The sequence below is a fragment of the Colwellia sp. BRX8-7 genome (genome assembly GCF_014077275.1).
Taxonomy (GTDB): domain Bacteria; phylum Pseudomonadota; class Gammaproteobacteria; order Enterobacterales; family Alteromonadaceae; genus Colwellia_A.
On the sequence record NZ_JACGVP010000016.1, the window covers coordinates 1 to 115,343 of the forward strand.

At 37.6% G+C, this 115,343-nt stretch carries 109 protein-coding genes, 2 tRNA genes and 2 pseudogenes (1 of these 113 running past the window's edge); 58 read left to right on the top strand and 55 right to left on the bottom strand.

Annotated features, from left to right (window positions below; all coding sequences use genetic code 11):
- Window positions 1-40: 40 nt before the first annotated feature.
- Window positions 41-117 (bottom strand) — tRNA-Met (locus H4J57_RS15120).
- A 362-nt stretch (window positions 118-479) separates the two neighbouring features.
- Between H4J57_RS15120 and rlmKL the strand changes: the two genes are divergently transcribed.
- The 9 genes and pseudogenes from rlmKL to H4J57_RS15165 all read left to right on the top strand — a co-directional run bounded on the left by rlmKL (window position 480) and on the right by H4J57_RS15165 (window position 10,364).
- Window positions 480-2,615, top strand: coding sequence for a bifunctional 23S rRNA (guanine(2069)-N(7))-methyltransferase RlmK/23S rRNA (guanine(2445)-N(2))-methyltransferase RlmL (gene rlmKL / locus H4J57_RS15125; RefSeq protein ID WP_182243498.1), 2,136 nt, complete (start codon window positions 480-482; stop codon window positions 2,613-2,615).
- Entirely contained in the window at window positions 2,615-2,860 is a 246-nt protein-coding gene (locus H4J57_RS15130) for a glutaredoxin family protein (protein ID WP_182243499.1), read from the top strand. The genes rlmKL and H4J57_RS15130 overlap by 1 nt, the downstream gene beginning before the upstream one ends.
- 3 nt (window positions 2,861-2,863) lie before the next feature.
- Window positions 2,864-4,771: an ABC transporter ATP-binding protein gene (locus H4J57_RS15135; RefSeq protein ID WP_182215263.1), complete on the top strand. Its 1,908-nt coding sequence runs from the start codon at window positions 2,864-2,866 to the stop codon at window positions 4,769-4,771.
- A 24-nt stretch (window positions 4,772-4,795) separates the two neighbouring features.
- The gene (locus tag H4J57_RS15140; protein ID WP_182243500.1) at window positions 4,796-6,592 is read left to right on the top strand and encodes a DUF3466 family protein; all 1,797 of its coding nucleotides are present in this window, start codon (window positions 4,796-4,798) and stop codon (window positions 6,590-6,592) included.
- Between the two features lie 106 nt (window positions 6,593-6,698).
- Window positions 6,699-7,352: pseudogene (gene bluB / locus H4J57_RS15145) on the top strand (5,6-dimethylbenzimidazole synthase).
- 20 nt (window positions 7,353-7,372) lie between these two features.
- Window positions 7,373-7,723: a purine nucleoside phosphoramidase gene (gene hinT / locus H4J57_RS15150; RefSeq protein WP_182215258.1), complete on the top strand. Its 351-nt coding sequence runs from the start codon at window positions 7,373-7,375 to the stop codon at window positions 7,721-7,723.
- A gap of 121 nt (window positions 7,724-7,844) precedes the next feature.
- A complete protein-coding gene (locus tag H4J57_RS15155; protein ID WP_070376930.1) occupies window positions 7,845-8,918 on the top strand; it encodes a sensor histidine kinase in 1,074 nt (357 codons plus the stop codon).
- Complete coding sequence (locus H4J57_RS15160; protein WP_070373519.1) at window positions 8,915-9,739, top strand: LytTR family DNA-binding domain-containing protein; 825 nt, start codon at window positions 8,915-8,917, stop codon at window positions 9,737-9,739. The genes H4J57_RS15155 and H4J57_RS15160 overlap by 4 nt, the downstream gene beginning before the upstream one ends.
- 385 nt (window positions 9,740-10,124) lie before the next feature.
- Entirely contained in the window at window positions 10,125-10,364 is a 240-nt protein-coding gene (locus H4J57_RS15165) for a CDGSH iron-sulfur domain-containing protein (protein WP_182243501.1), read from the top strand.
- Window positions 10,365-10,520: 156 nt separating this feature from the next.
- Here the strand turns inward: H4J57_RS15165 and H4J57_RS15170 are convergent, their stop codons facing one another.
- Both H4J57_RS15170 and H4J57_RS15175 read right to left on the bottom strand, forming a co-directional pair.
- Window positions 10,521-10,856: an MBL fold metallo-hydrolase gene (locus H4J57_RS15170; protein WP_182243502.1), complete on the bottom strand. Its 336-nt coding sequence runs from the start codon at window positions 10,854-10,856 to the stop codon at window positions 10,521-10,523.
- A gap of 17 nt (window positions 10,857-10,873) precedes the next feature.
- Window positions 10,874-11,329 carry a cytochrome C gene (locus H4J57_RS15175; RefSeq protein ID WP_182215253.1) on the bottom strand — a complete coding sequence of 152 codons (456 nt, stop codon included), beginning with the start codon at window positions 11,327-11,329 and terminating at the stop codon, window positions 10,874-10,876.
- 642 nt (window positions 11,330-11,971) lie between these two features.
- Between H4J57_RS15175 and H4J57_RS15180 the strand changes: the two genes are divergently transcribed.
- The 4 genes from H4J57_RS15180 (at window position 11,972) to H4J57_RS15195 (ending at window position 15,352) form a co-directional block, all read left to right on the top strand.
- Window positions 11,972-12,433: a DUF1269 domain-containing protein gene (locus H4J57_RS15180; RefSeq protein ID WP_182230878.1), complete on the top strand. Its 462-nt coding sequence runs from the start codon at window positions 11,972-11,974 to the stop codon at window positions 12,431-12,433.
- Window positions 12,434-12,898: 465 nt separating this feature from the next.
- Entirely contained in the window at window positions 12,899-14,017 is a 1,119-nt protein-coding gene (gene hflK, locus H4J57_RS15185; protein WP_182230879.1) for an FtsH protease activity modulator HflK, read from the top strand.
- Window positions 14,014-14,997: a protease modulator HflC gene (hflC, locus tag H4J57_RS15190; RefSeq protein ID WP_070373525.1), complete on the top strand. Its 984-nt coding sequence runs from the start codon at window positions 14,014-14,016 to the stop codon at window positions 14,995-14,997. Before hflK ends, hflC begins: the two co-directional genes overlap by 4 nt.
- A 139-nt stretch (window positions 14,998-15,136) precedes the next feature.
- Entirely contained in the window at window positions 15,137-15,352 is a 216-nt protein-coding gene (locus H4J57_RS15195) for a hypothetical protein (protein ID WP_182215249.1), read from the top strand.
- Window positions 15,353-15,520: 168 nt separating this feature from the next.
- Here H4J57_RS15195 and acnA read toward each other — a convergent pair whose 3' ends face one another.
- Both acnA and H4J57_RS15205 read right to left on the bottom strand, forming a co-directional pair.
- Window positions 15,521-18,259 (bottom strand): aconitate hydratase AcnA, encoded by a 2,739-nt coding sequence (gene acnA / locus H4J57_RS15200; protein WP_182230880.1) that lies wholly within the window; start codon window positions 18,257-18,259, stop codon window positions 15,521-15,523.
- Window positions 18,260-18,650: 391 nt separating this feature from the next.
- Window positions 18,651-19,100 (bottom strand): universal stress protein, encoded by a 450-nt coding sequence (locus H4J57_RS15205; protein WP_182230881.1) that lies wholly within the window; start codon window positions 19,098-19,100, stop codon window positions 18,651-18,653.
- 535 nt (window positions 19,101-19,635) lie between these two features.
- Here H4J57_RS15205 and H4J57_RS15210 point away from each other — a divergent pair.
- The 9 genes from H4J57_RS15210 (at window position 19,636) to H4J57_RS15250 (ending at window position 34,084) form a co-directional block, all read left to right on the top strand.
- Window positions 19,636-20,400 (top strand): Crp/Fnr family transcriptional regulator, encoded by a 765-nt coding sequence (locus tag H4J57_RS15210; RefSeq protein ID WP_182230882.1) that lies wholly within the window; start codon window positions 19,636-19,638, stop codon window positions 20,398-20,400.
- Between the two features lie 418 nt (window positions 20,401-20,818).
- Entirely contained in the window at window positions 20,819-21,526 is a 708-nt protein-coding gene (locus H4J57_RS15215) for a Crp/Fnr family transcriptional regulator (RefSeq protein WP_182243503.1), read from the top strand.
- A 333-nt stretch (window positions 21,527-21,859) separates the two neighbouring features.
- A complete protein-coding gene (locus H4J57_RS15220; RefSeq protein ID WP_182243504.1) occupies window positions 21,860-22,357 on the top strand; it encodes a pyridoxamine 5'-phosphate oxidase family protein in 498 nt (165 codons plus the stop codon).
- A 104-nt stretch (window positions 22,358-22,461) separates the two neighbouring features.
- A complete protein-coding gene (locus H4J57_RS15225) occupies window positions 22,462-24,147 on the top strand; it encodes a thiamine pyrophosphate-dependent enzyme (protein ID WP_182243505.1) in 1,686 nt (561 codons plus the stop codon).
- 133 nt (window positions 24,148-24,280) lie between these two features.
- Window positions 24,281-28,105 carry a bifunctional proline dehydrogenase/L-glutamate gamma-semialdehyde dehydrogenase PutA gene (putA, locus tag H4J57_RS15230; protein WP_182243506.1) on the top strand — a complete coding sequence of 1,275 codons (3,825 nt, stop codon included), beginning with the start codon at window positions 24,281-24,283 and terminating at the stop codon, window positions 28,103-28,105.
- Between the two features lie 225 nt (window positions 28,106-28,330).
- Window positions 28,331-28,801, top strand: coding sequence for a Dps family protein (locus H4J57_RS15235; protein ID WP_182230886.1), 471 nt, complete (start codon window positions 28,331-28,333; stop codon window positions 28,799-28,801).
- A gap of 88 nt (window positions 28,802-28,889) precedes the next feature.
- Window positions 28,890-30,008 carry an efflux RND transporter periplasmic adaptor subunit gene (locus H4J57_RS15240; RefSeq protein ID WP_182243507.1) on the top strand — a complete coding sequence of 373 codons (1,119 nt, stop codon included), beginning with the start codon at window positions 28,890-28,892 and terminating at the stop codon, window positions 30,006-30,008.
- Window positions 30,009-30,010: 2 nt separating this feature from the next.
- Entirely contained in the window at window positions 30,011-33,052 is a 3,042-nt protein-coding gene (locus H4J57_RS15245) for an efflux RND transporter permease subunit (RefSeq protein WP_182243508.1), read from the top strand.
- 303 nt (window positions 33,053-33,355) lie between these two features.
- Entirely contained in the window at window positions 33,356-34,084 is a 729-nt protein-coding gene (locus tag H4J57_RS15250; protein WP_182243509.1) for a PRC-barrel domain-containing protein, read from the top strand.
- Between the two features lie 352 nt (window positions 34,085-34,436).
- Here H4J57_RS15250 and H4J57_RS15255 read toward each other — a convergent pair whose 3' ends face one another.
- Window positions 34,437-34,640, bottom strand: a complete 204-nt coding sequence (locus H4J57_RS15255) for a hypothetical protein (protein ID WP_182243510.1) — start codon at window positions 34,638-34,640, stop codon at window positions 34,437-34,439.
- A 454-nt stretch (window positions 34,641-35,094) separates the two neighbouring features.
- Between H4J57_RS15255 and H4J57_RS15260 the strand changes: the two genes are divergently transcribed.
- From H4J57_RS15260 to H4J57_RS15270, 3 genes are all read left to right on the top strand, one after another.
- Entirely contained in the window at window positions 35,095-35,550 is a 456-nt protein-coding gene (locus tag H4J57_RS15260; RefSeq protein ID WP_182243511.1) for a hypothetical protein, read from the top strand.
- A 138-nt stretch (window positions 35,551-35,688) separates the two neighbouring features.
- On the top strand, window positions 35,689-37,224 hold the full coding sequence (gene nhaC, locus H4J57_RS15265) for a Na+/H+ antiporter NhaC (protein ID WP_182243512.1): 1,536 nt from the start codon (window positions 35,689-35,691) through the stop codon (window positions 37,222-37,224).
- Between the two features lie 201 nt (window positions 37,225-37,425).
- Complete coding sequence (locus H4J57_RS15270; protein WP_182215224.1) at window positions 37,426-37,896, top strand: low molecular weight protein-tyrosine-phosphatase; 471 nt, start codon at window positions 37,426-37,428, stop codon at window positions 37,894-37,896.
- A 100-nt stretch (window positions 37,897-37,996) separates the two neighbouring features.
- On the opposite strand, the gene infA is transcribed toward H4J57_RS15270, so the two are convergent.
- From infA to ald, 6 genes are all read right to left on the bottom strand, one after another.
- Window positions 37,997-38,215: a translation initiation factor IF-1 gene (gene infA, locus H4J57_RS15275; protein WP_011043571.1), complete on the bottom strand. Its 219-nt coding sequence runs from the start codon at window positions 38,213-38,215 to the stop codon at window positions 37,997-37,999.
- Between the two features lie 84 nt (window positions 38,216-38,299).
- Window positions 38,300-39,001, bottom strand: a complete 702-nt coding sequence (locus tag H4J57_RS15280) for an arginyltransferase (RefSeq protein WP_182215222.1) — start codon at window positions 38,999-39,001, stop codon at window positions 38,300-38,302.
- 1 nt (window position 39,002) lies between these two features.
- Complete coding sequence (gene aat / locus H4J57_RS15285; protein WP_259366873.1) at window positions 39,003-39,653, bottom strand: leucyl/phenylalanyl-tRNA--protein transferase; 651 nt, start codon at window positions 39,651-39,653, stop codon at window positions 39,003-39,005.
- A 68-nt stretch (window positions 39,654-39,721) separates the two neighbouring features.
- On the bottom strand, window positions 39,722-40,678 hold the full coding sequence (trxB, locus tag H4J57_RS15290) for a thioredoxin-disulfide reductase (RefSeq protein ID WP_070373538.1): 957 nt from the start codon (window positions 40,676-40,678) through the stop codon (window positions 39,722-39,724).
- A gap of 163 nt (window positions 40,679-40,841) precedes the next feature.
- A complete protein-coding gene (locus tag H4J57_RS15295) occupies window positions 40,842-41,681 on the bottom strand; it encodes an isopenicillin N synthase family oxygenase (RefSeq protein WP_182243513.1) in 840 nt (279 codons plus the stop codon).
- Window positions 41,682-41,841: 160 nt separating this feature from the next.
- Window positions 41,842-42,963: an alanine dehydrogenase gene (gene ald / locus H4J57_RS15300; RefSeq protein ID WP_070373540.1), complete on the bottom strand. Its 1,122-nt coding sequence runs from the start codon at window positions 42,961-42,963 to the stop codon at window positions 41,842-41,844.
- Window positions 42,964-43,097: 134 nt separating this feature from the next.
- On the opposite strand from ald, the gene lrp reads away from it, so the two are divergent.
- The 12 genes from lrp (at window position 43,098) to H4J57_RS15360 (ending at window position 57,169) form a co-directional block, all read left to right on the top strand.
- Entirely contained in the window at window positions 43,098-43,580 is a 483-nt protein-coding gene (gene lrp, locus H4J57_RS15305) for a leucine-responsive transcriptional regulator Lrp (RefSeq protein ID WP_182215220.1), read from the top strand.
- A 140-nt stretch (window positions 43,581-43,720) separates the two neighbouring features.
- Complete coding sequence (locus H4J57_RS15310; protein WP_220465915.1) at window positions 43,721-46,246, top strand: DNA translocase FtsK; 2,526 nt, start codon at window positions 43,721-43,723, stop codon at window positions 46,244-46,246.
- A gap of 46 nt (window positions 46,247-46,292) precedes the next feature.
- Window positions 46,293-46,985, top strand: a complete 693-nt coding sequence (gene lolA, locus H4J57_RS15315) for an outer membrane lipoprotein chaperone LolA (RefSeq protein WP_182243514.1) — start codon at window positions 46,293-46,295, stop codon at window positions 46,983-46,985.
- A 46-nt stretch (window positions 46,986-47,031) separates the two neighbouring features.
- Window positions 47,032-48,360: a replication-associated recombination protein A gene (locus H4J57_RS15320; RefSeq protein WP_182215268.1), complete on the top strand. Its 1,329-nt coding sequence runs from the start codon at window positions 47,032-47,034 to the stop codon at window positions 48,358-48,360.
- Entirely contained in the window at window positions 48,353-48,754 is a 402-nt protein-coding gene (crcB, locus tag H4J57_RS15325) for a fluoride efflux transporter CrcB (protein ID WP_146800116.1), read from the top strand. The genes H4J57_RS15320 and crcB overlap by 8 nt, the downstream gene beginning before the upstream one ends.
- A gap of 49 nt (window positions 48,755-48,803) precedes the next feature.
- Entirely contained in the window at window positions 48,804-50,084 is a 1,281-nt protein-coding gene (gene serS / locus H4J57_RS15330; RefSeq protein WP_070373544.1) for a serine--tRNA ligase, read from the top strand.
- Window positions 50,085-50,232: 148 nt separating this feature from the next.
- Entirely contained in the window at window positions 50,233-50,718 is a 486-nt protein-coding gene (locus tag H4J57_RS15335) for a TlpA disulfide reductase family protein (protein ID WP_310733530.1), read from the top strand.
- Between the two features lie 73 nt (window positions 50,719-50,791).
- Window positions 50,792-51,919, top strand: a complete 1,128-nt coding sequence (locus H4J57_RS15340) for a carboxypeptidase family protein (RefSeq protein WP_182243515.1) — start codon at window positions 50,792-50,794, stop codon at window positions 51,917-51,919.
- 131 nt (window positions 51,920-52,050) lie between these two features.
- Window positions 52,051-53,541, top strand: coding sequence for a sodium:alanine symporter family protein (locus H4J57_RS15345; protein WP_182215215.1), 1,491 nt, complete (start codon window positions 52,051-52,053; stop codon window positions 53,539-53,541).
- A gap of 139 nt (window positions 53,542-53,680) precedes the next feature.
- Complete coding sequence (locus tag H4J57_RS15350) at window positions 53,681-54,007, top strand: hypothetical protein (RefSeq protein ID WP_182243516.1); 327 nt, start codon at window positions 53,681-53,683, stop codon at window positions 54,005-54,007.
- A 49-nt stretch (window positions 54,008-54,056) separates the two neighbouring features.
- Entirely contained in the window at window positions 54,057-54,347 is a 291-nt protein-coding gene (locus H4J57_RS15355) for a YeaC family protein (protein ID WP_182243517.1), read from the top strand.
- Entirely contained in the window at window positions 54,344-57,169 is a 2,826-nt protein-coding gene (locus tag H4J57_RS15360; protein WP_182243518.1) for a DUF349 domain-containing protein, read from the top strand. Before H4J57_RS15355 ends, H4J57_RS15360 begins: the two co-directional genes overlap by 4 nt.
- 372 nt (window positions 57,170-57,541) lie before the next feature.
- Here H4J57_RS15360 and ansA read toward each other — a convergent pair whose 3' ends face one another.
- Both ansA and sppA read right to left on the bottom strand, forming a co-directional pair.
- Complete coding sequence (gene ansA / locus H4J57_RS15365) at window positions 57,542-58,552, bottom strand: asparaginase (protein WP_182215212.1); 1,011 nt, start codon at window positions 58,550-58,552, stop codon at window positions 57,542-57,544.
- A 120-nt stretch (window positions 58,553-58,672) separates the two neighbouring features.
- A complete protein-coding gene (sppA, locus tag H4J57_RS15370) occupies window positions 58,673-60,559 on the bottom strand; it encodes a signal peptide peptidase SppA (protein WP_182215210.1) in 1,887 nt (628 codons plus the stop codon).
- A gap of 270 nt (window positions 60,560-60,829) precedes the next feature.
- Between sppA and H4J57_RS15375 the strand changes: the two genes are divergently transcribed.
- Both H4J57_RS15375 and H4J57_RS15380 read left to right on the top strand, forming a co-directional pair.
- Complete coding sequence (locus H4J57_RS15375; protein ID WP_182243519.1) at window positions 60,830-61,378, top strand: NAD(P)H nitroreductase; 549 nt, start codon at window positions 60,830-60,832, stop codon at window positions 61,376-61,378.
- Window positions 61,379-61,397: 19 nt separating this feature from the next.
- On the top strand, window positions 61,398-61,814 hold the full coding sequence (locus H4J57_RS15380; protein WP_182243520.1) for an N-acetyltransferase: 417 nt from the start codon (window positions 61,398-61,400) through the stop codon (window positions 61,812-61,814).
- Window positions 61,815-61,883: 69 nt separating this feature from the next.
- On the opposite strand, the gene asnS is transcribed toward H4J57_RS15380, so the two are convergent.
- Window positions 61,884-63,284 (bottom strand): asparagine--tRNA ligase, encoded by a 1,401-nt coding sequence (gene asnS, locus H4J57_RS15385; RefSeq protein ID WP_070373551.1) that lies wholly within the window; start codon window positions 63,282-63,284, stop codon window positions 61,884-61,886.
- A gap of 198 nt (window positions 63,285-63,482) precedes the next feature.
- On the opposite strand from asnS, the gene H4J57_RS15390 reads away from it, so the two are divergent.
- The gene (locus H4J57_RS15390) at window positions 63,483-63,851 is read left to right on the top strand and encodes a hypothetical protein (RefSeq protein ID WP_182243521.1); all 369 of its coding nucleotides are present in this window, start codon (window positions 63,483-63,485) and stop codon (window positions 63,849-63,851) included.
- A gap of 49 nt (window positions 63,852-63,900) precedes the next feature.
- On the opposite strand, the gene bioA is transcribed toward H4J57_RS15390, so the two are convergent.
- Window positions 63,901-65,202, bottom strand: a complete 1,302-nt coding sequence (gene bioA, locus H4J57_RS15395; RefSeq protein WP_182243522.1) for an adenosylmethionine--8-amino-7-oxononanoate transaminase — start codon at window positions 65,200-65,202, stop codon at window positions 63,901-63,903.
- Window positions 65,203-65,314: 112 nt separating this feature from the next.
- Here bioA and bioB point away from each other — a divergent pair, with 112 nt between their 5' ends.
- From bioB to bioD, 4 genes are read left to right on the top strand one after another with little or no spacing between them, the layout of a single operon-like run.
- The gene (bioB, locus tag H4J57_RS15400) at window positions 65,315-66,361 is read left to right on the top strand and encodes a biotin synthase BioB (protein WP_182243523.1); all 1,047 of its coding nucleotides are present in this window, start codon (window positions 65,315-65,317) and stop codon (window positions 66,359-66,361) included.
- 35 nt (window positions 66,362-66,396) lie between these two features.
- Window positions 66,397-67,536 (top strand): 8-amino-7-oxononanoate synthase, encoded by a 1,140-nt coding sequence (locus H4J57_RS15405; protein WP_182215196.1) that lies wholly within the window; start codon window positions 66,397-66,399, stop codon window positions 67,534-67,536.
- On the top strand, window positions 67,536-68,321 hold the full coding sequence (gene bioC / locus H4J57_RS15410) for a malonyl-ACP O-methyltransferase BioC (protein ID WP_182215194.1): 786 nt from the start codon (window positions 67,536-67,538) through the stop codon (window positions 68,319-68,321). Before H4J57_RS15405 ends, bioC begins: the two co-directional genes overlap by 1 nt.
- Window positions 68,314-69,003: a dethiobiotin synthase gene (bioD, locus tag H4J57_RS15415; RefSeq protein ID WP_182221931.1), complete on the top strand. Its 690-nt coding sequence runs from the start codon at window positions 68,314-68,316 to the stop codon at window positions 69,001-69,003. Before bioC ends, bioD begins: the two co-directional genes overlap by 8 nt.
- A 262-nt stretch (window positions 69,004-69,265) precedes the next feature.
- On the opposite strand, the gene H4J57_RS15420 is transcribed toward bioD, so the two are convergent.
- From H4J57_RS15420 to H4J57_RS15435, 4 genes are all read right to left on the bottom strand, one after another.
- The gene (locus H4J57_RS15420; RefSeq protein WP_070373558.1) at window positions 69,266-69,664 is read right to left on the bottom strand and encodes a type II toxin-antitoxin system HicB family antitoxin; all 399 of its coding nucleotides are present in this window, start codon (window positions 69,662-69,664) and stop codon (window positions 69,266-69,268) included.
- Window positions 69,665-70,171: 507 nt separating this feature from the next.
- Entirely contained in the window at window positions 70,172-71,575 is a 1,404-nt protein-coding gene (locus H4J57_RS15425) for an alkaline phosphatase (RefSeq protein ID WP_182221933.1), read from the bottom strand.
- A 58-nt stretch (window positions 71,576-71,633) separates the two neighbouring features.
- Window positions 71,634-72,785, bottom strand: coding sequence for an endonuclease/exonuclease/phosphatase family protein (locus H4J57_RS15430; protein WP_182243524.1), 1,152 nt, complete (start codon window positions 72,783-72,785; stop codon window positions 71,634-71,636).
- Between the two features lie 54 nt (window positions 72,786-72,839).
- Window positions 72,840-73,472 (bottom strand): TetR/AcrR family transcriptional regulator, encoded by a 633-nt coding sequence (locus tag H4J57_RS15435; RefSeq protein ID WP_070373560.1) that lies wholly within the window; start codon window positions 73,470-73,472, stop codon window positions 72,840-72,842.
- A gap of 673 nt (window positions 73,473-74,145) precedes the next feature.
- On the opposite strand from H4J57_RS15435, the gene H4J57_RS15440 reads away from it, so the two are divergent.
- The 3 genes from H4J57_RS15440 to deoA all read left to right on the top strand — a co-directional run bounded on the left by H4J57_RS15440 (window position 74,146) and on the right by deoA (window position 79,180).
- Window positions 74,146-77,286 carry a TonB-dependent receptor domain-containing protein gene (locus tag H4J57_RS15440; protein WP_182243525.1) on the top strand — a complete coding sequence of 1,047 codons (3,141 nt, stop codon included), beginning with the start codon at window positions 74,146-74,148 and terminating at the stop codon, window positions 77,284-77,286.
- Between the two features lie 160 nt (window positions 77,287-77,446).
- On the top strand, window positions 77,447-77,866 hold the full coding sequence (locus H4J57_RS15445; RefSeq protein ID WP_070373562.1) for a cytidine deaminase: 420 nt from the start codon (window positions 77,447-77,449) through the stop codon (window positions 77,864-77,866).
- A gap of 12 nt (window positions 77,867-77,878) precedes the next feature.
- Complete coding sequence (deoA, locus tag H4J57_RS15450) at window positions 77,879-79,180, top strand: thymidine phosphorylase (protein ID WP_182243526.1); 1,302 nt, start codon at window positions 77,879-77,881, stop codon at window positions 79,178-79,180.
- Window positions 79,181-79,286: 106 nt separating this feature from the next.
- Here the strand turns inward: deoA and upp are convergent, their stop codons facing one another.
- The 5 genes from upp to udk form a co-directional block, all read right to left on the bottom strand.
- Window positions 79,287-79,913, bottom strand: a complete 627-nt coding sequence (gene upp / locus H4J57_RS15455; RefSeq protein ID WP_182221937.1) for a uracil phosphoribosyltransferase — start codon at window positions 79,911-79,913, stop codon at window positions 79,287-79,289.
- A gap of 80 nt (window positions 79,914-79,993) precedes the next feature.
- Window positions 79,994-80,569 carry a thymidine kinase gene (locus H4J57_RS15460; protein ID WP_070373565.1) on the bottom strand — a complete coding sequence of 192 codons (576 nt, stop codon included), beginning with the start codon at window positions 80,567-80,569 and terminating at the stop codon, window positions 79,994-79,996.
- 24 nt (window positions 80,570-80,593) lie between these two features.
- Entirely contained in the window at window positions 80,594-81,367 is a 774-nt protein-coding gene (gene deoC / locus H4J57_RS15465) for a deoxyribose-phosphate aldolase (protein WP_182243527.1), read from the bottom strand.
- A 24-nt stretch (window positions 81,368-81,391) separates the two neighbouring features.
- Window positions 81,392-82,636: a NupC/NupG family nucleoside CNT transporter gene (locus H4J57_RS15470; protein WP_182215181.1), complete on the bottom strand. Its 1,245-nt coding sequence runs from the start codon at window positions 82,634-82,636 to the stop codon at window positions 81,392-81,394.
- Window positions 82,637-82,679: 43 nt separating this feature from the next.
- Window positions 82,680-83,330: a uridine kinase gene (gene udk, locus H4J57_RS15475; RefSeq protein WP_070373568.1), complete on the bottom strand. Its 651-nt coding sequence runs from the start codon at window positions 83,328-83,330 to the stop codon at window positions 82,680-82,682.
- A 256-nt stretch (window positions 83,331-83,586) separates the two neighbouring features.
- On the opposite strand from udk, the gene H4J57_RS15480 reads away from it, so the two are divergent.
- Complete coding sequence (locus H4J57_RS15480) at window positions 83,587-84,807, top strand: phosphopentomutase (RefSeq protein ID WP_182243528.1); 1,221 nt, start codon at window positions 83,587-83,589, stop codon at window positions 84,805-84,807.
- 111 nt (window positions 84,808-84,918) lie between these two features.
- On the opposite strand, the gene deoD is transcribed toward H4J57_RS15480, so the two are convergent.
- The 3 genes from deoD to H4J57_RS15495 form a co-directional block, all read right to left on the bottom strand.
- Window positions 84,919-85,623, bottom strand: coding sequence for a purine-nucleoside phosphorylase (gene deoD, locus H4J57_RS15485; protein ID WP_146800086.1), 705 nt, complete (start codon window positions 85,621-85,623; stop codon window positions 84,919-84,921).
- Window positions 85,624-85,872: 249 nt separating this feature from the next.
- Window positions 85,873-86,868 carry an adenosine deaminase gene (gene add / locus H4J57_RS15490; RefSeq protein ID WP_182243529.1) on the bottom strand — a complete coding sequence of 332 codons (996 nt, stop codon included), beginning with the start codon at window positions 86,866-86,868 and terminating at the stop codon, window positions 85,873-85,875.
- A 97-nt stretch (window positions 86,869-86,965) separates the two neighbouring features.
- Window positions 86,966-87,871, bottom strand: coding sequence for an endonuclease/exonuclease/phosphatase family protein (locus H4J57_RS15495; protein WP_182221940.1), 906 nt, complete (start codon window positions 87,869-87,871; stop codon window positions 86,966-86,968).
- A gap of 144 nt (window positions 87,872-88,015) precedes the next feature.
- On the opposite strand from H4J57_RS15495, the gene H4J57_RS15500 reads away from it, so the two are divergent.
- The 3 genes from H4J57_RS15500 (at window position 88,016) to H4J57_RS15510 (ending at window position 92,201) form a co-directional block, all read left to right on the top strand.
- Window positions 88,016-88,573: a phosphoribosyltransferase gene (locus H4J57_RS15500; RefSeq protein ID WP_146800083.1), complete on the top strand. Its 558-nt coding sequence runs from the start codon at window positions 88,016-88,018 to the stop codon at window positions 88,571-88,573.
- A gap of 18 nt (window positions 88,574-88,591) precedes the next feature.
- Entirely contained in the window at window positions 88,592-89,698 is a 1,107-nt protein-coding gene (locus H4J57_RS15505) for a hypothetical protein (RefSeq protein WP_182243530.1), read from the top strand.
- 271 nt (window positions 89,699-89,969) lie between these two features.
- Entirely contained in the window at window positions 89,970-92,201 is a 2,232-nt protein-coding gene (locus H4J57_RS15510) for an NADP-dependent isocitrate dehydrogenase (protein WP_070373575.1), read from the top strand.
- A 92-nt stretch (window positions 92,202-92,293) separates the two neighbouring features.
- Here the strand turns inward: H4J57_RS15510 and H4J57_RS15515 are convergent, their stop codons facing one another.
- A complete protein-coding gene (locus H4J57_RS15515; protein ID WP_070373576.1) occupies window positions 92,294-92,530 on the bottom strand; it encodes an RNA-binding protein in 237 nt (78 codons plus the stop codon).
- Window positions 92,531-92,839: 309 nt separating this feature from the next.
- Between H4J57_RS15515 and icd the strand changes: the two genes are divergently transcribed.
- From icd to H4J57_RS15530, 3 genes and pseudogenes are all read left to right on the top strand, one after another.
- Complete coding sequence (icd, locus tag H4J57_RS15520; RefSeq protein WP_182230903.1) at window positions 92,840-94,090, top strand: NADP-dependent isocitrate dehydrogenase; 1,251 nt, start codon at window positions 92,840-92,842, stop codon at window positions 94,088-94,090.
- Between the two features lie 136 nt (window positions 94,091-94,226).
- Window positions 94,227-94,440, top strand: a pseudogene (locus H4J57_RS15525) (cold shock domain-containing protein); the annotation flags it as partial.
- A 372-nt stretch (window positions 94,441-94,812) separates the two neighbouring features.
- Entirely contained in the window at window positions 94,813-96,054 is a 1,242-nt protein-coding gene (locus H4J57_RS15530) for a tyrosine-type recombinase/integrase (protein ID WP_182215169.1), read from the top strand.
- 79 nt (window positions 96,055-96,133) lie between these two features.
- Here the strand turns inward: H4J57_RS15530 and H4J57_RS15535 are convergent, their stop codons facing one another.
- The 4 genes from H4J57_RS15535 to yejK are packed head-to-tail and all read right to left on the bottom strand — an operon-like array spanning window position 96,134 to window position 100,007.
- Window positions 96,134-96,964, bottom strand: coding sequence for a M23 family metallopeptidase (locus H4J57_RS15535; RefSeq protein ID WP_182243531.1), 831 nt, complete (start codon window positions 96,962-96,964; stop codon window positions 96,134-96,136).
- Window positions 96,957-97,835, bottom strand: a complete 879-nt coding sequence (locus H4J57_RS15540; RefSeq protein WP_182221945.1) for a 6-carboxytetrahydropterin synthase — start codon at window positions 97,833-97,835, stop codon at window positions 96,957-96,959. Before H4J57_RS15540 ends, H4J57_RS15535 begins: the two co-directional genes overlap by 8 nt.
- 19 nt (window positions 97,836-97,854) lie before the next feature.
- On the bottom strand, window positions 97,855-98,901 hold the full coding sequence (gene pyrC / locus H4J57_RS15545; protein ID WP_182221946.1) for a dihydroorotase: 1,047 nt from the start codon (window positions 98,899-98,901) through the stop codon (window positions 97,855-97,857).
- A 29-nt stretch (window positions 98,902-98,930) separates the two neighbouring features.
- Window positions 98,931-100,007, bottom strand: coding sequence for a nucleoid-associated protein YejK (yejK, locus tag H4J57_RS15550; RefSeq protein ID WP_070373582.1), 1,077 nt, complete (start codon window positions 100,005-100,007; stop codon window positions 98,931-98,933).
- Window positions 100,008-100,086: 79 nt separating this feature from the next.
- Between yejK and H4J57_RS15555 the strand changes: the two genes are divergently transcribed.
- The 3 genes from H4J57_RS15555 to H4J57_RS15565 all read left to right on the top strand — a co-directional run bounded on the left by H4J57_RS15555 (window position 100,087) and on the right by H4J57_RS15565 (window position 102,230).
- Window positions 100,087-100,299 (top strand): DUF1414 domain-containing protein, encoded by a 213-nt coding sequence (locus H4J57_RS15555; RefSeq protein ID WP_070373583.1) that lies wholly within the window; start codon window positions 100,087-100,089, stop codon window positions 100,297-100,299.
- 64 nt (window positions 100,300-100,363) lie between these two features.
- Window positions 100,364-102,055, top strand: a complete 1,692-nt coding sequence (locus H4J57_RS15560; RefSeq protein ID WP_182221947.1) for a DUF3413 domain-containing protein — start codon at window positions 100,364-100,366, stop codon at window positions 102,053-102,055.
- A gap of 98 nt (window positions 102,056-102,153) precedes the next feature.
- A tRNA-Pro gene (locus tag H4J57_RS15565) sits at window positions 102,154-102,230 on the top strand.
- A gap of 353 nt (window positions 102,231-102,583) precedes the next feature.
- Here the strand turns inward: H4J57_RS15565 and H4J57_RS15570 are convergent.
- Window positions 102,584-102,994, bottom strand: coding sequence for a hypothetical protein (locus tag H4J57_RS15570; RefSeq protein WP_182215160.1), 411 nt, complete (start codon window positions 102,992-102,994; stop codon window positions 102,584-102,586).
- 262 nt (window positions 102,995-103,256) lie between these two features.
- Here H4J57_RS15570 and H4J57_RS15575 point away from each other — a divergent pair, with 262 nt between their 5' ends.
- Window positions 103,257-103,709, top strand: coding sequence for a hypothetical protein (locus tag H4J57_RS15575; RefSeq protein ID WP_182215158.1), 453 nt, complete (start codon window positions 103,257-103,259; stop codon window positions 103,707-103,709).
- A gap of 90 nt (window positions 103,710-103,799) precedes the next feature.
- Here the strand turns inward: H4J57_RS15575 and H4J57_RS15580 are convergent, their stop codons facing one another.
- From H4J57_RS15580 to H4J57_RS15680, 21 genes are all read right to left on the bottom strand, one after another.
- Window positions 103,800-104,687: an alpha/beta fold hydrolase gene (locus H4J57_RS15580; protein WP_182243532.1), complete on the bottom strand. Its 888-nt coding sequence runs from the start codon at window positions 104,685-104,687 to the stop codon at window positions 103,800-103,802.
- Window positions 104,688-104,771: 84 nt separating this feature from the next.
- Entirely contained in the window at window positions 104,772-105,125 is a 354-nt protein-coding gene (locus H4J57_RS15585; RefSeq protein WP_182215154.1) for a hypothetical protein, read from the bottom strand.
- 78 nt (window positions 105,126-105,203) lie between these two features.
- Complete coding sequence (locus H4J57_RS15590; RefSeq protein ID WP_182243533.1) at window positions 105,204-105,617, bottom strand: hypothetical protein; 414 nt, start codon at window positions 105,615-105,617, stop codon at window positions 105,204-105,206.
- Window positions 105,618-105,731: 114 nt separating this feature from the next.
- Window positions 105,732-106,139, bottom strand: a complete 408-nt coding sequence (locus H4J57_RS15595) for a ribonuclease E inhibitor RraB (protein WP_182243534.1) — start codon at window positions 106,137-106,139, stop codon at window positions 105,732-105,734.
- Between the two features lie 110 nt (window positions 106,140-106,249).
- Window positions 106,250-106,849, bottom strand: coding sequence for a hypothetical protein (locus H4J57_RS15600; RefSeq protein ID WP_182243535.1), 600 nt, complete (start codon window positions 106,847-106,849; stop codon window positions 106,250-106,252).
- A 103-nt stretch (window positions 106,850-106,952) separates the two neighbouring features.
- On the bottom strand, window positions 106,953-107,420 hold the full coding sequence (locus H4J57_RS15605) for a hypothetical protein (protein ID WP_182215148.1): 468 nt from the start codon (window positions 107,418-107,420) through the stop codon (window positions 106,953-106,955).
- Window positions 107,421-107,796: 376 nt separating this feature from the next.
- On the bottom strand, window positions 107,797-108,411 hold the full coding sequence (locus tag H4J57_RS15610; RefSeq protein ID WP_182243536.1) for a hypothetical protein: 615 nt from the start codon (window positions 108,409-108,411) through the stop codon (window positions 107,797-107,799).
- A 104-nt stretch (window positions 108,412-108,515) separates the two neighbouring features.
- Window positions 108,516-108,902, bottom strand: coding sequence for a hypothetical protein (locus tag H4J57_RS15615; RefSeq protein WP_182243537.1), 387 nt, complete (start codon window positions 108,900-108,902; stop codon window positions 108,516-108,518).
- Window positions 108,903-109,023: 121 nt separating this feature from the next.
- Window positions 109,024-109,377 carry a hypothetical protein gene (locus tag H4J57_RS15620; RefSeq protein ID WP_182221957.1) on the bottom strand — a complete coding sequence of 118 codons (354 nt, stop codon included), beginning with the start codon at window positions 109,375-109,377 and terminating at the stop codon, window positions 109,024-109,026.
- Window positions 109,378-109,441: 64 nt separating this feature from the next.
- Window positions 109,442-109,885 (bottom strand): hypothetical protein, encoded by a 444-nt coding sequence (locus tag H4J57_RS15625; protein WP_182243538.1) that lies wholly within the window; start codon window positions 109,883-109,885, stop codon window positions 109,442-109,444.
- A 133-nt stretch (window positions 109,886-110,018) separates the two neighbouring features.
- Window positions 110,019-110,477, bottom strand: coding sequence for a hypothetical protein (locus H4J57_RS15630; RefSeq protein WP_182243539.1), 459 nt, complete (start codon window positions 110,475-110,477; stop codon window positions 110,019-110,021).
- 103 nt (window positions 110,478-110,580) lie between these two features.
- Window positions 110,581-110,835: a hypothetical protein gene (locus H4J57_RS15635; RefSeq protein WP_182243540.1), complete on the bottom strand. Its 255-nt coding sequence runs from the start codon at window positions 110,833-110,835 to the stop codon at window positions 110,581-110,583.
- Between the two features lie 103 nt (window positions 110,836-110,938).
- Window positions 110,939-111,319, bottom strand: coding sequence for a hypothetical protein (locus H4J57_RS15640; RefSeq protein WP_182243541.1), 381 nt, complete (start codon window positions 111,317-111,319; stop codon window positions 110,939-110,941).
- A 97-nt stretch (window positions 111,320-111,416) separates the two neighbouring features.
- Entirely contained in the window at window positions 111,417-111,815 is a 399-nt protein-coding gene (locus tag H4J57_RS15645; RefSeq protein WP_182243542.1) for a DUF1801 domain-containing protein, read from the bottom strand.
- A 122-nt stretch (window positions 111,816-111,937) separates the two neighbouring features.
- A complete protein-coding gene (locus tag H4J57_RS15650; protein WP_182243543.1) occupies window positions 111,938-112,312 on the bottom strand; it encodes a hypothetical protein in 375 nt (124 codons plus the stop codon).
- A 134-nt stretch (window positions 112,313-112,446) separates the two neighbouring features.
- Window positions 112,447-112,785, bottom strand: a complete 339-nt coding sequence (locus H4J57_RS15655; RefSeq protein ID WP_182215135.1) for a PDZ domain-containing protein — start codon at window positions 112,783-112,785, stop codon at window positions 112,447-112,449.
- Window positions 112,786-112,911: 126 nt separating this feature from the next.
- Window positions 112,912-113,304: a hypothetical protein gene (locus H4J57_RS15660; protein WP_182221963.1), complete on the bottom strand. Its 393-nt coding sequence runs from the start codon at window positions 113,302-113,304 to the stop codon at window positions 112,912-112,914.
- 104 nt (window positions 113,305-113,408) lie between these two features.
- A complete protein-coding gene (locus H4J57_RS15665; protein WP_182215129.1) occupies window positions 113,409-113,852 on the bottom strand; it encodes a DUF6326 family protein in 444 nt (147 codons plus the stop codon).
- Window positions 113,853-113,972: 120 nt separating this feature from the next.
- Entirely contained in the window at window positions 113,973-114,416 is a 444-nt protein-coding gene (locus tag H4J57_RS15670) for a hypothetical protein (protein ID WP_182221965.1), read from the bottom strand.
- Window positions 114,417-114,515: 99 nt separating this feature from the next.
- On the bottom strand, window positions 114,516-114,818 hold the full coding sequence (locus tag H4J57_RS15675) for a hypothetical protein (protein WP_182243544.1): 303 nt from the start codon (window positions 114,816-114,818) through the stop codon (window positions 114,516-114,518).
- A gap of 72 nt (window positions 114,819-114,890) precedes the next feature.
- Window positions 114,891-115,343 carry the 3' portion of a nuclear transport factor 2 family protein gene (locus H4J57_RS15680; protein ID WP_182243545.1) on the bottom strand. 15 nt of this gene lie beyond the right edge of the window, so only the last 453 of its 468 coding nucleotides appear in the window; the start codon falls outside the window, past its right edge — the gene reads right to left on this strand; it ends in the stop codon at window positions 114,891-114,893.

Here is a 115,343-nt window from a genome sequence, read left to right on the forward strand (position 1 = left end):
GAGGGAACTGACGACCTGCTTTTTATACTTAAGCGTAAGTTGGTTGCGGGAGCCAGATTTGAACTGACGACCTTCGGGTTATGAGCCCGACGAGCTACCAGACTGCTCCATCCCGCGTCCGAATGGTTTAAGTATTCCCATTAAAGGTACACATAAACAAGCCATAACTGTTTTAATTCTTGTTATTAACGAATGCATTTCAAAAGCCTCAGCCCTTGAAAGCGATGCGTATCTTAAGGATAGTTACATCACATTGCAAGGCGTTTCTTTAACATTTTTACATCTATTAAAAAAAGGCAGTTAATTGCCCTAATTGTAGTCTAAATGGTGGTTTTGTGACCTTTAAGGTCTGTTGATACGGTTATTAAAAATATTTTAAAATATATATCAGTGAATATTGGTGTTTTATGCACGTCTCTATATAAGTAGTTAGCGTCTTTGTTTATAATTGCGGGCATAAATCGGTCTGGAAAACACTCATGCAGCAATTTTTAGCATTAACATCTCCTGGTATAGAAATTTTATTAGCTCAAGAGCTAAAAGATTTAAAAGCATCACAAGTCGTGCAAAAGCCTGAAGGCGTATATTTTACGGCAACAATTGAAGAGGCCTATAAAATCTGTCTCTATTGTCGCTTATCAACGCGAATTTTATTAAAACTTGCTGAAGGTGATGCTGAAAATAAAGATAAACTTTTTGCAACCGCGCAAAGTGTTAATTGGTCTGAACAATTTTTGAGCAACCATACCTTTGCTATCGACTTTGTCGGGTCAAGTGATGAAATCAGAAATACCCAGTTTGGTGCACTTACCATAAAAGATGCGCTAGTTGATCATTTTCGTGATCAAGGTATGGATAGACCTTCTGTTGACAAAAGTACGCCAGACATCAGTTTTCAAGCGCGTTTGTTAAGAGAAAAGGTTGTTATTTATCTTGATTTCTCTGGTCGTAGTTTATTTAAGCGTGGCTATCGCGAGCACTCGGGTGCTGCGCCATTAAAAGAGCATCTAGCGGCGGCTATTATTACTCGTTCGGGCTGGTTAGATGATACCACTAAACCGCTTGTTGATCCTATGTGTGGCTCTGGCACGATTTTAATTGAAGCTATAATGATGGCCGCAGGTTACGCGCCGGGTATCGACAGAGTAAAATGGGGATTTGATTGTTGGCTTGGTCATCAATTATACCCGTGGCAAGCACAATTAACTCAAGCTAAACAAAAATCACATCTTGGTCTTGAAGAATTAAAAGCGAAAGTTTTTGGTATTGATATTGATAGCCGAGTAATAAATACCGCACAAGTAAATGCTCGTAATGCCGGTGTACAAAAGTTTATTGAATTTTCATGTAAAGATATCAATAATTTAAATAATGGTTTTGGCCACAATGGTACTTTTTTACTTAACCCTCCTTATGGGGAGCGTATTGGTGAATTACCAGAACTTGTTGAAAATTTTGTTTTATTAGGTCGAAAACTAAAAGCACAATTTGTGGACTGGCGTATTGCTATTTTAACAGCGAATGTTGAATTGCTTTCGATGATGAAGCTAGCAAGCCACAAACGCTATAAATTTAAGAATGGTCCATTAGATTGTCAACTTGCTCTTTATAACGTCGATGAAAAACAAGCTTCAGGGCAAAACAATGATGCAGAATTCGAAGATAAAGATTCGGATTTTGGTAATCGCTTATTAAAAAATAAGAAAAATTTAAAAAGCTGGCTGAAAAAAGAAAATATTGAATGTTATCGTTTATACGATGCAGATATTCCAGAATATAATGTCGCGGTTGATGTTTATGGTGAGTATTTGGTTATTCAAGAGTATTCAGCACCTAAAATTATCGAAGAAAGTAAAGTAGCAAAACGTTTGCAAGAAGTTATCTATTTTGCTCCTAAGGTACTAGGTGTTCCTACCGATAAGGTGATATTAAAAACCCGTGCCAAGCAAAAGGGCAGTGACCAATATCAACGTGTTGATCAAAGTAAACAGTCGATGATTATCAACGAGCATGGTGCAAAATTAAAAATTAATTTATGGGACTACCTTGATACAGGCTTATTTTTAGATCACCGTAAAACTAGGCAAATTGTTGCACAGAAAGCTAAAAACAAATCATTGCTTAATTTATTTGCGTATACCGGTTCTGTTTCATTGCAAGCCGCACTGCATGGCGCAACAAGTATTACTACTGTTGATATGTCGAATACTTACTTGAACTGGGCACAAGAAAACTTTGCCTTGAATAAATTGTCAGGTCATAAATATCAATTTGTACAAGCCGATTGTTTAACTTGGTTAAAAGAACATAGGGGCACTTACGATGTTGTTTTCGTTGATCCGCCAACGTTCTCAAATTCTAAGCGTATGGAAGACAGCTTTGATGTGCAAAGCGATCACGTGGCGTTAATTACTGATGCAATGAAATGTGTTGCTGAAAACGGTGAGCTTATTTTCACGAATAATAAACGAAACTTCAAAATGGACTTTGACGCTGTTGTTGCTTTAAATTTTGAGGTGAAGTCAATTTCAGAGTTAACCCGCGATAAAGATTTTCAGCGTAATAAGCACATCCATAACAGTTGGTTAATTACCCGTAAAAAAGTTACGGCTTAATGAGTGTTTTATTTCACTTATATAGTAGTGCCGGTTGCCACCTTTGTGAGCAAGCTGCAGAGTTAATTGTTGATATAATACCCGATCACCAAATTAAGGTGGTTGATATTATTGATGATGACACCAGTAATGAAAATAATTTAGTAAATTTATACGGTGTTCATATTCCCGTATTAGAGCGCTTGAGTGATAACACATTATTATTCTGGCCTTTCGAACAATCACAAGTAGTAGAGTTGATATAAACCATGGAATTAATCCGAATAGCTCAAGGCGAATTAGCCTTCGGTGAAGACAGTATTTTAGATAAGACAGACTTAACGGTAAAAACGGGCGAACGCGTCTGTTTAGTTGGTAAAAATGGCGCAGGTAAGTCTTCATTAATGAAAGTGTTGATGGGTAAACAGAACCTAGACGATGGTCAAATTTTGATGTCGAGCAACATTAAGTTAGCGATGTTAGAGCAAGATCCACCTGAGTCATCTGAAATGAGCGTTTTTGATTATGTTGCTCAAGGTGTTGCTGAAAATGCAGAATTGATTAAGCAATATCACCATATAATTCATATTATTGGTGAAGACCCTTCAGAGAAGAATCTTAATAAATTATCGAACGTTCAACAACAACTTGACCAAGCCAATGCTTGGCAAGATGAACAACGTATCGATAAAGTATTAACCACGCTAGCGTTAGAAGCAGACAAAATGATTTGCGATCTCTCTGGTGGTTGGTTACGTAAACTGGCATTAGCGAAAGCATTAGTCAGCGAGCCTGATGTGTTATTACTTGATGAGCCTACTAACCATTTAGATATTAGTAGTGTGTTGTGGTTAGAGCAATTTCTAAAAGACTTTAAAGGCACTATCATATTTATTAGTCATGATAGAGCATTTATTCGTGGTTTAGCGACCCGTATTTTAGACTTAGACCGTGGTCAGCTTGTTAGCTATCCTGGTAACTATGATCTTTATATCGAACAAAAAGCTCATGACTTAGAAGTTGAGTCCACACAAAATGCGCTTTTTGATAAGCGTCTAGCTGAAGAAGAAGTATGGATAAGACAAGGGGTTAAGGCTCGCAGAACTCGTAACGAAGGCAGAGTTCGTTCACTTGAAAAGTTACGAGTCGAGCGCCAAGAACGACGTGAAGTTAAGAAGCAGGGCGATATTAATATATCAACCGGTGATCGCTCAGGTAAGTTAGTCTTTGAGTGTGAAAACTTGCATATGGCGTTTGGTGATAAAACCATTTTTAATGGTTTAGATTTACTTATAACGCGTGGCGACCGTTTAGCCCTTATTGGTGCCAACGGCACGGGTAAGTCAACGTTAATCAAATTAATCATGGAACAACAACAACCCACCTCAGGAAAAATGCGTGTTGGTGTTAATTTAGATGTGGCTTATTTTGATCAACATCGCGATGCTTTAGACTTGAGTATGACCGTTCAGGACACCGTTGCCGAAGGTAAGCAAGAAGTCACTGTTAATGGTGTAACACGCCATGTATTAGGATATTTGCAAGATTTCTTATTCAGTCCTAAACGTGCTAGAACTCCTGTACGTGCGCTTTCAGGTGGTGAAAAAAATCGCTTGTTATTAGCTCGTCTATTTTTAAGACCCAGCAACTTACTTATTCTCGATGAACCAACTAACGATCTAGATATAGAAACTTTAGAATTATTAGAAGAAGTCGTTGCAAATTATGCAGGAACCGTTATTTTAGTAAGCCATGATCGCGATTTTGTTAATAATTGTGTAAATAGTTGTCTTTACTTTGATGGCAGTGGTGAAATAACAAATATTGTTGGCGGTTATGATGATGTTGATAGTTATTTAGCATACAAAGCTGAACAGCGTAAGCAGTTAGCTGAAGGTATAAAAGCCCCTGTTAATTCAGTGAGTGAGAGTAAATCTGCAGTTAATGTGCCTACTAAAAAAAAATTATCGTTCAAAGATAATCGTGAATTAGAAGCGCTACCTGGACAGGTCGATGAACTTGAAGCATTAATAAATTCATTGCAAGAACAAGTCAACGACGCTAACTTTTTTGCTCAAGATAGTGATAAAACAAAAAATATATTGAACCAGCTTGAAGAAAGTGAGTCAAAACTCGAAATCGCTTTCGCAAGATGGCAAGAGCTAGATGAATTATAACAAGAAATGAGAGTTAAGTAGTATATGAACAAATTTGTAAAATCTGTATTAGTTTTAGGAATTAGCAGTGCGTTAAGTTTATCAATGGCACAGGCAGCTAAATATGAAGTTATCGATAAAGGTGGCATTGATATAGTTAAATATAGTTATGCTCAGCAAGAAAACAACCAAAATCAAATGGCTATTTCTGGCTCAGATATTTATAATTTTCCCGTTCAATTTCAGTACTTTGATACTAATGATTTTGATAGTATTGTTAGATTTGCCAATTTACAATATGAAGATGTTGATGGCTTAGTCGATATTGAAAACGAAAACGACTTAAGGTTAGGCAATCCAACGGCTAATGATTTAGCTTGGGCTGTGCTGTATTTGACTAGTCAAAACAGCAGTAGCTCAGCTAGGTTTTATCAAAAAATTGGTAATATCTTGGCTATGCGTAACTTAACAGGTAAAGCGGGTGATACTGAAAGCTTTGCTGTATTTGACCAATATTTCCCAGATACCACAACATTGACGCGTTCAACGGTTGATTATGTAAACGGTATTACTAATGATGGCTGGATTTATGGTAACGGCTCAGCTCCATATACTGCATTGCCATTTACGGGCACTGATAATAACCCTGTTGTCTATTGGGTTCGTGATTTTACCTCAAGAGCCTTTTATTCTCCTGATGCAGGCAATACCATTATTGAGTTAAAGCCACCGACTGAAGGTGACGATGTTGCCGAGAATCTTCGCTTAGGCGGTGATTCTGCTATTTTAGACATGAGTGAATCTTTATTTGCTGTAGGTTATGCCAGTACGAGTATCGATCAAGAAGCGCTTGATTTTATTTTTGATGAAACGGGTGGCTGTGCAGACCCTGCTATTTTAGCAAATGCTCCGTTCGAAATTTGTATTCAAAATGCTGTGTCGAGTATGTATAACACTGAAGCAATAAAGTGGACGCTAAGTTTGGAAGGGGTAACAAAGACTGAGACTTTAGGACATTTAGTTACGCCAAATGTTGATGATACAAGAGAATTCCTTAACTACGCACAGGCTATTAATAATGATGGCGTTGCTGTTGGTTTTGCTCATGGTTGGGTGGATGAGAACGAAACCGAACCAAGCAGAAACGAACGTCGAAATTTATATGCGGTAGTTTATAAAAATGGGCAAGTGAAAGACTTCACAGATGATCATAGTAAGTTTTTTGATTCACGTACTTACGGTATTAATAATGCTGGTATTGCTATCGGCCACACTAAAACGGTGGTAAATGGTAATACGCGTACAAAATTCTTTCATGTAGATACCAATGATTTTGATAGTGGTATGCAAATGATAATGCCTGATGACTTTTTCAAGGGCTCATCAAGTACTGCACGTGCTATTAACGAAAATGGTATTATTGTTGGTGAAGGTGAAGTTGAAACACATAACGATCAGCAGTCTCCTCGTCGTAGACATGCTTTTATGTATGAGATTGCCAGTAAGACCTTTACCGATCTCAATGACTTTTTAACTTGTGACTCACAGTACACAATTATCGAAGCGCGAGACATTAACGATAAAAATGAAATATCTGCTTCAGCACTTGTTAAAGCACCTCGCCGTGACGCAAAAGGTGAATTGATGTTTGATTTAGATACTGGCGAGCAGCTTGTAGAAGATGTTGTTCGTGCTGTCACATTGAGACCGTTAGCGGGTGAGATAGATGACTGTTCAGCGGTAGAGAAAAAAATAGAAAGAGAAGGCGCTGGTTTAGGCTTTATCAGTTTATTCGCTCTATTAACCTTTGGCTTCACTCGACGAGTGTTGAAAAAAAGCTAACGATGAGTTTTTAACTATATGATTAGGTCTAGGTTGATTTTTAACCTAGACCTTTTTTATGCGACATTGTTATTTATTTCATTTACCTCAAGCAAAAATTATTCAAATGCATATTTCTGAAAAAGAAAGAGACGCGGTTTATAAAACTATCTTTTCACGTCGAGATGTTAGAAGCGATTTTATTAACAAATCAATCCCAGAAGATGTTTTAAAGCGAGTATTAACCGCCGCTCATCATGCTCCCAGTGTTGGTTTCATGCAACCGTGGGACTTTATTGTTATTAATGATAAAGAAACAAAACAAAAAATTAAGCATGGATTTGAGCAAGCAAATTCGGTCTCTGAAAAAATGTTTACAGATGATAAACAACAAAGCTATCAAAAGTTAAAACTTGAAGGGATATTAGAAGCGCCGATAGGAATATGTGTCACATGTGATAGAGAAAGAAATGGTCCAGTTGTCTTATGAAAAACGATCAAAGCTGAAATGGATTTATACAGTGCAGTTTGCGCTGTACAAAACTTATGGCTTGCCGCAAGAGCAGAAAATTTAGGCGTTGGCTGGGTAAGTATTATCGAAGACGACATGCTTAGAGATGCTTTGAATATTCCCACAAAAATTGAAATCATTGCTTATTTATGCGTTGGTTATGTCACACATTTCAAAGACAAACCTGAATTAGAAAGTGCAGGGTGGTTGCCGAGACGTTCAGTTGATAACGCGATACACTATAATAAGTGGACACCAGAAGTAAACTAACAGACACAACGGAGCATATCATGGCAGAAGAAACTATTTTTTCAAAAATAATCAGACAAGAAATACCAACACCTTTACTCTATCAAGATGAACTCGTGACAGCATTTAGAGACATAACACCACAAGCGAGTACCCATGTTCTTATTATTCCGAATAAATTAATTCCGACGGTTAATGATGTCACTGACGATGACGAGCTCACTCTAGGGCGAATGATCACTGTCGCTAAAAAAATAGCCAAAGAAGAGGGCATTGCTGAAAATGGCTACCGCCTTATTATTAATTGTAATGATCATGGCGGCCAAGAGGTTTATCACATCCATATGCACTTAGTCGGCGGGCAACGTTTAGGTAAAATGATAGCGCTTTAAAGCCTAGTTATTTTTATTGAATACAAATGAGTTGAGTCGCTGAAATGCTACGGTCAATGGTAATGCGTGAATGGCAAAGCTACTTCATAATTATTATAAGATTTTTTATTGGTTATACTGCGTGAATTGGAAAGAATTATTAGAAAATAAGAACCGACTTTTTTGGTTAGTGCATAGCACAAGTTGGTTTGGATTTGCTTTAGTGCATTATTTAGGATCATTATTACATGATCCTCGTGATATTTTTGTCGTGATAATTTTTCTCAATGCTTATGCAGGTTGGCTGTTCACTGTGCCTCTGCGCTACCTATATCGTAGAGTTTGGAATTTTAGTCCCGCAAAAATAGCCGTTGTGGTCATAGTCGCCTCTTATTTGGTTGGCGTACTTTGGCAAGTTGTTAAAAACATTAACCATTGGGAAATATACAAGCACGGTTATCGCCCTGATTTTTGGCTGTACTATACCACTAACAGTGTTTATTCATTTTTTATTATTTTGAGCTGGAGTGGTTTATACTTTGGTACAAAATATTATCAAATGCTGCAAAAAGAAAAACAAAATGTTTTAGAGGCTAACAGCGTCGCTCACCAGGCTCAGCTTAAAATGCTGCGTTATCAGCTCAATCCTCATTTTTTGTTTAATACTCTTAATGCAATCTCTACCCTTATTTTGGTTAATGAAAATAAAATAGCCAATGGTATGGTGACTAAATTAAGTGAATTTCTTCGTTATTCTCTTGATAAAGATCCGATGAAAAAAGTCACCTTAAATAGTGAATTGCATGCACTAAAACTTTACCTAGATATAGAAAAAGTTAGATTCGAAGACCGATTATGTGTAGAGTTTATCGCAGCGGATGATTGTAAAAATGCCTTAGTACCCAGTATGATATTACAACCTATTGCTGAAAACTCTATTAAGTATGCTATTGCTTCTCAAGAGAGTGGCGGTACCATTAAAGTTACGGTGACCCGCTTTGCCAATGACTTATTATTAGAACTTGCTGATGATGGTCCTGGCGCTGAAATTAAAAATGGTAATCTTTATCGTGAGAATGGTGTTGGCCTCGCAAATAGCCGAGAAAGATTAGCTGCATTGTACGGTAGTGATTTTTCTTTAGTTGTTGCCAATAATACGCCAAAAGGTGTTAAAGTGAGCATTAGAATGCCCTATGAACTAGAGATAAATACATGACAAAGCTTCTGTCAACAATCATAGTTGATGATGAACCTTTAGCAAGGAAAGGCCTTGCCGTAAGATTAGCGGATCATAAAGACGTTGATATTATTGCGCAATGCCATAATGGTCGTGAAGCACTTGAAGCCGTGCGAGCCTATGAACCTGATTTAATGTTTCTTGATATTCAAATGCCAGGCCTCAATGGTTTTGAAGTCGTGCAAGCTATTATTGAAAGAGGATTAAAGCTACCCATTGTTATTTTTGTCACCGCCTTTGATCAATATGCCTTACAAGCCTTTGAAGTTCACGCACAAGACTACCTGTTAAAGCCTGCTGATGAAACTCGCTTAGCCGAATCTATGGACAAGGTTAGGCAGAGCTTGATCAGCTCAGAAAATGCTGCTCATAAGTCTAAACTTATTCAGTTAGTCAGTGATGTTACCGGTAATGATTGTGACAAAATTTTAGCTGAGCTCGCAAATAATCAACCGGTAAGTTTATCTTCTTACTCTGATATCTTGGCTATAAAAGATGCAGGAGAAGTGAGTAGAGTCCCAGTTAAAGACATTTTATGGATTGACGCTGCGGGAGACTATATGTGTGTTCATACCCATAGTGCTACACATATATTACGTAAAACCATGAAGCAGCTTGAAGAAATATTAGACCCAAAGCAATTTGTGCGCAGTCATCGCTCAACCATAGTTAATAAAAATTATGTTGATAAGTTTTGTAGCCAACTTAATGGCGAATATTACTTAGTGATGAGTAATGGCAAAGAATTAAAAGTGAGTCGAAGTTACAAAGAAAAAGTTAAACAAGCTGTTGGTATCTAAAGCGTAAAAATTAGTAGTTTCAATTGAATTACTTGCTTAACGCCTCTGTTATTAAACAGCGCAGGTTTTTTTAATCCACCTTTTCATTGAACGCTATTCCTTAAGCAGCCTTGTTTTTAATGGCTTTAGTCTTTTTGGTTAACTTTATTATTGTTACTTCACTTGGCATAGTTATTCTTCAAATGTTAGAGGATAAAATTTTAAAATCCCTTTATTGATCTTAGACTTTAGTGCAGTTTCCTTATAGATTTTTTTACTCAACAGGTAATTAAAGTTCAACTGGGGTAAATAACAGTTGGCTTTTATGGTTTTATCGCTTACTTTAAATATCAGTTACTTGCCTATTTATCGGGCGCGCTATATATATCAATTAATGGAGATTACTATGTCTACACCAGTACGAGCATCTGACACACCTTTTGCAGTCGACGTTGAAGAAGGTAAAAAATATTCTTGGTGTTCTTGTGGGGAAAGCCAAAAACAACCCTTTTGTGATGGCTCTCATAAAGGCTCAGAATTCTCACCAGTAAGATATACCGCAACAGAGTCAAAAAAAGCATTTTTTTGTGGCTGTAAACAAACGGCATCTCAGCCGATGTGTGATGGTAGCCATAAAAAATCCTAAACTAAAATTTTTATCTGCGACTAGGCAAAGACAAACGCTGTTTTGTTTGACCCTAGTTTTATCAGTATCGTCGACAAACCAATTAACAAAGATATTAACCATTCCCTTCCTTATAATAATGTCTTGGTCAATGGCCATGCAAATTGCCACCCCCTCTTAGATTATAATATTTTGCTTATAACTTGCTTGGGTTACATTAGCCTGATGCAGGTGTTTTAATTTTTTATCTAGTATATCCATCGCTTCTTTTTCGTGTATATAGCCGGAGTCGATTAACATGGGTAATCGACCCGAGTGATCAAGGTGTGCATGAGTGTTCACCACAGCATCTAACTCACTAACATCAAAAGGGAAGGGGTCATGGTTATGTTTTTCATGGTGATGAGAACCTTGAAACATACCATATTCAATCAGTATATTTTTGTTATTACCCTGTACCAAATAGCAAGAGCCAGTGACTTCTCTAGTGGCTCCAAAAAATTTAATGTTCATGTTAACTCCCATACCTTTTAATGTGGATAATATTGATATCTGGTTTGTTGATAAGGTTTTAATGAATAGTTAGGTTGTAAAAAGGATACTAAATCAATGAGTTCAGTCACAGTCATTACATCATTAAAGACTTTCATCTTTGATTCACCCTGAGGTGTTCTAAACTGTGGTGAATGTAAATTTGAAAATTTATGGGATGGATTAATAATAGAGGTAACCAATTCAGCATAAGTGACTATTTTAGTTTTTTTACCACCCAGGGAAATTGAAAGGGTTTGCTGCTTTGCAATACTATCATCCTTAACACCATCGAGTGTGTGGCAGGCTAAACATTGATATTTTAAGAAAGCTATTTTACCTGCTTCAATATTCCCTGTAGGCAGACTAAATCCTCTTGGCGAGTCAATTCCGTTATCACAACTGAACAGTGTTAATGACATAACGACAAGTAAACTCAATAGAAAGTATTTCATTATTATTCCTTAATCATTTTTAGGTTGAATTATTAGCCAGCTAATTAACACTCTGCGCTAAATGAAGATAATAGGGAATCAATTCTTGCCCATTAATAATGACAAATTAAATAAAAATTTCTAATCATATCAAGGGTCATTCATTAAATAGCAGAATAAATTAAACAGATACCTAAGCAAAGGTAGAGGTAGTAGCTTCTACTAATCGATTGATTTTTAGTCTAGTTACTGTTGATAAAGAGCGCTAGTTTATCTGAATCAAGGTTGATACAGATCAATCAGCTTGTCGTTAGTTAAGATCTCATTGATAAGCAGAGAGTAAATTTTGACGTTGTTTATTATAGCTTAAGCAATGCAATTTATGACTTTAGATCACTTCATTAAACAATGTGTGGCAACGCACAGACACTTTGTGGATATCAATTTATGATGACTTATGGATAAACATGCACTTTATCGATAGGGGAATTATTAAAATTTTCCCATCTTTTTTTAATGACTAAAATATGCAATTATTTTAATCAAATACTGCAGCTCATTGCCTATTAACATTATAAGGTTTTTAGTCAGTGTGGCTGCACACAGGAGCAAAAAATGAAACGTATTTATTTTCTAGCCCCCGATGTTAAGGTTACATGTGAATTGGTAAACTTGTTTCGTGCTGATGGCATTAACGACAGTCAAATGCATCTAATAGCAAACGATAAAATCGATTTAAGCGAACTCCCCAAAGCGGATGCATTGGATGATTCCGACTTGTACCCAGCGATCAAACGGGGTGTTATTGCTGGTGGAACTACTGGATTATTGGCAGGTCTGGCGGTTATAACCCTTCCGGCTACGGGTTTAGCCCTTGGTGGTGCCGCTATTTTAGGTTTTACCGTTGCGGGTGCGAGTTTTGGTGCTTGGGTCTCTGGTATGGTAGGAGCTGGTTTAAGTGATCAGGAGAAGGTTGCATGCGAAACTGCAATTAGTAATGGCGAAGTGCTGATGATGTTGGATGTTCCAGCTGATCACCAGATTGAGGTATATCACAATAAAGTAGCCAGTGTTTGTCCGCTGGTTGAGATTCGTCAAACAGAAATTACTGTCCCACCGCTTTAGCCCTCCTTTTAAAATAGAGACCTTATCTGCACAAGTGCGTCAGTAATCATCTCATACTGGCCACATCAACGATTAGCGTAAGCACTTATAAAAAATCACCATTTGAATTTCCTCAGATTCAATGGAAAGTTATCTAATAAATTCAGCCTGTGAAAACGTTATTTCGACACTCAACTTCAATCAAAATTAAATATTTGTGATGATGCTCTATCTATCACAGGCTGTATTAACTGAAATAATTTATGACGACTACGTGTGGTATCGAACAGAAAACTAATATTATTTATCGTAGAATTTTCTGATGATCCTGAGTAGGAAATTACAAAGTGTGTCTATCCAAAAACAAATAATATAATACGATTTATTTAATTAAAGTTATATTTTACAGTTTGATAGGATGGGGCAGTCATTAATTATAAAGTTAAAACCTATTTTTCGAAGGTTAGTTAATAAAGAGAGGAGCCTATGACGCCAGATAATAACAACGCTAAAAAGCCCAAAGCAGAGCTACCTGATCTAAGCAAAGTAGTCGGTAAATTTTTTCAAAAGTATCAAGAATTATTGCCAACGAGTAGTGGCAAAAAACCTGGATGGATTATCCTTGCAGTTATATTGCTTACTGGTGGTATTTATACCGCGGTATACACAGTTCCTAGCGATTCTGTAGCCGTTGTACTGAGATTTGGTAAGTTTGAAGCTATTTTCCCCGCAGGTTTACATTTCAAATTACCTTTAGGTATAGAGCAAGTGAACATAGTGCCAACAAAGCGGCAGTTGAAGCAAGAGTTTGGCTTTTCAACGCCTGGTGCTAAAGACCCTGACCAAAATATCTCCATAAACAACTCGTTCAATGATTCTTTAAACAATATAGGCCGTAGTGCTCGTGAGCGTGACTTAGCCGTAGCAAGTAATCAAGTGGGTGAAACGCAAATGGTGACGGGGGATTTGAATACTGCACTGGTGGAATGGGTTATTCAGTATCGAATTGCTGATCCCAAAAATTACTTATTTGAAGTACGTGATCCAGCAGGTACGTTACGCTATGTTTCTGAATCAGTGATGCGTGAAGTGGTAGGTGATAGAACCGTTGACGAAGTGATCACTATTGGCCGCCAAGAAATTGAAGTTGAAGCACTTAAAAAAATGCAGGCTTTGGCAACTAAATATGTAATGGGCATTAGTATCGACCAAGTTCAATTAAAGAATATTAATCCGCCAAAGCCCGTTCAAGCGTCATTTAATGAGGTAAATCAGGCTCAACAAGAAAAGGAAAAGCTGATTAATGAAGCGCGCCGAGATTACAATCGTATTATCCCATTGGCAGAAGGCGAGCGAGATCAACGTATTCGTGAAGCAGATGGCTATAGAATAAAACGAATTAATGAAGCAGAAGGTGATGTATTACGTTTTAATGCACTATATGACCAGTTTAAATTGGCGCCAGAGGTCACGCGCAGACGCATTTACGTGGAGACCATGCAAAAAGTAATGCCAACCATAAGCAACAAAATTATCATCGATAGTGGCACAGTAGATGTTTTGCCTTTGCTGAATTTAACATCTATTGAAGGGAGAAAACCATGAAACGTTATTTAAGCTTATTCACGAGTATTTTGCTATTCGTTATTATTACCTTACTTTATGGCGCCTTTTATACCGTAAATGAAGTCGAACAAGTCATTATTACCCAATTTGGTCGTCCCGTGGGGGAGCCGGTTGTTGATGCTGGTATTAAGTTTAAATTACCTTATATTCAGCAGGTTAATTCGATTGATAAACGTGTGTTGGAATGGGAAGGTACACCTTCAGATATGCCGACAAAGGACAAGTTATATATTTCTGTTAGCTTATATGCACGCTGGCAGATAACCGACCCATTGCCGTATTTTTTACGTCTGGGTGATGAACGCAGTGCGCAATCGAGATTAGATGATATTTTTGGTAGTGAGACACGAAATGCGGTAGCAACACATAAGCTAATTGAAATTATTCGGACCACGAAAGGCCGTCAACCTCTGCGTGACCCATTGTTAACTGATGCAGAAAAAGCATTAGATATGGGCAGTTTAGTGCCTATCCATAAAGGTAGGAAACTTGTCGAACAAGACATATTTAACGCCGCGGCAGAAAAGGTTAAGGTGTTTGGTATTGAACTATTAGATATTCGTTTTAAGCGCATTAATTATAATGAAAGTGTACGACCTAAAATTTATGAGCGGATGATCAGTGAACGTCGCCAAATTGCCGAAAGGTTCTTATCTGAAGGCAAAGGTGAGGCAGCTAGAATATTAGGCAACCGCGAACGTGATTTAAATAAAATTCAATCAGAAGCTTATCGTCAAGTTGTAGAAATTCGCGGTAAAGCCGATGCTAAAGCCGCTGGAATTTATTCTACCGCACATAGCCAAAGCCAAGAATCTATTGAATTTTATGCTTTTACACGAACCTTGCAAGCCTATGAGCTTGCTATTGGCGAAGATACGACATTAGTACTGTCGACTAACAGTGACTTATTTAAATATTTACACAATGCCAACCCCCCAAAAAATATCATCGAAAAGTAAGCGCTACATTGATATTTTAAATAGCATCAATACGAATAAGTCTACATATAAAAACTGCTTTACTGGTACTCCTAATTTGCATCGTTAGATGCTAGGAGTAGCGGTGACTATCATAAAGAATAATTAACGGAGTGTTATCATGGGATCTCATCATACGAATCAAAATAAACACGCTACCGTGAACTTCTCTGCTTTGAAAACCGCAATAGGAAATGGCGAAGCGTTATTAATAAAAAACTTACTAGCAAATCAATCCATGCAAGATCTTGAAAAAAAATACCTCATTAATTTAGCCTATATAAACAACAACCCCAGTATTATAGAACTACTCGAAGGTATTCCTGTTAAGGAATAGTCCATTAGTATCGTTAATATTGACTAGGGTTCAGGCATTTACATTTAAAATCTACAGTTGAATGTTAACCTCTACAACAATGAATAATAAACAGTTCAACAATATGACCTGTTTATACATTATGCTAAAAAATTTACCCTTCAAAATTAATTAAGAAGGGTAACAACATTAGTCTGTCGACGCTAAATTTCGTAGCACATAATGTAATATGCCACCATGTTGGTAGTATTTGAATTCGTTGGGTGTATCAATACGAATTTTTACTTCAAAGGAACGTTCATTACCCTCTTCATTTTTAACAGATACTGTCACCGTTTTCTGCCCAATACTCACGGCAGGAATACTGAATTGCTCTTCACCTGTTAGCTTTAGTGACTCGGCATTATCATCTGGCATAAATTGCAGTGGTAATATCCCCATGCCGACTAAATTAGAGCGATGAATACGTTCGTAACTCTGTGCAATAACCGCTTTAACGCCTAATAAAGCTGGCCCTTTGGCGGCCCAATCACGAGAACTGCCCGTACCATACTCTTTTCCAGCTAAAACAATCGAAGCAATGTTTTGTTGTTGATATTGCATCGCCGCATCAAAAACACTCATTTTTTCACCTGATGGCATCAGTGTCGTCCAACAGCCCTCAGTGCCGGGTGCTAATAAATTACGTAAACGAACATTGGCAAAAGTACCGCGCATCATCACTTCATGATTACCGCGTCTAGAGCCATAAGAATTAAAGTCTTTGGGAGAGACGCCTTCACTTTTTAAATACTCAGCCGCGGGGCTATCTAGCGCAATCGAACCGGCAGGAGATATATGGTCAGTAGTGACACTATCACCCAGTTTTAATAAACATCGAGCATTTTTAATTGGCTTAATAGTTGGTATTTTTGCGCTAATATTATTAAAAAATGGTGGCAGTTTAACGTAGGTAGAAGCTGGCCAATCATATTTTTGGCTTTGTACTATATCCAGCGCTTGCCAGTCTTTATTACCGCTATAAACATCTTCATATCGGGAAATAAACATTGAACTGTCGATAACTTTTTCGATAACTTGTTTAATTTCCTGACTATCTGGCCAGATGTCATGTAAATAAACCGGTTTACCTGTAGGGTCATCACCTAGTGAACCCGTGGTAATATCTATCTTCATATTACCCGCTAAAGCATAAGCAACGACCAAAGGAGGAGAGGCTAAATAATTAGCTTGGACTTCTGGATGAATACGACCTTCAAAGTTACGATTACCCGATAAAACAGAGGTAACAGATAAATCGCCTTGATGAATAGCGTCGCTAATTTCGGTAGGTAAAGGGCCGGAGTTACCAATACAGGTAGTACATCCGTATCCGACTAACTGAAAACCAAGGGCATCTAAATCTTCATTTAAGCCAGATTTAAGCAGATAATCAGTGACCACTTGTGAACCAGGTGCAAAACTGGTTTTTACCCAAGGTTTAACCGTTAATCCTCGCAACCGGGCATTTCTGGCTAATAGTCCAGCGGCAATTAATACCGATGGATTTGAGGTATTAGTGCAACTGGTAATTGCCGCTATAACGACGGATCCGTGTTTTAATACAAAGTCTTCATCAGCATACTGACAGGGAACGCCTGAATCTTCATTACTAGCAGGTAATAGTACCGAAGGTTGTCCGCCTTCACTTTCAAAGCCACTTTCACTATCGCTCGAGACTGTTTGTTTTATACCGTGTTGTAAAGCTAACCAGTCACGATACGCCAGACCGGCACGGTCAAGTGAAATTCTGTCTTGAGGACGTTTAGGACCAGCAATAGAAGGCACTACTTCATCTAATTTTAATGATAATCGGCTATGATAAACAGCATGCTGTTGAGATTGCGTTCCCCACATATCCATCGTTTTTAAATAGGACTCTACGCGTTCAATGTGCTCACTGTCACGCCCGGTTAATTGCAGATAATCGGTAGTTTGATGATCGATGGGGAAAATTCCACACGTTGCCCCATATTCTGGCGCCATATTGGCTATGGTTGCTCGGTCGGCCAAGGTCAGCTCATTCACCCCAGTACCAAAGAACTCGACAAACTTACCTACCACACCTGCAGCACGTAATTGTTCGGTTACCGTTAAGACTAAGTCAGTCGCTGTAGTTCCTGCAGGTAATTTCCCCGTTAATTCAAAACCAACAATCTCAGGTATTAACATGGTCACGGGTTGTCCCAGCATCGCCGCTTCAGCTTCGATACCGCCGACTCCCCAACCTAACACACCTAAGCCATTAATCATGGTGGTATGTGAATCGGTGCCAACCAAGGTATCTGGGTAAAGTAAATTATTCTCGTCGGGCTTTTTGAATACTACGCGGGCTAAATATTCGAGATTTACCTGATGTACAATACCACGGCCCGGTGGTACCACTTTAAAATTATCAAAACTTTGCTGACCCCAGCGTAAAAACTGATAACGTTCACGATTACGTTGAAACTCAATTGCGGTGTTTTTTTCCATCGCATCAGCTTGACCAAACACATCGACCATAACTGAATGGTCAATGACCAATTCGACTGGATTTAATGGGTTTATTTTTTCGGCTTTTCCACCCATTTTTACTATCGCATCTCGCATAGCCGCTAAATCAACTACGGCGGGTACCCCAGTAAAGTCTTGCAAAATTACGCGAGCAGGTACAAAGGCAATTTCAGTATCCTGCCAGTTGTCTACATCCCAATTGGCTAAGGTTTCAATATCCCCTTGTTGGACAAAATCACTATCTGCATGTCGTAATAAGTTTTCTAAAAGGATTTTAGCGGCAAAAGGCAAACGTGAAAGGTCATACTTATCCGCTAAACCATCAAAACTGTGGTAGTGACAAATTTCACCATTAATTTCAAGTTGCTTTAAACGTTGTATAGAGTTGGCCATTGTCGTTATCTCCATTAAAAGTATTAATCTGATTGGTATACGCATTATGATAAACGTAGTAAATATACCCTAGCATACATAGACGAAAACATAATGTGGCAGCCAAAATAAAGGGCTGGTAACATGTATAGTTATATAACAATCAGTAGGGTTTTTATTATAAATGAGACTCGAGTCAAATAATTTATCATGATAGGTCGATTTGATAAGACAGGATAAATTAGTGATACGACCCTCGATAAAAACCTGTTATGGAAAGGTAAGTCTAGCTGCAACCGATAGATAATTAACGATATTATATTAATTACCGACTTAATTGATTGGCTCGTTCACAGCAGGTTCGTTACCATCATAATATTCAAAGCAATGTATTTATTGCTTAAATCAATGCTTATTGCTCTTTATAACGCACTGCCAATACATCACATTTTGCGCCGTGTAAAATGGCATTTGCGGTAGAGCCTAATAATAACCGTAAACCATGTACGCCATGGCTACCGGTTATAATTAAATCGACATTTTCGTGCTCTGCGAAAGCCAATATTTCTTCGCTAATATATCCAACCGATATAAACAAGTGTTGTTCGGTGATATTTAGCCTTTTAGCTAATGGTTGAAGTATCTCTTTGGCTTGTTCTTTTCGTTTTTCTGTATTACCAAAACTGCCAACTGGGTCTGGACTCGGAACAACACCGAGTGCTCCACCATAATTAGGTATCGGCTCTACCACATGAATAATACTAAGTTTAGCGTCGGTGAACTGTTGTAATTGCGCGACTTTATCTTCAATATAGCTTTTTGAGTCATGGAGTTCTGTGGCAAATAAAATATGTTTATACATAACGTTTTCCTCTATTAAATGATAAGGGTTTTATTGGTGGCTGGCAAAGCATTAACTTGTTGTTTTACCTGTTTTAAAGGGTGCTACTTCTTTTACTGAAGTAAAACTTTTATGGTCTTGTCCATTCCATTAATGAATAAAATTTTATAACGCTAAGCTCTAAATACTACCTTGTACTTTACGTAAAGATATATCTGTACGCTGTCACACATAACCTAATAATTATCGTACTATTTTTTATGCGAAAGCCACTAGAGCAGTAGGCTATTTCTTCGTTAGACTTTACAGTAGTGGAAAGTTTAAGTTTTTGTCTTTAAATGTTATTGTTGTTTGTTATGTTGTTATCTGAATGTAAGCGCATCTACTTTAGGTGGTCTAAATGTTGATTAGTGCGATATATACTTTAATTACCTAAAATAAAAATGATCATCTAAAAAGAGTGTTGTGTACGGTATCGAACCGAACAGCGAGATTGTTTTTGTTAAGGTAAAATATCTAGTAGCTTGATTTAATTCTTAAGAAGGGACGCCTCACGATGCAAAAAATAATCGACACCCAAATTTCCCCCTTACAAAATCACTTACTAGCTGTCTTGCCTGATGAAGTAAAAGAACGACTTTTTCCTTTTGTTGAATTAGTAAAATTAGAGTTAGGCGAGGTGATGTACGAAGCCGGTGATAAGCTCGCTAATGTATACTTTCCCGTTGACTCTATTGTTTCTTTATTATACGTAATGGAGAGTGGCGCTTCGGCAGAAATTTCTGTGGTCGGTAACGAAGGCGTTGTTGGTATTGCGTTGTTTATGGGCGGAGAAAGTACGTCTAGCCGAGCTGTGGTTCAAAGTGCAGGTTATGCTTATCGGCTTAAAGGAAAATGCTTAACCGAAGAATTCCATCGACATGGAAAATTGTTAGGTGTAATGCTTCGTTATACCCAATCCCTTATTACTCAAATGTCACAGACTGCAGTATGTAATCGCCACCATACGATTGATCAGCAATTATGCCGTTTTCTTTTACTGTCGCTTGACCGTTTACCCGATAATACCCTAGTGATGACTCAAGAACTTATTGGTAATATGTTAGGGGTTCGCCGAGAAGGTGTGACCGAAGCTGCGGGAAAACTGCAGAAGTTGGGTGTCATTGATTATCATCGCGGTCATATTACCGTATTAAATAGGCAGAAACTTGAAAGCTTAAGTTGTGAATGCTACGCGGTTGTAAAAAAAGAAACCGACCGATTGCTCCCTCATGAAAACGAAAAAGTTTACTATCAATCAAAAAACGTTATTAATCTTTAATCAAGGTTATTTGTTTCAATGAGTAATACTGTCTTTTATCTTTATAAATTGATGATTTTTATCAGTATTAAAGCTCAGTTTTTAATCAGCTTAGATATTTAGCTCAATATCAGCTATTGCGCTAAATAAGGCGGTCACGCCATTGACTTTTATCAAAAATTTTCCTGCAATATCCGCATCAAAACGTTAAGACTTTAGCGCTGGCATTGAAGAAAACCTCGTGACATTATAGACACCGCAATTGCTTAGTGAACTAATCATTTTAAATATGTAAGTTATAAAGTCATCATATAAGTGAGTAATGTTTGCCAGCGCACAGATCCTCTATTTTATATCGCTTACACTTGACTATTGCTGCTATAAATTAAATTTTAATTATTTAAGGCAATATCATTTTTCTGTATCAGAGAGCAAACATATGCGATCAAAAGAAAAGCAAGAAGTCACCAATGAGCTGTTAGATGGGCTACCAAGTAAACTCAGAAAAACTATTGTAGCGCAATGCGAGGAAGTCCATTTAACCTCCGGTGATATATTGCATGAGCGCGGGCAAGGCATTGACTACATATTTTATCCTTTAACAGGGTATATTTCACTGGTCACTACAGGTACGAGACACCCACCGCTTGAACTGTGTATTATCGGTAATGAAGGTATGTTGGGTATTTCCAATATCTCAGGAGTACAATCGGCACCTGATAGAGCTGTTGTTCAGGGGTCCGGAACAGCGCTGCGCTTATCTGTTAAGCAATTTCAGTATCAACTGAAAAACTTTCCATTACTGTTAAAAAGGTTGAATGATTACCTTTATATTTTGTTTGTGCAAGGTTCTCAATCATTAGTCTGCATGCGATTTCATCCCATAGTATCTCGTCTTGCTCGTTGGTTACTCATGACTGATGATAGGGCACATTCTACTCATTTAAACCTAACACATCAATTTCTTGCTGATATGCTTGGTGTTCGAAGAAGCGGGATAACAGTAGCCGCTTGCTTATTAAAAGATAAAAAGTTAATTAGCTATACACGAGGTACCATTCAGATACTTAATCGTAAGGGCTTAGAGCGGGAAGCTTGTGAGTGTTATCAGCTGATGAAAGGTAATTATACCAATAGGTTAAACTAGACCACTTTAGCTATTCGTTTGTTTTAAATAAGCATTAGTAAAGACCTTTATTATAACCTCAAACAGTATTTTACACTATTTTTAGTCTGTTAATCAGCGCTAAGACCACCTTAAAAACCCTCTGTTTCAACTTGCCAGCATTAGTTTTAAGCCGTTTAGGTAAAAGCCATTTTTTAGACAGTACGCTAACGTACAGAGCGACCTCCCTTGTCACCGTATAATATTTTTAGATTTAGCTTAATAAATCAAATATAACTGTTTTTATGTTAACTATCTTAGCCGTCTCTAAAAACAGATAACACCGTTGAATACATTTAATCGGAGAAAATTAGCATGCAAAGTGAAAAGCATTTACAGAGAGATATCTCACATATTCAAAAGCTCATTAATATAGGTGATGTAGCAATGCTCGTTTCTAGGTCTGGTGATGGAATAATGAAAAGTCGACCGATGGAAACCGTTGAAGTTAGTGCTGAAGGAGAACTCTTCTTTTTTACAACGCTATCTTCAGAGTTGATTGGTGAATTGACTCAAAACAGCTTCGTCAATCTTAGTTTTATCAAAGAAGATAACAATTTTATTTCGGTATCTGGGATCACTCAGGTAATTAAAAGTGAAGCTATGTTGATTAAATTATGGGAGTCACGTTATGAAACGTGGATTCAAGATGGATTGGATAACCCAGACATTGCTTTATTGAAAGTAAGTTTAGTGCGAGCAGAGCATTGGAAGCATAACACGATGTTGAACAGCATCAGACAACTATTTACTCCGGGAGTTTCAGCAGTAAATAATGTTCATGAATCAATTGAGCCTGATGAAAGTCGTTAACAGTGAGTAAATATAATAGATAAATTCATAACGCTTTGAACGTTGTGCTTAATTAAAGTAAATATCGATGAACTTATTTGAAATTGAAATTGAAAGGGGAATACATGTCTACAATCAAAAAACGTAAAGTTGTCGACCACATTGTAGAGACACTTTACAAATATGGTGTCCGCCATGTCTTTGGTATTCCAGGTGATGCGATTAATGATTTGATGGATGCTATACGCCGCAATGGAAAGATAGAATTCATACAGGTCCGTCATGAAGAAAGTGGGGCGTTTGCCGCATCAGCCCAAGCAAAATTAACCGGTAAGCTTGCCGTTTGTGTCGGTACTGCTGGAGGTGGAGCCATACATTTACTCAATGGCTTGTACGACGCTAAGCTCGACCATGCACCTGTCCTAGCGATAACGGGGCAGTTACCGCGTTCTGAAATAGGTAATAACTCACATCAAGAAATCAATTCATCCGCTCTTTTTTCTGATGTCGCTGTGTTTAATCAAACCTTGTTTGCTGCTGATCGTGTCCCTGAGATCATCCAGCAAGCGTGTAATAGTGCGATTACTGAAAGCGGAGTTGCTCATATTGCCCTACCTGTAGATGTGGCCACGGAGCAAATAGAAGCAGGTATTACTTGTCATCCAATCGCTGGCACTGAAAAGGGCAGTACAAAACCTTTAGCATCAGCATTAAACAATACACTTAGCCTAATTCAGCAATCTAATAAAATTGTAGTTCTTGCGGGTGTAGGGGCTATTCCAGCGCGTCAACAGCTACTTACTTTGTTGAAAAAATGCAATGCACCACTTATTAGAACATTAAAAGCAAAAGTATTACTGCCAGATGAGCATGAATATTCCTTAGGAGGACTTGGCTTACTTGGTACGCGACCATCAATTGAGGCAATAAATAATTGTGATTTACTTATTATGCTCGGTACTGATTTTCCCTACAAAGAATATTACCCTGGAAAAGCGAAAGTCATTCAAGTGGACAAGGATATTCGACACATAGGTCGACGTTGCCCTGTCGATGTATCGATAGTTGGAGAGGTAAGTGAGGTGCTAGAGCAATTAATTATTGATTTACCCCAAAAAGATGACAAAAATTTTCTTGATGAATGTCGTCACCAGAAAATGAAATGGTCAAGAGAACAAGGCGAAAAAGAAAGATCGCAAGTAGCGCCAATAAAACCGCAGTTTCTAGCACGAACAATCGGCGAGCTTGCCAACAAAGATGCGATTTTTCTTTGTGATACTGGCACGGTGACTGCTTGGGCCGCTCGTCATTTACCCGTAACTGAACACCAACTATTTACCCTTTCAGGTAACTTGGCCACGATGGCATTTAGCATGGCTGGCGCGATAGGCGCACAATTAAAATTTCCTGACCGGCAGGTAATAGTACTTATCGGGGATGGTGGTTTTAGTATGTTAATGCAAGAATTTATTACGGTGGTCAATCGGAAATTACCGATAAAGGTTATTATTTTTAACAATGCCAAATTGGGACTAATTCAACTCGAACAAGAAAGCAGCGGTTACCCCAATTATAAAACGGCATTAAAAAATCCAGATTTTGCTGAATTTGCTCGATTATGTGGTGGTGAGGGTTGTAGTGTTGAACGCCCTGAAATGCTAGTCGATGCATTGAAAGAGGCATTTACTAGTACTGAGGCCTGTGTACTTGATGTCCATGTCGATCCAAATGAATTGGTTATGCCGCCCAAACTTGAACTGTCACAAGCAGTAAATTATTCGATTGCTAAAGCTAAAGAGTTTTTAAATTAAAAGGACAGACTTTGTTACGTATCTTGTCGGCGATGATTGAAAAAGAGCTAACAAAGCATTCGTAGCATAAATTAAATTGTAATCACTTAAGAGATTACAAAAGACTATTTAATAATTTTTTAAGGATAACTATATGCTTTTCAATGGTTCGTTTAATACAGACTGTCCTCTTCGTCAAAAAATTCGTGAGTTTTACCGTATCGATGAAAAAATTGCGGTAGATCATATCTTACCATTGGCAGAAGTAAATGTTGGTGCCAGAAGTCGAGCGTGGGAAAGAGCGCGTAAAATGGCTGTTCAAATTCGTAAAGTCGAGTCAGGTAATGGTGCAATAGACGCCTTATTAAAAGAATACACCCTATCAAGTGAAGAAGGTGTGGTCTTAATGTGTTTGGCCGAAGCCTTGTTACGAGTACCAGACAAACATACTCAAGATGCTTTAATTCGTGACAAAATTTCTCAAGGGCAATGGAACAGTCATTTAGGCAGCAGCGATTCATTGTTCGTTAATGCCTCGTCATGGGGCTTGTTAATTACCGGCACTATGGTTAATTATGCCGATAAACGCAAAAAGGAAAGCTTTGGTTTATTGAAAAAGATTGTCGGTCGTTTAGGTGAACCTGTTATTCGTAAATCAATGAACTACGCCATGAAAATTATGGGTAAGCAGTTTGTGATGGGCGATACAATCATTGCCGCAACTGAGCGTGCTGCCGATAAAGAGCAGCAAGGCTATGTCTATTCATTTGACATGCTCGGTGAAGGTGCCCGTACGATGAATGATGCTGATAAGTATTTTAAAGCTTATCAAGAGGCAATAGACACGATTGGGAATGTAGCGCGTGCTACGGGTAAAGATGATCCTCGTAAAGTTCCTGGTATTTCAGTGAAACTTTCTGCTATTCACCCTCGTTATGAATTTAACCACAAAGAACGCGTTATGGCTGAAATTGTGCCAAAACTTAAGGCGCTCTGTTTACAAGCTAAAAGCTACAATATTGGTTTAACCGTTGATGCAGAAGAGTCTGAACGTTTAGATATATCACTTGATATTATTGAAGCGGTTTTTAGTGATAGTGATTTAGCAAATTGGACTGGCTTTGGTATGGCATTACAAGCTTATCAAAAGCGGGCTATTTTTGTCGTTGATTGGTTACGTGAATTAACGGTGCGAGTTGACCGAAAAATGATGGTCCGCCTAGTAAAAGGGGCTTATTGGGATACTGAAATTAAAAAGGCTCAAAAAGAGGGTCATCAGCATTTCACTGTATTTACACGAAAATCTTCTACTGATGTTTCTTTCCGCGCTTGTGCAAAAAAATTATTAGCTTATAGAGATACCATTTATCCACAGTTTGCTACGCATAATGCATACACTGTTGCCGCCATTCTTGAACTCGTTGATGGCAATAAAGAGGGTTTTGAATTTCAATGTTTACATGGCATGGGGAACTCTTTGTATGATCAAATAGTTTCTAGTGAAAATATTCAATGTCGCATCTACGCCCCAGTTGGTCATCATGAAGAGCTATTAGCTTATTTAGTGCGGCGTTTGCTAGAAAATGGTGCTAACTCTTCTTTTGTTAATGCCATTGTTGATGAGACTCAACCTGTTGAATCTTTACTGAGAGATCCCGTTGAAAAAACGCAGCGTTTAAAAGATAAATATAACACCCAAATCACCAAACCCATAGCTTTATACCATGATGAAAAAGGTCTCGGTCGTGATAACTCTAAAGGCGTCGATTTAGCTGATATTAATACAATCACACCCTTGAAGTCGTTTTTAGATAGCTGGTTTACTGATCATCTACTCTCTGAAAGTAACGTTCCAAAAGGGGCTTTTGCCGTTAATAATCCTGCCAACCAAACTGAAATAATAGGCTTTTATCGTCATCACAACGAAGATGAAATGCTGGCAATGATAACGTTGGCTAAAACAGCATTTTCATCATGGTCACAAACACCAGTATCTGAACGCGCAGCGTTATTGTGCCGCGTTGCCGATATTCTTGAACATCATATGGACGAGCTTATCGCCTTATGTATTAAAGAAGCGGGTAAAACAGCTCAAGATGGCATCGATGAAGTACGTGAAGCGGTTGATTTTTGTCGTTATTATGCTGAAAAAGCTATTAATCTTGCAGAAGACGAACGTTTCGAAGCTCGTGGTGTAGTGCTCTGTATTAGCCCATGGAATTTTCCTTTAGCGATATTTTTAGGGCAGATCGCTGCAGCCATTGTTACGGGTAATACTGTATTGGCAAAACCCGCTGAACAAACAAGTTTGATTGCGCTGCGCACCATTGAGCTGATGAAATCTGTTGGACTACCTGAAGGCGTTGTGCAAGAGGTTATTGCCCGTGGTAGTAAAGTGGGTAGTGTAATTATTCCGGATGATCGTATTAAAACCGTTATTTTTACTGGCTCTAGTGACACAGCGACAATAATTTCGCAAACCTTGGCTGATAGAGGTGGCGATCAGGTGCCTTTCATCGCTGAAACGGGTGGACAAAATTGTATGATAGTTGACTCAACTGCCTTGCCTGAGCAAGTTGTTGACGATGTTATTTCTTCAGGATTTCAATCGGCAGGTCAACGCTGTTCTGCGCTTCGGGTATTATTTTTACAAGAAGACATCGCTGATAATGTTATTACTATGCTTAAGGGTGCTTTAGCAGAATTACATGTCGGTAATCCAGCGTACTTAAGCACTGACGTAGGGCCTGTTATAGATAAAAAAGCACTCGGCGTTCTAAATGCGCACAGCGATTATATGAAAACACATGGTCAGTTATTATACCAATGTGAAATATCTGCCGAGGTAGAAAATAATGAGCATTTCTTTTTTGCCCCGCGTCTTTATGAAATTGAAGATATTAGCGTGTTAGAAAAAGAAGTCTTTGGTCCTTGTGTGCACATTGTACGTTTTAAAGGTAATGAGATAGAAGGGGTTATCGATAAAATTAATGGTACAGGTTTTGGTTTAACCATGGGTATTCATACGCGTATTGAACACCGTGCCTTTGATTTAGCTAAGCGGTCACGTGCCGGTAATGTTTATATCAACCGTAATATAATTGGCGCCATTGTTGGTGTACAACCTTTTGGTGGTCGAGGTCTTTCTGGTACTGGGCCAAAAGCAGGGGGTCCCAATTATTTAACGCGCTTAGTGAAAGAAAAATCTACCCCTGATGCGGCGAAACTTAATGTATCGCCCTCACAAGAGGAAGTGTTAGAGGGAGATGAAAAAGCTAAAAAAGAGGCAGTTTTACTTATGGATAAGGCCGATGTCGCTGAAAAATGCTGGCGTTTAACTGAGTTAAATACACGTATTTCTTGCGTGCGTCAATTGTTAGCCAAAATTGCTGATGTTGATATTGTTGATGATTTATTTGATGACCTAAATCTTACGTTAACAGCGGCTCGTGAACAATTAATACGTATTGAAAAACACCTTAATAAACCACTAACTCTACCTGGGCCAACAGGTGAGTCTAATATGTTGTATTTAGAAAACCGCGGTAATATTATTTGCTTTGCGGATAAAAATGTCAGCTTTCAGTTTTTGTTGATGTCTATTATAACGGCGTTGGCGACGGGTAATACCGTTATTACGGTTGTCTCTGATTTATTTTATCAGGAAGCTTTAGCCTTTAGAGATAAGTTTGTTGCAACAGGCGAAGATGAAAATGTTTTTCAAGTTGCTAAGTTATGTCATTTATCAGCGCTGTTAGCGCATCCTGCTTTGTCAGGTGTTGTTGTTGATAGTCATTGCGACCGAAAACATTATATCAGTGAGAAGTTAGCTGAACGTCAAGGCGCAATATTACCGGTGATCAGTTCAGAATATTTGGATAATTTAATTCAGCGTCTATTAACAGAAAAATCAGTTAGCATTGATACGACCGCTGCTGGTGGTAACACATCGCTTATGACTTTAGAGGAAGAATATTAGTTAATAATCCATTGTTAGCCGTTAGATATTGTTATAAATCTACAATAACTATCGGCAGGCAACCTAAAGCCAATAGAGTTATCCCCCGTATACTCATCAGCCAAACGTTTTTGGTTCGATATCGCACAGAGCCTAAATCGATAAAGTCGTACACTATGTTTTTGGTGGGGCGGCAAAAATCGCCTCCCTATATTGATTTTTTTAATGAAAAAAGGAAAAGTAATTATGAGCACCATTGATATTGGTATTGATGAAAAAGATAGAAGCAAAATCGCTGAAGGATTAAAAAAATTACTAGCAGACTCTTATACGCTTTATTTACAAACACATAACTTTCACTGGAATGTTACGGGGTTGAGGTTTAGAGAGTTACACTTAATGTTTGAGGATCAATATACAGAATTAGCAATTGCTGTAGACGACATTGCAGAACGTATTAGAACGCTTGATGTTGACGCGCCAGGCACTTATAAAGAATTTTCCAGATTAAGCTCAATCCACGAGGTGGATGGTGTTCCTAATGCCACAGAAATGATTGCAGTATTAACTGTTGGGCATGAAACACTTATAAAGACCGCACGTGACGTTTTAAAAGTGGCTCATCAATTAGACGATGAATCAACGGTATCTCTTGTCTCTGACCGAATGCGAATTCATGAAAAAACATCGTGGATGCTAAGAGCTTCAAATAAGTAGCTTGAGTAATTACCTTTCAATGTTTTGAAATTAAATTCGTTATATATTTCAACGTTATTCACCTATTTTATTTAAAAGGATCACCAGAATGGGCACTTTTTCTCGCTTTGCAATGGCTATTGTTTTACTGCTTGTTTTGCTTGGTGGCGTATTCAGCTACAAGTTCTATCAACTAGAGCAAATAAAGGCGAAGTTCTCGCAGCCACGACCACCTGCGGTTGTTGAAGCCACAGAGGTTGTTATGGCTACCTGGCAAACGAGCATTCAATCAATTGGCAGTATTAGGGCTATAAATGGTGTTCGGATCGCTAATGAGATGCCAGGCGTTGTAACTGAGGTCTTATTCGAATCGGGTCAGCGTGTTGAAAAAGGTGATATCCTTATTCGCCTGAATAGCGAAATAGAGCAAGCCATACTTAAAAAAAGTAGGGCTGAGGAACAGCTTGCATCGAAGGAGTTTCAACATAACGTCGATCTGATTTCCAAACGAGCTGTTTCACAGTTAGCCTATGATAAAGCTAAGGCTGCGGAAGATTCTGCCAGAGCAAGAGTGCAAGAGGCAGAGGCTCAGCTTGGCAAAAAAGTCATTACAGCACCTTTCAATGGTGTTCTCGGACTCCGTATAGCCGACATTGGCCAATATCTATTCGTAGGTACGCCTATCGTTGAAATCAATATGCTTAACCCAATTCTTGTTGAATATACACTTTCTGAAAAAGAGCTGCGAAGTGTTGACATCGGAGACCCTGTTGAAGTCACTGTTGCGGCAAAAGGTTCCGAGGTATTTAAGGGGTCCGTTACCGCTATCAACAGTTCGGTCACACCTGAAACACGCACCGTTAAATTACGTGCTCAGCTTCTTAATTTACAACAAGGACTCAAACCTGGAATGTTTGCTACTGTCAGAACCTTCGCAGAAGGTCCTCGAGAGGTGGTAGCGATCCCAAACACGTCAATATCATTCAACACCTACGGTAACTTTGCCTATGTATTAACAGAAAATTCAGCGGGTCAACTGGTTACTGAGCGCCGAACATTAGAAACAGGTTTTAAACGAGGAAGTATGACAGAAGTTAAGCAAGGACTTGAAGCTGGAGAGCTTATTGTTGCCTCAGGCCTCTTGCGCCTTAGGGCTGGCCAGCAAGTAAAAATCAAGCAGAACGACTCCTCACGCGACCCTGCTTCTGTTAGCACAGGAGTAAAATAGCCATGCGTTTTACAGACATATTCATAAAACGGCCCGTTTTATCCACGGTAGTAAGTTTGCTGATATTACTGGTTGGTGTACGGTCCATCATGGAAATGGAGATCCGCGAATATCCTTTGCTAGAAAGCACTAAAGTCACGGTTACGACTGCATATCCAGGTGCTAGCAGCGAACTAATTCAGGGGTTTATCACCCAACCTTTGCAACAGGCCATCGCTGAAGCTAAAGGCATCGACTTCTTAAGCTCTTCGAGCACGCAAGGGTTTTCAACTATCGAAGCACAGATGGAACTTAATTACGATGCTAATGACGCGTTAGCCGAGATCCAATCTAAAGTCGCTAGTCAGCGGAACGCATTACCTGTAAACGCTCAAGACCCTGTTATTAATTCGACAACAGGTGAAGGTCGCGCGCTTATGTACATTGCTTTCTTCAGTGAGACTATGCGGGTACCAGAAATCACCGATTATCTTGCTCGTGAAGTACAGCCAAAACTACAGGCACTATCGGGTGTGGGTAAAGCTGAACTTTTAGGACGGCGTTTTGCTCTGAGAGTTTGGTTAGACCCCCAAAGACTTGCTGCGGTTAATCTTACCTCGACCGAGATTGTTCAGACCCTGCGCGAAAACAATTATCTCTCTGGTGTTGGACAAACAAAAGGAGAGTTAATAAAGATTAGTCTTACCAGTAACACTGACGTTTCTAACACTGAACAGTTCAAGAATCTTGTTATCAAATCAACTGAAGACACGATTATTCGTCTCAAGGATGTTGCGAGGGTGGAACTTGGATCGCAAACCTACGAAAACATTGCGTTATACAAAGGAAAACCATCGACCTACGTGGCTATTAGCCTCTCTCCTGGCTCAAATCCGCTGTCTGTGGCAGAACGGGTAAAAGAACTTCTACCTGAGATTAAGTCTCAGCTACCGTCTGGTTTACTGGTAGAACTGCCTTATGATGCATCAGAATTTATCGACGATTCAATCAATGAGGTCATTAAAACGCTGATCGAGGCAATAGGTATTGTGCTTGTTATTGTGTTTTTGTGTCTTGGTTCCCTTCGCGCTGCCATCATTCCATCACTAGCGGTTCCACTCTCGCTAATTGGTGGTGCCTTTATAATGCTTGTACTGGGTTTCTCACTCAATTTACTGACATTACTTTCACTTGTTCTGGCCATTGGCCTAGTCGTCGACGATGCTATTATTATTGTCGAAAATATCCATCGTCACATCGTTAATGGTAAGTCAAAGAAGGAGGCTGCGATCATTGGCGCCCGTGAAATGGCAAGTCCAATTATTGCGATGACAATCACGCTGGTTGCTGTTTATGCACCTATTGGCTTTATGGGAGGGCTAGTTGGCTCGCTATTTACTGAGTTTGCGTTCACGCTTGCAGGTGCGGTCGTTATTTCAGGGATCATCGCCTTGACCTTATCGCCTATGCTAGCTAGCAAGGTACTGAAACCTCATGGAGAGTCGTCGCGTTTTGAAAGTACTGTAGAAGACTTGTTTGAAAAGCTAGCCAACCTTTATCAGCGCTCATTGACTATCGTTGTTAAGGCGGTGTCACCTGTGATCATGTTTGCATTGGTTGTTCTCGTATCGATTTTTTTTATGGTCATGTTAAGTGAGAAAGAGCTGGCACCTACTGAAGATCGTGGCATTATCCTATTTCAGGGCAAAGGACCACAGACAGCTACCCTTGAATACTTGCAAAAGTATGGCGCTGAAATGCAGACAGCGTTTGAGCAGGTGCCAGGCTACGACGAGACATTTATGCTGGTGGGTATGACAAGCTCAGATGCTGTATTTGGTGGTTTCAAAATGAAACCTTGGAGCGAACGTGATATATCGCAGTTCGACATAATGCCTCAACTACAGGCATCTGTGGCAAATATTACTGGTTTAAAAACAGCATTATTTCCGATCCCCTCCTTGCCTGGTTCCAGTGGTGGTTTACCTTTTCAGTTTGTAGTGACTTCAGGGAGTGATTTTAATCAGCTTAACCAGGTGGCAGATGAATTGGTTGTTGCCGCCATGCAAAGTGGCAACTTTACTTTCGTGCAAAAATCAATCGATATCGATAAGCCTGTTACTCGGGTAAAGGTTGACAGAGATCGCGCTGCAGATTTAGGTTTGTCGATGGAAGAAATCGGTCAAGAGCTCAGTAGTATGCTTGGTGGTGGCTATATTAATCGTTTTAATATGGAAGGGCGATCTTACGAAGTTATTCCTCAGGTTGAGCGTTATGCTAGAGATAGTGAACTGGCAATAAACGATTATTACATCCGCGCTGATTCTGGCGAGTTGGTTCCACTTGGCTCGGTCGTTAATTTCGAACATGATGTTGAACCCTCGTCAAGGACACAATTTAATCAGCTAAATTCGATAACAATTGAAGGTATTCCCGTGCCATCAGTACCCATGGGAGATGCTGTTGGTTTCATGAAAGCCAAGGCTGCTGATATCTTGCCACGCGGCTTTAGCTACGATTTTAAGGGCGAGTCTAGACAATTCGAAAATTCTGGTAGCGCACTAATCGTTACCTTCTTTATATCGTTACTCGTTATCTACCTTGTGCTGGCGGCGCAATTTGAGAGTTGGCGCGATCCACTTATTATACTGGTGTCTGTACCTATGTCTATTGCCGGCGCTATGGCTTTTATTATGCTTGGTTTTGCTTCAATGAATATTTATACGCAAGTGGGCCTGATCACTCTGATTGGTGTAGTCGCAAAAAATGGTATTCTCATCGTGGAATTCGCGAATACTCTACAACAGCGAGGGCGCGACAAACGCGACGCGGTCATTGAAGCGGCTGCGATTCGCTTGAGACCCATTATTATGACGTCGCTGGCACTTATTGTGGCTATGATCCCGCTGTTAATTGCAGTGGGTCCAGGCGCACAGTCGCGCTTTGCGATTGGTATTACTATTGTTGCAGGGCTTGGTATTGGTACTATATTAACACTGTACGTGTTGCCAGCGTTCTACATTGTGCTAGCAAAGAAAATTAAGACGTCAAATCAGGAAACATAAGGACCTCCAACGATAAAGCTATCATCATCTAAGAGTGAACTTTCTTTTTAAGAAAGTTCACGTTGATTGAATCTACCATGATTTATATCTATATCGAGTAGAACAAGGGTATGGACCCGCTACCAATCAAAATGCATGTTTCAGGTGCTTGATTGATAACAGGTATAAATATTATCTCCATGTTTTGGAGTGAAAATATCACTGCTAAGTGTGTTGACGTACATACGAAAAATAACTGACCGAGTATGATATAAGCCATGACTTTCGAAAATTAAAGCTTAATTAATATAGAAGGGTAGGACAATGTTACGAAGTCTCAATGAACTTATGCGTTTTCAATTACAAGGTATCGACAAAAAAATAGGTCTTTGTAAGGATTTCCTCTTTGACGATAAATTATGGGTAATACGTTACATAGTTCCTGATACTAAAAAGTGGCTCTGTGGAGAACGAAAAATATTAATCAGCACCATCTCACTGCAAAAACCTCAGTGGGAACATTACAAATTCCCTGTTGATTTAACTCAACAAAAAATTAAAAATAGTCCTCCACTTGAGGAACACCAACAAATATCTCATCAATATGAAACTGAATTATTTCAATTCTACGGTTATGCTTACTATTGGATGAACGAAGGATTATGGAGAACTTCTCCTAGTCCCAACCCCTTAGTTGATACAAAGTTATCTAAGGATAATACTCAAGTAAAATCAGAAGATTGGCATTTACATTCAACCAATGATGTTAAGAAATTTGAGATCTATGCGAAAGATCAAAAAATTGGCCATATTAAAGACTTTATTTTAAATGACGATAATTGGACTATTTCGTATATCGTCATAGATACGCGTAATTGGGCACCCGGTGGTCGCAAGGTTTTGATTAGTCATAAATGTATTGAGGCAGTCAATTGGACTGACTGTTATATAACCGTTAATGTAAACGCTGAGAAAATAATGGAAAATCCACCATTCGATCAAGAGCGGTTTATTGATCCAGAATATGAAAACGAGCTCCGTAAGTATTATTAAAAGTTATTAAACTTTGTTAAGGGTTACCGTTAGCCAGGGTAAATAAGCGTTGGCTAACAAAAATGGATAATATATTACGATACCTTCTCCATTATTAAGCTAGAAATTTTCGTTAAACTCTAACGTAGTAACAGGTTAAGTTGCGCGACTATTTCAGACCATAAAGCTGTTTCGTGTCGCTTAACATCGCTGGCTATAGGCGCATTGTTATCAATAAAATTAGATAATCAATAAAATAGATATTAGCCTTTCTTGTTCCTTGCTAGCCCTGTTGATTAAAAAGTCATTCAATTGAATGCATTGGTGCTTGCATCTGGCACTCTTTAAATTGTGATGTTAATTTTTAATTAATTCATTCGTTTATTGGGCTTTCTTCAATGAGTTTTATTATAGTAGGATTGTTATTTAATTTTGCTAAGTCAATAAGATAGCTTTTTTCAAGTGCTTGTATTGGCTGCTTTGCTAATAATTCTTTTACTGATTGTGTTTCTCCATTTGCTATGCAAGTTTTTAAAGCCGCAAAGGTCGCGATACTGCGTTCGTTTTCATTGCTCATATTAAATCCCAATAGTTACGTTTTGTTAAATTAGTTAAATTAGTTAAGTTATAGGTTACGGCTATTATTTTGCACGGAATGTGACAATAAATATGTACGCCATCACACAAAACTTAACGGTTTTCTTATCTACAAAGCTACTACCCCCTGTATTGCTATATTCTCAGTAGTCTATGTTATATTTAAATGTGTATATTAGCGGTATAAGTAACATATCTCCCTTTAGGCTTTTTATAATGCTAAAAATTGATTTTTGTTCTGCTACATCAATTAAGTATGTGCGCTAGCGCACATCTAGCAGGCTGATATTTTGTTACTTTGAGTTGTAAAAATAAATCCTACATGACTAAATTATTCATAAGCAGAAAATTCAAGTGGCGTTGTTTAATTTATAAGTTAATCGTTAGGTTCTTCGAAAATAGGCTCACAAAAATTTAGAATAGGAAGGAAAGTTATGCGTTATCACCAGTTAAGTGAAGTATTTGAACACCTAATAACATTGAATACCGCAACGCTAGCGTTTTATGAGAGAAGTCTTAAAGTGACAGAGCAAGAGCGCGCTAGAATGTTTTTACATTATTTAACAGACAAGCAAAAAGTCAGAAACCAATATTTAATGACCTCATTGATAGAAGCGCCTATTAAAACATTTGAAATGTGGTTCGATGACGATATTGACGAACAATTATTAGTTTATATAGAAACACTAGCGTTAGCTCCTAATGCAAACAGTGAAACAATAACCACTGTAATGCTAGAGGTAAATGAGAAGATAGAAATGTGGTTAAGATCTATTTTACCCTTGATAATTAACAATTATAGTAAAGAGTATCTTCTGGATTTGATCAATAATTTACATCAAAAAAATCAGCAAATAATGCATGGCCTTCAAAGGATGAATGATGTGTGACCCTACCTTTGTTATCCTTTATATCGACGATGTAGTGATGCTTTCAAAGCCGTAACAAGTTAAATTTGCCTATTGCTTTACCCATCACGATGACTGTTCGTCACCGGATCTATGAATAACAAAACATGAGGTATTTAAATGAAACGGACAAAAAATGCCAATCCGGGTTTATTACTTGCCTTGACGCCTGTCGTATTAACTCTACTTATTCTTGGGACACAAATATTTTACTTTGGCGTTTTTGAGCCACACATTCCTCTTGCCATTGGTTTAGCCATTACCAGTATTGTTGGCATTAAGTTAGGGCTGAAATGGAAAGATATTGAAAGAGGAATTTTTCACGTTATTCACGTCGCATTACCTTCAGTGTCTGTTTTAATAACGGTTGGGATGATTATTGGGGTCTGGATTGCTAGCGGTACAGTACCCAGCATTATTTATTATGGTTTAAAGGTCCTTTCGCCTGAAATCTTTCTGGCTGCTGGTATGGTCATTTGTGCTGTTGTTTCACTTTCTCTTGGCACTAGTTGGGCGAGTGTAGGTACGGTTGGTTTGGCCTTAATGGGCATTGGCGAAGGTTTTAACATTCCTGCATATTGGACAGCTGGCGCTGTAGTTTCTGGTGCTTTTTTTGGTGATAAAATTTCACCACTTTCCGACACAACTAATTTGGCCCCTGCAGTGACTGGAACCGATGTTTTTTCTCATATAAAAAATATGATGGCAACGACCATCCCAGCTATGCTCATCGCTCTTATCATCTATTTGTTGGTGGGGTTTTTCGTCATCGACACTCAAAGCATTTCATTTGAAAGAATTGACGCTATCACTAACACCCTAGACGAAAACTTTTATATTTCAGGATGGGTATTATTACCTGCTTTGGTTGTCATGGGTTTAGCGATAAAAAAATATCCCCCTATGCCATCATTATTCGCTGGCGTTGTTGCCGGTGGTGCAACGGCAATGGTTGTTCAGGGGCAGAGTCTGCAATCAATTTTTGATTTTGCCAATAATGGCTACTCAATAAGTACGGGGATTGAAGAAATTGACAGTCTGTTAAATAGGGGGGGCATACAATCGATGATGTGGACCATTTCCTTGATATTAATTGCACTAGGCTTTGGCGGTGCGCTCGAAAAAACAGGTTGTTTGAAGTCAATTATTAATGCTATTAAGAGTAAGGTGAGTAGTTTTGCAGGTATTCAAACCGCGGCGATTGGTACTGCCTTTGCGACTAACCTAGTTGCTGGTGACCCTTACTTATCGATTGCTTTACCGGGACGAATGTACTCACCTGTTTACCGTGGCATGGGCTATTCAACCTTAAATCTATCACGTGGAATCGAAGAAGGTGGAACATTAATGTCTCCCCTTATTCCATGGAATGCGGGTGGTGCATTTGTAATTTCAGCGCTAGGTCTTGGTATTGCTGATGGCAATATAGAAAACCTTTTGTATATCCCCCTTGCTTTTGCCTGCTGGATGGCACCACTTATTGGGATCTTCTATGCTTTTACTGGATTATTCTCACCCAAAGCAACCGAAGAAGAAAGAGAGCATTGGGAATCTTCTGGTGAAGCAATAGCTGAATTTAATGCTAACGGTACACCAAAAGTTGAAGATACTGCGAAAGATGATGTAGATAACAATTCAGTCACGAAAAAGTCATAGTGTTGTTGATATGATTTATTACGCCATTGAATTTAGTTTGACGTAAAGTAACTTTCTATCAAGAATTATCCTTTACCTTCTTATAAAAATAGCTCAAGATAGTTTCGTTAAATACACTAACAATACATAAGTCATTGATTTTACTGGTATGAAAAGACTAGTGATCAGATGTCAAATACATGGAGATTGGTAACTAAACTTATGAATTATAAAGAAATAAATAGCATTCTGTTTGTCTGCATGGGCAATATTTGTCGTTCGCCAAGTGCTGAGGCGGTCTTTCGTCATAAAGTTAAAGAAAAGGGTATTTCTTTAACGATAGATTCTGCGGGTACAACGGGCTCTCATGCGCGTGAAAAGCCCGATCATCGTGCGCAAAAGATAGGTACTGAACGTGGCTACTCATTTGACAAAATTAAAGCACGTAAAGTTATTGTTGAAGATTTCACCAAATTTGATTTAGTCTTAGCGATGGACGAGCAAAATGTTAAAGAGCTAAAAAAGTTAGCACCAGAGCATTTACATGAAAAGATTCAATTGTTTTTAGAATATGCAGATAATTTTGAAGAACGAGAAGTACCTGATCCATATTATGGTGGGGCGAGGGGATTTAAGTTTGTCTTAGATTTAGTTGAAGATGCTAGCGACGGCTTATTAAAAAAGCTGGCTTAATCGTCAATGATTGAATGTTAGGTTTAAGGATCTAAAACTAAAGCAATAAAAAAGCCCTGTGAATATTATTCACAGGGCTTTTAGCTTTATAGGGTCTTAATTATCTAGCACGGAAAATAATACGGCCTTTAGATAAATCATACGGTGTCAATTCAACCGTTACTTTATCACCCGTTAATATGCGAATGTAGTTCTTACGCATTTTTCCTGAAATATGTGCCGTAACAACATGACCATTTTCTAGTTCAACGCGGAACATAGTATTTGGTAAGGTATCAAGAACCGTACCTTGCATTTCAATATTTTCTTCTTTCGCCATTGGGCGCTAAACCTCTAAAGTTGTGCATAAACAAAAATCTGGGCAGATGATGCCGAAAACAGGCCGGAATGTAAAGCTATAGTGTTATTTATTTACTGTTTGCCATCTGTTTTCTATCAATACTTGATGTGGGTAATAACGATCCTTGTAGTTCATCTTTTTGCAGTCATCAATTTGATAACCCAGATACAGAAAGTTCTTCTGCCTATCTTTTGCTAAATACACTTGCTGCAAAATAGAAAACACGCCTAAACCATGCTTATTGTAATCCGGATGATAAAAGGTATATACGGCTGATAGAGCATCTTTTAGTACATCGGTTACTGCAACACTAATAAGTTGATTATCATGCCATATTTCAAGGTAGAGCTGCTCTGTGACGTTACAACGGATAAAACTATTGTATTGATCGTTTGTCGCTGGGAACATTGAGCCATCGGTATGTAAAGTATTGATGTAATTTTCGTACAGCGGGTAATAAATAGCTTTTTTTTCAGTTGAGATGTTAATAGTAAATAGGTTGTTTTTCTTTATATTTCGTTTTTGACTTTTAGATAACAAAAATTCCTTTACTAAAACCCGCAGAGATTTGCATGCAGAGCAAAGTTCACAATGAGGTCGGTATATCTGATCACCACTGCGTCTAAAGCCTTGTGACATTAACCAACCATAATGTTCACTGTTATGTAAACGTTCATCGGTTGCAATCAGTAAACGTTCTTCTTGGTTGGGCAAGTAGTTACAAGGAAACGAACCGGTAATGCCTAACTGAAAATTTGTGCTCATATTAAGGCTCTTCTGTCAGTTGGCGGGGTAGCCAAAAATCCGGTGGTAATGAAACCGTTAATGCTTTTGCTTTCAATGTCATAAACTGCGAGCGTGAAACCTCAATACAGCCCATGTCTTCTAAAAAAGGGTTGAGCATTTGGCAGTCAATTAATGGAATGTTTTGGCCTTTTAATAAAGCATTTAAATAAACTAATGCGATTTTAGAACCATTGCTTTTTCGATAAAACATCGATTCTCCAGAAAAGCTGCCATTAATTGCCACGCCATATAAACCGCCGGCCAATTCACCATCCATCCACACTTCTATCGAATGTGCGACACCATTGTCATGCATTTGTTGATATGCCGCTAACATATCATCAACTATCCAAGTATCTTCCTTACGAAAGGGAGCGTCGGCACAATAATGAATAACACGGTCAAAGGCTTGATTTAAGGTTACGGTGAAGTTCTGTTGTTTTAATACTTTTCGCAAGGTGCGATTAATACGTAATTGGTCGGTTAGGATAATACCACGCGGATCTGGGCTCCACCACATAATGGCTTCGCCAGCACTGTACCAAGGAAAGACACCACTTCGATAGGCCGACTTTAATCGCGCTACAGATAAATCACCACCAAAAGCAAGTAAGCCATTAGGTTCAATCAACGCATGCTTTAAGGGTGGAAATGCCAGATCATCGACATCGAGTAATGCGACAATCTGGTTTTTAATGACTAAGAGCCTTTAGCGTCTAAGTAACGTTCTGCATCAAGGGCTGCCATACAACCAGCTCCAGCAGAGGTAATTGCTTGACGATAAATATGGTCAGCTACATCACCCGCGGCAAAAACACCTTCAACACTGGTCTGTGTTGCATTACCGTTAGTGCCACTTTGTATCGTTAAGTAGCCATCTTTCATCGCTAATTGGTCGTTGAAAATATCAGTGTTTGGCTTATGACCAATCGCAATAAAACAACCCATAACGTCAATATCTTTAGTCGTGTCAGATTGCGTTTCTTTTAAACGTACACCAGTAACACCCATTTTATCGCCTAACACTTCATCTAAGGTTTGATTTAAGTGTAAGGTAATATTGCCGTTTTTAACTTTTTCGTATAAACGGTCAGTTAAAATCTTTTCAGAGCGAAAAGTTTCACGACGATGCACTAAGTGAACTTCAGAGGCAATGTTTGATAAATATAACGCTTCTTCAACAGCGGTATTACCACCGCCAACAACAGCAACTTTTTGGTTGCGGTAAAAGAAACCATCACAGGTAGCACAGGCTGAAACGCCTTTACCCATAAATGCTTCTTCTGAAGGTAAACCTAGGTATTGTGCAGAAGCACCCGTACAAATGATAAGTGCATCACAAGTATAGCTCATGCTATCGCCTTTTAAGGTAAAAGGGCGTTTCGAAAAGTCAACTTCATTGATATGGTCAAAAATAATCTCGGTATCAAACTTTTCTGCATGCTTTTGCATACGATCCATTAATGCTGGACCCGTAAGGTCATCGGCATCACCAGGCCAGTTTTCAACTTCAGTGGTCGTTGTTAATTGACCCCCTTGCTGCATGCCAGTGATCATCACTGGTTTTAAATTTGCGCGTGCGGCATAAACTGCAGCAGTGTAACCAGCTGGACCTGATCCTAAAATGAGTAACGGGCAATGTCTTGCTTCGCTCATGAATGACTCCAAAGATTGATAAAAAGTATAATTATAAGGTATTAGTTGGGAGTTTAAGCAAAGAACTCAAGAGGGTAAATTAATTTTTTGATAAAAATTTCTATGAGTGCAATATTAAATGTACAGTGATGGCATATAAACCCTTATACACCACCACTCATCGCTATTTTACGCCAAGCTCTTTTAATCTTTCTAATAAGTAGCTTTTTTGAGTATGTCGTTCAGACAAGACGACTTCGTCTCGTGGATGAAGAAACAACGGCAATGATATTCTAGACTTTTTACTGGCCTTACCTGAAGGATTAATAACCCGATGGCTAGTAGATGGGAAATATCCACCTGAGGCTTCTTGCAACATATCACCAATATTAATAATTAAACTGCCAAAATCACTCGGAACGTCAATCCAAGACCCGTCTTGCTTTTGTACTTGCAGACCGGGTTCATTTGCTGCCGGTAATATGGTTAATAAATTAATATCTTCGTGAGCAGCGGCTCTGACTGCACCCGGTTCTTCATCTCCACTTAGGGGAGGGTAATGCAAAATTCGTAATAAGGTATTCGGCGTGTCTTTAATCATATTAGAAAGTTTTTCTGAATATTTTGATGATACATTTTCTGGGCTGTATTTTTCTACCCAATCAAGAAGCTCAGCAGCAAGATCAGAAGCATTCTTATAATAAGTAAGAATTTCTTCTTTTAGTTGCTCGGGGATCCTGCCCCAAGGATAAACATGAAAATATTCTTTTATATCTTTTTTAGCATGGCCTTTAGCCGTTTCTGATATTTCGGTTGAAAAGTAGCCATCTTGTTTCTTTGGATCAAAGCTTAATTCACGCTTTTCTTCAGTGCTAAAGTATTCATACCAATTTTTATAAATTGATTCAACAAGCTCTTGCTGAATTGGATGATTTATTAACACACCGAAACCAGTTTCTCTTAAGCTTTGAACAAATAATTTTCCAGCATCTTTATCTTGATAATCGATTACTTGAATTTGCATGATTGATTTCCTCTATATTATTTTTTTCATGTTTATTTGAATATAACATAACCTAACCAAATGGTCAGCTTTTAGATTTATTCTAAAAAAAACCTCTATTAAAAATATAACAGAGGTTTATTGTTTTTATGTAGAACTCACAAAGTATTATTTTCAGTCGTTATAAAGTCGCTATAGCCACTTCAGGTGGTATGTAGTCGTAGCCTAAAACTTCAGCAACAGGTTGGTAAGTGATTTTTCCGCCTAATACGTTTAAACCATTCATTAAGTGTACGTTGTCAAGCATGGCTTGTTTTGCACCCTTATTAGCAAGCATTACCGCAAATGGCATGGTTGCATTAGTTAATGCCATTGTTGATGTGCGTGCTACGCCACCTGGCATGTTAGCTACACAGTAATGTACTACGTCGTCAACAACATACGTTGGGTCTTGATGAGTTGTTGCTTTTGATGTTTCAAAACAACCGCCTTGGTCAATCGCAACATCAACAACAACAGCACCTTTTTTCATCATTTTGATGTGGGCTCTTGTTACTAATTTAGGTGCAGCTGCACCTGGAATTAAGACCGCGCCTATGACTAAGTCAGCTTCAACAATCAATTGGTCCATCGCATCGGCAGTAGAGTAAACTGTTTTTAAACGGCCATCAAATTCAGTATCTAATTGACGTAGACGGGGTAATGAACGATCTAATATCGTTACATCAGCGCCCATACCTATTGCCATACGAGCAGCTTGAGTACCAACAACACCGCCACCTATAATTAATACTTTCGCAGGAGCAACACCAGGAACACCACCTAATAAAGCACCTAAACCGCCTTGTGCTTTTTCAAGCGCATGAGCACCTGCTTGAATAGACATACGGCCAGCGACTTCAGACATTGGCGCTAATAAAGGTAAACCACCTTGAGCAGAGGTTACCGTTTCGTAGGCAATACAGGTTGCGCCAGAAGCAACTAATAATTCAGTTTGCTTAGCATCGGGTGCTAAATGTAGGTAAGTAAATAGTATTTGACCTGGGCGTAGCATTTTACACTCGTCAGGTTGTGGCTCTTTTACTTTTATTATCATGTCAGCGGTTGCAAAAATTTCTGCCGCCGTGTTTATAATTTTGGCACCGGCTGCTATATATTGCTCGTTTTCAAAACCAATAGATTCGCCGCCGTTATTTTCAACAATCACTTCATGACCATTAACCGTTAGCTCATTAACGCCTGCTGGAGTTAAGCCTATACGGTACTCATGGTTTTTAATTTCTTTAGGAACACCAATAATCATAATCGTCTCACCTGTTAAATGTTTTTATATTATTTGCGGCTATTATAATGCGTTATTCTCGAATTAACCTATCGTAATATTTTATAAATCGATATATAATCCTGTTATATCTCGAAAATGTAGTGTTTTATATAATGTCGTCGTCTCAAAGCAAAAGTATTGATCGCATCGATCGTAATATTCTCGTTGAGCTACAAAAGAATGCTCGTATATCCAATATAGAGTTGTCTAAAAGAGTAGGGCTAAGTCCAACACCATGTTTAGAAAGGGTTAAGCGATTAGAAAAAGAGAAGTATATCAAAGGCTACCAAGCGATATTAAACCCCCAAAAGCTTGAAGCTGCATTACTTGTATTAGTGGAAATAACCTTAACCAAAACCAGTCCTGATGTTTTTGATGATTTTTCTAGGGCGGTCCATGACCTTGATGTTATACAAGAGTGTCATTTAGTGTCTGGAAACTTTGACTTTTTACTTAAAACCCGCGTTGCAGACATGGTCGCCTATCGAGAATTACTAGGTGATACTTTACTTCGTTTGCCCTCAGTAAGCGAAAGTAGAAGTTATGTTGTTATGGAAGAGGTTAAATCGACTAATTTTCTACCGATTAAACGTTAATCGCATCATTAAGCTCAAGTAAGTGATTTAAACATTTAACTCCTTACAATAGTTTGTTATTTTACTGTATATAAACATACCCGTATTACTGCAACTTGAGTGGTATGGCTATAAAATAGTTATTAACTCGGTTTATTATATTGTCTACAGAATCTCCTACTCAAAGTAAATTAAATGGTGTGCAACGATTACTAGAAGCTGGTTTGTTGGTTTCTTTTCTTTTTGCCATGTTTATTATGTTAGCGCTATTTAGCTTTAACCCCGCTGATCCTGGTTGGTCTCAAAGTGGTTATCAAACACCTATTCGTAATTTAGGCGGTGCTGTTGGCGCTTATATTTCTGACCTACTGTTAAACTTATTTGGTTTTATTTCTTATAGTCTACCCTTTGTTACTGCAATAACAGGGTGGTTATTGTTTCAAAAATATCATCGCTTAATTCAATTAGATTACTTAACCTTAGGGTTAAAGTGTATTGGCTTTATTCTTTTTTATATTGGTATAACATCAATTGCCAGTATGAATTTTGATGATGTCTTTTACTTTTCAGCCGGTGGTATTATTGGTGACGCGTTAAGTCAAACGGTGCTGCCTTATTTTTCTTTTGTCGGTAGTACTTTATTATTCTTGACCTTTCTCCTCTCTGGTTTTGTGCTACTAACCGGTTTCTCATTGATCGCCTTTATTGATAAAACCGGTGCTTATACAATACTATTCGCCCAATATTTATTAACGATACCTCAAAAACTACAAGCCTACTTCACTGCATTGAAGACTGAAAAAGTAAAAAAACAAGTATTGGTTAGTACTGTTGAGAAAAAAGAACAGCCAGAGGCTTTACCTGAGCTAACTGAAAAACAACCGGTAAGTTTTCAAGTAGATGAAAATCTAGTGGATGAAAACGAAGAGCTACATCATGCTTTTGATGCAATAAATGAACAAGAATATGAAGACATTATTGCACCGAGTAAAAAAGATCTTTCTTTTGATCTCGAAGAGGACATCGAGCACTTTGTTGCAATAGATGACCTTATCGGTGAACCACTCGCTTTTAATGTTCAAGAACATGTTAGCGATGATGAAATAACGGCTGCCTTTGAGAAAGTTGATCCAATCAATGTTGAAGAACCGATAAAGGTCACCGTAAAAAGAGATAGCGCAACTTACCAAGGACTACCGGGGCTTGATTTATTAGATCGCCCCAACCGGACTGAAAACCCTATTGACGAGAAAGAGCTTGAATTAGTCAGTCGACTAGTTGAGGAAAAACTCTTAGAGTTTGGTGTAAAAGCTGAAGTCGTTGGTGTTTATCCCGGACCTGTTATTACCCGTTTCGAGTTAAATTTAGCGCCAGGTGTTAAAGCCAGTAAAGTAAGCGGTTTGTCGCAAGATATTGCCCGTTCCTTATCTGCTAAAAGTGTCCGAGTCGTTGAAGTTATTGAAGGTAAATCTGTCATTGGTGTTGAGTTACCCAATAAATATAGAGAAACGGTGTATTTTACTGATGTCATTTCTGCCCCGGCATTTGCTGCATCAAGATCCCATTTAGCCATGGCGATTGGTAGCGATATTTCAGGTAAACCCGTGATAGCCGATCTAGCCAAGATGCCTCATTTATTAGTGGCAGGAACAACAGGCTCAGGTAAGTCAGTTGCGGTTAATACCATGATTGTCAGTATATTGTATAAATCCACACCTGAAGATGTGCGGATGATAATGATCGACCCCAAACAAGTTGAACTCTCTGTTTATAACGGTATTCCACATTTGTTAGCTGAAGTGGTTACCGACATGAAAGAAGCGGCTAACGCGCTGCGCTGGTGTGTCGGTGAAATGGAACGTCGCTATAAACTTATGTCGTCTCTGGGTGTACGTAACCTTAAAGGCTACAATGAAAAAGTGCTTAATGCTATTGAAGCTGGAGAGCCGTTAATCGATCCTACTTGGCAACCTAATGATGCTTTTACGCAAACGCCGCCTTTGTTAGAAAAATTGCCTGCGATTGTTATACTCGTTGACGAATTTGCCGATATGATGATGGTTGCAGGTAAAAAAGTCGAAGAACTTATTGCGCGTATTGCTCAAAAAGCCCGAGCGGCGGGTATGCATTTAATTTTAGCGACTCAACGTCCCTCAGCGGATGTAATTACCGGTTTAATTAAAGCAAATATTCCAACCCGTATGGCACTGCGAGTACAATCAAGAATGGAGTCACGTATTATTCTTGACCAACAAGGTGCTGAACAGCTGTTAGGCATGGGAGATATGTTTTATTTACCGCCTGGCGAGGCTGTTTCTGTGCGTGTTCACGGCGCTTTTGTTAACGATGACGAAGTACATGCTGTTGTTGCCGACTGGAAGTCTCGTGGCGAACCTAATTATGTTGAAGAAATATTGTCAGGTGATACTGATAATGAAATTTTATTACCCGGAGAGCAAGCCGAAGCCGATGAAGCGGTTGAACTGGATACCTTGTATGACGAGGCGGTTGAATTTGTCACTAAAGGTCGACGTGTCTCCATATCAAGTGTGCAACGTAAATTTAGAATTGGTTATAACCGTGCAGCACGTATTGTTGAAGATATGGAAAACCAAAGTGTGGTAAGTTCACCAGGCCATAACGGTGCCCGTGAAGTATTGGCACCACCACCTGTAAGAGATTTGTAGGTGTTATTTTCCCCGACTTATGTAGTCAAGTTATAAGGATAACTGAATGAATTTTTCCCTAAAAAAAACAGTACTTTTATCATTTTTTTCTGTTGTTGTATTAAGCAGTGCAAGTACCTCCGTTTTTGCTTTGCCGTTCGATGAACCGACCAATGTTATAGAAAAGCAAAGCAACGATGCTCTAATCATTAAAAGTAATTTAATACAAAAATTAGCAAAACTTGAATATTTTACGGCGAATTTTAACCAGCAAGTTCTGGATGCCGAAGGTAATGAGTTACAAAACGCTTTGGGCACTCTAGCGGTTAAAAAACCTAACTTAGTACACTGGAAAACGGCAGAACCAGATGAGTCATTAATCGTTTCAGATGGTGATACCTTATGGTTTTTTGACCCGTTTGTAGAGCAGGTTAGTGCTTATCTTTTAGAAAAAGCGTTACTCAACACCCCCATTTTATTATTAACAAGCAGCGATCCAACACTATGGCAACATTATAGTGTTAGCTCAACCGATGAAAACAATTACCTCATTCATGCTAATGATACTAATGCCCAAGTGAAGACGTTAGAATTACGTTTTAAGAAAAATAGTAATATGCTTACCAGCTTTACTATTTTAGACGCAACAGGGCAGTTAAGCCTGTTTAAGCTTTCACAGTTTGACCAAGTAACTGTTCCCAAAAGTGCACTATTTACCTTTAAAATACCCGAAGGTGTTGAGTTAGATGATCAACGCTAACGACGACGCTAATGGCTCTTTACCTTTAGATTTCGCTGATGAAGGAATGATTAAAACTGACAATGACGATGATCAGTTTCAACCATTAGCGGCCAAACTTCGCCCTAAAACATTAGCCGATTATCAAGGTCAACAACATATCTTATCGCCAGGTATGCCGTTAACGATCGCGATTGAGCAGGGGAAGTGTCATTCTGTTATCTTTTGGGGGCCGCCGGGTACAGGCAAAACCACCTTAGCAGAAATTATCGCTAGTCATGCAAATGCCGAGGTTGAACGCTTATCGGCGGTAACCTCGGGTATTAAAGATATACGTCAAGCAATAGATAATGCTAAGCAACGTTTACTTCGCCATAAAAAACGCACCGTATTATTTGTTGACGAAGTTCACCGTTTTAATAAAGGACAGCAAGACGCTTTTTTGCCTTTTATTGAAGATGGCACCATTATTTTTATTGGCGCGACCACTGAAAATCCCGCTTTTGAACTTAACCAAGCGGTTTTATCACGTGCACGTGTTTATACTTTAAAAAAGTTAACGCGTGATGATTTATCAATTATTTTAACGCGCGCTTGTGAAAATCAGCAAAACAGCAAAAACATTAAGATATATATTGCCGATAATGCCCAGCAGCAATTATTAACCTTGGCTAATGGCGATGCACGACGTCTATTGAATGTCTTTGAAAACTGCGTTGATATTCTGTCAGGATCCAAAATCACCATTACTTTAGAAACTGTTGTACAAGTAGCGGGCAATAAAATTGCTTTATACGATAAGGGTGGTGATGCCTTTTATGATTTAATCAGTGCTTTTCATAAATCTGTGCGCGGTAGCTCTCCTGATGCCGCACTTTATTGGTACGCGAGAATATTAGCAGGGGGCGGAGATGCACTTTACGTCGCCCGTCGGCTGTTAGCGATCGCCAGTGAAGACATTGGTAATGCCGACCCTAGAGCAATGCAACTCGCTATTAATGCTTGGGATACTTTTCAGCGTGTCGGACCTAGTGAAGGTGAGCGAGCTATAGCTCAAGCAACTGTATACATGGCTTTAGCACCGAAAAGTAATGCCGTATATATGGCTTTTAATCAGGCCAAAGAGCTTGCTAAAAATACTGCAGAGCTCGACGTCCCCTTCCATTTAAAAAATGCCACCAGTAGTATTACTAAAGAACTCGGTCATGGCAGCGAATATAGGTACGCTCATAATGAAGATAATGGCTTTGCTGCAGGAGAAAATTATTTTCCTGAATCCTTGCAACATACCTCGCTTTATCAACCAACAGACCGTGGCTTGGAAAAACAGTTAAAAGATAAACAAAATTTTCTCAATGAATTAAATAACCAAAGTAATAATAAACGTTATGACTAATACCATTAGTACCTTTTCATTATATCTATTTGTAGCACTTGGCGGAGCGTGTGGGGCAAGTCTACGCTTTTATTTTTCGCAATTAATATTGAATTGGCTCGGAAAAGGTTTCCCTTTTGCGACATTGGCGGTTAATATTTCCGGTTCATTGATCATGGGTACCTTATATGGTCTTATTGAAAATGGTGTAATTGAAGTAAGTGTCTACCGAACCCTAATAGGTATCGGGTTTCTAGGAGCTTTCACCACATTTTCAACCTTTTCATTGGATACACTTTTGTTAATGCAACAAGGTGAATTCCTAAAAGGCATGATAAATATATTACTTAATGTCAGCTTATGTGTTTTTGCTGCTGGTATTGGGCTGTACTTAGTAACTTATGCGACTAAGTAAGCAGAGCTAAAATAAATAAACAACCACTTAACTTGTAGATGTGAATAAAATGCTTGATCCAAAATTATTTAGAAATGATATCGAAGCCACTGCGGCACAATTAGCGAAACGTGGCTTTTCTTTAGATACTGCGTTATTAATCGATCTAGAAGAGCAACGAAAAGCTTTTCAGATCAAAACCCAAGAATTACAAAATCAACGCAATACCCGTTCAAAATCTATTGGCCAAGCTAAAGCGCGTGGAGAAGATATTCAGCCATTATTAGCTGAAGTGAGTCAATTAGGTGCTGATCTAGATGCTGCCAAAATTGAACAAGATGATGTGCTTGCTAAAATTGATGATATTCTTTCGGCGGTACCAAATTTAATCGACCATTCAGTCCCAGACGGGGCAAGTGAAGATGATAATGTTGAAATTAAACGCTGGGGAACACCCCGTGTCTTTGATTTCGAAGTTAAAGATCATGTTGATGTTGGTGCTGGTATTGGCAACGGTTTAGATTTTGAAAGTGGTGCTAAACTTGCGGGAACACGTTTTGCGGTTTTACGTGGCCAAATTGCTAAAATGCACCGTGCGCTTGCACAGTTAATGCTTGATGTTCATACCGAAGAGCATGGTTATCAAGAAATGTACGTGCCTTATTTAGTGAATCAAGATTCACTTTATGGCACAGGACAGTTACCTAAATTTGGTGAAGATTTATTTCACACTGATTTAAGTAATAAAAAATTCTCTTTGATCCCAACGGCTGAAGTCCCTTTAACAAATTTATTAAGAAATGAAATTGTAGAAGAGGCAGAGTTACCTATTAAGATGTGCGCGCATACCCCATGTTTTAGAAGTGAAGCCGGTTCAGGTGGTCGTGATATTCGCGGTCTAATTCGCCAGCATCAGTTTGATAAAGTTGAAATGGTGCAGATTGTTAAGCCAGAAGATTCATTTACCGCGTTAGAAGCCTTAACAGGTCATGCTGAAAAAATTCTTGAAAGATTAGAATTACCTTACCGTACCGTTATTTTATGTACGGGTGATATTGGTTTTAGTGCAACTAAAACATTCGATATCGAAGTATGGTTGCCTGCACAAAATACTTACCGTGAAATCTCTTCTTGTTCTAACATGGGCGACTTTCAAGCTCGCCGCATGCAAGCACGATTTAGAAGCAGTGAAACGAAGAGACCTGAATTATTGCACACCTTAAATGGCTCTGGCTTAGCGGTTGGTCGTACATTAGTCGCTATTTTAGAAAATTACCAACAAGCTGACGGCAGTGTAAAAATTCCAACAGCATTACAACCTTACATGAATGGTTTAACACAGATAGGCTAACGCTACTTGTTAACCTTCCTCTATTAATAGCAATAAAAATCCAATACCTAGGTATTGGATTTTTTTTGTTTTAATTTGAATTTTTAATCTGGTGATCGGGTCTATAAATATAACTATTTCGTTATTATATTATTTATAAAGGTGAGTTGTGTTGAAGAGTTTATTTATTCAAGCTGTGGTGTTTTTAGCTATCTTTCAAGCACTGACAATGTTCAGAGAATCAGACATGCTATCAACGGGAGAACAGATAACGCCACAAACTGTTTCATTAGAAACGCTCGATGATAAAACCATTGAACTTGCCAATTTTAAGAAAACTACCATTATTTATTTTTTTGCTCCTTGGTGTCAAATATGTCATATCAGTATCAGTAATCTTCAAGAGACATATGAAAAGAACCAACAGATAAATGTTATCGCCATTGCATTAGATTATGTCGATAAAAAAGAGGTCTTTGAATTTTCTAGCCAGCATCAATTAACTTTCCCTATTGCCTTAGGTACAGAGCAAATCAAGCATCAATTCAAGATAGAAGGTTATCCAAGTTATTATGTCATTGATGATAAAAATACCGTTATTGCAAAATCAATGGGCTATTCTTCTGAAATTGGGCTGTTTCTTAGAACACTTTAACGCATATTACTTCTGATCTTTTAATTGTTTGTGTACACTGTGGCTATTCATAATAAAAATAGCAGATCCTGTCATGCAAATTACCTCTAACTTTGATAGTGGAAATATCCGCGTTATTGATGCAAGCCAAGCCGATAATATTCAACTTGAAATTGTTAAAGACAACCAATCTGATTTTTATCAGTGGTTTCATTTTAAACTTAATAATACCGACCGTTGTGAACATACCCTTCATTTAATGAATGCTGGAACTTCTGCTTACACAGAAGGATGGACAGATTATCAAGCAGTGGCGTCCTACGACCGTGAGCATTGGTTTCGAGTACCAACTGAATTTGATGGAGAAAAACTGAGTATTACTTTAACCCCAGAATATGATTCAGTTTATTTTGCTTATTTTGCTCCGTATAGCTATGAACGTCATCAAGACTTACTGCATCAAGCGCAATTAGATATTGATTGCCAGTTGCAAGTTTTAGGACAAACCCTTGATGGACGCGATGTGTCAGTATTAAAAGTTGGAGAAGAAGGTCCCAAGAAGAAAGTTATTTGGGTTACTGCTCGTCAACATCCTGGCGAAAGTATGGCTGAATGGTTTATGGAAGGTTTTATTGACCGTTTGCTCGATGAAGACGATGGTGTTGCTCGCTCACTCTTAGACAGTTCGGTGTTTTATTTAGTGCCTAATATGAATCCTGATGGTTCAGTTCGAGGACATTTAAGAACAAATGCTATCGGTACTAATTTAAATCGTGAGTGGTTAGAGCCTTCAATGGCAAGTAGTCCAGAAGTATTCTTGGTGCGTGAGAAAATGTTAGCTACCGGTGTTGACATGTTTCTTGATATTCATGGCGATGAAGCTCTACCGTTTAACTTTGTTGCTGGCTGTGAAGGTGTCCCCGCATATGACGCTAAACATCAAGCCTTAGAAGAAAAATTCAAAGCCATTCTTCTAGCGGTAACTCCTGAGTTTCAAGATGACAAAGGATATGATAAAGATGAACCCGGCCAAGCTAACTTAACTGTGGGTGCTAATTGGGTTGGTAATAACTTCAAATGTTTGTCTTATACCGTAGAAATGCCTTTTAAAGATAATGACTTATTACCAGACCGCAGTGTCGGTTGGTCAGACACGCGTAGTAGCTTATTTGGTCGTGACTTTTTAACGGCTATTTATCATGTTGTTGATGATTTACGCTAAACCTATCTAAAATCAATAATTGAAGTTCGATGATCGTTTAAGTGCTATATCAAGTTGCACTTAAATGATTAGCGGCCCTCAACCGTCGAACAACAAATTAAATAATAATAATAATAAATCTGGAGTGTCATGTGGAAGCGATTGTAAATACCATTAACGGCTATATTTGGAGCCCGTACTTAATTTATCTCTGTTTAGGAACGGGGGTCTTTTTCTCTGTTTTAACGCGATTTGCGCAAGTACGTCATTTTAGAGAAATGTTTCGCCTATTGCTTTCGGGTAAAAGCTCAGAAAAGGGTATCTCATCTTTTCAAGCCTTAGCGGTGTCTTTATCTGGACGTGTTGGTACTGGTAATATTGCAGGGGTTGCCGCTGCCATCGGTTTTGGTGGACCTGGCGCGGTATTTTGGATGTGGGTGGTTGCCTTTTTAGGCGCAGCAACGGCTTATATCGAATCAACTAATGCTCAAATTTATAAAGAAGAAGAGGACGGTCAGTACCGTGGTGGCCCAGCTTACTACATTGAAAAAGCCTTAGGTCAAAAATGGTATGCTTGGATATTTGCTTTATCAACTATTCTTGCCTGTGGTGTTTTATTACCTGTTGTGCAATCAAACGGCATCGGTGATGCTATGGTCAATGTGTTTGGCGCCGGTGGTTCAGTTAGCTCTTTTATGGGCGACTTACCTTTAACGAAAGTATATACCGCAGTATTTATTGTTTTATTACTTGGTTTTATCATTTTTGGTGGTGTTAAGCGTATTGCTAACTTTACCCAAATTGTGGTGCCTTTTATGGCGCTTGCTTACATTATCATTGCTTGTACTATCATAGCATTGCATATTGATCAGCTACCTGGTGTCTTTATGCTAATTATTACCGATGCTTTTACTCCAATGGCGGGGTTTGGTGCAGCAATTGGTTGGGGTGTTAAACGCGGAGTTTATTCAAATGAAGCCGGACAAGGTACTGGACCACATGCTGCTGCTGCTGCAGAAGTTGAACATCCAGCGCAACAAGGATTAGTGCAAGCCTTCTCAGTTTATATTGACACCTTATTTGTTTGTTCTGCTACTGCGTTTATGATCTTAATCACACAGTCGTATAATGTTATGCCAGAAGGCGCGACTAGTTTTGTTGTTAGTAACTTAGCCAGTGACGTTGTTATTAGTGGTCCTGCTTTTACGCAAATTGCGGTCGATAGTGTTTTAACCGGTTTTGGTAAACCCTTTATTGCTATTGCTTTGTTTTTCTTTGCCTTTACAACGGTACTAGCTTATTACTTTATCGCGGAAAATAATGTTTCTTATATTAATAAAACAATTAAAATGCCGGCACTTAGATTCCTCCTTAAAGTGGTGCTAATGTCAGCAGTCTTTTACGGTACTGTTGCAGAACCTAGTGCTGCTTGGAGTCTTGGTGATATTGGTGTTGGGTTAATGGCTTGGTTGAATATTTTTGCACTTATCGCCATCTTCTTTATGGCTAAGCCCGCGATTAAAGCACTAAAAGATTATGAACGTCAGCAGAAACTAGGGGTGACAAAATTTACCTTTGACCCTAAAAAGCTGGGTATTGAAAAAGCTAAATTCTGGGAAGATCGTTTTAATAAAAACAAGTAATTTTATTTATAATTGATTTACTTTTATTAATTTGCAATAAAAGTAAAATTACTTTAAAAAACGTCCAATAGGACGTTTTTTTTTGCTTAAATTTAGGTAGAATATTAACACTAATTATTTTATGGAGCGTCATCTTCCTATGGCTGTAATTAATTGCCCAAACTGTAAGAAAAAGATATCTGACAAAGCGAAGTCTTGCTCTCATTGTGAAATCGATTTGACCAAAGTTGATGCCAGTCAAATAGCATCAATGAAAAAATTGAGCAAAATAGATCAATCCCAAAAACTGATGAATCACTCATTTATCGCTATGTTACTTTTTTGTGGTGGTTTTTTATTTTTGTATTGGCAAGACGCACAGCAGGGCACATGGCAATATTTTATAAGTATTGGTGCGGCAGTGCTTGGTTTTATTTGGTATATTGCAACTCGCATTCGTTTGCTTATGCTTAAATACCGAAATTAACATTAACTTTTCTCGTAAGAATTAAGAAACAAAGGCTGTAAATATAACAATGGATATTATTTCATTAGTAGACGATATGTCAGAAGAAATGTACTTGCGCTTAAAGTGTGCCGCTGAAACGGGCAAATGGCCAGAGGGAACTACAGTTGATACAGCACAAAAAACATCAGCGCTGCAAATTACCATGGCTTATCAATCAAGACATTTAAATTCAGATCAAATCTTAAGCGTTGGTGCAGATGGACTTATCGTAGATAAAACTAAACGCCAGTTGAAAAGCGAGTTCGCTGATCTTAAAAACAACCCAGACAATAATATTGCAAGGTTTTCCGATTTATGATTTTTTCTAAATTTTTCAAAGCAAAATGGCAAAGTAAAGAACACAATGTTCGGTTAACGGCAATCAGTGAAGATTTATTACTTAGCAATCCCGATGACTTAGTTATATTAACAAATCTTGCACAAACAGACCCTAACGAATTAGTGCGCCGCGCTGCTCTCATTAAAATGGCTGACTTTACTGTTTGGCATAAAAACAGTATCGACAACGATAATAAAAAAGTCCGTGAATATTGTCTTAAGCAAGTAGAAAAGATTCTGCTTGGCCAGCACGAAATAACGATCAGTAATCAAGACAAATTAATCTTATTGAAAAGCAATGATAAGTTACCGTCCTTGGAACTATGGTTACAAAATGAAACACAAGCCGATGTTGTTATCGCTTTATTTGAAAAAATTAATAAACCATCGTTAACCCATTCAATATTTACCCATAAGCAAGATGAAGTCGTACAAGCTTATTTACTCAAACAAGTATTGCCTCTTGATGTATTAGATAAATTACTTAAAAAATCATGTAATGAAAAAATAAAAACTAATATTGAGCAACAGTTACAACATTTACACGAGTTGGCAGAACAACCTGACAAAATTAAAAAAGGTGTTCAGTTAGTTTTAGCAAAGTTACTTGCTTTGAAAGAGGTCAATGATTATCTGCAACTCAAAGAAAAACAAGCTGAATTAGAAACGCAGTGGCAAAACTATTATCAAGATTTCTCTTGTCTCTCTTCGCCAGAAGCTGAGAACTTTACAGAAAAGTATAAAATAATTAATAGCCAACTCATTAAACATTTTTCTCCGTTACATGAAGCCCATCAACAAGAAATCATTGCTGAAAAATTAGTGGCAGACAAACGTTTGGCTAATGAGCATTTTAATAGTGCCCTTAATGAAATGAGTAAAAAGCTTACCACAACAATTTTTGAAAGTGGTGATCTTGATGAAGCTGAGTATCAAGATAAACTTGAACAATTACGCGAAGAAATAACCTCTTCAATATTAAACAGTAAAGAACAACAGCACTTTATTGCTTTAGTAAAAGCCCAAGCAAAAAAACTGGCTCAATTGCCTGAGATTGCACAATCGGTGAGTGATGCAACCCATCTAATTTCAAAAATATCACAAGTTGCTTTACCTAAAAACATTGAAGAATTGAACCTGCGTAAACCTCTGTTCGATCAGTGGTTACAAGAATGGAAAACTGTTGAGCTAAAAGCGGCAGGGGTATTACCACAATCTATTGTTGACGCCTTTAAAGAAATAAAACAACAATGGCAGCAAGGCCTAAAATCGTTAATTAAAGAACAAGGCTTACTCTTATCACAATGCCAGAAAAAAGTTGCTGACGTAAAGCGCTTAATAATGACGGGTAAGTACAATGCGGCTTTTGGTGTTTTCAAAAAAGCTAAAAAACATTTTGATGGTTTATCAGAAGAGCAAAAGTCACGAGTTCAACGTGACTTTGATGATATAGCAGATAAAATTGCCGAATTAAGTGATTTAGAGCAATCTATTGCTACGCCTAGAAAACAGCAGTTACTTGTGGATATTAAGTTACTCGTTGATCAGCCCATTGATAATCCCAATGAGCAAGCAGCAAAAGTTAAACAATTTCGTGTTACGTGGAATTCACTTGGACATGCTGAAGAATCAATTGAAAAAGAGTTAAATTACCAATTCAACGCACTTTGCGAACAAGCTTTTGCTCCATGTCGGTTATTTTATGCAGAACAAGAAAAGTTACGTGAACTACATCTTGAATCTCGCCAACAACTTATTAGTAAAGCGCAAAGCTTTGCCGACGACTTTTCTGCAAAACTCAATGAAGGCATTGATAATGAAGCCATCGATTGGAAGTTTACTGATGCAACACTCAATAAATTAATACAGCAATGGCAAAACGCGGGGCAGGTTGATAAAACTAAATTCAACTTACTTAGTCAATCGTTTACGGCGAGCTTACAACCCGTTAAAGCTGAATTAAGAAATTATCATCAACGTAACAGTGATAGCAAAAACCTATTGATTGCTCAAGTTACTCAAGCATTGAACGACGATGACGTTTTCTCTGCAATTGAGAGTGTTAAAAAACTGCAAACACAATGGCAAGCCATTGGCTACAGCGGTCAACGTGAAGAGAATCAGCTTTGGCAAAAATTTAGAAAAGTGAATGACCAGCTATTTTCAAAGCGTGATGAAGCTAAGTTGCTTGAACAATCGAACCGTGAAAATCAACAAATTGAATTATCACAACAATTACAAAGCTATCAGCAACAACTAGTCGCGGATATATCAGAAACAGCATTATTAAGCTTACAAGTAAGTATTGAAGAATTACGAGTAAAAATTACCAGTCAACGTCCGGTAATAAGAAGTGCCGTAACCTTAGCTGAAAAATTACTTGCGCAAATATCTCAACAACTCATGCAAATGACAGAAAACAAAAAGGCCAAGATTTGGCAACTTGTTTTCGATTGCTTAGAAAGTTTAGCTACTAATAAACCGGAAACGGCAGCAGATTTTTCTGAAACACTGGTAGATTTACCCAATGTTTGGCAGAAACGTTTACAAGAGTGTTATCAAAACAGCAAACTGATTGACAGAAGTAACAAAACCCTTGAACTCGAAATTTTAGCAAGTAAAGAGTCACCTGCAGAATTTAAAGCCGAGCGGATGCAAGTACAGGTACAATTATTACAAAATCAAATGTTGTCAGGGCAATCTATCGATTTAACTAAATCGCTTATTGAATGGTTAAAATTAGGGGCGTTATCTGCAAATGATTTACCATTACTGGCCAGAGTTAAACCTATTTACTGTTAAGGTAACTTAAGTTTTATATGAGTTGAATATGAGTTTATTTCATTAATTATACTTATCAATACCCCCAAAGCCACTGATTATTTAGTGGCTTTATCTTTTCTGGTGTTTACTAAATATTGCCAGTTTTTTAAGGAGAGTAAAAGCGGGCTACTATTATATTTAATGTTGATTTCATTCTGTTTACTGGTAACGCGTAACTATTTATTTAAAGGATAATCCTTGTAAATCGACGAGAATAAGTACCGGTATTGTTTTAAACTGTTGATTTTAAATGTTTTATATTATTTGTTTGGGCTAGGGGTGATTTGGCAGTATAGGAGAGATAAATAAGGCTGCCATGTTTCTTAATCATAGCAACCAGAGCGTAATGGTTTAATGAGTCGTGAGTTCACCACGGAGATTTTCTTGTAAAAGACGACAAATTTCAGCTTGAGGTAATTCTTTACTGAGTAAGTAATGTAGTTTAGTTAATGTTGCTTCTAGCGTCATATCACCACCACCGACAACACCACATTTACTTAATGCGACGCCCGTTGCATAACCTTCCATATTCACAGTCCCTTTTATACATTGGCTACAATTTACCACGACAATTCCTTGATGATAAGCTTGCGTTAAACAAGCAAGTAGCTGTTCATCTTGTGGCGCATTACCGACGCCATAACTGCGAATAATTAACGCTTTTACCGGTTGCTTGATAATATTGGCGACTAATTCACTAGAAATCCCTGGGTACAAATGAACAACACCTATCGGTTGTGGTGTTATTTGTGCGACCGAGAATGGTTGGGTAACAGCAACGTTGAGTTTACCTTCAAGGAGCTTAATATTAATTCCAGCTTCTAGAAGTGGCGACATATTGGGGGAATCAAAAGCGTTAAAGCCATCAGCGTAAGCTTTAATGCAACGGTTACCCCGGTATAATTTATTATTAAAATACAAGCCCACTTCATTAATGGGGTAGTTTGCCGCAATATAAAGTGAATTTAACAGATTTACTTGTCCGTCTGAGCGTAATTGGCTTAACGGAATTTGTGAGCCGGTAACAATGACAGGTTTAGATAAATTTTCAAACATAAACGAAAGCGCAGAGCTGGTATAAGCCATGGTATCTGTACCATGAAGAACAACAAAGCCATCGTAATTATCGTAATTAGCTTTTATATCATCGGCAATACGTTGCCAATCTTGCGGTGTCATATTTGATGAATCAATTAATGGTGAATATTCATTAATGGTAAAGTCAGGCATCTCTTGTCGATGAAAATCAGGCGTACCATTAATCGACTCGGTTAAATGTCCTTTTACCGGAACACAACCTTGGCCGCTGTTTTTCATGCCGATGGTACCGCCAGTGTAGGCGATATAAATGCGTTTTTTCATACTGTTACCTTAGAATTATTACTGTCTTGTCGTTTGGTCTGATAATCACGTGCGCTTGTTAAATATTGTTCTTTATTCACTTCCATGTGAATATAACAAAGCGATTTAGGTCACTGCGAACTAATTAATTTCACAGGTCATACATAAGGAGTAAACCCCTTGCGGATCATTAAGTATGTTGAGGTGAGATAGCTGTGCTTTCATTTCTAAAAATAATTTATCCGTATTGCTTAGAGTCATTATTTCAGTTTCAGGAAAGAAAGTCTTCGCTTGACCTAATAACCCTTGCAGGAAAAGATCTTTTGGCGTTTGTTCTATTTCAATCAATAAGGTTTCAAACGTTGCTAACTCGGCTAATTCTGCTGCTGCATTAATAGCGGTCGTTAAGTTGCCTAACTCATCAACAAGCCCTAACTCTTTCGCTTTTGCACCTGACCAGACACGTCCTTGGGCTATACTATCAACTTGCTCAAGGCTCATATTTCTATTTTCAGCGACAAGGCCAATGAAGTCTTGATAGCCTCTATTAATATTTAATTGAAATACTCTTGCCATGCCATCAGTCAGTGGGCGGGTTACACCAAATCCGGCTATATCAGTGGTACCAACGCCGTCAGTGTAGACACCTAGTTTGCTTAATGAGTTCTCAAAGGTCATGAAAAATCCATAAATACCAATTGAGCCAGTGATCGTTGCTGGAGAAGCTATTATCTTATCAGCAGGTGCCGATATCCAATAGCCCCCAGAAGCGGCATAAGTTCCCATTGAAGCAACAACAGGTTTTCCTGCTAACTTGATCAGTTCAATTTCTTGACGAATAATTTCAGAGGCATAAGCACTTCCACCGGGGCTATCGACACGAAGAACTACCGCTTTCACCTTATTGTTTAAACGCGCTTCTCTTAATAGTGATGCTGTACTATCCCCGCCAATGGTTCCTGGCTTTTGGCGACCATCTAAAATAGTCCCCTTAGCAACAATAACGGCGACTTTATCGGTATTTGGGTTCACCATTGGATACAAAGGTTTAGTAGCAGACAAATAATGTTTGAAACTAATATTATTATAGCTATCACCGGCTGAATTTTTTCCAACAAGTTTAATCAAAGACAGCTTCATCTCTTGACGATTTTTTAATGCGTCAACCCAAAGATTATCTAAAGCATACTGCGCAATATTACCATCAGCTTGCTCAAGTTTTGCCACTAAAACATCAGCATTTTCATCAAAGTTATCAATCGAAAATTTTCGGTTGCTTGCGACATCACTTTTATATTGTGACCATAAATCAGTTAACCATAATTTGTTGGCTTCTTTAGCTGCCGCTGACATATCGTCGCGCATGTAAGGTTCTACAGCAGATTTATAGGTACCGACTCGAAATATATGTTGGCTAATAGAGAGCTTATCTAATGCGGATTTAAAATAAAGTTGATAACGGCCATAACCGTCAAGTAACAACCAACCACGAGGATTGAGCCATACTTCATCAGCAGAGCTTGCCAAGTAATATTGATCTTGAGAATATTGATCGCCAACAGCAATTATTTTTTTACCAGCAGCTTTAAACGTCTCTAAAGCTTGGGCAATGTCTTGTAATTTACTTAAACCCGTGCTGTTAAGTCCTTGAAGCTGTAATACGATCATTTCTATACGGCTGTCATTTTTTGCTCTTTCAATGACATTCAATAAGTCGCTAAGTAAAACTTCTGGGTTTTTTTCTTTTTCTTCTAAGGCTTCTGATATTAAAGCATCCATCGGGTCAATCGCATTCTTTTGTTCAACGATATCTCCAGTAAGATTTAACACTAAGGCTGTATTGTTAGGAACAACGATCTTGTCATCATCGCTGCCAAGTGCCGCGATAAATAAAAATAAAACCAGAAAAAAAACAACATTAATAATTATTTTTCTAAATGAATTTAATAAACTAAAAAATTTTAAAGTAACTCGTTTTAAAGCACTTTGCTTTACAGGAGCATTAGGTAACGATGTGGGTTCTGTCATAATATCCGGCACAGTTAGTATGTAATTGTAATTACTGGCTATGCTACTTAATTATTGATCACTTATGTAGTCTGATTAGTAAATAAATGTGTTATTAGCGAACTTTTTTCATTATATGTTACGCCTTTGATTTTTTGTGCAGGTCGGTTGACCCGTATTGATTATTATCTATGTTGTTTATTAAACAAGATGTAGGGATCCGCGTGCACTTTGAAGGATAACGGGTATATAATCCTTAGTATTGAAACTACCCATGAGTCTTTATAATTAATGAATGCCAAAGAATTATTATTAAAACGACAATCTAATCCTAGGTTAATATCACCAGCCCCTGTTGCTAGCGATGTTGAATTTATATTGAACGCTGGAATGCGTGTTCCTGATCACGGTTGTTTATCACCATGGTTTTTTACCCTAGTTAAAGAACAAGGGTTAGATAAGTTAAGCCTGATATTTGAAGATGTAGCTAAAGTTCATCAGTTTACTGAAGCTAAAATACAAAAAGCTAAAAATATGCCGTATCGTGCACCGTTAATTATCGTTGTTAGCACGCGGTATCAAGCGCACGACAAAGTGCCTAAATTTGAACAAGCAATCGCAGCAGGTTGTTGTGCCCATGCTATGCAAATGGCTGCCTTTAGTTTAGGTTATGGCGCTGTGTGGCGAACGGGTGACTTTAGCTACGATCCTTCAGTAAAACGTGGTTTAGGAATAGACCAAGATAATGATATTATTGGATTTGTTTACATAGGCACCGCCGAAAACGATCGTCCTATTAAACCCGCTAAAAGCTTAACGTCTCATGTTTCATATTTGTAAAATAAAGGGGGGGGGAGCGATGAATATTGAAATTTTGGATGCGCCTGAGCAAGCACTAATAGATTTTTTAGATAAAAAAATTGCAGATTTCAATTGGGCGCACTGGGAAGTAAGCGAACGAAAGCCATTAGCTATTCAAATAAAGGACGAACTAGGTAACATTATTGCTGGTTCATCCGCACGCACCTTTGGTAATTGGCTGTTAATTAATACGCTGTGGGTTGACGAGTCACTTCGTGGTAAAAAAATGGGTGTTAAGATATTAGTACAACTTGAAACTGCAGCAGTGGCGAGGGGATGTACGTTAAGTATGCTTGATACTCTGAACTTTCAAGCAATGCCGTTTTATGAAAAGCAGGGTTATCAAACAAAATGGGTACAAGAAAATTATCCAAAAACAGGCTGTAAATATTTTATGGTAAAAGAACTTACTTAGTAAACTAGATATTTCACCCATAAAAAAACCTCAATAATGAGGTTTTTTTATGGGATTATTATTCTTAGCCTAGAACGCAGCGTTGTTTGGCGTTCTTGGGAAAGGAATTACGTCACGAACGTTTTGCATACCGGTAGCATAAGCCACTAAACGCTCAAAACCTAAACCAAAACCTGAATGAGGAACAGTGCCGTAACGACGTAAATCGCGATACCAACTGTAATCATCTTGGTTTAAATTCATTTCGGCTAAACGCGCATCAAGTACATCAAGACGTTCTTCACGTTGGCTACCACCAATGATTTCGCCAATACCTGGTGCTAAAATATCCATAGCAGCAACGGTTTTGCCATCATCATTTAAGCGCATGTAAAATGATTTAATATCTTTAGGGTAATTTTGTAACACGACTGGGCCATTAAAATGTTCTTCGGCTAAGTAACGCTCGTGCTCTGAATTAAGATCAACACCCCAAGCCACTTTGTTTTCAAATTTCTTATCACAATTTTCTAATATTGTAATAGCGTCAGTGTAATCTAAACGGACAAAATCATTATTAATAACAGAATTCATACGGTCAATAACTGTTTTATCAATGCGTTGTTGGAAGAAATTCATGTCATCACTACGTTCATCAAGCACAGCTTGGAAGACATATTTCAGCATTTCTTCTGCGAGGTCAGCAGCATCAGACAAATCAGCGAAAGCGATTTCTGGTTCAATCATCCAAAATTCTGCAAGATGACGTGTTGTGTTAGAATTTTCAGCACGGAAGGTCGGTCCAAAAGTATAAACTTTTGAAAGAGCACATGCATAAGTCTCAACGTTCAATTGACCTGAAACGGTTAAGAAAGTTTCTTTACCAAAAAAATCTTTAGCGTAGTCAACATTACCTTTATCGGTGCGAGGTAAGTTTTCCATATCAAGCGTACTAACACGGAACATTTCGCCAGCGCCTTCACAATCTGAGCCAGTAATTAACGGCGTGCTGATCCAAAAGTAACCTTTACTGTGTAAAAAGCGATGAACCGCTTGAGCTAACGTATTACGAACACGAGCAACAGCTCCGCCCATATTAGTACGAGCACGAAGATGTGCTTGCTCTCGTAAAAATTCAATGCTGTGACGTTTTGCTGCCATAGGATAGGTATCAGGATCATCAACCAAACCAAGTATCTCTACTTTAGTTGCTTGAATTTCAAAAGATTGGCCTTGGCCCGGAGACTCAACCAAAATACCGGTGACTTTAACTGAAGCACCCGTAGTCAATTTTAATATTTCTGATTGATAATTATCGAGATCACTGGGTGCGATAGCTTGAATCGCATCAAAACATGATCCATCATGAACCGCTAGGAATGAAATACCTGCTTTAGAATCACGGCGAGTGCGTATCCATCCGTGTACTGTAACTGCTTCACTTACCGGGTACTTACCAGCAAGTACATCAGTGATTGAGATAACTGACATTATCAACCTCTTTTCTTTATTTAATTATTGTCATAGATTTTGTCGGTGCACAGACCCAGTGTAGAATACTGAATTTATTTGCACTAACTTTAAGGTGTGATATGTTACCTTTACTGCGGTGTTTAACAAGTAAAAGTTGCTGATCCGGTCTATATAAAAACAAAAAACAGTAATATTGACTTTAGAGGGTTTGAATCAATGATGTTGGGATTAAAAAACAGGCGACATTCAACAGATTTTTGGGTTCTCTTAAGCCGAACTTTGGCATTAAGCGGATGGATATTATTCATTTTTGCTATTGTTATGTCTTATTATGCTGCACCAGAGCAAGATTACGGTTTATTGCGCTTTAGAAATATTGAAATAAGGCAATTTTGGTTAACGCCATTAACGGGCTATTTATATATCGTGCTTTGGGTAAGTGCACTTTGTAGTTACCTTTGTTTGGTTGTCGATCACTATCGCACTAGAAGAGAACAAGACAGTAAGCATTTTAATATCGTCCTGCTACTAACGATAACGGTTGCTTGGGTCATCTATATATTAGTGAAACTTAACTTGGCGTAAGATTATTAATAATTCTACGCCGTTTTACTTAACAGCAAATCTGTGTCGGTTAATCTTCAAAACACTGCTGCTCATCGAGTACCGTGCTTATCGCCTTAACAAGTTTCGCTAAAGCCCGTTCATCACTAATAAAGGGTGGCATAATATAAATAAGCTTGCCAAACGGTCTGATCCAGACACCCAATTCAACAAATCTTTTTTGTATCTTTGCCATATTAACCGCAACCCTTGTTTCTACCACACCTATACCGCCTAAGACGCGGGCATTTTTTACTCTTGAATGTTGATTTAACACTAATAAGTGTCGCGTTAAATAATCTTCAATAAAACTCACTTGCTGTTGCCATTCTCCTGTTGCCAAAAGATCTAGACTTGCATTTGCTACCGCACAAGCCAGCGGATTAGCCATAAACGTTGGGCCGTGCATAAAACATCCGGCTTCTCCATCACTGATGGTCTTTGCAATTTCTTGCGTACACAAAGTTGCTGCCAGGGTCATATAACCGCCGGTCAGGGTTTTTCCTAAACACATAATGTCAGGACTTATATCCGCCCAATGACAAGCAAACATTTTTCCTGTACGGCCTAAACCCGTAGCAATTTCATCAACTATAAATAACACCTGATATTGGGTACATAAGGCGCGACAAGCTTTTAAATACTCAGGATGATAAAAGCGCATACCACCAGCACCTTGGACAATAGGTTCAATAATAAAGGCGGCAATATCATTATGGTGTTGTGCAAATAAGGCTTTTAAGGGCGCTAACTCAGCGTTATCCCAAGGTTGATAAAAATCACACTGTGGCGCAGGAGCGAAAATGTTTTTCATTAATACACTTTCAAAAATTTGGTGCATACCATTAACCGGATCGCATACCGACATCGCGGCAAAAGTATCACCATGATAACCATTTTTAACGGTCAATAATTTATGCTTCTCACTTTTGCCCTGACTGTGCCAATACTGTAATGACATTTTTATGGCAACTTCTACCGATACAGAGCCAGAGTCTGATAAAAAAACTTTTTGTAGCGGCTCTGGTGTGATCTCAATGAGCTTCTTACACAAGTTAATAGCGGGTTCATGCGTTAGGCCCCCAAACATAACATGTGCCATCTTTTGTGTTTGATCAACAAGCGCCTGATTTAACTTTGGATGATTGTAGCCGTGTAAAACAGACCACCAGGACGACATACCATCAACAAGTTCTTCACCCGTAGCTAACTTTATATAAACGCCCTTGGCCGATTCAACTAAGTATGAGGGCAGAGGGTTTGACATCGATGTGTAGGGATGCCAAACATGTTTCTTATCAAAATCGATTAAATCTGTGTGTTTTTTGTTCATATGTAAAGCTTGCAATGTTTTTTATGTTGACAATTAATGACTGGCGTATAGATTACCTGCTAATATTTAGCGATGCAATTTTCACATTTACATTTTACAGTAAAGGTTTCACATGTCACAAACGAATATACCTCGTCATGATTGGTCAATAGCAGAAGTGGAAGCATTGTTTGCTCGACCTTTTAGTGACCTTATGTTTCAAGCTCAAACCGTTCATCGTGAACACTTTAATCCTAATGAAGTACAAGTTAGTACCTTATTGTCAATCAAAACAGGTGCTTGTCCTGAAGATTGTAAATATTGCTCGCAAAGTGCACGCTATAATACTGATGTTCAAAAAGAACGTTTGATGGAAGTTGAAAAAGTATTAGAAGCAGCAAAGGTAGCGAAAGACCAAGGGTCAACGCGTTTTTGTATGGGGGCAGGTTGGAGAAATCCAAAAGCTCGTGATATGCCCTTTGTGTTAGAGATGGTCAAAGGTGTTAAAGCACTTGGCTTAGAAACCTGTATGACGTTAGGCATGATTAACGGAGGTCAAGCCGATGAATTACAAGAAGCTGGGTTAGATTATTATAACCACAACTTAGATACTTCTCCTGAACATTATAACTCTATTATTACCACACGCAGCTATCAAGACCGATTAGATACACTGCAAAACGTCCGTGATTCGGGAATGAAAGTTTGTAGTGGTGGTATTGTTGGTTTAGGCGAAAATGCTCAAGACAGAGCGTCATTTTTAGCACAATTGGCTAACTTACCTAAACATCCTGAAAGTGTTCCAATTAATATGCTGGTAAAAATTGCCGGAACACCACTCGCAGATGTTGACGATTTAGAAGCTTTTGATTTTGTTCGTTGTATAGCGGTTGCACGTATTATGATGCCTAAAAGCCATGTGCGTTTATCAGCTGGGCGCGATGCAATGAACGAACAAATGCAAGCAATGTGTTTCTTAGCCGGTGCCAACTCAATATTCTACGGTTGTAAGTTGTTAACAACAGGCAACCCTGAAGCCAATAAAGATATGCAGTTATTTGCAAAATTGGGCATTAACACTGAAACAGTGGCCACCGATGATATTGAGGCTGAGCAAAAAATAACGACTGCCGTTGTTAATCAGCAAAATAAAGAACTTTTTTACGACGCTGCGCTTTAACGTTTATTTACTGATCAAGAGCCAAGCTGAAATTTATGTCTTTTAACTTTATTGCTGAGCAAGTCGCTCAGCAAAAAGAAAAATCACAATATCGCCAACGCCAATGTATAAGCGAGCAAAATGGCCGAGAGGTGGTGGTTGCAGGAAAACGCTATTTAAATTTTTCTTCTAATGATTATCTCGGCTTAAATCATCACCCTTCAATAAATAAAGCCTGGCAAGAAGGTGTCGATAAATACGGCAGTTGCGCAAGTGCTTCCAGTTTAATAACCGGTTTTCATTATGCACACCAAGCTTTAGAAGATGAAGTTTGTCAGTGGTTAAATAAACCACGGTGCTTACTTTATAGCAGTGGTTTTGCAGCTAATTCCGGTGTATTACAAGCCTTGGGTAAAAAAGACTGCCAATTTTTTCTAGACAAGTTAAGTCACGCTTCTTTAATTGATGGTGCTCTGGCTAGTGAAGCTTCAGTGAAGCGATATTTACACAATAATCATCAGCAACTTGAACAATATTTAGCGAAAAGTCCTGTTGACAATAAACTGATTATTTCTGAAGGTATTTTTAGCATGGATGGCGATCGCGCAGACGTTAGCCAGTTAATTATGATTGCTCAGCAGCAACAAGCTATGCTTTACATGGATGATGCACACAGTATTGGAATTATTGGTCATGCCGGTCAGGGCAGTAGTAGCTTTGGTCAGGTCGATATAGTAATGGCAACTTTTGGCAAAGCTTTAGCCACTAGTGGTGCATTTATCGCTTGTGATGAAGATGTTTATGATTACTTAGTCAATTTTTCTCGTCATTATATTTATTCAACCGCGATTTCCCCCGCCGTTGCTTGGGCGACAAAAACCAGTATCAAGCTTGCTCAAAAAGAGTCTTGGCGCAGAGATAATATTTTTGAATTGAGCGCGCTTTTATCAAATAAACTTGATAGTCAAATAACAATAATTCCGTCATCCTCTTCTATTCACGCTATTGTTATTGGCAGCGAAAAAAGAACACTAGAAATATGTCAACATTTGAAAAACAGAGGTATTTGGCTAACCGCGATACGCCCACCAACGGTTGCTAAAAACAGCTCGAGGTTACGCGTTACTATTACTGCTAACCATAAAGAATGCGATATCAATTACTTAGCTAATTGTTTGAATGAGGTTTTACGTTAATGCCTGAAGTGTTAAACAGAATTAAAATAGCTAAGTCATTTGGCTTAGCGAGTCAGTCGTATGATATTTCATCTCGATTACAACGCTATACGGGTAAGCACTTAATGTCTTTATTACCCAACCGTTCAGATCTAACTGTCGTCGACTTAGGCTCAGGTACTGGTTTTTTTACTGACATTCTTGCCAGTAAATTTCAACAAACTATTGGCGTTGATATCTCCGCTAAAATGCTGTCTTTTGCTCAAGAAAACCGCAGTAAGGAAATCTGCTGGTTAGAAGCTGATGCGTATTACCTGCCTTTTAAAGCCAACACAATTGATGTTATTTATTCTAATTTGGTTATTCAGTGGTGTGATCCACTCGATGATATTATTGAAGAAATTTTACGCGTGCTCAAACCAGGAGGATTGTTTATATTTTCCACCTTACTCGATGGCACATTACATGAATTAAAATCATCTTGGGCACAAGTCGATGATGAACAGCACGTGATTGACTTTAAAACAGATGCAAACCTAAAAGCTATTTTTGATAAGGCCTCATGTAAATTACTTGAACAAAAAACTCAAGACTTAGTATTAGAATATCAAAATGTTATACATCTAGCGCGAGAGTTGAAAGGGCTAGGCGCAAACCATGTCCCTAAACAGCAAGGCAAGGGTTTAGCGGGTAAAGATAAATGGCAAAAGATGACTAATTGCTATCAAGACTTTCAAGAACCTAGTGGTATTTATCCGGCGACTTATAAGGTGTATTCTGCAATTATGGTAAAATTAAATGCTTAAAATTTTTATTACTGCCACAGATACTGATGCTGGAAAAACCTATTTTGCGCAAATACTCACCGCAGCCTTAGTTAAAAAAGATTATCAAGTTGCTGTATTTAAACCTATATCTGCAGGGTGTGAGCTTAAGCATACAGCGCAGGGTGAAATACTGGTCAATGAAGATGCACAATTATTGTTGCAGCAAGCAAACTGTGGACAAGGTATTAGTGAAATTAACCCTATTGCATTTGAACCGGCAATAGCGCCACACATCGCCGCTAATTTAATGAATGTTGACATTAAACTCGCTGATATAAATGCGGGTTACGAGCGAATTATTACTAGGGCTTGCGATATTGTTATCACTGAAGGTGCAGGGGGATGGCGACTACCTTTAGGTAAAGGTAGGTTTTTATCTGAGTTCGTACAGCAGACAAAACAGCAGGTAATATTGGTGGTGAATATGAAACTAGGGTGTTTAAATCATGCGGTTCTCACCTATGAAGCGATAGTTGCCGATGGTCTTGATTGTATTGGTTGGGTAGCAAACTGCGTTGAGCCAATGAATTATCTCGCTGAAAATATAGCTGAACTCAAAACACTTATTCCAATTCCAATGATTGCTCAACTCGGTTTTGAAACAAATATCAATAAAGCCAGTTCAAACGTTAATGTATCGTCGATAACGGCACGGCTTTAGCGACTAGTTTTATTTTAAATTATAGATAGAACAAGCAATAAGTGAGTGCCTTAACTGATTTATTGCTTGGTTTATTAATAGATAATTATCAGGCTTTTATCCTTACGAAAAAAGTCTAACGATAAAAGACTATTATGAATTTAATGCACTCCCTTTAACAATCCTCACAACTAATCTTGCAGTGTTTATCACCATGAACCTTGTCAAGTCTTACTCTTTCTTATTTTTCCATCATTTATAAATAATAATTCAGGGAAAACTCTTATTTATTTAACTCACTGATACACGCGCTTGCGATAAAGCCGGAACGTGTTTTATAAGTTGAAGACTTACTGACTCGGTTATCAATTTGTTTAATCAACAACTCCGGTAAGGTGACATTGATTTTATGACTTTTCCCTAAATAGGGTGTTATATCGATATCAAGAATACACCAAATAACATTTGGATAGGCTGTTAGATGATTTTCAATCGTTGTAGCGTGTGGGATGGCTTCACCATATTCGGCCAATATAGAAAGGTGTGCAGCGATACTGTCATTAATATTGTTTAAAGAGACATCAATACTCTCACCATTACCTACACAACCGGGTAAGTCAGGGACGTATGTTTTGTAGTTTTCAACGCCAATTATTTTCTTTAATGCGATAGGGTATTTCATTGTTTTTGCCTCTTTAATTAACGCCCCTGAGTGTAACTCCAACAACCCCGGATAGCAACAGCATAACAACCCTGGTAACTCCTTACTTAGTCACCCATAACTCCGGTAACCCCCTTATTTGCCACAATGGTAACCCTAGTAACCCCAAGTGTGTTGCGAAGTGATTGGTCACTTAGCACTAGACACCTTGTAAATATGGGAAAGTGATAACGAGTTAAATTTTATAGTTATAGATAGTCAAGAATGCTTTAACGAAGCTAATACAGGGGGGTTGGGGTTACTTTGATTAAGTTGTTTGAGGGACATTAACAAACAACAAAGGATTTTTAGTGACTCTTTCTAGCTGAATTATTCACATAAAGTAAGGTAGTAAAGGTATGGATAAACGTTTAATCAATAAAATATTTATTGATGAGATAAAGAGGTTTTATAGCAGGGAGTGTAGTTTTTGAACACAAAAAAAACGGCTAATTTTCATTAGCCGTTGTTATATTATTAACGTGGAGGTTACTTTTTACCGAGTAATAAAAATATTTGTTTAGCTACGTCGGTATTATCAACCTTGCCCTTTAAGACTTCACTGCTTTTACCTAGTGTATGTAAAGGAACATCAATTGCGGTGTGGCCACCTGATGTCCAGCCAGTGTTTGTTCTAATATCTATAATGTTTTTAATTGCACTTGATATGATGTTATTCATGGTGGGCTCTTTAGTCTTTAGTTTTTCTTGTTCATCAAGTGATTTGTAAGTAGCAATTTCCTCAACTGCAAATATTTTGGCCGCTTCAATTTGTTCAACTTCGTTATTTGTTACATCGAAGTTAAGCAATTTACTTAATTCTTGTTGTGTTATTTGGCTGTTAGCTAACTGTTTAGCTATTGTGCTTGGCGAACTTTTCATTGTGCGTAAAACTTCAGGGTGCCACTCATACTTGCCACGTGCACCAACGGTTAAACCACCCGTACTATGATCAGCTGTTAATATAACTAACGTATCAGGGTTTTGTTTTACGTACTCTTCTAAGTACTCCATCGTTTTAGCTAAATCTGACATTTCAGCCATCGCCGTTGCTATATCATTAGAGTGACCAGCCCAATCTACTTGACTAGCTTCAACGAGCATAAAATAACCTTTACTATTTTCTAGTTGTTTAATTGCAACTTTAGTCATGGCGGATAAACGATATGGGTCACTATCATCTAAGGCTGACGGTAAACCAGTATCATCAAAAAGACCAATAACAGGCATATCTGCTTTAAGCGTGTTTAAGGCGTTGTAGTTATCAATATACTGAAATCCTGACGCTTTAAATTCTTCAATTAAATTTCTATCTTCACGTATAAAGTATTTCCAGCCTCCCCCAAAATAGACATCTGCTTTTATACCGTTATCTATATAGCTATCGGCAATAGCATTATAATTGTTTCTGCTTTCATTATGTGTTAAATATCCAGCAGGGGTCGCATGATTTATTTGTGATGTTACGACAACACCTGTTTTTTTGCCTTGTTTTCTGGCAAATTCAAGTACAGTTTCAACGCTATTTTTATTCACGTCTAAAGCAATTGCGCCGTTGTAAGTTTTATAACCCGTGGCAAGTGCAGTAGCACCAGCGGCGGAATCAGTGACAACACCAGAAACACTTGCCGGATAAGTACTAGCTGAGCCAACAAGTAAACGGTCAAATACTGTTTCTTCTACAATGTCAGTTGTTGGGTCGTCGTTAAAGTATCGGTACGATGTTGTATAAGCGGGACCCATGCCATCAGCTATCACCATAATGATATTTTTTGGTGAAGGAATATTCTTAGCAGTCTCTGTATTTAAAAGCATTGCTGTTGAGTCATTATCAATCGTTTGACAGGCTGTTAATGCAAGTATAATGCTAACAGCAGATAGGAGTTTTTTCATTTTTATCTTCTTATGTAAGTGTTAATAATTAATAAGGGTTGGTGATTATTTCAGATGACTATTTAGTCTTCAGTAACAGGTCAATCCATACCATACGGTGATCGGAAGATGCTGCTCTGTTTTTTATTAACCTAAAAGTCTCTTCATTTTCTGTTGGCCAGTAAACGCCTGATTTTTCAATAACTAATCCATATCTCGATGGTAACGCGTAATCGGCTCTCATTCGCCAGGAGGCCGTATGGTAATTTGCATGTTCGTTATTTTTACTGTGCTGTTTTCCCCCTTCACTTTGGGGTAATGCATCTTGAATTTTATCATTATTTAGTAAGCTTGATATGGCCGAATTTAACGCATCACCCTCAACATTAGACGCATTAAGATCACCCAAAATAACAAAAGGTTCAAGGGATTTTAAACCTCCTTTTTGACCCTTGTCATCGTAAATGTATGCTGATTTTTCTGGCGAAATGTAATCATCCCAAAAACGAATTTCATCATGATTACGTTTACCATTTCTATTTTCTGGACCATCAAATATCGGCGGTGTAGGGTGGCTTGCTAAAATATGAACGACTTGCCCATTAACCTCAACTGGAATATCCCAATGAGATTTAGAAGATAAACGCATGTTTTGCCAAGCTTCATCACTAAACCAAGATGTCGAGGTTTTAGGATCGAAAGGTTGCAGGGCGTTAGGCATATCTCGCCACTTAAAGTACTGATAGGTACGAATAGCGTCAGTATTAATTGGGTGCTTTGACAAGAGTACCAAACCAAAGTGACCTGAAAAATGTCCGTAACCAAAACCATCACCCGGCAAAACACCTTGTTTACCGTCGCCATCTAGATCATAGCCTGAATTGACACCCGTATTAACGGGTCCTTGATAAAAATAAGGAAAATCAATTTCTTTTTGTCCATTTTGGCTTTTGTTCAAATAACGTTTAATGAAAGTCTTTAGGGCGTGGTGTTGGTTATTGTTGCTATTATCTTGATTATCAAATTCATTCAGTAACAGAATGTCTGGGTTATTACGCTGAATAATTTCTGCAATATTTTTAATTTGTTGATGATCACTGTCTATGGCTATTTGCAGGGTGTTATTTGAAATATTAGGAGCCTCAGAACTCAGCGCAGACTGATAGTTCAAAGCCTCCATACTTACATTAAATGTTGCTATTTTAAGAGGCTGTGCTTGTGTTCTACTCATATAAGTTAGTGCTAATGTTAAGTAATAGGTTAAGTGTCGATGATTATATCAACGTTAGTGTAAACCGCAGCCACGTAAAATCATGTCAGTTAGAAAAGCGATGACATCTTCAACATCTTCATCTTCGTAATCCGCTCTATTCATAATCGTTAAAATTTGTGTTTCAAAATCGGCATAGTGTTGAGTTGCTGACCAAATAAGAAAAATTAGATGAGTAGGGTTAACATCGCGCATTTCGCCATTATCTATCCATTGCTGGAATAGTTGTGCTTTCTCTCTTACCCATTTTCTTTGATAGGTACGAGCAAAATCTTTCAAATGTTGTGCACCTTGAATAATCTCCATGGCATATATCTTTGAAGATTCAGGGTGTTTAAAAGACATCCTTACTTTTGCTTCAATAAATTTTTCAATAGCTGCTTTAGGACCATCTTCAGGATTTATATCACCTATGCCTTCGTCCCACATTTGTAGGGTATGCTCTAGTACGGCATGGTATATATTTTCTTTATTCTTGAAATAATAAAGTATATTAGCCTTAGGTAGGCTTGCTCTATCGGCAATGGATTGTACCGTAGCGCCTTTATACCCTTGTAAAACAAATTCTGTACTAGCGGCTATTAAGATCTTGTGCTGGCTTAGTGCGCGAATATTCCCTGTTTTTTTTATTTCTTTGTTATTTTTCATTAAGTTGCTCAATATTTAAAATGCATAAATAAAACATTTTTAAGTTAAATTGTTATTATAATTTTACTTTTTTACTATCTGTTGACCAAATAGTTAACTTTTATGGTTTGTTATACTTATCTTTATTTTATCATTGATTTAAATCACTAAATGCCATTTTTCAATGAAATTCTACTATAAATGTTTAGCCATTTATATGAAAGGGAACTTTAGTGCTTTAGTTGATGTTTTTAATTTCTCTATATAAAAACATTTAGTTAAATAATGAGTGTTAATTGGCTTAAGGCCATGTATATATGGCTAATTGTTTATTATGGTTTGTTTTTTATCTAAATTGGCTCACTAAGCTTATAACTAAAAAGCCTTAAACCTGTTTATAGATAACAATATCTTATATAAAGGCCATCTTCGTTATTAATATAAATGATAGTCATAAGCTTAAGATGCATCCCGTTGTTTACTAAGGCTTTTTAAAATACTTTTCTGGTTGATTCCTTTTTAATCACTAACAGATACTATTTGAATTTCAAAAACTCTGAAAATATGTAATGAAAGTGTAATAAAAATCTGGTCTAATTTCATCCGAAATTAAAAACAGAGCAACTGGTTAAGTTTTTTGGTTGCTAAAAAAAATAATTCGTAAACACTTAAAAACGTAATCAAGGAATAACCGATGAACACTCAACGTCTCTCACTTATTTCAAGTGCAGTTATTTTTGCACTTGGCTTATCGACTTCTGCTATGGCAAACGATACCTCCTCCGCTATCCGAGGTAGTATTGAAAATTCAGCGGGTGCTATTTCAGTTAACGCAAAAATTGAAATTATCCACGAACCTTCAGGCACAAAAACGCTTACCACTTCTAACGACGCTGGTAACTTTTCAAGTAAAGGTCTTCGCGTAGGCGGTCCTTACACGATTAAAATCACTGGCGAAAAAGGTGTTACTGTTTACAGAGATATCTTTTTAACACTAGGTGATACCTTTCGTTTAAATGCAAAACTTGAAGCTGCAGACGATGTTGAACGTATTTCTGTAACAGGTAGCAAGATTTTTTCTAATAATATTGGTAGCAACAGTTATTTTGGTGCTGATGATATTGTTAATGCTCCAAGTTTCGACCGTGATATCAAAGATATCGTTCGTAACAACCCTCTAGCCGTTTTATCTTCTAAAGATGGCGAGTTAAGTGTTGCCGGTACTAACCCAAGATTTAACAGCATCAGTGTTGACGGTATTAGCCAAAATGATGACTTTGGTCTGAATGCCAATGGTTACCCTACAACGCGTTCACCTATTTCTCTTGACGCGATTGAACAGGTAACTATCGATGTTACTCCTTTCAATGCAAAAGACAGCGGCTTCCAAGGCGCTAAGATTAACGCAGTAACAAAATCAGGTACCAACGAGTTATCAGGTTCATTCTTTTATGAAACTCAAAATGACGGCATGGCCGGCACACCAAAAAATGGTACAGACGAAGCACCATTAGATTTTGATGAAACAACTTTTGGTGCAACCCTTGGTGGCGCTATTATTGAAGATGAATTGTTTTTCTTCGCTTCATACGAATATTACGAAGCAACATCAACTGTTGAGTGGGGACCAGATGGCGCTAACGTACCTAACTCTGCTGATGCCAGCGTTGCTGATGTTTTAGAAGTACAAAGAATTGCTCGTGAAGTCTACGGCGTAGAGCCAGGCGAATGGGATTTATCTCCTAAAGTAGACGATGAAAAATTATTATTGAAACTCGATTGGAACATTAACGATGATCATCGTTCAGCGTTTACTTACCAATATACTAAAGGTAACAGTACACGTAACCAGTCTACTTATGGTGGCGAATTACGTTTATCATCACATTGGTATGACAGAACTGAAGAATTAAACAACTATGCGTTTAAACTTTATTCTGATTGGAATGACGATTTTTCAACTCAACTTAGCCTAACTTACCTTGATAACCCAACAACTCAAGCTTCATTAGGTGATTATTCTGACACTGTTATTCAAGCTGATTCTGGTGATATCGCAATTGGTGCAGATCACTCTCGCCATTCTAACGATTTACATAAAAAGACTTTTATCATGGCTATAGACGGTGATTACCTAGTTGGCGATCACAGTTTAACTTTTGGTTACCAGTTTAAGCGTTTAGACATTTTTAACTTGTTTTTACAAAACACCAAAGGCGATTACCGTTTTGGTAGTATTGAAGACTTTGAAAATAAAGTGGCAAACAGAGTTATCTACCAAAATGCAACGAGCTTAGATCCAAATGACGCAGCCGCTTCATTTGTTCGTGACGAACATGCTTTTTACATTCAAGATGAATGGATGTTCAATGACGATATTACTATCGACATGGGTTTAAGATACGAAATGTTAGCGTCTAGCGACACACCTATCTTTAACGAACAATCTCAAGCACGTACAGGTTATGACAATACTGACAACTTAGACGGCACGGGTATTTTCTTACCACGCTTTGGTATTAAGTGGGATGCAAGTGATGACCTTATCGTTCGCGGTGGTGTTGGTCGTTATTCTGGTGGTCAACCAACAGTTTGGGTATCTAACTCTTATTCAAACCCTGGCGTTGGAATCGGTAAAGTTTTTGAAAACGGTACCTTTGAAAATGTAGATATTAGCGGTCCACGTCAAGAAGATAAAGACACAGTAGCTAATTCAACCACATTTGCTGGCACAAACTTTGTTGATCCAAACTTTGATTTACCTTCTGATTGGCGCTACCAGATAGCTCTTGATTACCGCTTCGATATTCCGGTATTAGGTGAAGACTTTTTATTAACCACAGAATACTTATACAAAAAGTCAGAGAATACTGCTTTTTGGCAAGATGCAAGTTTGTTGGGTGATGAAGATGGCACGACAGCAGATGGCGGTCGTACTATTTATGATGATGCCGATGGTTCAATTACTGACTTAATGTTAACAAATGCCGGTAAAGATGGTCGTTCTAAAATCTTTAGCGTTGTTTTGAACAAAGATTGGGACAGTGGTGTTAGATTAACAACGTCATACACTAACCAAGACGTAACTGATGCACACACAAGTACAAGTGCTACAGCAGGCAGTAACTTTGGCTATAATACGGTGATTAACCGTAATGACGCTGTAGTAGGTCGTTCTGGTTTTGAAACAGAACACAGATTTGTTGTTAACTTAGGTTATGAAACTGAATTTGTTGCGGGTTACAAAACTAATATCAACTTGTTCTTCGAACGCCGTTCAGGCAAGCCAGTAACTTTCTATGCTGACGGTACTGACGTAGATGGAAGAAGTGGCCCAGGTCGCGACCCTTATGGTTTATTAAGCCCTGGTACTACTAACGATTCGTTCTTACCTTATATTCCTACACCAGGTGATACTAACGTTGTTTTCACTTCAGCGGAAAATGAAGCTAACTTCTTTGAAGCGATTAACGACTTAGGTTTAGATAAATATGCCGGTGGTTACTTACCAAAAGGCGTAATAACTACTCCATGGGTAACAACACTTGATTTAAGCATTCGTCAAGAAATCCCAGGGTTTAAAGAAGGCCACAAAGGTATGGTTTACTTAACGGTTGATAATCTATTAAATCTTGTAGATAGCAGCAAAGGTAAAGTATACGGAAGCGACTTCGGTACTCAAGAGTTAGTTGAATTTACTGTTGACCCAGCAACAAGACAATATGTATATGGCCGTTCTATCTCACAAAATGATGATGGTAGTTACGCAGACAATAAATTTTATACGACTGATTCTGCATGGCGTATAAAAGTGGGTGTTAGCTACAAGTTCTAACCACACTGTAATCTATTGAAATATAAACCCTTTATTTTACTAAAGGGTTTTTTTTTACAAAAAATTTAGCCATGTAAGTGATACCTTAAATGCATTACTTGACCACTTGGTCAGCTATGGTATTCTCACAGGTCTACATTACTCTTGAATTTTTACAATAATGAATAAAAATACCATAGAAATACCTGCAGAATTAAAAGTAGCCGCTAAAGAAGCTTATTTAAAAGCTTATGCGCCTTATAGTAAGTTTCATGTCGGTGCTGCGGCTTTAACCACTTCCGGTACGATTGTCCAAGGGTGTAATGTTGAAAATGCCTCTTACGGTTTAACTGTCTGTGCAGAACGAAATTGCATAAGCCATGCTGTGATAAAGGGTGAGCAAAGTTTTCAAATGATCGTTATATATACCGAGCAAGAAAAAATGACACCTCCGTGTGGCGCTTGCCGACAGGTTATTGCTGAATTTTTTGAACAATCAGCACCTGTGATAGCGTTTAATCACAAAGACAAACAACAAGTGTGGAGTGTCGCTGAGCTTTTACCTGATGCTTTTACGCCAAAATATTTATTGGACATTTAAGGATATCCATCAATGATATTACCCCAAGAAATTATTCGCACTAAGCGCGATGGTAAAATTCTCAATCAAAGCCAAATTCACGATTTTGTTAATGGTTTAGTTGATGGTAGCTTTTCTGACAGCCAAGTCGGTGCAATGGCGATGGCAATTTTTCAGCGAGGATTATCGGTTGAAGAAAAAGTAACGCTCACCACCGCCATGATGAACTCGGGTGATGTGCTCTCTTGGGAGGGCTATGATGCCCCCATCGTTGATAAACACTCTACGGGTGGCGTAGGTGATAAAGTCAGCTTTATGTTAGCTGCTATTGTTTCTGCGTGTGGCGCTTATGTGCCAATGATCTCAGGGAGAGGGTTAGGGCATACCGGAGGTACATCAGATAAATTAGAAAGTATTGCCGGTTTTAATGTAGAACCAACAATTAGCGAGTTTAAGCGAATTGTTAAAGACGTGGGCGTAGCCATTATTTCTCAAACAGATAATTTAGCGCCAGCAGATAAACGCCTTTATGGTATTCGTGATGTGACCGCGACGGTTGAATCTATTCCACTGATAACCGCTTCAATTTTATCTAAGAAACTTGCAGCAGGTCTTGATACTTTAGTGATGGATGTCAAAGTGGGTAATGGCGCGATGATGTCATCTCTTGAAGATGCTAAAGCACTTGCCGATAGTATTTCTAGTGTCGCCAATGGTGCAGGGGTTAAGACTCAAGCGATCATTACTGACATGAATCAGGTATTAGGCACCAGTGCTGGTAATGCCATTGAAATGTATGAAACCGCTAAATATCTGACGGGTAAACAACGCGAACCTCGTTTACATAAAGTCGTTAAAACATTAGCTTGTGCGATGCTTGTGAATTCGGGCTTAGCCAGCGATGAGCAAACCGCTTACCTTAAAATTGACAAAGCCCTTCATTCAGGCCAAGCAGCTGAGATATTTGAGCGGATGATAGCGGCGTTAGGTGGGCCAAAAGATTTTGTTGAAAACCCATGGGGCTCAATGAATAAAGCGGCCATTATTATGGAAGTTAAAGCCAGTCAACATGGCTATTTAGCTCAAATGAACACTCGAGATATTGGTATGTCAGTGGTGGGATTAGGCGGCGGCAGAACTGCGCCAAAACAAAAAGTTAACCACAGTGTTGGCTTCGATAGAATTTTACCGCTTGGGGTTCAGGTTAATAGTGGTGAAGTCATCGCTCGTGTACACGCCAAAGACGAAAATTCAGCGCTGTTAGCCGCAGAGCAATTTAAACAAGCGATCACTTATTCTGAAGAAAGTCCTGAATTACCACCGGTTATTTATTAAATAAGGCCGATATAAACAAAGCAGTTATAGACAATGCCGATATAGGTAATATCTTGCTAACTAATCACTTATTAAAAAAGTGATTAGTTTAAGCAAGTCGCATTAATTACAGCGTACCAAAGATTTTATCACCGGCATCGCCCAGACCCGGTAAAATATAACCTTGCTCGTTAAGTTTCTCATCTATCACACCAATCGTTAACGTGACATCAGGGTGAGCATCCTCAAGCAATTTTATACCTTCAGGGGCAGCGACCAAAAATAGTGCAATGATTGTTTTACATCCCGATGCCTTTAATAAATCTATGGTTGCTAATGCTGTGCCGCCAGTCGCTAGCATAGGATCAATAATAATCGCTGTTCGACTTTCTATATCAGAGATAATATTCTCGTAATAACTTTCTGGCGCTAATGTGTCTTCATTACGTTGTATACCGACAACACTTATTTTTGCACACGGCAGTATTGACAGTGAGCCTTCAAGCATACCTAAACCGGCACGTAGAATTGGTACCAGTGTGGGTTGTTTATCAGCAAGAGTTGGCACTGAAATTTCGCCAGACCAACAAGTTAATGGGATATTTTTAATACTAAGGTGTTGAGTGGCCTCAACCGTTAATAACATTGATATCTCTTTGGTTAATTCTCGAAAGGCTTTAACTGAAATATTATTATCGCGTAGTAAACTGACTTTGTGTTTAACCAGAGGATGAGAGCTTTCAAAAACTGACATGGAATATTCCTTGTTTTTTAAAGGTATAGAGGAAATTTAGCTGAATATATTGTTAGCAACAAGTGCTTTAATCTAGATATTTACCAGACCAATTGTTTAAAATGGGCTCTGCATAATGGCTCATAACGTTCATTGCCGCCCACTTCTACTTGTTGACCTACTTTTACAGGTACACCATTTTCATCTTGTCTGATAACAAAATTAGCTTTGCGACCACAATGGCAAATTGTTTTTAATTCGACTAACTTATCGGCCCAAGCAAGAAGGGCAGCACTGCCTGAAAAAGTTTCACCAAGAAAGTCAGTTCTTATTCCGTAGGCTAATACGGGAATATGTAAGAGATCGACAACATCCGTTAACTGCTTAACTTGTTCAGTTGACAAAAACTGTGCTTCATCAATCAGTACGCAATCTATTTTAGCGGCTTGATGTTTATCTTTTATTTCAGTAAACATATTGATGCTATCATCAAATAAGAAAGCATCTGCGTCTATACCTAAGCGCGAAGCGACTTTGCCTTTGGCGAATCTGTCATCAATTTGCGCCGTATAAATTGCGGTAGTTAAGCCGCGCTCTCGATAATTATAAGACGATTGCAGCAAATGAGTAGATTTACCCGCATTCATTGATGAATAATAAAAATACAGTTGTGCCATGAGTTACTTCTTTATCAAAGGAGATCAGTAGTTAGTTGCTGAGGTATTTTCTGTGCTGTGTCCTAGTGTGTCAAGTAAACTGTTAAGTAAGCTACTTGCACCAAAGCGAAAGTGGTTATTATCAGCCCACTCACTGCCTAAGATACTATCGGCTAAAGTAAGATAAACGGCTGCATCTTCTGCGTTTTTAACACCACCTGCGGGTTTAAAACCGACATTGATATTTTTGTTTTTTATCACTTCAAGCATTATTTTTGCGGCTTCTGGTGTTGCATTTACCGCAACTTTCCCCGTTGAGGTTTTGATAAAGTCAGCACCGGCATTAATAGCAATTTCACTGGCATGTTCAATCAACGCAGGTGATTTAAGCTCACCCGTTTCAATAATCACCTTCAACTTAGCAAATTCACCACAAGCTTGTTTACACACTTTGACCATATCAAAACCAATCGCTTCATTACCTTCCATTAGTGCTCGGTAAGGAAAAACTAAATCGACTTCGTCGGCGCCGTATGCGACAGCGGCTTGTGTTTCAGCTAATGCGATATCTATATCATCATTACCGTGCGGGAAGTTAGTGACGGTAGCAATTTTTATCTGTGGTGTTTGTTGCGCTTTTAAAGTCTTTTTTGCCAAAGGCACAAAGCGAGGAAAAATACAGATAGCAGCAGTGACGCCACCGATAGAGTTTGCTTGTTGACACAAGGTTATAATTTCTTCTTCTGTTTCGCTATCGGTTAAACTTGTCAAATCAATTAACGAAAGTGCGCGTTGAGCGATGGCTTGAAGGTCAGACATAACGTTTATTTTCCTATCAATTATTTATAAAGAAATGAATACGCCAGCAATAGCTGCGCTCATTAAATTAGCTAAGGTTGCCGCTAACATTGCGTGCATACCAAGGCGTGCGATATCACGTCGGCGACTAGGCGCCATTGAACCAATACCACCTAACAAAATTGCGATGGAAGATAAGTTAGCAAAGCCACACAATGCAAAGGTGACGATGGCTTGGGTTACCGGTGAAAGTGTATCTTTAATTTCAACAAAATTAACATAAGCAAAAAATTCATTGACCACAACTTTTTGGCCAATAAAACTACCTGCTTGTAGCATTTCATTAACCGGTACACCAATAATGAAAGCGAAGGGAGCAAACACGTAGCCTAAAATAAGTTCGATGGTAATATTATCGTAGCCGAATAAACCACTAATACCGCCAACAATGGTATTGAGGAGAGCAATTAAAGCAATAAAAGCTAATAGCATCGCCCCCACATTCACCGCTAGTTTTAATCCAGATGCCGCGCCAGATGCAGCAGCATCAATAACATTAGCAGGCTTTTCATCGCCTTCATCAAAGTCTATCGAGTCTTGAACAATTTTTTCAGGCTCTGTTTCAGGGCAAATAATTTTAGCCATCAGTAAGCCACCCGGTGCCGCCATAAACGACGCCGCGATTAGGTATTTAAGTTCTATGCCTAAACCCGCATAACCCGCCATAATAGAACCAGCAACAGAGGCTAAGCCACCAACCATAATGGCAAATAGTTCAGACTGAGTCATTTTAGCAATGTAAGGTCGAACAACTAAGGGGGCTTCTGTTTGACCAACAAAGATATTGGCAGTCGCTGATAGTGACTCGGGTTTACTGGTTTTTAACAGTTTTTGTAAACTACCACCAATAATTTTAATAACCCACTGCATAATGCCAAGATAATAAAGTACGGCGATTAATGAAGAAAAGAAAATAATATTAGGTAAAACACGAACAGCAAAGACAAAACCAACACCATTCTCGTACATAGCGTCTGTGCCCAAGCCACCAAAGAGGAAGTTAATACCGACCTTGGCACTATCAATAACACTTTGAACACTTGAAGTAATCGTGGTCAATACGTCTTTGCCAAAGGGGACATATAAAACAAACGCACCAAGTAATAGTTGCAGCAAAAATGCAAAACCTACCGTACGAAAATTAATGTCCTTTCTACTTTTAGAAATTCCATAGGCAATGGCTAATAAAACAAATATGCCTATTACCCCTCTAAATGCGGCAAAATCCATACATACCCCTTAATATTTTTTATTGTTATTGTTATTGTTATTGTTATTTTTGTAGTGGTAATTTTGACAGTTGACGAATTTTTGCTTTAAGTACTTCTATCGCCATTCTGTTTTTTCCGCCTCGTGTGATCACTATATCAGCCCATGCTTTAGAGGGTTCAATAAATTGATAATACATAGGTCTAACCGTTTCTAAGTATTGATTTGTTACCGACTCAACACTTCTATTTCGCTCGGTTAAATCACGTTTAATTCGTCGAACTAAACAAATATCAAGTGGCGTGTCCATGTAGACTTTTATATCAAACTGATCTCTAAGTGCTTTGTTGGAAAGCAGTAAAATACCTTCAACAAGCACAATCTTCGTTGGTGTAAATACCCGTGTTTCATTTAAACGTGTATGCGTTTTATAACAGTAAATAGGCACGTCGATAGATTTATTTTCAGTGATATTTTTTAAGTGCTCAGTTAACAAGTCATGTTCAAAGGCACTGGGATTATCATAGTTTGTTTGTTCACGTTCAGACATCGACAAATGAGATTGATCGCGATAATAGGCGTCTTCACTTAGAATAGAAATACCGTCTTCACCTAATTCATCGATAAGTTCGTCGTGAATAGTATGCGCAAAAAGGGTTTTACCCGATGCAGAAGGACCTGTGATTGTAATGATTGTCGGTTTATTTGCGTTCAATTGTTTATGCCTGTCGATAATTCAGCTTCAGAAATGGTTTTAATCCTATCATTAGTGATAAAGTGATAGTAATTAACGCTAATTTTATACTTTTACGGTTAAATGATCAAAAATACGTTACTTTATTCGCGTATATTTTAAAGCATCATTTACCCCATTTTCAAAAGATGGTAAATTAGCACAACTTGACCATGTGGTCATGTTTTATTCTGCTATTTATGAATATATATTGAAAAAAGATCATAAAGGAAATGCTATGGCCCGCGCAATAGTTTTAGTAATAGACAGTTTTGGTATCGGTTACTCTGCTGATGCAGCCGAGTTTGGTGATGTAGGTGCAAATACCCTTGCTAACCTCGCTAAAGCATATTATGCAGAGACAGGCAAAGCGATAAACTTACCTAATTTGGCAAGTTTAGGCTTATTTAAAGCTTGCCATGAGGCGTCAAATACCGATTTTCCACAGCAAGGCGGTGAACCTCAAAAAGGGGCTTATGGCTACGCACAAGAGATAAGCACAGGTAAAGATACCCCAAGTGGTCATTGGGAAATGGCAGGTGTGCCGGTTCTCTTTGACTGGGGATATTTCACCAATAAAGAAGAAGCCTTTCCGGCCGACCTAATAGATAAAGTTAACAAAGCCACTGGCTTTAGCGATATGCTTGGCAATTGTCATGCTTCAGGTACGGTTATCTTAGAAAAGTTAGGACAAGAGCATATCAAAACTGGCTTACCTATTTGTTATACCTCAGCAGATAGTGTTTTTCAGGTTGCCGCACATGAAGAACATTTTGGTCTAGACAATCTTTATAAGTATTGCGAAACAGTAAGAGCAGAACTTGAAGGCCTTAATATAGGGCGAGTTATTGCCAGACCTTTTATCGGTGACAACCCAGACAATTTTTCTCGAACAGGTAACCGCCGCGATTATTCGGTATTACCACCAGCACCAACCGTGCTAGATAAAATTTTTGATGCCGGTACTCATGTGATCAGTGTTGGTAAAATTGCTGACATTTTTGCCCATCAAGGTATTAGCGAAAAAACCAAAGCGACGGGCTTAGATGCTTTGCTCGATGCCAGTATTAAACATATTAATAGTGCAGCAGATAATTCGTTAATATTTACTAATTTGGTTAATTTCGACCAAGACTTTGGCCATAGACGTAACCCGGTCGGCTATGCACAAGAACTTGAAGCCTTCGATCTGCGCATCCCTGAAGTTCTCAATGCGATGACCGATAATGATGTGCTGTTTTTAACCGCTGACCACGGATGTGACCCAACGTGGCCAGGTAGCGACCATACCCGTGAGTATGTGCCAGTATTGGCTTATCATCACAATATTGCTTCGGTAAATTTAGGTAAACGAACAACCTTTGCTGATTTAGGGCAAACCATAGCTGAAATGTTTAATGTTGATAAAATGGATTACGGTACCAGCTTTCTAACTGAGCTTAACTTTAACAATAAATAGTGAAGTGGCTTTGATTAAAAAGCTGTTATTCGTGTAAATAATGATTATAAAAAAAGGGGGTAGCAAAAATGCTAACCCCTTTTTTTATATTAAGAATGAACGAATATAACGTTATAGAATACTTTCTAAGGTTAATTCCATCATGTCTTTAAAGGTGGTTTCGCGCTCATCTGCGGTAGTTTGTTCACCGGTTTTAATATGATCGCTCACGGTTAATACCGTTAAAGCTTTTTTACCGTATTCTGCTGCAACGCCATAAAGGCCAGCAGCTTCCATTTCTACCGCTAAAATTCCATACTTTTCCATAGTGGCAAACATTTCAGGCTGCGGAGTATAAAATAAATCCGCCGTAAAAATATTACCAACGCGGACAGGTTTATTTAATCGTTCAGCCGTATCTACAACACTCTTTAACAATGAAAAGTCTGCACATGCGGCAAAATCAACGCCATGAAAACGCTGTCTGTTAACGTTAGAGTCCGTACTTGCTGCCATACCAATAACAATATCACGTACTTTAATGTCATCACGAACAGCGCCACAAGAACCAATACGAATAATACTTTCAACGCCGTAGTCTTTGTATAATTCAGTCGCGTATATTGAAACGCTAGGGATCCCCATTCCAGAACCCATTACTGAGATAGGCTTGCCTTTATAGGTGCCCGTGTAGCCAAACATGTTTCGAACACGTGTAACGCATTTAACATTTTCTAAGAAATTATCGGCAATATATTTAGCGCGAAGTGGGTCGCCCGGCATTAATACAGTTTTTGCAAAGTCGCCTGCTTGAGCTTCAATATGTGGAGTTGGCATAAGAGTTATCCTTTAGTTTTTAAGTGTAACTCAGTAAGTTTCTAGCCAGACCTGATGGGATCAAACTGCTATCAAGGGTTTTTTACTGAAAAAAATGTTTATGGCGACTATTTAAAAGTCGCCTAAAAGTTAATATGGGTATAATAATACTAAGTACTGTAACGATCAATTACCTATTAATCATTAAGGTTAACAACAACCAATAAAATTTATAATCGCAGTGTGATTGATAGCAATATTATCTTTACGCTATAGTTTTAATTGGCGTAATGTTTGTTTTTCATCATGGCTTAAAAAACTCATTTCAATGGCATTGCTTTGTAATTGCGTTATTTGTGCTTCACTGAGTTTAAGTAAGTTACTGGCAAGGTTGAATTCATCTTCAAGCTCAATATTCTCAACTGCAGGATCATCGGTATTTAAACAAACATTAAGGCCATTTGCTAAAAAAGTTTTTACTGGGTGCTGACTTAAATCTTTTATCGTACCTGTTTGATAATTTGACGTCAGGCAAGACTCAAGACCAATGTTATGTTTAAGCATGTAGTCCATTAGCTTTTGATCTTTTACACAAGCGACACCATGACCAATTCTAGTCGCTCCCAATTTTTCTATAGCATGCCAAACGCTTTCTGGTCCAGCCGCTTCACCTGCATGTACGGTTACTTGCAAACCCGCATGTGATGCTTTCTTAAAGTGACTTTCAAAAAGGCTACCAGGAAAATTATATTCGTCTCCCGCTAAATCAAGTGCAACAATATTATCTTTATGGGCTAAAAGGGCGTTGAGCTCAGTTTCACAATTGTCTACTCCAAAAGTACGACTCAAAATACCAATTAAATTTATTTTGGTCGGATACTTTTTACGGCCTTGGTTAACGCCTTCAATAATCGCTTCCACAACACCTTCAATAGGGAGTTTATGGGTCATTGCCATATAAAAAGGTGAAAAACGTAATTCGGCATAATCAATATTAGCCAGATAAGCATCTTCAACATTTTCATAACCGATGCGAATAACATCATCTAATGAAGAGAGTACTTGCACGCCCCAATCTAACTTCTTTAAAAAAGCGAGCAGGTCGGCTTCATTATCAGTAATTTTAATATGAGGTAAAAAGTCTTCGAAATTAGTTTCAGGTAAAGCAATATTATTTTTCTGAGCTAATTGCCAAACAGTTTTAGGTCGAATGTTTCCGTCTAAATGTCGGTGAAGGTCTATAAGTGGCAGTTGCTTATTATACATGTGGGTCTATTGTCCTGATAATATAAAGTGTTGCTAGTTATCACTAGCAACGGTTTATGTCTGTCGTCTATTCTAGCTCAAAATCCTTATTAAATGTTTAAAGCTGTACTTTAACCGAAATAGGGCAATGGTCTGTTAATGTATTAGCAAGCTCCCGAGTATATTTTTCTTTGAAAACTAATTGCTCAAAAGAGTTTTCGATATACATGTTTTTAGCGCTAGGGTTAAAAACAATATGGTCGATATAATCTTTGTAGTAACCGCCCCAACAAGCAGACTCTTTAGTCATTGTTGGTGTCCAAAGCGCTTCATTGCCTTCATCGTCAAGTGCTTGCCATAAACCTTGGTCTTCGGCATATTGATGACTTACATCTTGTGAGAACCTGCGGTTAAAATCGCCAAGTACAATAAAGGCTTCATTATCTTTAGCTCGTTCATCTACCCAACGTTCAAGTGGGTCTATTTGCATACTTAATGTAGTGCAGGCTTCTTTTAGTCTTAATTCTTTATCTGTACTACTTGGCATCGCTGCAAGATATTTGCTATCAAGTGGCAAAGCAAAACAACCAGACTTTAAATGTACGGCAAGTAACCTGATTTGTTTACCATCTCGAGATAAGGTTAAGTCCATACCATGTCTGACACGGGTAACATTTAATGCTTTATATTCTTTGGCAACCACTGTTAAGCCCGCTGATTTTTTAACGGCAACACCAACACGCTGTACCCAATCTTTAGTTGAAAAATAAAAATCGTATTCGTTACCGAAGACCATTTTTGCCCAATTTTCATCTTCAACTTCTTGTAAAGCAATCACATCGGCATCAAGTTGTTTAGCATAGACGGCTAATTGCTGATAATCATCTGATTTTCGTTTATTATACTCATGAGAACCTAACCAAGCGATATTCCATGAAGCTACTTTTAGTTCTTGAGAGTAACTTGGTGAAACATACATTAAGCTAAATAGTAAACTAGCAGTTGTTAATATTGTTTTTTGCATTAATACTTCTCTTAGTTAAACTCAAGTTTTTTGAGTACAGGTAAATAATAAACGTTAATTCACTGAATAATTTACTTAACCATTCGGTCAAGAATTGATATAATTCGCCACATTACACTACTTTTACAGTAAGAAACAACCACTATGAATAAAAAATTTATCACCGCACAAGAATTACTAGAAGATTCTTTTAGACTGGCCGCAAAAGTCTTTGAAGATGGTTTTCGTCCACAATTTATCATAGGCATATGGCGTGGTGGAGCACCTGTTGGTATTGCTGTTCAGGAGTATTTTGATTTTAAAAATATTGAAACAGATCATATCGCTGTCCGTACTTCTTCTTACTACGGCATTAACCAACAAAGTAAAGAAATCAAAGTGCATGGTTTGCATTACATTATCGAAAATGCCAATGCAACTGATGGCTTATTAATTGTTGATGATGTTTTTGATTCAGGCCGCAGTATTGATGCATTAATAAAACAACTTAAAAAATTAGCGCGTAATAATATGCCAACAGATGTTCGCATTGCTTGTCCTTGGTATAAGCCAACCAATAACGTGGTTGATATCAAACCAGACTACTATGTTCACGAGTCTGATGAATGGTTGGTATTTCCACATGAATTGTCAGGATTAACACAAGAAGAAATTGCTGAAGGCAAATCTGACCTTACCAATATATTACACCTTTTAAAATAATTACAGGTTGAGTTGTTAATGAAGCTGCTACCCTTTATAGCTATCTATCTCTCTGCTTTTACTGTACTTGCTGATGATAACATTCATCAGCAAGTGACTTTAAAGGGAAAGTGGTTGGTAGAAGCTGATCAGCAAGTTATGTTCGATCCACAAACTTCCGCGTTAAAGCTATGGCGCGGCAAGTTACTGACGCTCTCTGATGGTTCAGCTGATAAGTCTCAGCAGAAACAATTACATATTATTGAGCCCACGAGTGGATTAGTAGAAGAAAAATCAATGCTTATGACCCTGTCTAGCCAGGTAAAGTCCAGCTGCTTTTCCTCGTATCTAGCAGGTGAGCCTGATTTTGAAGCTTTAGCGGTTGACCCTAACAATGATAAAGTTTTCATTGTAGTGACCGAAGACGCCCGTAATGGCGATGAACTTTCATCGGCATGTCAGCAGCGTTTTCAAAATACCGGTTCGACAACATACCCGACACTTATTGTGAGATTAGCGCTTGATGATAATAATATATTATCAATGACGCATGTTAGACCCTTACAATTTGACGCAAGTTATAACGTGGGTGACTTTTCTAATGATGGTATTGAGGGACTAGCTTTTGGTCAGGACAACACTTTATACCTTGGTTTAGAAAAAGACAGTCAGGGTTTTGCGCGTATTTTTTCGTTGGTGTTAGGCGAAAATTTTTGGGCGACTGATGAATTTGCTCCGGTAATTGATACTGAAGTTCTATTACCGACATTTAGTCAGGGTGGGCACCCTATAAATGGTATGGACTATCTATCGAAGGATAATCACCCTGGTTATATCGTTGCTGCAGCTAGGAATGATGATCAATTATGGATTATCGATTTGGCAAAGAAACAACCAACAAAAATTATTGCTATGAATTTTTTAGCGCCAGTGAGTGCTGAAAATAATGAATGCAGTGATTGGGAGCCTATCGGTAACACCTCATTAGAAGGCGTTGCAGTAGCGAAAAATAAAATTTGGCTAATCAATGATCCATGGAAAGCGCATTATATAGAGAATGCAAAGTGTCCGTCAAATGATGAAAAATACAAATCTTTTTCGCCTTTATTGTTTTCATTAACAATTGACAAAGGTTGGTTAGAATAAATAATGGCTATATATACAACATAGTTATTTGTAATTATAGCCATATTGTTTACGAAGCTTACTTGAAGGTTTATAATACTCAGGTTAACCAGTGGTACAGCCACTGGTTTTTTATGTCTGTACTTACTCAGGCACATAGATCGCGAATAAATAGTCATAAATTTTTAATACGCTTTAGCGTTCTCGCGGAATAATTAATAGTAATAGAGTGATGAATAACGCCAATAGGTGGTATTTTCACTTTATTAGGCAATTAGCAATAGGAAAGTAAATGAGCTCAGATTCAACAAAAATAATTTATACGATTACCGATGAAGCGCCTGCATTGGCGACTCACTCTTTATTACCAATTATTCAGGCATTTACGGCTTCTTCAGGTATTAACGTTGAAACGCGTGATATTTCACTTGCGGCACGTGTATTAGCAAACTTTCCAAAATACTTAACAGCAGAACAACGTGTTAGTGATGCTTTATCCGAATTAGGCATGTTAGCTAAAACACCAGAAGCTAACATCATTAAATTACCTAATGTTTCAGCTTCAATACCACAGCTAGAAGCCGTTATTAAAGAGCTTCAAGCTAAAGGTTATAACTTACCAAACTATCCAGCTGAACCACAAAATGAAGCTGAGCAATCTATTAAGCTTACTTACGCAAAAGTTTTAGGCTCTGCGGTTAATCCTGTTCTACGTGAAGGTAACTCAGACCGTCGTGCGCCTAGCTCGGTTAAACAATATGCACGCAAAAATCCACATTCTATGGGTGCTTGGTCAAAAGATTCTAAATCACACGTTGCTCATATGTCAGCGGGTGACTTTTACGGTAGTGAAAAATCAACCACTATTAATGGCGAAACCAATGTAAAGATTGAATTCGTTAGCGAAAATGGTGCAGTCACTTTATTAAAAGAGCACTTACCGTTATTAGACAAAGAAATTATCGATGCGGCAGTAATGAGCAAAGCGGCATTAATTGAATTCTATGAAACACAAACAGCTAAAGCTAAAGAAGAGGGCGTTTTACTTTCTCTTCACTTAAAAGCAACCATGATGAAAGTTTCAGATCCAATCATGTTCGGCTATGCAGTAAAAGTTTTCTATAAAGATGTTTTTGACAAACATGCTGCTATTTTCGAACAACTTGGTGTAGATGCTGATAATGGTATTGGCGATGTTTATGCAAAAATATCTCGTTTACCAAGCGAAAAACAAAAAGAAATTGAAGCCGATTTAGCCGCTGTTTATACCACACGTCCAGAAGTTGCGATGGTTGATTCAGACAAAGGTATTACTAATTTTCATGTACCAAGCGATGTAATTATTGATGCTTCAATGCCTGCGGCTTTAAGAGCTTCTGGTATGATGTGGGATCGTGATGGCAATCAAAAAGATACTAAGTTTATGATCCCTGATCGTAACTACGCCGGTGTTTTTTCAGCGGTTGTCGATTTTTGTCGTGAAAATGGTGCATTCAACCCAACAACAATGGGTACAGTGCCAAACGTAGGTCTAATGGCGCAAAAAGCTGAAGAATACGGTTCACATGACAAAACATTTACCATGACAGGTAAAGGTACGGTTCGAGTAGTTAATGACAACGGCGAAACCTTGTTAGAACATAACGTTGCTCAAGGTGATATTTGGAGAATGTGTCAGGTTAAAGATGCGCCTATTCAAGATTGGGTTAAGCTTGCTGTTACACGTGCTAAAGCAACTAACGTACCGACAGTATTTTGGTTAGATGAAAATCGTGGCCATGATGCAGAGATGATTAAAAAGGTAAATACCTACCTAGCTGACCATGATACAACAGGTTTAGATATTCAGATTTTAGAACCCGTTAAAGCCTGTGAGTTTACTTTAGCGCGTACCGCTAAGAGTGAAGATACTATTTCAGTAACCGGTAACGTTTTACGTGATTACTTAACTGATTTGTTTCCAATTTTAGAATTGGGCACCAGCGCTAAAATGCTTTCAATTGTGCCACTAATGAATGGCGGCGGATTATTTGAAACAGGCGCGGGTGGTTCAGCACCTAAGCATGTTCAACAATTTGAAAAAGAAAACCATTTACGTTGGGATTCTTTAGGTGAATTTTTAGCCCTTGCTGCTTCTTTAGAACATGTAAGCGTTCATACCAAGAATAACAAAGCGCAAGTACTTGCTGATACGCTAGATTCAGCAACAGGTAAGTTCCTCGATGAAAACAAATCGCCTTCACGTAGAGTGGGTGAATTAGATAACCGTGGTAGCCATTTTTATCTTGCTATGTACTGGGCACAAGCACTTGCTGAACAAACAAATGATGAAGAGTTAAAAGCGAGTTTTACTGCTATTGCTCAAGCATTAACTAAGCAAGAAGCTAAAATTATTGCTGAATTAAATGCCGCTCAAGGTCCATCAATGAACATCAACGGTTATTATTATGCTGATGTTGACCTAGCGCGTAAAGCGATGCGTCCAAGCGAAACATTTAATACTATATTGTCTAGCTTACTGTAACGTAACATTCGTTAAGTTATAAAGATAAAAAAGGCTGAGTATCTTAATTGATACTCAGCCTTTTTATTGAATGCTAATAATGATAATTAGTCTTACTTAGATATTTTCACTCTAATTCTATTACTACCAATTCTAGTTTCGTGCAGTGCTTTAATCGCTTTTTTAGCTTCTGCTTCATTAGGCATTGCCACAAACGCGAAACCTTTAGATTTTCCCGTTTCTTGGTCTAAAACTAAAGTACATTCGGTGACACCACCATGAGCTGAAAATAAAATCCGAATTTCTTGTTCGGTTGTAGAGCGAGATAAGTTACGTACTAATAGTTTCATCAACAATCCTAAAAAATAATATTAAAAGTAATTATCTCAAGATAGTTTACTTTCACCAAGCTATTTTATTTCATTAGCGGTTATTAATAGCTTTCAAACACATAATTTAAACGGTTGTTTAAATTATTCACCTCGGTTATAGTCAATATCATCTATTTTGTATTAGTGTTGCAGGTCTTTTTCATTTATTTTTAACATTCAAGTAAAGATAACCTATACTAAAATAAGCAGTTTTATCCATAATTCAAACAATATAGCTTTAAAGTTAATACCTGTTAACGTTATTGTGCTAAAGAAGAGGAATCATATATGTCTACGAACGTAACAATCCCGACTGAAGGTCAAGCCATTACCTGTGAAAACGGGCAGCTATGTGTCCCGAATAATCCTATTATCCCTTTTATTGAAGGTGACGGTATTGGCATCGATGTAACACCGCCAATGATAAAAGTTGTTAACGCTGCTGTTGAAAAAGCTTATAACAGTGATCGTAAGATCCACTGGATGGAAGTTTATGCCGGTGAAAAGGCAACCCAAGTTTACGATTCAGAAACATGGTTACCTGATGAAACATTAGAAATGTTTAAGCAATATAAAGTTGGTATAAAAGGGCCGTTAACTACACCTGTAGGTGGTGGCATGCGTTCATTAAACGTAGCACTTAGACAAATATTAGATCTATATGTTTGCCAACGCCCAGTACAATGGTTCACCGGTGTACCAAGCCCAGTTAAAAAACCAAGCGAAGTAGATATGGTTATTTTTCGAGAAAATTCAGAAGATATCTATGCTGGTATTGAGTATAAAGCGGGATCTGATCAAGCGAAGAAAATGATTAAGTTTTTAATCGATGAAATGGGCGCAACAAAAATTCGTTTCACCGAGAACTGTGGCATAGGTATTAAGCCAGTATCTAAAGAAGGTACCGAACGCTTAGTGAGAAAAGCCATTCAGTATGCTATTGATCACGACAGAGAGTCGGTAACTTTAGTACACAAAGGTAATATCATGAAGTATACCGAGGGTGCCTTTAAAGAATGGGGTTACCAATTAGCACGTGATGAATTTGGTGCTGACTTTATTGCGGGTGGTCCTTGGTGTTCATTTGTAAACCCAAAAACGGGTAAAGAGATCATCATTAAAGATGTTATTGCTGATGCAATGCTACAGCAAATTTTATTAAGACCCGCAGAATACAGTGTTATCGCAACATTAAATTTGAACGGTGACTATATATCTGACGCATTAGCAGCACAAGTTGGCGGCATTGGTATTGCACCAGGCGCGAACATGAATGATGATATTGCCATTTTTGAAGCAACACATGGCACAGCACCAAAATATGCGGGTTTGAACAAAGTTAATCCAGGCTCTGTTATTTTGTCAGCAGAAATGATGTTGAGACATATGGGTTGGGTTGAAGCTGCTGATTTATTACTTAAAGGTATGTCAGGTGCCATTAACGCTAAAACAGTCACTTACGATTTTGAACGTTTGATGGATGGTGCAACACTCGTTACATGTTCAGAGTTTGGTGATTGTATTATTGACCATATGTAATATTAACGTCATTAAGTTATAGTAAAGAGGATCAGTCGAACCAAATTCGACTGGTCTTTTTTAATGATAATTATTATGATATTTACCCTAGAACAAGCTTTAATAGTTTATAACCAAACGCTGTAATGGAATCGTTATGCACAAAGGACAATTAACAAGTTGGAAAGATAATAAAGGTTTTGGCTTCATTCAATCGAGTGAACTGACTAAAGATACCTTTATTCATATATCATCATTAAAAGAGATGAGCAGAAAACCTAAAGTAGGTGATTTAATTTACTTTGAAGTAGAAAAGCAAACTAACGGTAAAAGCAAAGCCGTTAATTGTCGTATTGAAGGTGTTGAAGCTAAAGTGATACAAGAACATAAACCTCGTATTTACAGAAATACTTCAGCCGTTAAAAGTAAGCTTGTTTTATTATTAGTGCTAGTAGGTATTGGTGCTTTTGCATTTCAACGACTAGGCTTAGCGCCTTAACACTTAACGCGATAAACAACGTTCGTAATTTATCGCGTTGCTAGACGACAAGTGTATGAAAGAAATTAAAGTAGATTAAGACTAAAATAGCAGATCAGAAGCTTTTCATTCTACGAGTAATTACGGGGAGCACTTCCCTAGATTCCATATAGCTCACTATGTCCGATACTCTTCAGTATTGGACATAGTGAGTATAATGGTTTAGACTGCCTTTATACGTACTATCTACTTGGTTTTCAAAATAATGTTGTTAAATAAACCTGTTCCTTTATATCCACCATACATTGATTTGTGTGATTTTGATTTTGATGACTACCCAGAGTTAGATAAAATATTCTCATCAAATGAACCTTGGTGGCTTGAACAATTTGATTGGGGGAAAATTTTCCTTACTTATATAGGTAGAAATAAATCTACACACACTTATGACCGATTTAGAAATGACGTTGAACGTTTTCTTTTGTGGTCATTTATTGAAAAGAAAAAACCAATAGACCAATTACGAAAATCAGACTTACTTGAATATGCTGACTTTTGTTGGCAGCCACCAGTTACTTGGATTGGTACATCAAATCAAGAACGTTTCAAAATATCCAATGGTTATTCTTTGGCTAATGAGCTTTGGTTCCCATATAAAATCCAAGCACCTAAAAGTCTAAAATCTGAATACATCATTGATAAGAAAAAATATCGTCCATCACAACAAACACTTTCATCAATGTTTACCGCAATTATCGTTTTCTACAACTATTTAATGGCTGAGGATTTTTGCATTGGTAATCCTGCACAAATAGCTAAAAAAGATTGCCGACATTTTATAATAGACTCTCAAGTTAAAGAAGTTAAACGTCTAACCGCTAGCCAATGGCAATATGTTTTAGATACAGCCATTGAAATGGCTGATGAAAACCCACTATTTGAACGAAATTTATTTGTTATATCAGCATTAAAAACCCTTTTTTTAAGAATTTCCGAACTATCAGAACGTGAAAATTGGTCACCTACAATGGGACACTTTTGGCAAGATGATGATGAAAATTGGTGGCTTAAAGTCTTTGGAAAAAGCCGTAAATTGCGTGACATCACGGTTCCTCTTGATTTCTTACCTTTTTTAGAGCGTTACCGCTCTTCCCGAGGTTTATTAGGTTTGCCATCAAGTAATGAAAATTCAATTCTTGTTGAGAAAGTTCGTGGCCAAGGTGGTATGACATCTCGACATTTACGCCGTTTAGTTCAAAGTGTTTTTGATCAAGCACATGAAAATATGCGTAGATCCGAAGGTGAAAATAAGGCATTAAAATTGAAAGAAGCTTCTGCCCATTGGTTAAGGCATACCGGTGCAAGTATGGAAATTGAACGTGGGCGCCCTCTTAAAGATATTTCAGAAGATCTGGGTCATGCAAGCATGGCAACAACCGATACGGTATATGTTCAAAGTGAAAATAAGAAACGTGCTGAAAGTGGTAAAAAACGACGGGTTAATTAATCCTACACTCATTTATTTGTATAACTTACTACTGACTTAATAAATGAATGTAGACCTTAATATATAGCGTTAATATTTTCTATTTAATGGCAACAGCTCTTAACGCTAATGCGGGATCTAAACGCATATTAAACCAATTAATACGCCAATCTAAATGAGGACCTGTAGTTCTGCCACTAGAGCCAACGGCAGCAACAACTTGTCCTTTTTTAACTTCGTCACCGGTTTTAACGTAAGATTTACTTAAATGTAAAAAACTAGAAGTAATACCATGACCGTGATCAATTATCATAGTGCCACCTGAATAAAACATATCAGGTACGAACATTACCACAGTGCCCGCTGCGGGAGCTTTGACTGGATCGCCGGTTTTTCCTGCGTAATCTAAACCATAATGTGGACGTTTAGGCACACCATTAAAAACCCGTTGGCTACCATAAACACCCGTAATAATACCTGTTATTGGTGCAATAAATCCGTTAGCAAAATCAGTTTTAGTACTTAAGGTTTTTCTGGCTGCACTCACTTGCGCGCCATCTTGCTTAGAACGAGTAATAGCTTTCGGATTTGGGTTCATTATTTTTTTGGCAATACCTTCAATACGCTGTATATCGTATTGACGCTTTGCCGGTGTTAAAGACTTTAATTCTTTTTCACCATTTGGTTGAGTGATCACTAATTGATGTGTTTTATCATCATCGCGGCTAAATCCAAAAACGTAATCGCCATATGCAGATAAAGGCAGCACTTTCCCATCAAAAGTAACGACATTATTATTAGCTGTTTTACCTATGACTAAAGCGCCCTGCTTTATTTCTCCCGAAAGCTTAATATCAGCAAACGTATGCGGACTAAAAAAAACACCCACTAAACAAAAGGTTATAAGCTTAATTTTTTTAGTATTAAGCATTTGCAATAGCGCCTTTACCAACACCTTCAAAGGCAACAACCGTTACATCACTTTGATTATCAGCAACTAATTGTCTGGCAATAAAGTCGGCTAAAAGCTCAACGGTTGAGTCACAATCGACAACGTCTAATACCTTATTCTCAACCGCGATGTCAAAGCGACCTTGTGGCGCGGTATAAGAAAAGAAATGGTGATCGGGCGTCAAATTATGTTGAGCAAAATTTGACAGTTCAATATCTGCTTTTGCAACACGGTCAACATCTGAAGCAATATAAATATCTTGCCAACGTAAGCACCAAGCTTTTTCTAATGCAGCTACCCGTTGACCTTTTTGTAAGATATGAATAGTAGAACGGTGACCATGGGCAATACGCTGACAATTTCCGTCATGTAATTTTAAACCATGGGTGTAGTGGTAAAAATCGCCACTTATATTCTCTGGTCGAAGGGTTAGCTTAAGACCTTGAACATTTTGTGGTAATTGCTCAAGAATTATTGCGGTTAAATGCTCAGTAACAGATGCTACATCAATCGTATCGCTAGTAATTTTAGCAAAAGCACATTTTGGTGACTGTAAATAGTAACTGGCTCGCTCACTAATAAAATCAACGTATTCATGGTTTTCCTGATGTAATGAATCAGTAACAGTAATACATTCGTTTTTCATCGGTAATAATAATTTATGATCAACAGCATCATCTATAATTGCTTTAATTTGCTTTTTAACCACAGCAAAGTCAAGCACCATGCTCATTTCATTGAGAGCACCATCAAGGAGTACATCAACGATCCAACTCTCGCCGACAATGCCACGTTCCTGGCAACAGTATGAAAAATCAATGACCGTTAAATCATTTACAAATAATTGCATTATTACTTCCTATTTAAATCTAGTCTTTTACTTGCCAAGCAATAGTATCGTTAGCACGGATTGGCACAACAACATCATGACCAAACGACATCGTCGCTGGTACATGCCATTGGGCTTTTTCTAAAGTTATTTTATCGTTATTAACGGGTAAATTATAAAATGCTGGCCCATGTAAACTCGCAAAGCCCTCTAATTTATCCAAGGCCCCTGCTGCTTCAAATGCTTCAGCATAAAGCTCAATTGCAGCATGTGCCGTATAAGATCCCGCACAGCCACAAGCAGATTCTTTGGCATGTTGTGGGTGAGGAGCAGAATCAGTTCCTAAGAAAAATTTACGACTGCCTCCAGTTGCTGCAGCAATTAATGCTTGTTGATGAATGTTACGTTTCAAAATAGGTAGACAGTAGTAATGAGGTTTAATTCCGCCAACTAACATATCGTTACGATTAAATAATAAATGGTGAACGGTAATTGTCGCCGCAACGTTATCACCTGCTTGTTCAACAAATTCGACCGCATTTTTAGTGGTTATATGTTCTAAAACTATTTTTAATTCCGTATATTTTGCTACTAAGGGCGTTAAAATAGTTTCAATAAATATCGCTTCACGATCAAATATATCAATATGGCTGTCAGTCACTTCGCCGTGGATCAATAAAAGCATGCCCACTTCTTGCATTGCTGTAAGTACATCAGCGATGTTATCAACACTCGTCACACCAGAAGAAGAGTTTGTCGTTGCCCCAGCAGGATACAACTTAGCCGCAAAAACAAGACCCGTTGCTTTAGCGTCGTATATTTCTTGTACGGTGGTTTTATCAGTTAAATAAAGCACCATTAATGGTTGAAATGGCGTACTTTGTTTTGAGCCGTTTATATTAGCAGCCATAATGCGTTGATGATATTGCGTCGCTAATTCAGCATTGGTAACTGGAGGAACTAAGTTTGGCATAATAATAGCGCGGCCAAAGTAACGGCTAGTATCTGGAACTGTGGTCGTTAAAGCATCGCCATCGCGTAAATGTACATGCCAATCGTCTGGGCGAGTAATGGTTAATGTTGTCATTTTTATACCTATAAATTAGTTAACTAAGTTTAAAATTCTGTATTTTCAGATTGATGAGCGTCTTGCTCTTTCTTATCAGCCGTTTGCAATAACGCTAATAATTGATCTTTTAAATTTGGTGGTACTTTATAAATAGTAATACTTTCATTTGCCGCATTGTAAACAACGTCTTCGCCAAAGTGACTGCGTTCAAAGCTCAAGCTGATCCCGTTACCATACCCTGAGTACTTAGTGACTTTATTAACAACCGTTTGATCATGTGGAAAAGATTCTTCCAACGGATAAGATTGCTCTTGGCAAAATTGGTGAAAATCTTGAGTGGCGCCCTCTTGCTTGATCACTTGCCCTATTTCTTGAATGGAGACATCCTGAGCAGCACTTTTTTGTTCTTTACAGTAACTCAATAATTCTTTGCGAGTATTCTGTTTTTCTGTCGCATCAAGTTGATTAACAGCAACATAATCTTCAACGGCCTGCACTAACGTTTGTGTTTGTTCTTTGGAATTTAAGCCTTCTTCACAACCTAAAAAGTCTAAAAAGAAATCAGAAACAACACGACCCGCTCTACCTTTGATAAACGAAACATACTTATTACCTTGCTGGTTTTCTTTATAATCAAATAAATCGATACGCGCTGCTAATTGCATACGCGCGGTATCAAGGTGTTTGTCAGCAGAAATATTTAATTCGCCATCGACAGAATAATGTTCAGAAACGGGGATCACTGTAGCAAGTAAATAACGACCGCCCATGTACTCATAGTGACAAACAACTAAGTAGCCTGTTTCTGCCAGGTTATATTTTTCCAATTCATTTTTTAATAAATTAGCCGCCTGACTACTAAAAGCATAAAAACTTTGTGATTCACCTAAATAGCTTTCCATAATATCAACAAAACGAGCAGTATCTCCTGCTGCAGGCATAGTGGTAAAATGTCCGTAGGCTTTACTCGCTTTAGCATTATAGATTTTATGAAGTCCATCAACAAAATTTTCAATCTTATTGCTGATTTCGATAGATTCTGGCCCTAAACGCAGCACAACTTCACCGGTTTCTTCTTTTTTGGTTAAAAAATGTAGGGCAATGTTTGAAATAATTAAGCTCATAGTTAAAGGCCAGTTTTATATTGTTCAGGCATTTGATAAACTTGTACCAATCTATCAAATAACCTATTAAGTATTTAAGATGCCTATTGTATCCAAGTATTCGAATGAACGTGTAGAAAAAATTATCCAAGATTTACATAATGTTTTAGTTAATGAGTCTGCAACCCCTGATCTAGCGCTAATGTGCTTAGGAAATACCTTAACAGAAATTATTAATAAAAATATTCCTGAAGCAAAAAGAGCTGATATTGTAACCAATTTCACTAATGCTTTAAAAAAGTCGGTCCTATAATTACCACTATATTCATAAAATATAGAACTGATAAACTACAATAATAAGAGAATGATAATTAACTATGGTTGCATTTGATTCAAAAACGTATAGCAAGCGCCTGTTACACCTGATCAGTTGGAGCCATTGGTTCACTTTTTTTAATATAATTGCCGCCATTGGATTATCATCCTTTTATATTTTTAGTGAAGGAGGTCCCGAGACATTCCTTGGACAATTTTATTTAATCACCACGTGGTTTAGTCATATGGGTTTTTTAACCTTTATGACTTTTGTTTTAATACTATTCCCGATCACCTTAATATTTCCACATACCCGTTTTATTCGTGCGACAGCCTCTGTGGTCTTTACCCTGCAATTGTTAATATTACTGCTAGATGCATATATATATAACAGTTTGGGTTACCATCTAAATGCTTCTTCAAGCGCACAAATTGTTGATCTAATTAGCACGCAAATACAACATAACAGCCGTATGTTTTGGTTTGTTAGTATCGTATTAACCTTGTTTATTTTAGCCTTTGAATTAATTCTGAGTAATTATGCGTGGAAACATTTAAGAGACTTACAGAAAGTCGTCTTCGCAAAATTTGTTGTTATTGGTTTAGTCTGTTCTTTTTTCTTTAGCCACTTATTACATATTTGGGCTGATGCGAACTTAGAATATGATATTTTAAGGCAAGACACAGTATTACCTTTGTCATACCCTTCGACGGCAAAAACATTACTCACCAAATACGGTATGTTTGACCGTGAAGCATACATAGAAAGAACAACAAGCCCACTAGCCTTTACCAATGCTATTCCTCAATACCCGCTGCTCAATGAAGCGTGTGTATCACAAACACCAATACAAAAATCAGTATTTATGGTGGTTAACGATGTAAGCTTAACAGATAAGCAGATCAAGCAATTCAAGCAGAGAAACACCCAAAACCAGTTAACGCTCGAACATCATATAGATAACGCCTTACACAAAAACGCGTGGTTTAACTTGTTTTACAGCTTGCCTAGTATTTACCAAGAAGGCTTGGAAGAACAAAAGGCGATCCCTTTACTCTTTCAATTATTAGACAGAAATAAGTTGGCAAGTTCTTACACAATGATCCATGACAAGATAAATAAAGAACTAGTTTCAGAATCACAAGGTTTTGAACATTTATTTAGCCAGCAAACGACACTTGATAATATTTCATCACTAGTCTTTGCTGATAAGCTTAATAGCTTACCTGTAGGCTTACATTTATTTTATTTTGCTGACAGTAATACTTACCAATTTGAATTGTTTATGGATGCTTTGCTACTAGCACAAAAAACAAAACAAACTAAAGATATTATTTGGATCACTTCCGTTGGCAATAAGACCAAGGCGACCAGTTTATCTATTAAACCTTCGTTACTTATTTTACCTGAAAGTAAAAGTAAAACAGTGAGCCATTTAACCAGTCACATGGATATTCAACCAACCCTTATACAGGAATGGTTAAACTGTGACATTAATGAAACAACCTATAGTAATGGTAAAAATGTTCTGCGGTTATCCAAAGACCGTATTATTGCCAATACCATGGACGATGGCATGATGGTATTTAGTAAAGACAAATCGGTGTTTATTGATCAAAACGGTAATTTCCAAAGCTACTCTCGACAATTAGCGGCTCCCATAATGGTAAACTCTGATTTTCCATTAATGATTGATGGGGTTAACTTTATTAAGCAGTTTAGTAAGCAGGCAGAGAAATTGAACAATAAATAAACTAACAGATTGATTTTCTATATTTTATATTGCAATCAGTATTTAAACCATTATTATACAGGCAGTAAACAGATTAACCCTCTTAATGTTTACTGATTCGGGGTATAGCGCAGCTTGGTAGCGCGTGCGTCTGGGGGACGTGAGGTCGCAAGTTCGAATCTTGCTACTCCGACCATATTAATGAATCAAGACGTCCTAGGACGTCTTTTTTTATGCCTAAGGACCAATCTAAACGACTAATCAGCAAAATTATAACGCTTTTTACAGACCTATATTGTGTTATGAAATCCCACCACTAATTAACACTCTAAGTAACACTATCTATTACTCATGATTATGATGTTATTTAGAAAGACCTGATTGTTTAATTATTATAATATTGATGTGTCATAGCAAAATAGCATAACCATTAGGCAATATTTAAGTTAAGGCCGCAAAAGACAAAAATTATAATTTTACTGATACTTTAGGCTTACAAATGGCACCAAGAAAAGATAATGGATAAAAGAGATCACAGTATTACTTTAGCTAAGCTCTCTCTTTACCGTGATAGAAATATACAAACTTCTCAATATCGTGAACGCCTGTTCCCCACATAGGTGAGTTTAATGAAATAACAGAACCGTCCTTTGCTATTTTAATCTTTTCTCTTACATAAGTTTCAAATTCTGAAAAGTTCTCAATTTTAATGTTTTTTAATTCTTCTACAAAGTGCGCTGCTTTATACTTAACGGCTTCTCGCTCATAGTGTTTCGCACAGTTTTCAGGAATAAGAAAAAATTCTTCATCTTCATCCCAATCAAAGGCTTCCACGTAGTCAATTTCTATACTTCCTGACCCATCTTCTGAGTAACATGCAAAGGCGACATCATAGTCTTTTGTTTCAGGCTGCTTGCTAAAGACAGACTCTAAATCGTCGATGATATGCTGAACCTTCATTTAGCTTCCTAACACCCCATTAAGAGGTTTTAATTGTTGGTTAAAAAAGTGACGAGGGAGCAAATAGCGAACTCTTACTTGTCCTTGTTAAATGGCTTGTTAGCCTTATGTTACCTACTTGTTACGTAGAAAAAAACTACATTTTTGTCTTCTATTTAAGCTTGAATATTACATTAAAATATCTATAATCCTGCTGGCTAATAAGTTTAAGGAATGAACGATTTATAATTAACTCCATTAAACGCAGGTAAATATTACAATTATGACTGTCATGGCACACCCAAATTTACAAAATGTTAAGCGATATAGAGTTCAAGATAAGGTTTTTGGTATTCAAGAATACTTTTCTATTGCCAAGCATGGTGACAAAGCTAAAATTTTAGCAGAGAAAAGACAAAAAGAAATCTCTCAAAAAAGACTATATCGTCAAATACGTATGCAGTTAGATATAAATAAGATATTTCATCCTGATGGAACCGTTATTGGACTAAAACGAACATTAAAAAATAAAAGTGGTTCAATAAAGCAAATTTTACATATTCAAATTATCGTAAATGGCAAACAGAAAAAAACTGATATCACAATTGATAATAAAACCTTTGAACAAGCATATCTTAAGGCTCAAAATAAAATATTGGAGTTAAGAAAAATTGAGCAATCTCCTGAAATAACAGAAATATTCAAAAAAATAGCTGGATACTACAAATACAGCTAATGCCCCATCAAGAGGCTTTTAATTGTTGATTACAATGTTAACGCCACTTAACCAATGGTTTAAATGCCTGCTTGAATGCCTTGCTATGCATCAATTACCACCAATCAATGATTCAATATTACTAACAACTAGATCAGGATCTGCTATATGTAGATGATGTCTTTTTGATTCAGAAAAAATAATTTTAGTATCAGTCGATAAAGCTTTAAAACTGTTAATTGCATTAGCATATAAATCATTCATAGGCTTAGCAATACTGTCGGGAACAAAAGGTTCATCATATCTAGGTGTTTGGTTAATATAATCTTTACTTGTTTTTGAAAAAAGAACAATAAGAGGCTTACCTTCAAAAGTTTTGGAAGCTGTGATTAACTCATAACTTTTAAGGTGATCTACTTTTTCAGCCATATTTTTAAACATAGGGTCTTTTACACCTAACTCAAATTCCATTATATCTTGCAAATCTTTATTTTCTGTTTCAAAGCCATTAGGCCATCTTGTAGCCATTGTATGAAAATACCCATAAATACCTGGGTCAATGAATACAGCACCTAAAACATCACTGGTATATAAATGATTGTAAGCTCGAATAATGTAGGATGCATAGGAACCACCAGCAAAATAATATGGAGGTTTAACATTGGCGACAGATAATAATTCATGTAACCAGTTTGCCGTATCAAAAACGGTAAAAGGTACAGGCCCTTTCTCACTTTTCCCCAACCCTAAACGATCGTATAAACAAATACTGAAAGTTTTATTTAACCGCTTAACATTATTCATCCAAGCTCCATCCGAGCCTGCTCTGCTATAACCTTGCTCTAAAATAAGCTTAGGTTTATCGTTTTCATAACATTCTAAATAAAGTTTAAAACCACCAACATCATAAAGTCCTTTCTTTGTTGGTAATAGAGTTTCATCGTTGGCTGTACTGCTAAAGTTTACCAAGAGAAATATAAATGCTAAATATGATTTCATACACTGTCCTTGTATATATTTGATACCTAACGCCCTATTAAGAGCCAACTGTTATTTGTCTTGCTTTAACAACTTGTGAGGCGTTTAAAAAAACCAACCCGTTGGATTATCAATAGCCTTTTCCTGATCAAGCGCTTTCATGCCTTTAACCGAACGAATTATTAGCCAAACCATCCAAAACAGCAGCACAAACCAACCAATTAAGATCACAGATAAAACTGAACCTAAAAAGATAAAAAGAGCACCAATCCAAAAAGTTCTAATTTGGAATTGATAATGTGTTTTTAACCATTCAGGTGCTTCGTCCCTATTGATATAGGCCATTACAACGCCAATAATCCCAGTTATACCAAAGATTAAGCCGACCATATAAAGTATGTAAACTATTTTGGCAGACCCTTTCGTTGTACGGCTATTTTCCACTGTTACTTCACTCATCTATTTTTTCCTTTAATTGTGATGAATTTTAATTAATATCTAAACATCAATAAAAGCCTAACGCCCTGCTTGAATGGCTTATACGCACGAACCTTTTGAAAAGCTTAAATTCATAATATTCTCTAATCGATCACTATCTCCATTCCTAATATCTATAGAAACATAGTTCCCAGCGTTTATATATTCTACAAGCTGTGCGTCGCTACAAACTTTATCTTTTATGTACTTACCAGAGTTCGTTTTTATTTTAGTTTTATCATTTGAATCAAGATTTTCACCTATACCACTTAATTCTAATGCTAAACCTACAGTATTTTTATCTACGTGAAAATATGTCATTTTTATACGATTATCATTTTCAGTAAAATATTGTTCAAACGATGTCTTTAATTCTTCCTGAGATGGTTGCATTAAATCATTGTATGCCATTCTGCTTATATTTAGTGCCAATAGAAAAAATAGTATTTTTTTGAGATGCTTCTTCCAAACCATATTAGATAACCCAGTGCGTTTAACACCCCATTAAGTGGAAAATGATCGTTGACTAAAATAAGCGACGAAAGAGCAGATAGCCAACTGTTATTTTTCCTGCTTGTATAGCTTATATTACATTTCTACCGATGCGCCCCAACCTACTGTTTCGCATGAGTTTGATGGAATTAAGGGCATTAATTTAGCTCTAAATGAAGAAATCTCACTTAAATTCAACTTCATATAAGCGCTTAAAGATGAAGACCAAAGTTTCCTTTTTTCAGAATAGAATATGTAATCATCGTCAAAGCCAACAATTTTTGCTCTTGATATTATTTCAGCAACTTGTTGCTGACTTTTGCAGTCAACCATAAAACTTACCCAATGTACTTTCTTAGCATTAGATCCTTTCTGAATGAGCAACTCAATTAAACTTTGATCAGCTTCAAGATAATTAAATGGTGAAGGTTCCAGATTTATCTGCTTTGTAGCACAGCCACAAATAGAAATAAGTACTAAAGTTAATAATGTTATTTTGCGCACAAACTTTCCTTGTAATATAACGCCCAATTAAAGGGCTAAAAATTGTGGGATATAATAGAACAGAGCGAACAGTTCACTGTAATTAGTCCTGCTTAATTGACTTTTTATGCTCAAAACACTCTGAATTTTTCGTTAGAAATAGCTTGTTCTTTAACATTTGTTGCCAAATAAACAACTTTAGAAACATCTGAAATACGTTCATGTTTCAGGTAAGGAGATTGAGCCTTCTCCCAATACTTATTAAGAAAGGCAAACTTTAATTTTTTAAATTGCTCAGGCTCTACGTAAATGTCCGATGAATACCAATATTTAGAAATACTTCCATCTTGATACTGAATGGTTAATAGTTGAGTTTTATATCCTAATATAGTTAGATCGGACGATTTGATCTTGATACTGGCTAAAGTTCTGGTTTCATCTGATCCATCGAAAGTCTCTACTTTATTCGAATTCCGAAAGCGTACGTATTGTTTGTTTTCTTTTGAATTATAAACTTCCCATACATTGTCATTACTCTTTTCAATTTTTGTAAAACCCTCTTTGTAATAAGTCTTCATTTCATATCCATAAATATTTTGGACTTCAGAGTCTGAGACGCTCTTATTCAGAGAGATTGCCGAAATAGAATAAGTGATAACACCTTCAAAGCTCTTTTTGGCATATGAATTTAAACTAATAAGGGTAAGTAAAATTAAGGGCAGAAACTTCATAATAATCCTTGAGCATAACGCCTAATTAAGAGGCAAAATTTAGTTCGCGAAAATGTTGAACGAAGTTAAACAGTCACCTGTTTTTATCCGTTTGAAGTTATTGTTAAGCTTTTTGATTTATTGGCTCAACATCAAGAAATGGTGTTGAAGGTGTTAACCTAAAAAATACTACACGAACACCAATGTCTGAAGTTTTAATGGTAATATTTATTAAAGCATCACCGTTTTCGAAAGTGCCTTTGAACGAAAACTCGCCTGTTGTACCAGACGTGTGAGCATTGTAATTACCAATTTCAAAATCTGAAATACTTTTAATTTTTCCCATCGTTTTGAATTGGGCCAGTATTATTTTACTCTCTTGAGTATTGATTTGTTCAATAAATTCATTACTCAAACGAGCATATATGTCCTGTGTTTCCCAGCGCTCACTGAAATCAGCCATAAACTGTTGCACAAATGGCTCTTGTTCGTCCTTAAAGCTAGATGAACCTGCCGCTAAAAATATAATTAAGATTACAATCAGCGTAAATAGACCACCAAGCCACATCATTAACTTTTTTAGAAACTCCATACTATGATTTATCCTTAAATGTCTAACGCCCGTTAAGCGGTAAAAATATTGTTGGCTAAAATTGACAACGCAGAGATAACAGTCAACTGTTGTTTGTAGTTTGAATGTCTTGTTAGCAAACAATTTAGTTAAAAAAAACAAGCTTTTACACTGTACTGATGGAAGTAATAAGCATAAATTACCGCATCACTTAGCCACAAAACTTAATAGTTAAACAATAACACAGAATGCTTAACAAATTATAAACAAAATAATTACAACAAAAAAGGAAGGAAGCAAACACTAATCCTTTGATGTTAAGAGACAAACACACCGATAATAGTTAAGAAATTGTGTTGCCTCTGAATAGCTTGTTATAAGCTACTTAACTCCAAACCTATCTTTCTAAGTAATTTGGTATTAAACCTGTCAGCTCTTGAAAGCTTTGAATCATAAGACGTTGCTCTGGAAATTTATGAAATTTAATATTTAAATATTCATTCTTAGTTAGCAACTTACCAAATTTCTTAAGAACATCAGGAGTTTTGTCTGCAAATAAGCCACTTTCTAATGTAATGACCGAAATATCAGCCCAAGGAATAAACAGGTTTTTATGACCAAACTTAAAAGGAAAAATAACGCTTAAGTAAAGCCCACTTTTATTTCCGGCAACTCTTAAAATACCATTGTGACTAATTTTACCCACATAACCATTTCCTGTGTGGAATTTTACAACTGAGTTTTTCTGTTGATTATTACCATATTCTTTAGCTAGTTTTTGCCAACCACTCTGTTTTCCTAACGTATATGAAACCCCAAACCATCCGGTAACAAAAACAACAGAAAACCAATAAGATGTTAAAAACTGTTCTGATAGGTGCTGGAAACTAACAATATACTCTTTCGCTATAGGTGGGATTTCACCTCCAGATCCAGAGTAAAGAGAAAGTACAAAAAATGAAACGAAGGCAATTGTCCAAATAAACCCTAAAAACTTTAAAACGATCTTCATACAATCCTTGTAACTTATAACGCCCATATTAAGCGGCAAATAATAGTTGACTATAGGTGAGCAACAAACAGCAGCCAACTGTTTTTGTCCGTGTGAACGTGTTGTTAGTTGCTGATCACACCAATAGTTGATACATAAATCAGAAAGATACCAAATATAAGAGAAACAACCCCCGCAGGCCTGAATGTGCTTTTAAAATTATGAGCTGACCAAACAGCAAATTTACGATGCTTATCAGAACCCATAATTACAAGCCCAATACCAACAGCGATTAGTAAATAGCCAATACTAAGTATTAATTGAGGATACAGTGTAGATTGATTAAAAAGTACAAAGACAACCCCTGCGAATAAACGACTAATAACTTCGAACCAATGGAAATAACTTCTATTACTGAAACTTACGATCCCATCTGACCAATAATTTGGATTAACAATCATGACGATACTTAGACAGATCATTATTAAACCAAACGCAGTGATGAAATACACAGAAATCTCCTAAGCAACTAACGCACATATTAACGGGCAAATAATAGTTGGCTAAAATATGAGGCGAAGCGGAACCAGCCAACTACAATTTTTCCCGCTTAAATAGCTTGTTATATGTAAATTACCTAACTAGTCCTAATACTTCTTCGCCTTGAAACCCAACACTTAATTGATTACAGCTTTTTGCCGTTATTTGGACATCGACAAATGAACCTTCAGCTGCACTATACATTTTTGCATCCCAAGAAGATTTCGTTGAGTCTATCTTCAGACTTTTTAATACAACTAAACCAATGGACTCAGGGTTTAAGTTATGAGAATAAACTGAGATTTCACCTTTAGTTAAATCAATAAAAAGTTTTGCCGGTTTAGCTGAGTGATCCCAAATACCAGTAAGATTACACTCATCACTTTTCGCCTTAGGTGAAAATATTGAGACTATAAAGATTGAGCTTAAAACTATCAGTTTGAACATGACTATCCTATACATATAACACTCGCTTGAACGCTTGTCAGAGAGCAGTTAACACCATTCACCTCTAACTATTTGATTTAAAAGCGCGTTTTAATGCCTTGGGAGTTATTGAATCCCCCTTAACAATCCTACTATTATTAATTCCTCTAAACTTAGATATTACTGCTGAGTCTGCAGTATATGATTGTCCATTTATAGTGATGAAGCCATCAGTAAAGTACACTTTAAACAATTCATTCTGATTTGGAGACATTAACAACAATATGTCAGCACTTTCTAGGTTGACTGGATTTTTGGTTGTTGTAGCCGTTAATACTACGGTATCAATAAAATTTTTTATTAATTTAAAATTTTCCCATCTAGCATAAACAATTGCACTATCTTGCTTTTGATTTAGCCAATAAATAGATTCTACTTCTTGAATCGTACTTGTGTCATAAAATTCATCATTAGCAGCTAATACAACAGTAGGTATTATGCACAAACACAAAAATAAAAACTTAATCATTTCGCAACTCCTTGATAATTCACAGAGACTATCTCTGCTCCCTAACGCCCCGCTAAGGGAAATTTATAGTTTGCTAAAATGTTGAAAGGAGTAGAAAACAGCAAACTGTAAGTTTTCACTCTTGATCGAATTGTTAGGAGTAATGGCTCGGTATGTTTTGTGTGTAAGTATTGATACCCAATAATACTGACTTACCTTCACCAGAATTTAGAGCACGCTTTATGGAAGAACTAAATTCGTCCAATGATGATGCCTCAAATTGGATCTTAAATTTGGCATAGCAAATGTTATCAGCAGATTCATTACCAGCTATATCGTTTGATACTGACACTATAACTGCTGTGTGACCAGCGGAATCAAAACAATAAAATTTAAATTTACAATGTCCATAAATTGAGTCTTTCTCTCCAATTTCAAATATCACTTCATCAGAATTTGATTTCGGGAATCCAACTAATTGTTCAGATAGCGTTTGTAAAACATCCGCATTTATATACTGTTCAGTTTCCCCTGAAAAACGTCCATTACTGGCAGTAATCCAAACCTTTGCTGTGTCATCACGCAGAAACGTTAACTCTATTATTGCTTTCAATTTTAGGTACACCTAACGCCCCGATAAGGGGAAATTTAATTGTTGGTTATAACGTGAAGCGAGCATAGCCTAACCAACTGTTAAAAAGACCTGCTTGAATAGCTTATAGTGACTTCAAACTGAATGCTTCATTAATTTTATTAACCAATTCTTTAGCTTGAGCTTCATCAAGTGAAATAGGTAAAGAAGAATAAGACAAAAAACCTTTAGATACTATGTTTAGACCAACACCAACGGAACCGTCTTCTAAGCCTAGCTTATGTACATTAACCTTAGTTTTTATTAAAGTTTTAGCTAACGCATCTACTTGACCTAATGCGCCAATTTCTTTGCCTTTAAATAGTTTAAAAAGTGCCATGCTCGTCCTTGTAAAATATAACGCCCAAATAACAGGCTAAAAATAGTGGGCTAAAATGGAGCCAAGAGAACGGCCTGCTGTTTTAGTCCTGTTGATTTTCTTATTAGGTACTTTTACCCAAACCAAGCGACTTAAGTATTAAAAGTGATAATAAACTAATAAGACTAGAACATATAAAGCCTGTAAGCGGAGCAAATGTTCTTCCCGTATCGGATATGACCTTACTCATCGCTAGCTCTTGAGATGCGGTAATTTCTAAACCATTAAACATACCGTCATTATTAAGATCGAACTTATTTAATTGAAATTCTAAATAAACTTCATATCCAAAGACTGAATATATTATTAAGCCGTATGAAATGGCAAAAATATAAAGACTGATTTTCGATGGAAACGCTAATTTTTTTCTTGATAATTTAAGATAAAAAAATATTACAATTGGTGCAAGATACAATAAAACAAAGAACATGTAGATTAGAACCATCCAGACACTCCAAACGCCACGTTAAGCGACAAAAGATTGTTGGTTAATGTTGCAAAAGGAGTGAAATAGCCAACTTTTTTTGTCCTTGTTTAATCTCTTAGGCATTTTTACACCTATATTTTTGCTGCATATACTGAACGGATAACTTAGCTATTTTTTCGAGAACATCCAGTTTGATATCGGATAGTTTATTAATATACAAACAAGATTTGCCCAGCTTATGTTTACCTAGTTCCTGTAATAAGTCTTCGATTTTGTCAAAACCAGGCATTATATAAACCACTAAGTTTTGTTTTCTAGGAGAGAACGAGATTACTGCGGAATCTCCTTCACGACCGCTATCGTATTTATAGTGATATTTACCGAAGCCAATTATGCTGCCACTTAAATAAGGCTTATACCCAGATACTCTTTCCAAAAGAGATAACAACGCAAATGAATCCGATTTTCTGGTCTCATTTTCAATGCACGATATAAAATTGTTGATTTCATCCATTTGACTGCTCCAAAATTATCGAAATGCCTTGCGGCCATATTAAGTGGCAAATAATAGTTGGCTAAAATGTGAACGGAGTTAAACTGCCAACTGTAATTTTTCCGTTTGAAGTTCTGTTAGGTTTAAAGAAAGCCTGCAGAAAAAATACCTGCACCAAGGCCCAAAAACCCCATAGAAGCTCCACGAATAACCTTTAAAATTTTAGACATTTCATATATGTTTTTACCTTTGAGCAGTGAATCAACAATATGGTCTTGCCCAACCAAAGAAAAAAATATTGATAGAGCTAAAAAAGCTAATGAAACATAGATACCATTTCCAATTACAACAACGTTTAATTGTATAAGAATTATTATTGCACCAATGACAGCAGATGAAAGCCACGCATATTGTTTTAATAATTCAAAATGAAGCTCTGTTGTCAATGTTTCATTCTTCGCTTTATTTGTACCGACTGAATCGACTTCGATATTTTTTTCTACTATTACTTCTTCCATAATTTAAAAAGAACTCCAATGTATGGTTAAACCTATTGCCTACTTTTAGAGGCAAATAATATCTTGGCTAAAATAAGCGACGTAGGAGCAAAAGCCAACAATTATTTGTCCTGCTTTAACGACTTGTTATATTTTTATTGCAGAGTGATATTGGCTTCATATGTTTCACCGTTAGGCTTCAACATACTCAAAACGACATTATCACCAACTTTCTTTTGTAAAGAGCTCTTAGCTGTTGAAGCTGAACAGCCAGGAATTTTACATCCATCAATTGCAACTACGTCATCGCCAACGTTAAGCCCTTCTTTTTCAGCAGAAGAACCTTGAACAACTGATTTGATAGTAGCTTTAGTTACTTCAGGACTAAAAAAACCAGATACATTTACATCCATTTTAAAACCTTTTTCACCTTGCTCCTCTGCAAAAGTATAGAAAGAAAACATAGTTAACAAAATTGTGATTAATACTCTCATGGTAGATTTTATCCTTAAAATATAACGCCCCATTAGGAGGCTAAAAATTGTTGGCTATATTCGCGAGGAACGAGCGCTAGCCAACAATTTTTAGCGTCCGTTTGAGTCACTTTCTAGGTTAATACCTTAATTTTCACTCAATTCTACAACCATTGGCTTACCGCCAAAACCATGTTCATTACATTTGGCTCTTACTATTACCTTAGATATTTCTGATGGAATTTTTATATCACACTGGCTACGAGTAAATGGTTGCTCATTATCATGAGGATGAGCAAGTTGACGGTATCCAAGTTTATTACCGTCTAAATCTATAACTTCCCAACCATCTGCGTAATGCCCCCACCCTTGGTCATTGTGCCGAACTGAGGTGGCAAAGCACCAACTACCGTTTGATTTCTTAGTAGCGAGAACCTGTGTAACCTGAGCAAAATCCAAAGAAGTAGAATAAGTATCTACGTCAAATTTTGATGCGAATGTTGATGATGCAAAAATCGATAATATTACCAGTAGTTTCATGTAAACTCCATTTCACCTAGCGTCCTAATAACGGACAATAAAATTGTTGGTTAAAATGGCGCGAAGCGAACAGCCTGCACTTTTCAGTCCTGTGGATTAGCTTGTTATACATTACTTGCTAGTGGTATTTCGGCTTTAGGCCATTTCCACGCGTACCAAATAATCGCCAATGAGATTAAAACCTCTATCGCTGTTAAAAATAAGTAAAACACCCAGGTTTCTGTCAAATTAGTTGCAATAAGAATAACTATATAAAGCGTGCTCAATATTATATTCAACCAACGATTTATCTTAGGTTGCACCACTAAGGTAAAAAATATCATCACACTTGGCATTGCCATTAATAAAGCAACTGCAAAAAACTCTAATTGAGTTTCAGCCGTTACTTTTACTGCCATAGCATCTGCTAATATTCCAGGTACATAAATCTGTATATAGTCACCGTAAACATAACAAAACATTACCGCTACCCAAAGCGCAGAAATCTTTAATTTTACATTAATTTTAAAATCTTCATAAACTTCTGTATTATTTTTAACTGTACTCATTCAAAACTCCATATTTTCGATAACGTATAAGGCCCTGTTCAGGGGCTAACTTTGGTTGGCGTACTGTGAGCGGAGCGAGACCACCAACAGTAACTTGTCCTTTTAAGTGATTTGTTATATTTAGAATTTATAACCAACATCTAATGTAAACATAGCCTTTCTTGAAGGGTTGATACGCTGATTACTAAATAATGGTGTATATGATTCTTCATCATAGACACCCACTCCAGCTCCTAAAACCCAGCCACTGTCTTTAAAGCCTTCCAAATGATAATTATAAGTTATAAAACCATATCGGCTATCTCCATCAAAGATACCTTGAATTTCACCAAGTGAAAAACCAACAGAATGATATTCATCATCTGAAACAATTGTTTGCATTCCTACTGAATATCCAGGTAACCCAACTGACATGAAATATTTACTATCTTGATGTTTTACTGAAAACTGAGTCCCAATAATTCCACTATATTGAAAACCTGCCCCAAGTGAAAACTCAAATTCAGCTCCAAAAGCAGAAATAGGGAGATAAGATAATAAAATAAGCAGTGATTTTTTGAACATAACACCATCCTTGATTAATAAAAATAACGCCGCATTAAGCGGCTAAAATTGTGAACGCAGTGAAACAGCCAACTGTTTTTTGTCCGTTTTAATGCTTTGTTATATGTTTTTTCGGCGATAAACTACAACCCAAAAGTATACTAATATGGCAATTAAATTTAGAAAATACAAAAAAAAACCAATTAGCATCCGATGATCAGTATCATCATTTTCAATAAAGTCTTCTAACATTAACGTCCAAAAGCCAATAACAGTAATAAATAATATAGGGATACCGACTTTCTCAACTAAATGAGCTTTATTCCAATTAACATATGTATATTCATCTAAATACCCCATTAGAGCTGCAATAAGAATTACAACGACAACAAGTGTGTACCAAAAACCTGCAAGTAATTTCATAAAAGTTTAAACATAAAATGCCCCATTAAGAGCCAAGTGTGTTTTTTCCATTTGAATAATTTGTTAGGTGAATTATTTACCGTACCTGCGAATAACGGATACCTGACCATTTTCTAACTCAATAACATCTAGTACCACTTTGCTATAACTAAATTCTGAACCATCTGAGCGTAGACCTTTAGCAGAAAATTTATGCTTAAATGCAATTGAGTTGTAACCAACAATATACGCTATTAATTTTGAATCATAACTAGTATGGACACCCAAATAACGAGTCATCCCTTTGCGCATCATTTCTTTCCCATCCGGTTCTCTAGAATCATCGGGAGCATTAGGGAAATGTTGATTGCCTACATCATCAGTTAAGAATGATAAGTAATGTTCTAAATCTTCTTTAGAAGCATTAGGCTGTTGAGTTTTTACCTTTGCTTTATAATATGCTTGAAAAAATTTATCGTAATCAACCATATCTTCATTGGCTACCACATTTATTGAAAGACAAGTAATTAAAACAGCTACGATTGA

Bases quoted from the DNA above. Each gene is read 5' to 3' on its own strand.
- rlmKL (WP_182243498.1), top strand. From the start codon at position 480: ATGCAGCAATTTTTAGCATTAACATCTCCTGGTATAGAAATTTTATTA.
- H4J57_RS15130 (WP_182243499.1), top strand. From the start codon at position 2,615: ATGAGTGTTTTATTTCACTTATATAGTAGTGCCGGTTGCCACCTTTGT.
- H4J57_RS15135 (WP_182215263.1), top strand. From the start codon at position 2,864: ATGGAATTAATCCGAATAGCTCAAGGCGAATTAGCCTTCGGTGAAGAC.
- H4J57_RS15140 (WP_182243500.1), top strand. From the start codon at position 4,796: ATGAACAAATTTGTAAAATCTGTATTAGTTTTAGGAATTAGCAGTGCG.
- hinT (WP_182215258.1), top strand. From the start codon at position 7,373: ATGGCAGAAGAAACTATTTTTTCAAAAATAATCAGACAAGAAATACCA.
- H4J57_RS15160 (WP_070373519.1), top strand. From the start codon at position 8,915: ATGACAAAGCTTCTGTCAACAATCATAGTTGATGATGAACCTTTAGCA.
- H4J57_RS15165 (WP_182243501.1), top strand. From the start codon at position 10,125: ATGTCTACACCAGTACGAGCATCTGACACACCTTTTGCAGTCGACGTT.
- H4J57_RS15170 (WP_182243502.1), bottom strand. From the start codon at position 10,856: ATGAACATTAAATTTTTTGGAGCCACTAGAGAAGTCACTGGCTCTTGC.
- H4J57_RS15175 (WP_182215253.1), bottom strand. From the start codon at position 11,329: ATGAAATACTTTCTATTGAGTTTACTTGTCGTTATGTCATTAACACTG.
- hflK (WP_182230879.1), top strand. From the start codon at position 12,899: ATGACGCCAGATAATAACAACGCTAAAAAGCCCAAAGCAGAGCTACCT.
- hflC (WP_070373525.1), top strand. From the start codon at position 14,014: ATGAAACGTTATTTAAGCTTATTCACGAGTATTTTGCTATTCGTTATT.
- H4J57_RS15195 (WP_182215249.1), top strand. From the start codon at position 15,137: ATGGGATCTCATCATACGAATCAAAATAAACACGCTACCGTGAACTTC.
- acnA (WP_182230880.1), bottom strand. From the start codon at position 18,259: ATGGCCAACTCTATACAACGTTTAAAGCAACTTGAAATTAATGGTGAA.
- H4J57_RS15205 (WP_182230881.1), bottom strand. From the start codon at position 19,100: ATGTATAAACATATTTTATTTGCCACAGAACTCCATGACTCAAAAAGC.
- H4J57_RS15210 (WP_182230882.1), top strand. From the start codon at position 19,636: ATGCAAAAAATAATCGACACCCAAATTTCCCCCTTACAAAATCACTTA.
- H4J57_RS15215 (WP_182243503.1), top strand. From the start codon at position 20,819: ATGCGATCAAAAGAAAAGCAAGAAGTCACCAATGAGCTGTTAGATGGG.
- H4J57_RS15220 (WP_182243504.1), top strand. From the start codon at position 21,860: ATGCAAAGTGAAAAGCATTTACAGAGAGATATCTCACATATTCAAAAG.
- H4J57_RS15225 (WP_182243505.1), top strand. From the start codon at position 22,462: ATGTCTACAATCAAAAAACGTAAAGTTGTCGACCACATTGTAGAGACA.
- putA (WP_182243506.1), top strand. From the start codon at position 24,281: ATGCTTTTCAATGGTTCGTTTAATACAGACTGTCCTCTTCGTCAAAAA.
- H4J57_RS15235 (WP_182230886.1), top strand. From the start codon at position 28,331: ATGAGCACCATTGATATTGGTATTGATGAAAAAGATAGAAGCAAAATC.
- H4J57_RS15240 (WP_182243507.1), top strand. From the start codon at position 28,890: ATGGGCACTTTTTCTCGCTTTGCAATGGCTATTGTTTTACTGCTTGTT.
- H4J57_RS15245 (WP_182243508.1), top strand. From the start codon at position 30,011: ATGCGTTTTACAGACATATTCATAAAACGGCCCGTTTTATCCACGGTA.
- H4J57_RS15250 (WP_182243509.1), top strand. From the start codon at position 33,356: ATGTTACGAAGTCTCAATGAACTTATGCGTTTTCAATTACAAGGTATC.
- H4J57_RS15255 (WP_182243510.1), bottom strand. From the start codon at position 34,640: ATGAGCAATGAAAACGAACGCAGTATCGCGACCTTTGCGGCTTTAAAA.
- H4J57_RS15260 (WP_182243511.1), top strand. From the start codon at position 35,095: ATGCGTTATCACCAGTTAAGTGAAGTATTTGAACACCTAATAACATTG.
- nhaC (WP_182243512.1), top strand. From the start codon at position 35,689: ATGAAACGGACAAAAAATGCCAATCCGGGTTTATTACTTGCCTTGACG.
- H4J57_RS15270 (WP_182215224.1), top strand. From the start codon at position 37,426: ATGAATTATAAAGAAATAAATAGCATTCTGTTTGTCTGCATGGGCAAT.
- infA (WP_011043571.1), bottom strand. From the start codon at position 38,215: ATGGCGAAAGAAGAAAATATTGAAATGCAAGGTACGGTTCTTGATACC.
- H4J57_RS15280 (WP_182215222.1), bottom strand. From the start codon at position 39,001: ATGAGCACAAATTTTCAGTTAGGCATTACCGGTTCGTTTCCTTGTAAC.
- trxB (WP_070373538.1), bottom strand. From the start codon at position 40,678: ATGAGCGAAGCAAGACATTGCCCGTTACTCATTTTAGGATCAGGTCCA.
- H4J57_RS15295 (WP_182243513.1), bottom strand. From the start codon at position 41,681: ATGCAAATTCAAGTAATCGATTATCAAGATAAAGATGCTGGAAAATTA.
- ald (WP_070373540.1), bottom strand. From the start codon at position 42,963: ATGATTATTGGTGTTCCTAAAGAAATTAAAAACCATGAGTACCGTATA.
- lrp (WP_182215220.1), top strand. From the start codon at position 43,098: ATGTCGTCGTCTCAAAGCAAAAGTATTGATCGCATCGATCGTAATATT.
- lolA (WP_182243514.1), top strand. From the start codon at position 46,293: ATGAATTTTTCCCTAAAAAAAACAGTACTTTTATCATTTTTTTCTGTT.
- H4J57_RS15320 (WP_182215268.1), top strand. From the start codon at position 47,032: ATGATTAAAACTGACAATGACGATGATCAGTTTCAACCATTAGCGGCC.
- crcB (WP_146800116.1), top strand. From the start codon at position 48,353: ATGACTAATACCATTAGTACCTTTTCATTATATCTATTTGTAGCACTT.
- serS (WP_070373544.1), top strand. From the start codon at position 48,804: ATGCTTGATCCAAAATTATTTAGAAATGATATCGAAGCCACTGCGGCA.
- H4J57_RS15340 (WP_182243515.1), top strand. From the start codon at position 50,792: ATGCAAATTACCTCTAACTTTGATAGTGGAAATATCCGCGTTATTGAT.
- H4J57_RS15350 (WP_182243516.1), top strand. From the start codon at position 53,681: ATGGCTGTAATTAATTGCCCAAACTGTAAGAAAAAGATATCTGACAAA.
- H4J57_RS15355 (WP_182243517.1), top strand. From the start codon at position 54,057: ATGGATATTATTTCATTAGTAGACGATATGTCAGAAGAAATGTACTTG.
- H4J57_RS15360 (WP_182243518.1), top strand. From the start codon at position 54,344: ATGATTTTTTCTAAATTTTTCAAAGCAAAATGGCAAAGTAAAGAACAC.
- ansA (WP_182215212.1), bottom strand. From the start codon at position 58,552: ATGAAAAAACGCATTTATATCGCCTACACTGGCGGTACCATCGGCATG.
- sppA (WP_182215210.1), bottom strand. From the start codon at position 60,559: ATGACAGAACCCACATCGTTACCTAATGCTCCTGTAAAGCAAAGTGCT.
- H4J57_RS15375 (WP_182243519.1), top strand. From the start codon at position 60,830: ATGAATGCCAAAGAATTATTATTAAAACGACAATCTAATCCTAGGTTA.
- H4J57_RS15380 (WP_182243520.1), top strand. From the start codon at position 61,398: ATGAATATTGAAATTTTGGATGCGCCTGAGCAAGCACTAATAGATTTT.
- asnS (WP_070373551.1), bottom strand. From the start codon at position 63,284: ATGTCAGTTATCTCAATCACTGATGTACTTGCTGGTAAGTACCCGGTA.
- H4J57_RS15390 (WP_182243521.1), top strand. From the start codon at position 63,483: ATGATGTTGGGATTAAAAAACAGGCGACATTCAACAGATTTTTGGGTT.
- bioA (WP_182243522.1), bottom strand. From the start codon at position 65,202: ATGAACAAAAAACACACAGATTTAATCGATTTTGATAAGAAACATGTT.
- bioB (WP_182243523.1), top strand. From the start codon at position 65,315: ATGTCACAAACGAATATACCTCGTCATGATTGGTCAATAGCAGAAGTG.
- H4J57_RS15405 (WP_182215196.1), top strand. From the start codon at position 66,397: ATGTCTTTTAACTTTATTGCTGAGCAAGTCGCTCAGCAAAAAGAAAAA.
- bioC (WP_182215194.1), top strand. From the start codon at position 67,536: ATGCCTGAAGTGTTAAACAGAATTAAAATAGCTAAGTCATTTGGCTTA.
- bioD (WP_182221931.1), top strand. From the start codon at position 68,314: ATGCTTAAAATTTTTATTACTGCCACAGATACTGATGCTGGAAAAACC.
- H4J57_RS15420 (WP_070373558.1), bottom strand. From the start codon at position 69,664: ATGAAATACCCTATCGCATTAAAGAAAATAATTGGCGTTGAAAACTAC.
- H4J57_RS15425 (WP_182221933.1), bottom strand. From the start codon at position 71,575: ATGAAAAAACTCCTATCTGCTGTTAGCATTATACTTGCATTAACAGCC.
- H4J57_RS15430 (WP_182243524.1), bottom strand. From the start codon at position 72,785: ATGAGTAGAACACAAGCACAGCCTCTTAAAATAGCAACATTTAATGTA.
- H4J57_RS15435 (WP_070373560.1), bottom strand. From the start codon at position 73,472: ATGAAAAATAACAAAGAAATAAAAAAAACAGGGAATATTCGCGCACTA.
- H4J57_RS15440 (WP_182243525.1), top strand. From the start codon at position 74,146: ATGAACACTCAACGTCTCTCACTTATTTCAAGTGCAGTTATTTTTGCA.
- H4J57_RS15445 (WP_070373562.1), top strand. From the start codon at position 77,447: ATGAATAAAAATACCATAGAAATACCTGCAGAATTAAAAGTAGCCGCT.
- deoA (WP_182243526.1), top strand. From the start codon at position 77,879: ATGATATTACCCCAAGAAATTATTCGCACTAAGCGCGATGGTAAAATT.
- upp (WP_182221937.1), bottom strand. From the start codon at position 79,913: ATGTCAGTTTTTGAAAGCTCTCATCCTCTGGTTAAACACAAAGTCAGT.
- H4J57_RS15460 (WP_070373565.1), bottom strand. From the start codon at position 80,569: ATGGCACAACTGTATTTTTATTATTCATCAATGAATGCGGGTAAATCT.
- deoC (WP_182243527.1), bottom strand. From the start codon at position 81,367: ATGTCTGACCTTCAAGCCATCGCTCAACGCGCACTTTCGTTAATTGAT.
- H4J57_RS15470 (WP_182215181.1), bottom strand. From the start codon at position 82,636: ATGGATTTTGCCGCATTTAGAGGGGTAATAGGCATATTTGTTTTATTA.
- H4J57_RS15480 (WP_182243528.1), top strand. From the start codon at position 83,587: ATGGCCCGCGCAATAGTTTTAGTAATAGACAGTTTTGGTATCGGTTAC.
- deoD (WP_146800086.1), bottom strand. From the start codon at position 85,623: ATGCCAACTCCACATATTGAAGCTCAAGCAGGCGACTTTGCAAAAACT.
- add (WP_182243529.1), bottom strand. From the start codon at position 86,868: ATGTATAATAAGCAACTGCCACTTATAGACCTTCACCGACATTTAGAC.
- H4J57_RS15495 (WP_182221940.1), bottom strand. From the start codon at position 87,871: ATGCAAAAAACAATATTAACAACTGCTAGTTTACTATTTAGCTTAATG.
- H4J57_RS15500 (WP_146800083.1), top strand. From the start codon at position 88,016: ATGAATAAAAAATTTATCACCGCACAAGAATTACTAGAAGATTCTTTT.
- H4J57_RS15505 (WP_182243530.1), top strand. From the start codon at position 88,592: ATGAAGCTGCTACCCTTTATAGCTATCTATCTCTCTGCTTTTACTGTA.
- H4J57_RS15510 (WP_070373575.1), top strand. From the start codon at position 89,970: ATGAGCTCAGATTCAACAAAAATAATTTATACGATTACCGATGAAGCG.
- H4J57_RS15515 (WP_070373576.1), bottom strand. From the start codon at position 92,530: ATGAAACTATTAGTACGTAACTTATCTCGCTCTACAACCGAACAAGAA.
- icd (WP_182230903.1), top strand. From the start codon at position 92,840: ATGTCTACGAACGTAACAATCCCGACTGAAGGTCAAGCCATTACCTGT.
- H4J57_RS15530 (WP_182215169.1), top strand. From the start codon at position 94,813: ATGTTGTTAAATAAACCTGTTCCTTTATATCCACCATACATTGATTTG.
- H4J57_RS15535 (WP_182243531.1), bottom strand. From the start codon at position 96,964: ATGCTTAATACTAAAAAAATTAAGCTTATAACCTTTTGTTTAGTGGGT.
- H4J57_RS15540 (WP_182221945.1), bottom strand. From the start codon at position 97,835: ATGCAATTATTTGTAAATGATTTAACGGTCATTGATTTTTCATACTGT.
- pyrC (WP_182221946.1), bottom strand. From the start codon at position 98,901: ATGACAACATTAACCATTACTCGCCCAGACGATTGGCATGTACATTTA.
- yejK (WP_070373582.1), bottom strand. From the start codon at position 100,007: ATGAGCTTAATTATTTCAAACATTGCCCTACATTTTTTAACCAAAAAA.
- H4J57_RS15555 (WP_070373583.1), top strand. From the start codon at position 100,087: ATGCCTATTGTATCCAAGTATTCGAATGAACGTGTAGAAAAAATTATC.
- H4J57_RS15560 (WP_182221947.1), top strand. From the start codon at position 100,364: ATGGTTGCATTTGATTCAAAAACGTATAGCAAGCGCCTGTTACACCTG.
- H4J57_RS15570 (WP_182215160.1), bottom strand. From the start codon at position 102,994: ATGAAGGTTCAGCATATCATCGACGATTTAGAGTCTGTCTTTAGCAAG.
- H4J57_RS15575 (WP_182215158.1), top strand. From the start codon at position 103,257: ATGACTGTCATGGCACACCCAAATTTACAAAATGTTAAGCGATATAGA.
- H4J57_RS15580 (WP_182243532.1), bottom strand. From the start codon at position 104,687: ATGAAATCATATTTAGCATTTATATTTCTCTTGGTAAACTTTAGCAGT.
- H4J57_RS15585 (WP_182215154.1), bottom strand. From the start codon at position 105,125: ATGAGTGAAGTAACAGTGGAAAATAGCCGTACAACGAAAGGGTCTGCC.
- H4J57_RS15590 (WP_182243533.1), bottom strand. From the start codon at position 105,617: ATGGTTTGGAAGAAGCATCTCAAAAAAATACTATTTTTTCTATTGGCA.
- H4J57_RS15600 (WP_182243535.1), bottom strand. From the start codon at position 106,849: ATGAAGTTTCTGCCCTTAATTTTACTTACCCTTATTAGTTTAAATTCA.
- H4J57_RS15605 (WP_182215148.1), bottom strand. From the start codon at position 107,420: ATGGAGTTTCTAAAAAAGTTAATGATGTGGCTTGGTGGTCTATTTACG.
- H4J57_RS15610 (WP_182243536.1), bottom strand. From the start codon at position 108,411: ATGAAGATCGTTTTAAAGTTTTTAGGGTTTATTTGGACAATTGCCTTC.
- H4J57_RS15620 (WP_182221957.1), bottom strand. From the start codon at position 109,377: ATGTTCAAACTGATAGTTTTAAGCTCAATCTTTATAGTCTCAATATTT.
- H4J57_RS15625 (WP_182243538.1), bottom strand. From the start codon at position 109,885: ATGATTAAGTTTTTATTTTTGTGTTTGTGCATAATACCTACTGTTGTA.
- H4J57_RS15635 (WP_182243540.1), bottom strand. From the start codon at position 110,835: ATGGCACTTTTTAAACTATTTAAAGGCAAAGAAATTGGCGCATTAGGT.
- H4J57_RS15640 (WP_182243541.1), bottom strand. From the start codon at position 111,319: ATGGTTCTAATCTACATGTTCTTTGTTTTATTGTATCTTGCACCAATT.
- H4J57_RS15645 (WP_182243542.1), bottom strand. From the start codon at position 111,815: ATGGATGAAATCAACAATTTTATATCGTGCATTGAAAATGAGACCAGA.
- H4J57_RS15650 (WP_182243543.1), bottom strand. From the start codon at position 112,312: ATGGAAGAAGTAATAGTAGAAAAAAATATCGAAGTCGATTCAGTCGGT.
- H4J57_RS15655 (WP_182215135.1), bottom strand. From the start codon at position 112,785: ATGAGAGTATTAATCACAATTTTGTTAACTATGTTTTCTTTCTATACT.
- H4J57_RS15660 (WP_182221963.1), bottom strand. From the start codon at position 113,304: ATGAAACTACTGGTAATATTATCGATTTTTGCATCATCAACATTCGCA.
- H4J57_RS15665 (WP_182215129.1), bottom strand. From the start codon at position 113,852: ATGAGTACAGTTAAAAATAATACAGAAGTTTATGAAGATTTTAAAATT.
- H4J57_RS15670 (WP_182221965.1), bottom strand. From the start codon at position 114,416: ATGTTCAAAAAATCACTGCTTATTTTATTATCTTATCTCCCTATTTCT.
- H4J57_RS15675 (WP_182243544.1), bottom strand. From the start codon at position 114,818: ATGAAATTACTTGCAGGTTTTTGGTACACACTTGTTGTCGTTGTAATT.